The sequence below is a fragment of the Pseudomonas shirazica genome (genome assembly GCF_015168335.1).
Lineage (GTDB): Bacteria > Pseudomonadota > Gammaproteobacteria > Pseudomonadales > Pseudomonadaceae > Aquipseudomonas > Aquipseudomonas asiatica.
Genome location: NZ_CP063456.1, coordinates 1,818,779 through 1,930,876 on the forward strand (window position 1 = coordinate 1,818,779; position 112,098 = coordinate 1,930,876).

Below are 112,098 nucleotides of genomic sequence, written 5' to 3' on the forward strand. Positions count from 1 at the left end.
CGGGCTTGTTGGCGCGCACGGCGGGGTCGGCCAGCCAGACGATTTCCTGGCTGACCACCGCGAGCATGCCGGTGAAGCAGACGATCAGGACAAAGAACCAGATCGGCAAGGCGAGCCAGCTGTGGACCAGGAACCACAGCCTGGATTTGGATTTTTTCGGTGATTTGGCCATCTGACGGTCTTCTGCAATGGGGAGTCGAGCGTGTGCCCAGCCAAAGAGGGGCTGTATTGATAAGGACGAATGAGAATCGAAAACCTGCCGTTTTAAATGCAAGCAAATGTTTCGGGCAAAGAAACCTGAAAGCTGGCGCGACCCTGTAGGAGCAGCCTTGTGCTGCGAAGAGGCCGGTACTGACAACAGAGATGCACTGTCAGTACCGGCCTCTTCGCAGCACAAGGCTGCTCCTACAGATGCTGTTAAATGCCTAGAGGATCAGGCGCGGGTCAGAGCCACTGCCGGTTGCGGCTTGCCGTGCAGCTGCGCCAGGTCCTGGTACAGCGCGCGGCCAATTTCCGCAGCGCGCGCCGGCAGCACCGAGAGCAGGGTGTCACTCAGGCCGTGGCTGTTTTCGCAGAAGCCCTGCAGGTACACCGAGGCCTGCAGGTCGGGGCTGGTCAGCACGCGGTAGTTGCGGTCGACGTTGAAATCGTCCAGGTAGCCGGCCAGGGGCGCCAGCAGGTCACGGTGCGAGCGGCGCTCGTAACCGGTGGCGAGTATCACCGCATCGTAGCGGTGGGTCTGCTGCTGGCCGGTGGCGAGGTCGCGCAGTGTCAGCTCCAGGCCTTCGCGGGTGGCCACCACGGCTTCGACCTGGCGCCGGCACAGCACGTTGTGGCGGTACTGGTGGGCGACCTTCTGCCGGTAGAGGATGCCGTAGATGCGTTCGATCAGGTTGAGGTCGACCACCGAATAGTTGGTGTTGTGGTATTCGCCCAGCAGCTTGCTGCGCTGGTCGGCCGGTTCGTTGTAGACCAGGTCGGTGTAGTCCGGCGAGAAGATCTCGTTGACGAACGGGCTGTCATCGGCGGGTTTGAGCGCCGAACCGCGCAGGATCATGTCGACCTTGACCGACGGATAGCTGTCGTTGAGGTCGATGAACGCCTCGGCGGCGCTCTGGCCCGAGCCGATCACGGCAATGCGCATCGGCTTGCCGGCGGTGCATGGCAGCTTGTTCAGGCTGCTCAGGTACTGGGAGTGGTGGAATACCCGCGGGTCGTCCTTGAAGGCACCGAACTTTTCCGGGATTTTTGGCGTACCGCCGCTGCCGACCACTACCGAACGGGTGCGGCGGCTATATTCGCGGCCTTGGGCGTCGCGCGAGACCAGGCGCAGGTGCTCGACTCGGCCCGCCTGCACGTCCGGCTCGATGCGCAGCACTTCCTCGCCATATACCGCCTGGGTGGCGAAGTGCTCGGCGGCCCAGCGCAGGTAGTCGTTGTACTCGAGGCGGCAGGGGTAGAAGGTGCCGAGGTTGATGAAGTCGGCCAGGCGCTGCTTCTGGTGCAGGTAGTTGACGAAGCTGTAGGGGCTGGTGGGGTTGCGCAGCGACACCAGGTCCTTGAGGAACGAGATCTGCAGCTCGCTCTGGGTGGCCAGGGTTTCGCCATGCCAGCGATAGTCCTGCTGCTTGTCGATGAACAGCGCGTCGAGGGCATGGCCGTGGGACTCGGCGAGTTCTTCCAGGGCGATGGCCAGGGCCAGGTTGGAAGGGCCGAAGCCCACGCCGATCAGGTCCTTGATGGTTTCCGGTTTTGCAGACTGGCTCATGGCTGCGGTTCCATAATGGTCGAATGTTGACGCTCGCCGGGAGAGACCGGCGCCTGCGTTTGTACATTGGGTGGAACGAGCCAAACGATGGGGAATTTACTGGCGGCCGATCGGCCACTTGCAGCAGGGGGCTAAAGGCCTGCGCCTGTCGGCCGATAGGCAGAACAACCCAAGGACCCATTTGCAACGCAGGGAGAAAGACATGACAGGTATTGCAGCAGTCAGCATCAGCACCACGAGCCAGGCGCTGAGCACAACCCAGGCCGCCGACAGCCAGGATGCGCAAAAGACTGAAGAGAATGGGGCCGGCACTCAGGCCGACACGTCGAAGGTGAACGGTGGTGGCCAGACTCAAGGTGCCCAGAGCAGCAGTGAAAGTTCGGAGCCTGCGCACATCAGGCAATTGCGCGAGATGATCAAGAAGCTGCAGAAGCAGTTGGCCGAGGAGCAGAAGCAACTGGCCCAGTTGATGGCGCAGAAGATGGACGAAACCACCAAGCTGGCAGCTGTGTCCGCCAAGCAAGCGAGCATCGCCACCATCAATGGTGAAATCCTGCAGGCCACCGCGCAGTTGCTCGAAGCATTACAGAAAACGGGTGGCAGCAGCGCGGGCGGGATGGTCAGCACCACGGCCTGACGAACTTGGGGCTGCTGTGCAGCCCATCGCCGGCAAGCCGGCTCCCACATGGACCGCGCATGGCAGTTGCTCTCGCAGGCCTGGTGCTGTCACTGTGGGCGCTGGCTTGCCGGCGATAGGGCCGGTGCAGGCCCCATCATTCCGGCTTCGGTCATTCGGCCGCCAGGCGCCCCTTGTTCTGCCGCTCTGCCTTGTACTGCATGGCCACCGCCGGCGCCGGCTTGGCAGCACCGGTTTCCAGCCACTGACGCATGCGGCTGGCATCGGCGAAGTGGGTGTACTTGCCAAAGGCGTCGAGGATCACCATGGCCACCGGGCGGTTGTCCATGCGGGTCAGCAGCACCAGGCAGTGCCCGGCTTCATTGGTGAAGCCGGTCTTGGTCAGCTTGATGTCCCAGTTGCTCTTGTTCACCAGGTGGTCGGTGTTGCGGAAGCCCAGGGTGTAGTTGGGCTTGCGGAAGGCCACGGTCTTCTCGCGGGTGGTCGACAGCTCGCTCAGCATCGGGTACTTGCGCGACGCCATCAGCAGCTTGGCCAGGTCACGGGCCGTGGACACGTTCTGCGTCGACAGGCCCGTTGGCTCGACGTAGCGGGTGTGCGCCATGCCCAGGCTGCGGGCCTTGGCGTTCATCGCCTTGATGAACGCCGGGTAGCCGCCAGGGTAATGGTTGGCCAGGGTGTTGGCCGCACGGTTTTCCGATGACATCAGGGTAATCAGCAAGGTTTCGCGGCGGTCGAGCTGGCTGCCTAGGCGCACACGCGAATACACGCCTTTCATTTCCGGGTTGTTGGCAATGGTCATGGTGAGCATTTCATCCATGGGCTGCTTGGCATCCAGCACTACCATCGCCGTCATCAGTTTGGTCACCGAGGCAATCGGCACCACGCGGTCGGCGTGGCTCGAATACAGCTCCTGGTTGGTGTTCAGGTCTATCAGCAGGGCGCTGCCCGAGGCGAGGTGCAGCTTGGATGGGTCACGTTGAACCTGGGCCGGGGGTTGTGCAGCAGCGGTCGACGTAAGGGTCGCAGTACCTGTGAGCAACAGCAGCAGGCTGAGGATGGACAGGGATGTTTTCACGTTGAGGCTCACTAAAAGTTGGTATGTCGTTGGCTGTGCAAGGGTTTTCCCCCAAAAAACCGCTGCATTCTGGAGTATGGCTGATTTGCTGTCGAATGCCTTATGACTAAAGGGCGCAACGTGAACGAAATTTAATCCTGTACCAATTACGTTTGTCTCCAGTTTCGCCAGTTCGCCATGTCGCAGCAGTGAATTGAGGGGGGAATTCTGGGAGCAAACAGCCAATTGTCGGGTTGGCTTTCAAACCTGTTGGACAGCCTTGATCACCGCTTCGTCTTGGCTATTTTTTGGATTAATGACCATCCACCAAACGGTTGCAGGAGGGCTGTATGCGCGTGCGCGGCGATGTGTACTGGGCCTGGGCTGACCCTACGCTCCACCACCGATCTCACGAGGAAACCCTTGTTGACGGCACTTTTATCGATGTGCGGGTGAGGCTTTCGCGCACCGGCAGCACGCAGGTGTTCATCGGTATCTATGCGCGGTCCGGCATGGCACTCCACGAAGAGGCCTTCGACTCCCGGCCAAATGAGTCTATGGCCCGAGCGCTTGCTTGGGGAGTTGGCCGCGCGCGTCGAGTCGCCGATGAGGTCGCTCCCGCTGCAGACCCTGTCACCGCCTCGAGATAGGGGGCAAAACCTATAAGGAAATGCCCGGCTATATGCTGGGCACTACCAGGAAATGCTGAGAGCTAACCTGGGTTCACAAGAAAATCAAATCAACCCGTCAAGTGTAATAGTGAGGGTAGAGTTGCTTGTCTTGTTCCAGTTTTTCAGCATCAGTCACCCGTTTGCGAACCTCTGCATAAAATTGCTGGCTGTGATTCTGAAACCTTTTATAGTCTTGCGCACTAGCTTTCAGGGCAGCCTTGAGTTCGGATCCGCTTAGGCCTTCAGTATTTTTTTGGGAAATTACATACTTTTGCCAGCTGCTTTCTACTTGCGAGAGACCTTGCGCAAGAGCTTGAGTCTCGATTGTCGCCATGGGTGCATCCTCTTCAAGGCCAAATCTGGCCAGGTGGTATGGATCGCGAGAGCGACGATGTAGATGCATGGTGCCGGGGCCATCGAAAAAGCGCCCGAAGGTGGAGCTTAGCTTGTATGTAGCGCTTGGGGGCGGCTCAACGCCAATCGGCATCCCGATGCAACCTGCGCTGGGATGCAGGGCATCGGGATGTCTTGCCAGTTGCCTGGGCTCAGGCATGGATCAACGATAGGTCGCTGATGATGCAGATCGAGCCGTCATCGGCGGGCGTGGTATCGGTGTAGTCCACCTGGTTGTAGACCCCGCCGTGGAACTCGAATAGCTGTGTAGCCCAGGTGCTGTCGAACTGCAGATCGCCGGACGATCCGGTCATCCCGTTGCACTTGGCTGTAACGGTAACCACGCCTGCCGACGTGGCATGGATGCTCACCTCGAACTTTGCCCCCAGCGGTACCCCCTTGAGCACCGTCGAGTTGATCGGGTCAGTCTGGTTGTAGGTCCGCCGAAAACCCAGGGTGATGTCGCCCTTTTTCCAGAACACCTTCACGGGCGGGCTGTCGTCCCCGTAGACGTGCATCTGCGCGATGACCACCTTCTGCGCCCAGTTGACCTTGGTCAGTGTCATTTCCTGGCGATTCCAGTGATCCAAGGCGCCGCCCAGGGTCCAGTATTCCGGCTCCGACCACTCGCAGCGGGTCCTGCGGGTGCTTTTGCTCGAAGCGCCTTTGGTGGGGGCAGACAACTGGACCGAACCATCGCTGAGCACTTTCACGTAGTTCGGGTACAGGGCAATCGCTTCGCTGCCGGTGAGTTCGACCGCTACGGTGCTGATCGACGATTCGGCCACCGGAACGGCGATGGTGAGGTTGCTGATATCTACGCTCATGGGGGGAACTCCTGAATGGAAATGTCGGTTGGTGCCGCAGCAGCACGGTGGCGGCTGCTGGAGTGGAATTTAGCCTTACGCTAAATCATCGTCAATAGCTTATGGCTAAAATTATTTCGCCGGGCGACAAATTACCTGTTGGCGAAAATTTTCCGCAGCGGGGCTTTACGCTTGATTTGGCGGTGAGATAAGCTTCCCTTGAATACTGTACGAATATACAGCTGTCAGGATAAGAATATGTCTAAGCACATGAAGTCGACGCCCCATCAGCGCCAGGAAATGACCGGAATGGAGCGGCTGAGCTTGCGCGTGTCTGCGATGATCAACCACCCGCTCGCGCAGACGCAGCGCTGGGTGACGGTGCATCGCCTGGATACCGACGGTGATGCCGAGTGGGAGGAGGTGATGGGCCTGCTGGCCGAGACGCCCGAGTTGGAACTGACCTTCAACGACGACGAGAGCGTGACGGTACGTTGGGAGCGCGGCAGCGTGGAGGAGCGCGACGACTTTATCGTCGAGCAGGACAGCGAGCAGCAGGCCGAGGAGGCGGCACCTTTCTGAACATCGGAAAATGCCCACTTTGCAGGAGCAGCCTTGTGCTGCGAAGAGGCCGGAACAGGCAACAGATATGCATTGTCAGTACTGGCCTCTTCGCAGCACCAGGCTGCTCCTACAGTGCCCTGCCAGATCAATGAGGCTTACACAAGGTGCGCATTCCACACCAGTAGTACCCTGGCCTGGATGTAGGTCTCTTCCCGGCGAATCATGCGGTCCTTGTGTCGCGAGTTGTCGGAAATCATCTCGAAATGCTCTTCGTCGGCAATTTGCAGCCGCTTGATGTAGATGTGGTCGCCCCAGGAGAAGAAGTAGATTCCATCGCCGACGAACTCGCGGATGCTGACGTCCACGATCAGCGGGTCGCGGTGCTTGATGGTCGGCTCCATCGACTGGCCCCAACCGGTCACCATCTTCAGGTGGTGGTGCTCGCTGAACTCCACGCCCAGCTCGCGCAGGTGGCTTGGGCTGACGCGAACATCCTTGAACATCTCGGGGTAGTCGTGGGGGATCTGCCCGCCACCCATGGCTGCGCGGACGTCGTAGTGGGCAATCCACACTTCGTCGCCCACCAGGCCTGGCCGAGCAGGTTCAGCGGCCACCAGTGTCGAATCTGCCGGCTCCTCGGCGGCGGCCAGCAGCCTTTGCCGGGTTTCTTCGGGGATGCCTCTGCCGCTTCTGGCAAGCATCTGCTTGACCAGGTCAGCTGCGGAAAGCTTGCTGTCACCCGCCTCGGCCGGCGCCTGCGTCTGGTCGCCCACTGCCATCGCGTCGAACCACCCCCGCGGCAAGCCTTCGATGCCCTCGATTCGGCGGGCCACGTCATCGCCCAGGTTCTTCGCTGTCTTGTCCGAAAGGATCTGGCTCAGGTGTGCAGGCGCCATCCCCCAGCGCTCCGCGCAGTATCCCTTTCTCTGGTTGCCGATCAGCTTGACCAGGTTGTGCTTGCGAATTTCGTAGATGTCCATGGGGCGAAGCATGCCAGTGTTTAGCTTGCTGCTAAATATGCTCAAGGCTAAATTTCCCTTGTCATGATATTAGCCGTAGGCTAAATTAAATATGCAAGCAAGGAAAGCCACCGAGAAGCTGTTCTCCAGGCTTACGACATCACCATTGGTAATGAGGTTTTCATGGATCCGACTGACCTCGGCCCAGGCACCATCACCTGGCTGGGCGGAACAGGCACCGTGTTGCTGGGTGCATTCCTCTGGCTGCGCAAGTGGCTGTCCAGGGATGCGGCTGACCGTGCCATGGACAACGCTGATATTGGCGTGGTCCGGCGCCTGAACGAGTTGCTCGATATCGAGCGTGATGCCCGAAGGGAAGCGCAGGCCAGGGCCGATCAGTTTGCAAAGGAACGCAATGAACTGGTGATCACTGTAGGGCGCCTGGAAGGCAAGATCGAAGCGCTGACCATTCGGGGCGGCCATCCTCCCCGGCAGGTCACCGTCCAGGGCGAGGGCGTCGCCCGCCTGCGCGGGAAGCAGGGTGAGTGAGGCGGCCCGCAAGACAAATTCTGTTCACGCCCATGCGTATGGGCTTCTTCTGTATGGAGACAACATGGCTCGATTGGATTCTGCCGCTGTCGGCGGTGCGAACGTGCTCGCGTTCCTGGACATGCTGGCCTGGTCCGAAGGTACCTCGACCATCGCTGCCAGCGACGATGGCTACAACGTCCTGGTAGGCGGCCAACTGTTCAATGACTACAGCGGGCACCCGAAGCAGAAGGTGTGGTTGCCCAGCTACGGCATCCACAGTTCTGCGGCTGGGCGGTACCAGATTCTGGCCGGTACCTGGGATGCCATCGTGAGCACCTATGGCTTCAATGGCCGCTTTACCCCTGAGGCCCAGGACCTGGCGGCAATCAAGTTGCTGAGCGAGTGCGGCGCACTGGCACTGATCAAGGCTGGCCGCATTGCCCAGGCGATCGCCAAGGCCGCGCCTATCTGGGCCAGCTTGCCTGGCGCGGGCTACGGTCAGCGTGAGCACCAGTTGGCCGCGTTGTTGGCAATGTTCATAGCCTGCAGTGGGGAGGTGCAGGCGTAACGCCCAGGCAAAAAAAGACCCGCCAGGTAGGCGGGCCAGAAGGGCGTAGGGAGCAACGCACAACAAATACGGGTCAGGCGACCAAAGTGCCTGGTTGCAACTGTTCGACCAGGGCCTGGGCCGAGGCGCGGGTCGGCATCGGGCCGCTTACGGCTTCGCCGTTGCGCACCAGGTACCAGCATGCGAGCAGGCCCTGCTCACGCAGCGAAGCGGGGACGGCACTGCCAACAACGGACATGATCTGGATAGTGGCCATGTGGACCTCCTGTAAACATGGCCCTACCTTACGCAGCAGCCGGTGCGGTTTGAAATTAACTTCCTCGATAGTGGTCATTGGTTCCATCAACATTTACCAGCGCGGCGGGCCGTAATACACCGGTGGCGGGCCGTAGTAGGTGCGGTAGCCCGGGGGCGGTGGTGCTGGCACGTAGTACGGCTGGTAGTACACCGGCGGTGGCGGTGGTTGCATGTACACCGGCGGAGGCCCGTAGTAGACCGGCTGGCGCTCGACGTACACGGTACGGTCACGCCCGCCATAAACCGTCGCCCCGACCACGGCGCCAACCACAGCCGCACCCAGCAGCGGGCCGGGGCCATACCAACCGCCATGGCCATGGCCGCCGTGGGCGACAGCGGGCGCGCTGATGGCCAGGGCACCGACCAGCAGGGCGATTCCGGGAATGTGACGGTTCATGAAGAAACCCTCGCAAGGACACCCCAAGTGTGGGGTCCTATTACTATGACTCCACTCTTCGTCAGCTGAGCACGGGGGAACGGTAAAGGTTGTGTAAGGGACGACCAGCGGTTACCTCTGTTACGCTGAACAAACGTTTCAGTTATGACAAAGGAGCAGGTTATGTCGGCAACTCCAAGCAGAGACACCGTGCTGTGCATCTCCCTGGCCGGCCGCCCCGGCACCTTCGGTGTACGGTTCCACAACCACCTTTACCAGCAGCTGGGCCTGGACTTCTACTACAAGGCCATGCGCACCGATGACCTGCCGGCGGCGGTGGCGGGCATTCGCGCTTTGGGCATCCGCGGTTGCGGGGTATCGATGCCGTACAAGGAGGCCTGCATGGCCCTGGTCGACGAGATCGACCCATCGGCTGCGGCCATCGAGTCGGTCAATACCCTGGTCAATACCAATGGCCACCTGAAGGCCTACAACACCGATTACCTGGCCGTTCGCCAATTGCTGGCGCAGCACAAGGTCGACCCGTCCACGGCGTTTGCCCTGCGCGGCAGTGGCGGCATGGCCAAGGCGGTAGCCAGTGCCTTGCGCGATGCCGGGTTCGCCGAAGGCATCATCGTTGCGCGCAACGAGCAGGCGGGGCGGCAGCTGGCGGATGTGTGTGGTTATCGCTGGGTGGCGGAGCTGGGCGATCTGTGCCCACCCATGCTGGTGAACGTGACGCCGATCGGCATGGCGGGCGGGCCCGAGGCCGAGGAGCTGGCGTTTTCCGAGAACGCCATCGCCGCGGCGGCGCGGGTGTTCGATGTTGTGGCGATGCCGGAGAGCACTCCGTTGATCCGACGGGCGCGGGCGTTGGATAAGCCGGTGATCACCGGGCTGGAGGTGATTGCGCTGCAGGCGCTGGAGCAGTTCGTGCTTTACACCGGGGTGCGACCCACCCTGGCGCAGGTGGAGGCGGCGGTGGCGTACGCCCGGGATATCTGATTACTCCTGTGCCGGCCCTTTCGCGGGCTTGCCCGCTCCCACTGGGACCTCACAGGATCTGAAATCTGTGCAGTACCTGTGGGAGCGGGCAAGCCCGCGAAGAGGCCGGAACAGGCATAAACAAGGTCAAAATACCTTGTGCCCCTCATCCAGCTGCTGGTCGACCAGTGCCCGGCCATGGGCCAGCGATACATGCTGTGCATTCTCGAGGTCGGAGAAGAACTTCATCGGCATCGACATGCGCCTGCTGGTGTGCCCGTCGGGGTCGGTAATCAGGCACCCGGCGGCATAGGGCAGGGGGGAATCGGGGTGGGGCATCACGCTGGCGGTGATGGTGTGCTTGCGATATTCACAGTGAAGAGATTGCATCGTCCTTACCTCGCTGTGGCATGTGAAGCAGTTACCTTCATATACCACAGCAAAGGGCCGGGAGTTCCCGGCCCGACGAGCGAACAGCGATGAATGCTCAGCCTTTGAGTTCGGTCGGCTGGATGACTTCGACCCAGTAACCGTCCGGGTCCTTGACGAAGGCCAGGTGGTTCATGCGCCCGTCCTGCAGGCGTTTCTGGAACGGTACACCCAGTGCCTCGAAGCGTGCGCAGGCGGCGCGTACGTCCGGTACCGAGACGCAGATGTGGCCAAAGCCGCGCGGGTCGGTGTTGCCGTTGTGGTAGGCGAAATTGGCATCGTTTTCGGTGCCGTGGTTGTGGGTCAGTTCCAGCACGCCCGGAATAGACTTCATCCACTGGTGGCGTTCGTTGTCATCGGCCGGGATCTGCGCCGGGTCGACCAGGGCCAGGAAGTACAGGCTGAAGGCAGCTTCGGGGAAGTCGCGCTTGTCCACCAGGCGGAAGCCCAGCACGCGGGTGTAGAAGTCCAGGGACTTCTCGATGTCCTTGACCCGCAGCATGGTGTGGTTGAAGACGAACTGGGCGGTGGCGGCATCCGGTTGGGCGGTGACGCCAGGCAGGGTTTGCAGATCGTGCAGGCTCATGGGAACTCCTGAGACGGGGCCGGGCGCAGGGCACCGGCAAAACAGACAGGCTGGCCATGATACGGCAGTGTGCCGATTGCGCAAATGAAAGCGCCCTGCACAAGGCAGGGCGCTGGAATTAGAGGCCCGCATGTGCGGGCGCGTGATGGGGTCGCTAGTCCTTTAGCTGTCTCGATACTGAGCCAGCCCTTGTGAAAAAAGTGTGAAGTGCGTGTGGACGTTTCATCAGCGTACCCAGCTTTCTACCGTGGCGGCGCCGTATTGTTCTTTCCAGGCCTTGAGCCCACGGTGGTTGCCGCCTTTGGTCTCGATTCGCTCGCCGGTATGCGGATTGGTGTAAACCTTCACCACGCGCGCGCGGCGCTGTTGCTTGGGTGCTGCACTGGAAACCCGGGCCACTGCCTTCGGGTCGAGGATGGCGATGATATCGCGCAGGCTCTTGTCGTAGCTTTTCATCAGGCCGACTAGTTTCTGCTCGAATTCGATTTCGCGTTTGAGGCCGGCATCCTTTTTCAACGCTTCCAGTTGCGCCATCTGTTCCTGGAGCGCTTTTTCGGCAGCACGAAACTCTGCAAGTCTGGACACTGTAATCACTCCTGTACGTCGGTCGTGGCAGGGCGTGACGAACATTGAAGAAGAATAAAAACGCCGGCCACGCGGGTGGGTTCCGCTGTTCGCTGATATCGAGTGTAGTCATTCATGGGCACTGGGTAAACTGCAAACTTTTTGTAAGTAAGCAAGGAACTTTCCTAGTTTTGCGTGCGGTATTGTCCGGATTTTCCGCGGTTGTCTTGTGGCGCGCTTAGACCATGGTCCAATGGCCCGTGCCAGAGCCTTCGCGCGATAATTTCAGATGATGGCCGGCTATTGTTCGGCCCCCTCGCAGTACCGTGGCCAGCACGTGCCACAGGTTGTTTACTCGCCTTGATTCTGGATGTTTTCTCCCATGTTTGCCCCTTTCCCCCTCGCCCCCGGGCGTCGTGTTGCCGGCTTGTTCCTGTTGTGTGCCGGCGTCAATGCCCAGGCCGCCGGTTTTCTTGAAGACAGCAGTGCAAAGGTCGAAGCACGCAATGTCTATTTCAACCGGGATTTTCGTGACGGCCACAGCAGTTCCAGCCAGGGTGCGTCCAAACGCGAAGAATGGGCACAAGGTTTCATCCTCAATGTGCAGTCGGGTTATACCCAGGGCCCGGTAGGTTTTGGCGTGGATGCGCTGGGCATGTTCGGCTTCAAACTTGACTCCAGCCCGGCGGACAGTAACAGCGGCCTGTTGCCGTCTTCCGGTCACGACCCGCGCCACTCGGCCGACCAGTACGCGAAGATGGGCCTGGCGGCCAAGGTCAAGGTTTCCAGTACCGTGCTTAAATACGGTTCGATGATGCCGGATGTACCGCTGCTCAAGTACAACGATGGCCGCCTGCTGCCGACCATGTTCCATGGCGCCATGCTCACTTCCGAAGAAGTGCGCGACCTGAAGTTCACCCTGGCCCGCCTGGACAAGTACACCGCACGGGATTCCACCGACCGCCAGGACATTCGCGTGCATTGCAAGAACAAGCGCTATGCCTGCGATATCGAGGCTGATCACTTTGACCTGGCTGGTGTCGATTACCGTTTCAACGAACGCTTCAGCGCCCAGTACCAGGTGGCCAAGCTGGAGAACATCTACCGCCAGCACTTCCTCGGCCTGGTGGCCAGCCAGCCATTGGCGGTGGGCAGCCTGTCGGCAGACCTGCGCTTGATCAAGAGTGATGACATCGGCAATGCCCGCGCCGGCGAAATCGACCATCGCGCGTTCAGCGGCATGCTCGGCTACAGCCTGGGTGGCCACAAGCTCAGTGCCGGTTGGCAGCGCATGTATGGCGACAGTGCCATGCCATACCTGGATGGCACCAACCCGTACCTGGTCAACTATGCCCAGGTCAACGACTTCGCCGCCGCCCAGGAGCGTTCCTGGCAGGTGCGTTATGACTATGACTTCAAGGCCCTGGGCGTGCCTGGCCTGACCTTCTTCACCCGTTACATCAACGGTGACAATATCAAGGTGCCGGGCAGTACGGCCGAAGGCAAAGAATGGGAACGCGACACCGAGTTCAAGTACCAGGTGCAAAGTGGCACGTTCAAGGACGTAAGCGTGCGCCTGCGTAATTCCACTTACCGCAGCAATTATGAAAAATGGGCGCGTGACATGGACGAGACACGAGTCATCGTCAGCTACAACTTCTCCATCTTCTGACGGGGCGCTTTGCCAAATACCGGCAGCCACCTGACAATGGCTGCTGGTTCCCGCAAAGGGCAGGGCAATGAAAGACCTGTTGTTGATCGGCATCGGCCCGGGTGACCCGCGCCAGGTCACCTACGAGGCGGTCGATGCACTGCGCCAGACCAGTGTGTTCTTCGTGCTCGACAAAGGCGGCGACAAGGACGAACTGCTGCGCCTGCGCAAGGCCATCCTGCAACGCTACCGGCCCGAGGGCGGCTATCGCCTGGTGCAGGTGGCTGACCCTGAACGCGACGGCCACGCGGAAGACTACCTGGGCGCGGTGCAGGACTGGCACCGGCAGCGTGCGGCGCTGTATGCCCAACTGATCGAACAGGAGATAGGCGACGGTGAAACCGGCGCCTTTCTGCTGTGGGGCGAGCCGACGCTGTACGACAGCACCCTGCGCATCCTTGGCCTGGTCCGCGAGCGTGGTGTGGCGCTGCGCCTGCAGGTCATTCCGGGCATCAGCAGCGTGCAGGCGTTGGCAGCGCGCCATCAGGTGCCGCTCAACCGCATCGGTGAGCCGTTGACCGTATTGCCAGGGCGGCGCCTGGCCGGGCAGGGGCAGATCGACAATGTGCTGGTGATGCTCGACGGGCAGTGCGCGTTTGCCCGGCTCGATGATCCGGCGTTGATGATCTACTGGGGCGCGTACCTGGGGACTGCGGATGAGGTGCTGATTGCCGGGCCGTTGCAAACGGTGAAGGCACAGATACTGGAGGTGCGTGAGCGGGAGCGGGCGCGCAAGGGGTGGATCATGGATAGCTACCTGTTGCGCAGGGAGCTGTAGTCAGCTACAGCCTGTGCCGGCCTCTTCGCGGGCTCGCCCGCTCCCACAGGTATTCCACTGCACTCAAACTTGTGCTGACCCTGTGGGAGCGGGCAAGCCCGCGAACCAGGCGACACCGATTTCAAGGGTTACCCAGAATGGCCTGTACCTTGTCGCGCAACTGGTCGATGCTGAACGGCTTGCCGATCAGGTGCATGCCCTCCGGTACATTGACGTTCTCGGCATAACCACTGGCGAACAGCACCGGCAACAGCGGCCGCAGCTCGCGCGCCTTGCCGGCCAGCTCTTCGCCACCCATGTCTGGCAACCCCACGTCGGTCAGCATCAGCGCCAACTCCTGGCCCGGGTCCTCGATAATGCGCAGCGCCGCGCCGGCACTGTCCGCCTCGATGACCGTGTAGCCCAGTTCGTCGAGCACTTCGACCATCAGCATGCGTACGATGTCGTCGTCTTCGACTACCAGAAGGTGCATGGTTCGGATCCTGTGCTAATGAATGTCTTTAATCTGTGCTCCAGATGGCAGCAGAAGTTCCCGAGGATACCGGGCACTGCAATCAGATGGAACGTTTGGCGCACGCTGCCTTCAAATACTGGCTAAATGCCCTGCCAGACCCGGCAAAGCTGGTTAGACTCGCTTAACAGGACGGCGCAGTGGCAGATAATGACAACGACAGATCCGCCACACCTTTCAATGGACTTTTAGCTCGGGCGTTTTCACATGATTCAAGCAGCCTCGATGGACCAGCGAAGCTTCCGCAAGCTGTTGAGCCGCAACGTCGGCCTACCCCTGGGGGTTGGCCTGCTGGGGGCCGTGGCCTTCGTTGCGGTGATCAACTACCTGCTTTCGGCCTTGCAGTGGGTCGAGCACACCGACCGCGTAATCGGCAATGCCAACGAAGCGGTCAAACTGTCGATCGACATGGAAACCGGCATGCGTGGCTTCCTGATCACCGGCGATGAGCGTTTCCTCGACCCCTACGAGGTGGCCAAGCCGCGCATTTTCGGCAGCCTGCAGAGCCTGCGCGGCATGGTCGAGGACAACCCGCAACAGGTCGAACGCATCGACCGGCTGATCGCCCTGCAGCAAGCGTGGAACACCTTCGGCAGCGAGATGATCAACTTGCGCCGCAGCCAGGGTGATTACCGCGCCTTGATCGGCAACGGCCGCGGCAAGCGCCTGACCGACGAGATCCGCAAGGAGTTCGACAACCTCATCGGCAGCGAACAACAATTGCGCATGGCGCGCAACGAGCGGGTCAACAGTGTGACCGTCACGGTCATGTCGTCCTTCGTGCTGTTCATCGTCGGCCTCAGCGCCTTGCTGGCCTACCTCGGGCGGCGCGACCTGCTGACGCTGTCCGCTACCTATGACGAAAACTTCCAGGCCCAGCAGCGCGCCGCCGAACGCCTGGAGCATCAGGCCTGGCTGCGCAACGGGCAGACGCAACTGTCCGAACAGGTGCTTGGCCAGCTGACCCTGCCCATGCTCGGTGACAACATCCTGCGTTTCTTCGCCAGCTACCTGGGCAGCGTGGTAGGTGCGTTGTACGTGCGTGACGAACATGGCCGCCTGGTGCGTGTTGCCAGCTATGGCCTGGATGCCGAGGAGCAGGCGCGCGAGCAGGTACTGGGTGACCACGAGGGGCTGCTGGCCCAGGCCGTGCGCGAAGCGAGGCTGCTGCGTCTGGACGACTTGCCTGAAGACTATTTCCACCTCAGTTCCGGCCTTGGCAGGGGCCTGCCGCGCAGTGCCATGCTGATGCCCTCCAGCGACGACGGGCAGATCAACGGCGTGCTGGAGCTGGGCTTCCTGCGGCCGTTGCAGGAGCGTGACGAAGAGATGCTGCAGCGGGTCCGTGGCAACGTCGGTATTTCCATCGAAAGCGCCCGTTACCGGCAGCGCCTGCAGGAGGTGCTGGCCGAAACCCAGCAACTGAACGAAGAGCTGCAAGTGCAGCAGGAAGAACTTAAAACCGCCAACGAAGAGCTCGAAGAGCAATCCCGCGTGCTCAAGGAGTCCCAGGCCCACCTGGAAACCCAGCAGGCGGAGCTTGAGCAGACCAACGAGCAGCTGTCGGAGCGCACCGAGGCGCTGGACCGCAAGAACGACGAACTGCTCCAGGCCCAGGACGAGCTGCAGGCGCGCGCCGAGGAACTGCAGCGTTCGAGCAAGTACAAGTCCGAATTCCTCGCCAACATGTCCCACGAGTTGCGCACGCCGCTGAACAGCTCGCTGATCCTGGCCAAGCTGCTGGCGGAAAACGGCGAGGGCAACCTCAGCGACGAGCAGGTCAAGTTCGCCGAATCCATCTATTCGGCCGGCAACGACCTGCTCAACCTGATCAACGACATTCTCGACATCGCCAAGGTGGAAGCAGGCAAGCTCGAAGTGCGCCCCGAAAGCACCCAGTTGGAACGCCTGGTCGAAGGCCTGCGTGGCATGTTCGAGCCGTTGGCCGGGCACAAGGGCCTGGCCTTCGAGGTGACCACCGAGGCGCAGGTGCCGGCCACGCTGTTCACCGACCGCCAGCGCCTGGAGCAGATTCTCAAGAACCTGCTGTCCAACGCCATCAAGTTCACCGAGCGCGGCCAGGTCAGCCTGAACATCGGTTACCAGCCTGGCACCGGCATCGTCTTTGCCGTGCGCGATACCGGCATCGGCATCGCCGCCGACCAGCAGCAGGCGATCTTCGGCGCATTCCACCAGGTGGATGGCACCAGCAACCGCCGTTATGGCGGCACAGGCCTGGGCCTGTCGATTTCCCGCGACCTGGCGCACCTGCTGGGTGGGCAGATCAGCGTCGACAGCAGCCCCGGCCAGGGCAGTGTATTCAGCCTGATCCTGCCGGAGCGCTATGAGCGCGTGGCGCAGGATATCGAGCCGCTCAGCCTGCGCCCTGCGGTCGATAGCCTGCCACCCGCGCAGCAGGCACCAGTGGTGGCAGCACCGAAACGCCCGACACCAGTGTTTGCCGATGACCGTGAGCGCGCGCCGTTCGGCAACCGCTGCATCCTGGTGATCGAAGACGAACCGAACTTCGCCCGCATCCTCTTCGACCTGGCCCACGAGCTGGGTTACAGCTGCCTGGTGGCGCAGGGCGCCGACGAGGGCTTCGAACTGGCCGTGCAGTACATCCCCGATGCCATCCTGCTGGACATGCGCCTGCCCGACCATTCCGGCCTGACCGTGCTGCAACGCCTGAAGGAGCAAGCGAGCACCCGGCACATCCCGGTGCATATCATTTCCGTTGAGGACCGCGTCGAGGCCGCCATGCACATGGGTGCCGTCGGCTACGCGGTCAAGCCCACCAGCCGTGAACAACTCAAGGAAGTTTTCGCCCGGCTGGAGGCCAAGCTGACCCAGAAGCTCAAGCACATCCTGCTGGTGGAAGACGACGACCTGCAGCGCGAGAGCATTGCCCGCCTGATCGGCGACGACGATGTCGAGATCACCGCTGTGGCCTTGGCCCAGGATGCCCTGGCGTTGCTGCGCGAGAATATCTACGACTGCATGATCATCGACCTCAAGCTGCCGGACATGCTCGGCAACGAGTTGCTCAAGCGCATGACCGCCGAAGACATCCGTGCCTTCCCGCCGGTGATCGTGTATACCGGGCGCAACCTTACCCGCGAAGAAGAAGCCGACCTGCTCAAGTATTCGCGCTCGATCATCATCAAGGGCGCCCGCTCGCCGGAGCGCCTGCTCGACGAAGTGACGCTGTTCCTGCACAAGGTCGAGTCGCAGCTGTCCAACGAACGCCAGCGCATGCTCAAGACCGCGCGCAGCCGCGACAAGGTTTTCGAAGGCCGCAAGGTGCTGCTGGTGGACGACGACGTGCGCAACATCTTTGCCCTGACCAGCGCGCTGGAGCACAAGGGCGCGATCGTCGAAATCGGCCGCAACGGCCGCGAGGCCATCGAGCGCCTGGAGCAGCATGACGACATCGACCTGGTGTTGATGGATGTGATGATGCCGGAAATGGACGGCTTCGAGGCTACCCGGCTGATCCGCCAGCAACCACGCTGGCGCAAGCTGCCGATCATTGCCGTGACCGCCAAGGCGATGAAGGATGACCAGCAGCGTTGCCTGCAGGCTGGCGCCAACGATTACCTGGCCAAACCGATCGACCTGGACCGCTTGTTCTCGCTGATCCGTGTGTGGCTGCCACAACTGGAGCGAATTTGACTAGCGAACGTAACACCGATATCGAAATCCGCTTGCTGATCGAGGCCATCTACCTCAAGTACAGCTACGATTTCCGCAACTATTCCGGCGCGTCGATCAAACGCCGGATCCTGCATGCGCTGCGCCAGTTCGACTGCCTGACGGTGTCGGCGCTGCAGGAGCGCGTGCTGCACGACCCTGGCATGTTCATGCAGTTGCTGCAGTACCTGACGATCCCGGTCAGCGAGATGTTCCGCGACCCGGGGCACTACCTGGCGCTGCGCAACGAAGTGGTGCCGCTGCTGCGCACCTGGCCGTCGATCAAGGTGTGGATTGCCGGCTGCAGCACGGGCGAGGAGGTGTATTCAATGGCCATCCTGCTACGCGAGGAGGGCCTGCTGGAGCGCACCATCATCTATGCCACCGACATCAACCCGCATTCGCTGGACAAGGCCAAGCAGGGTATCTACTCGATGCAGAGCATGCGCGAGTACGCCGAAAACTATCGCATCGCCGGTGGCCGACGGGACTTTGCCGAGTACTACACGGCAGCCTACGGTAACGCCATCATGGACAGCACCCTGCGGGACAACGTGACTTTCGCCGACCACAGCCTGGCCACCGACAGCGTGTTTTCCGAAACCCAGCTGGTGTCGTGCCGCAACGTGCTCATCTACTTCAACAAGGAACTGCAGGACCGCGCCCTGGGCCTGTTCCACGAGTCCCTGTGCCACCGCGGCTTCCTGGTGCTGGGCAGCAAGGAATCGGTGGATTTTTCCGCCTACAGCGAGCGCTTCGAACCGCTGGTCAAGCCCGAACGGATCTACCGCAAGTCATGAAAGGCGTACGCGCGATGGTGATCGGCGCCTCGGCCGGCGGCGTTACAGCGCTGTTCAGTGTGCTGGGCGCGTTGCCGGCCGGCTTCGCCATTCCGGTAATTTGCGTGCTGCACCTGCCGGATGACCGCCACAGCCAGCTGGCCGAGGTGCTGCAACGTCGCCTGCGGCGGCCAGTGTGCGAGGCCTGTGACAAACAGCCGCTGCGCCCCGGGCAGATCTACGTGGCCGGGCCAGGTTATCACCTGTCGGTGGAGCGTGACCTGACCCTGTCGCTGAGCCAGGAGCCGCCGGTGCATTTTTCCCGGCCGGCGATCGACTACCTGTTCATGTCGGCGGCCGATGCCTATGGTGCCGGCCTGCTGGGCATGTTGCTCACCGGGGCCAACGAGGATGGCGCAGAAGGCCTTGCCTATATCAAGCGCAACGGGGGCCGGACCGTGGTCCAGGACCCTTGCGACGCACAAGTGGCGTTGATGCCGGAGGCCGCACTGGCCCTGCACCAGCCCGACCATATTCTTTCTCTGAGTGGCATCGAGCGATTGCTCGCCGCCCTGGAACCCAGCGCATGCTAAGCCACACCATCGCCAAACTGCTGATCGTCGACGACCTGCCAGAAAACCTGCTGGCCCTCGACGCCCTGCTCCAGGGCCAAGACCGCGAGGTGCACCAGGCCCAGTCGGCCGAGGCAGCGTTGTCACTGTTGCTCGAGCACGAGTTCGCCCTGGCCATTCTCGACGTGCAGATGCCGGGCATGAACGGTTTCGAGCTGGCCGAGCTGATGCGCGGCACGGAAAAGACCCGCAACATCCCCATCGTGTTCGTCACTGCCGCCGGGCGCGAGATGAACTACGCGTTCAAAGGCTATGAAAGCGGCGCGGTGGACTTTCTGCACAAGCCGCTCGACACCTTGGCGGTGAAGAGCAAGGTGTCGGTGTTCGTCGACCTGTACCGCCAGCGCAAGGTGCTCGACCGCCAATTGCAGGCCCTGGAACGCAGCCGCCAGGAGCAGGAGCTGCTGCTGGCCCAGCTGCAGACGGCGCGGGGTGAACTGGAGCATGCCGTGCGCATGCGCGATGACTTCATGTCGATCGTGTCCCACGAGGTGCGCACCCCGCTCAATGGCCTGATCCTGGAAACCCAGCTGCGCAAGCTGCACCTGGCACGCGGCAACCTTGCCGCCTTCAGCGTCGACAAGCTGCAGGCCATGGTCGAGCGCGACGAGCGGCAGATCAACAGCCTGATCCGCCTGGTCGAAGACATGCTCGATGTATCGCGCATCCGCACCGGCAAACTGTCGCTGCGGCCCAAGGCGTTCGACCTGGGCCTGCTGGTGCGCGGCCTGGTGGAGAACTTTGCTGCCCAGGCCAGCGCACTGGACACCCATATCGAATTGCAACGCTGCGAGCCGCTGCTGGGCGAGTGGGACGAGTTTCGCATCGAGCAGGTGCTGGCCAACCTGTTGTCCAATGCCTTGCGTTATGGTGAGCGCAAACCGGTACAGGTGCGGGTGTTCGAGCAGGACGGCCAGGCCTGCGTGCAGGTGCAGGACCATGGCATAGGCATCTGCGTGGCCAACCAGCAGCGCATATTCCAGCAGTTCGAGCGGGTCGCCACCCAGCAGGCCAGTGGTGGGTTGGGCCTGGGGCTGTACATATCGGAGCAGATCGTCCAGGCCCATGGCGGGCGCATATTGGTGGAGAGTGAAGAGGGCAAAGGCGCCACCTTCACCTTGCAATTGCCACTGGCAACCTGCGAACAACAAAACGACCAGGCAAGGGCAACCTCTGCGTGAGCCTGGGGTCTGATGGCCAGTTGTAAGTATTTCAAGGCGTTGACATGAGTGAAGATGCACAAGATGTAGTACTGGTGGTCGAGGACGAACCGGCGATTCGCATGATCCTGCGTGATTACCTGGCAGGCGAGGGCTACCACGTGCTGGTGGCCGAGGATGGCGAGCAGGCGTTCGCGATCCTGGCGAGCAAGCCGCACCTCGACCTGATGGTGACGGACTTCCGCTTGCCGGGCGGGATTTCCGGGGTGGACATTGCCGAGCCGGCGGTGAAGTTGCGGCCGGACCTGAAGGTGATCTTCATCAGCGGCTACCCGGCGGAGATTCTCGAGTCCGGCAGCCCGATCACCCGCAAGGCACCGATCCTGGCCAAGCCGTTCGACCTGGATACCTTGCACGAGCAGATCCAGTTCCTGTTGCGTTAAAGCTGATGGCCCTATCGCCGGCAAGCCAGCTCCCACAGGTACACCACAGGTCTTCAGGCTTGTGGTGTACCTGTGGGAGATTACCCAGCCCTTTTGGGCTGCGCTGTCGCGCAGAGAACAAATATCGCTCGTCTGACGCGGCCTTTGTAGGAGCAGCCTTGTGCTGCGAAGAGGCCAGTACAAGCAACAGACAGGCTTTGTCAGTACCGGCCTCTTCGCAGCACAAGGCTGCTCCTACAGAACCTCGCCGAACCAATGAGTCATGTGTTGTTCTATGAGAGCTGGCTTGCCGGCGATAGGGCCGGAGCAGGCTAGCGCAGGGTCCGCTCCAGCCCACCCACCAGCATGCTTTCCATCAACCCCAGCCCCTGTTCTTCGGGCAAGGCCTTCAACAGCCCCGGCAACTGGTTCAGGAGTGTCGCCACCACATGCGCCGTGGCCATCAAGGCCTCCCCCTGCACCTTCGCCTGCGGTGCGATCAACCTCAGCAACCCCGCCTCATAGCGCTTGCGCAACAAGGCCAGGCGCGCCTGCTGGTCGTCGCTCAGGCAACAGAAATCACGCTCCGCCAGGCGAAACTGCATGGGCCGCTCGGCATGCAGCTGCCAGTGCGCGGCAATCAGGCAGCTCAGCGCCGACGCCCCGCGAGCCATTGCCCGGCGCCCCTGGTCCAGGGTGGCCTGCAATTCCTCGTACAACTCCTCGATCAGGTCGTACAGCAGGTCCTGCTTGCTGGGGAAGTGGTGATATAGCGAGCCTGCGGTAAGCCCCACATGGGCCGCCAGCTCGCGCATGCTGACCTGGCCGAAGCCCTTTTCGGCAAACAGCGCCATGGCCCGGTCACGTCGCTCTTCAAAGTTGGCACAGCGCATCGCGGCATTGACCGGGGGCATGGCGTTCGCTCCTCAGTAGGTGAAGAAACCGCGGCCGCTCTTGCGCCCCAGCCAACCGGCCGCGACCATTTCCTTGAGCAACGGGGCAGGGCGGTACTTGCTGTCATTGAAGCCTTCATGGAAGGCCTCCATGATTGCCAGCAGGGTGTCCAGGCCGATCAGGTCGGCAAGGGCCAGCGGGCCGATCGGTTGGTTGCAGCCCAGGCGCATGCCGGTGTCGATGTCCTCGGCACTGGCCAGGCCTTCCTGGCGCACGAAGATCGCTTCGTTGATCATCGGCACCAGGATGCGGTTGACCACGAACCCTGGGCGGTTGCCGGCGGTGATCGGGGTCTTGCCGACCTTTTCGGTCACCACCAGCGCCTGGGCGTAGGTGCTGTCGCTGGTCTGCAGGCCGCGAATGATCTCGACCAGCGCCATCATCGGCACCGGGTTGAAGAAATGCACGCCGATGAAGCGTTCGGGGTGCTCGATGCTGGCCGCCAGCTGGGTGACCGACAGCGACGAGGTGTTGGTGGCGATCAGGCAGTCGGCGGCGACGTTGGCGGCCACCTGCTGCAGGATGCGCTGCTTGAGCTGCAGGTTCTCGGTGGCGGCTTCGATCACCATTTGCGCGCTGCTGAGCTGGGTGTAGTCGGTGCTGGTGCGAATGCGGGTGCGGGCAGCGGCCGCCTTGTCGGCGTCGAGGGTACCCTTGGCGACCTGGCGCTCGAGGTTCTTGCTCAAGGTGGCCACGCCGCGCTCCAGCGCAGCGTCGGAAACGTCCACCAGCAGCACCTGGTAGCCGGCCACCGCACACACCTGGGCAATGCCGTTGCCCATGGTGCCTGCGCCGATCACGGCAATCTGTTCAATGCTCATGTGTCAGGCTCCGTCAGACGCGCTCGAAGACCAAGGCGATGCCTTGGCCACCACCGATGCACATGGTGGCCAGGGCATAGCGGCCCTGGATGCGCTGCAGCTCATGGATGGCCTTGGTGGCGATGATCGCGCCGGTGGCGCCCACCGGGTGACCCAGGGAAATGCCCGAACCGTTGGGGTTGACCTTTTCCGGGTCGAAGCCCAGTTCGCGAGCCACGGCACAGGCCTGGGCAGCGAAGGCTTCGTTGGACTCGATCACGTCCAGGTCCTGCACACTCAGGCCGGTCTTCTCCAGCACCTTGCGGGTGGCCGGGATCGGGCCAAGGCCCATCAGTTCAGGCTCGACGCCGGCATGGGCATAGCCCACCAGGCGGGCCAGGGGCTTCAGGCCCAGGCGGCGCACCGCATCACCAGTGGCCAGTACCAGGCCGCCAGCGCCGTCGTTGATGCCACTGGCGTTGCCGGCGGTAACGGTACCGTCTTTCTTGAACACCGCCTTCATCCCTGCCAGTTGCTCGGCGGTCACCTCGCCACGCACATGCTCGTCAGTGCTGAACTGAACGCTGCCCTTGCGGGTTTTCAGTTCCAGCGGAACGATCTGGCTGGCGAAGCGGCCTTCGGCAATGGCGCGAGCGGCGCGGCGCTGGCTGGTCAGGGCCAGTTCATCCTGCATTTCGCGGGTAATGCCGTGCTTGGCCGCAACGTTCTCGGCGGTGATGCCCATATGGAAGTGTTCGAACGGGTCCTGCAGCACGCCGACGGTGTAGTCGATGCCTTGCAGGTCACCCATGCGAGCACCCCAGCGTGCCTGCGGCAGCAGGTACGGGCCACGGCTCATGGATTCGGCGCCCGCCGCCACGGCCACGTCGGTGTCGCCGAGCAGCAGGCATTGGGCTGCCGAGACGATGGCCTGCAGGCCCGAGCCGCACAGGCGGTTGACGTTGAATGCCGGGGTTTCCTTGGGGATGCCGGCGTTCATTGCTGCTACGCGGGCCAGGTAGGCGTCACGCGGTTCGGTGGGGATCACCGTGCCCATCACCAGGTGGCCGACTTGCTCGGCGGCCACGCCCGAGCGCTCGATGGCGGCGCGGGTGATGGCGCTGGCCAGGTCGGCCAGCGGCAGGTCCTTGAGGGAACCGCCAAAGCCACCAATGGCTGAACGGACGGCACTGACGACGTAGATTTCTGCGCTGCTCATAGGGGCTCCGATTGCGAAGGCATGGCGGGACCGGGCCAGGCTCTGCGAGAATGGCCGACGATCCCGGAGTGGGACCGAGTCTAGGCAAAGGCTCTGTTGCAGCCTATGCCGGAACTGTTCAGACAACCTGGCACTTTTTGCCACTCAGCATAGACAGCGAAAACCGCCATGCGCGATAGCGATTCGGTCGCCGTGTACTTCCTCAATGCCATGCTTCATGCCCTGCGCGACTGCCCCGCCGAACGCGATGCGCAGCTGCGTGCGGTGGGCATCGACCCACAACTGCTCGAGCAGCCCCAGGCGCGCGTACCGGCCAAGGCCTTCGCCCAGCTGTGGCTGGCGCTGATCCAGCGCCTGGACGATGAGTTCTTCCGCCTCGACAGCCACGGCATGCCGCCGGGCAGTTTCGCCCTGATCTGCCGGGGCCTGATCCTGGAGCCGCACCTGGAGAAGGCCTTGCGCCAGTGCATGGGCGGTTTTGGCCTGTTCCTGCGCGATCTGCGCGGCAGCCTGACGGTGCGTGGCGGGCGGGCGCTGATCAGCGTGCAGTCGAGCATCGCCGACCCGCTGACCCGGGTATATGCCGAGGAAACCTACCTGGTGCTGATGATCGGCATGCTGTGCTGGCTGGCCGGGCGGCGGATCGCCATCGACCGCACCGAGCTGGCGGTGTCGCGCCCGGCCCAGGAAGACGACCTGCTGCTGTGGGGGCCGGACCTGCGCCTGGGCAGCGGGCGCACCGAGGTGGAGTTCGACAGCGCCTACCTGCGCCTGCCGGTGGTGCAGGACCTGGCGGCCCTGAAAACCTTCCTGCGCAGTGCGCCGCAGGGGCTGGTGATTCGCTTTCGCAACCAGAACGGGCTGGTGGCCGAAGTGTACCGGCACCTGCGGGCGCGGCGTTATGGGCAGTGGCCGACGCTGGCGGCGCTGGCGCAGCAGCAGGGGGTCAGTGCCAGTACTTTCCGTCGGCAGCTGGAGCGGGAAGGGCGTTCGTACCAGCAGATCAAGGATGAGGTGCGTCGGGCAATGGCCTTCGAGCGGTTGCGCGAAGGGGAGTTGAGCATTGCCGAGATTGCCGAGCAGACCGGGTTCCAGGAGCCCAGTGCGTTTCACCGGGCGTTCAAGAAGTGGACCGGGCAGAGCCCCGGGAGCTACCGGGCGCGGTTGGCCGGGCGGTAGTGTTCACCTGCACCGGCCCTTTCGCGGGCTTGCCCGCTCCCACAGGTGCAGCACAGCTTTCAGGCCCTGTGCGATCCCTGTGGGAGCGGGCAAGCCCGCGAAGAGGCCGGTACAGGCTACCGCTCAATGATCAGGCCGGCACCATGGCAAACCCGACCCCGAAGCGGTTCCAGGCATTGATGGCGGCAATTGCCAGGGTCAGGTTGGCCACCTCGGCCGGCTCGAAGTGTTCCTGCAAGGCTTCATATTCCGCCTGCGGCGCGCCATGCTCGGGCAGCCTGGTCAGGCTCTCCACCCAGGCCAGCGCAGCACGTTCGCGCGGGGTGAAGTAGGCGGTTTCCTGCCAGACGCACAAGGTCTGCAGGCGTGCCTCGGTCTCACCGGCCTTGCGCGCATCGTTGGCGTGCAGGTTGACGCAGTAGGCGCAGCCGTTGATCTGCGAAGCCCGCAGGCGCACCAGTTCCAGCAGGGAATTCTCCAGGCCGCTCTTGGCCAGGGCCTGCTCCAGGCCGACCATGGCTTTGTAGGCCTCGGGGGCGTGCTTGGCCCATTCGATACGGTTGTGCATGGCTGTCTCCAAAGGGTGTGGGGGGGGATGACGCTACTGTAGCGCCGCACGTTGGCCTCCCCGATAGCCAATCACGCGCATAAGCGGGAGGCCAATCGGCCATTTGGGAGGCCACTGACAGGCATCCAATCTCTTCATTTCTGCCAGGCCGCCGAAGCCCGGATAATGATCAGGTCTTGCAACAGGGGAACCGATTCATGTCCGAAGAACGCTACATGCGCGAAGCGCTCGACCTGGCCCGCGCCAACATTCAGGCCGGTGGCCGGCCCTTCGGCGCCGTGCTGGTGTACCAGGGGCAGGTGCTGGCGCGTGCGGTCAACGAGATCCACAGCACCCAGGACCCGACCGCCCACGCCGAGATGCAGGCCATCCGCAAGGCCAGCCATGCCCTGGGTCAGGCACGCCTGGACGGCGCCGAAGTCTACGCCAGCGGCCACCCATGCCCGATGTGCCTGGCGGCCATGCACCTGTGCGGCATCGAGCGGGCCTGGTTTGCCTACGACAACGCCGAGGGCGAACCCTACGGCTTGTCCACCGCGGCGGTATACGCGCAGATGGCTCGCCCGCCCCAGCAACAGAGCCTGCCGCTGCGCGCCCTGAAGCCCAGCGGCGAAGCCGGTCTTTACCTTGAGTGGAAACAGGCCAACGCACAATGAGAGCGGCATTGAACCTGCTGCTGGTCATCCTGCTGGCACTGAACCTGCGGCCGATCCTGACCAGCATCGGCCCGTTGCTCGAACCCATGCGCGCAAGTACTGGCCTGGGTTACCAGCAGGCGGCCTTGCTGACGGCGTTGCCGGTGCTGTGCATGGGCCTGGTGCCCTTGCTGCAACCCTGGTTGCGGCGCTGGATCAGCGAACATGGCGGCATGCTCGCTGGCCTGTCTGCCATCGCCCTGGCCTGCCTGTGGCGCCTGCAACTGGGCAGCGCCTGGGCGCTGATTGCCAGTGCGGTGGTCGCCGGCCTGGGGGTGGCGGTAGTGCAGGGCATGATGCCGGGGCTGGTCAACCGCTGGTTTCCCGGCCGCCTGGCGGGGGCGATGGGCCTGTATTCGGCAGCGCTGATGAGCGGCGGCGGCCTGGCCGCCGTGCTTGGGCCGCACATCAGTGGCTACTTCGGCCATTGGCAGGTCGGCCTGGGCGTGTGGGCGATCCCGGCTGTGCTGGCGGTGCTGGCCTGGGCCGTGCTGCGGCCGCGCCAGGAGGCGCCGAAACTGGCCGGTGCCGCCGGCGGTCATTGGTTCGGTACGCGTCGGGCCTGGTTGCTGGCGCTGTACTTTGGCTTGATCAACGGTGGCTACACCAGCATGGTGGCCTGGTTGCCGGCCTATCACATCGAGCATGGTGGCAGCGCCCAGGGCGGTGCCGACCTGGTTGGCCTGATGACCATCTTTCAGGTGGCCGGTGCATTGGGCTTGCCGCTGTTGCTGCGGCGCTGGGCAGACCGACGCCCGGGCCTGTGGCTGGCCTTGGCGATCCAGCTGGTGGGTTTTATCGGCCTGCTGCTGGCACCCACGCTGGCCTCGGGGCTGTGGGTGGCGATGATCGGTTTCGGCCTGGGCGCCTGCTTCAGCCAGAGCCTGACGCTGACCCTGGAGCACCTGAAGACGCCTGCCGAGGCTGGCAGCCTGGCGGCGTTCGTGCAGGGCATCGGCTTCATCATCACCGGCATCGTGCCTTACGTCACCGGCTGGTTGCGCGACATGAGCGGTGATTTCCAGGCCTCGTGGACGCTGCTGACCGTGACCGTGGTGGCGATGCTGCTGGTTACCACGTGGTTCAACCCTCGCGGTTATGCCGCGGCGATTGCCCGCCCGGTAGTGGCGGGCAAGGCCGCGCCGGTCAACTGAGGCGCTGCAGGGTGTCGCGCACCCGGTCCAGCGCCGGGTCGATGTCCAGCAGCTCGATGGCGCCGAAGCCCAGCAACAGCCCCGGGCGCACTGGCGCTTCGCTGAAGAACGGCGCGAGCGAATACAGGCCGACCTCCACCTTGCGTGCGAGGTTGGCCAGCAGCTCGACATCGACCCCAGGTTTAGCCAGGGCGCTGAGGTGGAACCCGGCGCTGGCGGGGATGGCGCTGAACCACGGTGCCAAGTCGCCGCCCAGCCGCGCGAGGATGCGTTCGCGACGGGCGCTGTAGACCTCGTGGCAACGGCGGATGTGCTTGTTCAGGTGGCCTTCGCCGAGAAAGCGCGCCAGTGCCCACTGCAACAGGGTCGGGCTGTGCCAGTCGCTGAGGTGCTTGGCCACGCAGGCCGCCTTCAGCACGTCGGGCGGCAGTACGGCGTAGCCCAGGCGCAACTCGGGCAGCAAGGTCTTGGAAAAGGTCCCCACATAGGCCACCAGGCCATGGCGGTCGAGGCGCTGTAGAGCGTCTGCGGCTGGGCCGTGGTAGCGGAACTCGCAGTCGTAGTCGTCTTCGATGATCAACGCACCCAGCTCGGCGGCCCGTGCCAGCAGGGCGTGCCGGCGTGGCTCGCTCATCGGCATGCCCAGCGGGAACTGGTGCGAGGGCGTCACATAGATCAGCCGGGTGCCGTCGGCGATCTGCTCCACGCACAGCCCTTCATCGTCCACCGGTACCGATTGCAGGCGCGCACCCAGGGCCAGGAACAGTTGCCGCGCTGGCGGGTAGCCCGGGTCTTCCATGGCTACCTGGCAACCCGGCTCGACCAGTACCCGTGCGATCAGGTCCAGTGCCTGCTGGGCGCCGTTGCACACCAGCAGGTCAGCGGCGCTGCAGTGCACGCCGCGGGCATAGGCGACATGATGGGCAATGGCCTCGCGCAGCTCCGGCAGGCCCTGGGCAGGGAACTGCCGCTCGGGATGGCGCTGGCTGCGGCGCAGGGCATAGTTCAGGCAACTGCGCCACTGGTCGAACGGAAACTGCGCCTTGCTCGAGGCCCCGCCGATGAAGTCGTAACGCGACGGAGCCTCCAGCTGGCGTCGGCTCAGCACGGTGGCGCGCTGCTGCCAGCGCTCGAGCGACGCGGCACCAGCCAGGGGAGTGGCGGGCGATTCGCTGCTGCGCAGCGGCTGGCGCGGGGTGACGAAGGTGCCCCGGCCGACCACGCCGCTCAGCAGGTTGTCATAGGTCAGCCGGGAATAGGCCTCGGCCACGGTCTTGCGCGACACGCCCAGCTGCTCTGCCAGCAGGCGGCTTGGCGGCAGTTGGGTGCCGGCGGCCAGGTGGCCGCTGTCGATGCCGGCACGCAATTGCTGGTAAAGCTGGTCGGCCAGGCCTTTGCGGCCTTCCAGGCGAATGTGCAGTTCCATGGAGCGGTCCGGAGCGGGGAAGTGCTCAGGATAGCGGATTGGTCGGGGAAGGGCATGGGGCCGCTTTGCGGCCCATCGCCGGCAAGCCAGCTCTCATAGAACAACACATGACTCATTGGTTCGGCGAGGTTCTGTAGGAGCAGCCTTGTGCTGCGAAGAGGCCGGGGCTGACAAAGCCTGTCTATTGGCTGTACCGGCCTCTTCGCAGCACAAGGCTGCTCCTACACAGGCCGCGTCAAACGAGCGATATTTGTTCTCTGCGCGAAAGCGCAGCCCAAAGGGCTGGGCAATCTCCCACAGGAACTGCACAATGCTTGAGGTCGGTGCAGTCGAGGTGGGAGCTGGCTTGCCGGCGATGGGCCGCAATGCGGCCCCCAGGCAAGCGGTAGGTAATCAGAAGCGTGCCGTACTCACCGTGATGTAGCCCTTGTCTGCCAGCGCGATACGTATCACCGTCTCGTCCGCCGGCGCCTTGCGGTTGCGCTTGATGCGAACGCCTTCCACCGCCGCCGCTTTCATATGCTCGGAGATGGCCCGCCCGTTCGGGTCGAAGAACAACTCGCTGGCCAGCAACTCGATACGCTCGATCAGTTGGCGGGAGCGTTCATCGGTAGCGCAGAAGAACATCACCCCCGACAGGTGCGGGTCGTCATCGGGGTTGTTCATGTCATGGGCCAGCAGTTCGCGCAGGGTGCTGCGCAATTCGGCAATGGGGCGGGCGTACAGGTGCATGCGGAACCTCCTCTGGATCGCTACCTTGCGTCATCCAGTGCCGATCATGTTTTCAGAGGGCAGAGGCAACAAGTAGGACGCTTCCGAGCGCCGAATAGGAAACTTCTGAAAGTGCCGAAATACCACTTGTTTTCATGCAGTGGGGCCGCATAGCGGCCCCTGTCAGCATCAGCGCCCAACCTCCTGCTTGAAACGCAAGCGCCAGCCATGCAGTAACGGTTCGGTATAGCCACTGGGCTGCTGCCGCCCCTTGAACACCAGCTCCCTCGCAGCGCGGAAGGCATGCGATGCCTCGAAACCGGCGGCCATCGGCCGGTACGCCGGGTCCCCGGCATTCTGCTGGTCGACCACGCCGGCCATGCGTTGCAAGGTCGCCTCGACCTGCTCGGCATCGACCACCCCGTGGTGCAGCCAGTTGGCAATGTGCTGCGCGGAAATCCGCAGGGTCGCGCGGTCTTCCATCAAGCCCACATCATGGATATCCGGCACCTTGGAACAGCCCACCCCTTGCTCGACCCAGCGCACCACGTAACCGAGGATACCCTGGCAGTTGTTGTCCAGCTCGGCCTGGATTTCGGCTGCGCTCCAGAGCCGCTCGGGGCTGACCGGGACACTGAGCAAGTCATGCAGCAACTCGGCGCGCTGGGCATTCAGGTCAACCTGTTCCAGCGTTTGCTGCACGGCCGCCACATCCACCTGGTGGTAGTGCAGCGCATGCAGTGTCGCGGCTGTGGGCGAGGGCACCCAGGCCGTGTTGGCGCCGGCCCTGGGCTGGGCGACTTTCTGTTCCAGCATGGCCGCCATCAGGTCGGGCATGGCCCACATGCCCTTGCCGATTTGCGCCTTGCCGCGCAGGCCACAGGCCAGCCCCACCAGTACGTTGCTGCGCTCGTAGGCCTGGATCCAGGCACTGCCTTTCATGTCGCCCTTGCGCAGCATGGCGCCGGCTTCCATGGCCGTGTGCATCTCGTCACCGGTGCGGTCGAGGAAGCCGGTATTGATGAACACCACCCGTGACGCGGCGCTGGCGATGCAGGCCTTGAGGTTGACGCTGGTACGCCGCTCCTCGTCCATGATGCCCATCTTCAGCGTGTGTGCGGGCAGGCCCAACAGGGCTTCGACGCGGCCGAACAGCTGGTCGGCAAAGGCCACCTCGGCCGGCCCGTGCATCTTCGGCTTGACGATGTACAGGCTGCCCTCGCGGGAATTGCCACGGCGCTTGAGGTCATGCAGGCCGATCAGGCTGGTGACCACAGCATCGAGGATGCCTTCCGGGATTTCCCGGCCATCGCGGTCGTGGATGGCCGGATTGGTCATCAGGTGGCCGACGTTGCGGATGAACAGCAGCGAGCGGCCTGGCAGAGTCAGGGGCTGGCCGTCTGCGCCGTGGTAGTGGCGGTCTTTGGCCAGGGTGCGTTCGAAGGTCTTGCCGCCCTTGCTGACCTGTTCGCTGAGGTCGCCCTTCATCAGGCCGAGCCAGTTGCGGTAGACGTTGACCTTGTCGTCGGCATCCACGGCGGCTACCGAGTCTTCGCAGTCGATGATGGTGGTGAGCGCGGCCTCCAGCAGGATGTCCTTGACCCCGGCCGGGTCCTGCCGGCCGATGGCGTTGGCCGGGTCGACCTGGATTTCGAAATGCAGCTGGTGATGCTGCAACAGGATCGCTGTTGGCGTGTTCGGCTCACCTTGGTAACCACGCAGTTGCGCGGGGTGCCTGAGGCCGACCTGGCGGCCATCGGCCAGGGTTACCTGCAGCGTGCCCTGGCTGATCGCGTAGGCCTTGGCGTCGTTGTGCGACGCACCGTCGAGGGGGGCCGCGGTGTCGAGGAACTGCCGGCCATAGGCGATCACCTTGGCGCCGCGTTGCGGGTTGTAGCCCTGGCCACGTTCGGTGCCCTCGGTTTCGGCGATGGCATCGGTGCCGTACAGGGCATCGTACAGCGAGCCCCAGCGGGCGTTGGCGGCGTTGAGGGCGTAGCGGGCGTTGCTCAGTGGCACCACCAGTTGCGGGCCGGCCTGCACGGCGATCTCGCGGTCGACGTTGCGGGTGCTGACCTGCACGCTTGCCGGGGGCTCTACAAGGTAGCCGATGCCTTGCAGGAAATGCTGGTAGGCGGCCATGTCACGGATCGGGCCGGGGTGCTGGCGGTGCCAGTTGTCGAGTTCTGTCTGCAGGTGCTCGCGTTCGGCGAGCAGGGCGCGGTTTTGTGGTGCGAGGTCGTGGATCAGGGTGCTGAAGCCTTGCCAGAAGGTGCGGGCTTCGATGCCGGTGCCGGGGAGGACCTCATCTTCGATGAAGCGCTGCAGGGTGGGGGCGATCTGGAGTGGATGGTTTGGCATTGTCTGTTCGCTCGAAGTTCAGGCTTCTGGATAAATGTTGCTTTTGCCGGCCTCTTCGCGGGTAAACCCGCTCCTACAGGTGCTGCACCCGTCTCAGGCCTTGTGAAAGCCCTGTGGGAGCGGGCAAGCCCGCGAAGAGGCCGGCACAGGATTCAGAGGGCAGCCGCCCCGACCTTGGCCACCTGGGCATCCTGCTCGGCCTTGACCCCGGACACGCCAATCGCCCCCACCACCTGGCCATCCACCCGCAGCGGTACGCCACCTTCCAGGCTGGTCAGCAGCGGCGCGGTAACGAAAGCAGTACGGCCACCATTGACCATTTCCTCGTAATCTCGCGTCTCCTTGCGCCCCAGTGCGGCAGTGCGGGCCTTTTCCATCGCGATGTAGGCGCTGGCCGGCGCGCAGCCGTCCAGGCGCTCCAGGGCCAGCGGGTGGCCGCCGTCGTCGACCACGGCAATGGTCACGTTCCATTGTTGTGCCTGGGCTTCCTGGCGGGCGGCGGTCAGCACTTTGGCGACTTCGGCCTGGCCGATAACGGACTTGCTATGCATGGTGGTTCTCCGGGTTCAAGGCTGCTTCGACGATTTCGATCCAGTGCCGCACCGGTGTGCGCCCGGCCCCGTCGAGGTGGGCCTGGCAGCCGATGTTGGCGGTGGCGATGACTTGCGGTTTGCCGCTTTCCAGGGCGTTGAGGCGGTTGTCGCGCAGTTGTAGCGACAGCTCGGGTTGGGTCAGCGAATAGGTGCCGGCCGAGCCGCAGCACAGGTGGCCGTCCGGTACCGGGGTCAAGGTGAAGCCAAGGCGTGTCAGCAATGCCTCCACCGCACCCCCCAGCTTCAGCGCGTGCTGCAGGGTGCATGGGCAATGGAAGGCCAGGCGCTGTTCGACGCACACGCCCAGTTGCTCGACCGGCTCGTCGCGCAGCACCTCCACCAGGTCGCGGGACAGAGCGCTGACCCGTGCGGCCTTGGCGGCGTAGCGCGGGTCCTTTTCCAGCAGGTGGCCGTAATCGCGCACGAACGCGCCGCAGCCGCTGGCGGTTTGCACGATGGCCTCGGCGCCGGCTTCGATGGCAGGCCACCAGGCATCGATATTGCGCCGCGCCCGTTGCAGGCCTTGTTCCTGGGCATTGAGGTGGTAGTCCACCGCGCCACAGCAGCCCGCCTGCTGGATTGGCACCACGCTGATGCCCAGGCGGTCCAGCAGGCGTGCGGCGGCTGCGTTGGTGTTGGGCGACAGGGCCGGTTGCACACAGCCTTCCAGCATCAGCACCCGCCGCGCATGGCGCGGTGCGGGGCGTTGGCCGGGGGCGGTGACCCGCGCCGGCAGCTTGCGCTTGAGCGTGGCCGGCAGCAGCGGGCGCAGGGCCTGGCCACTGCGGGTCAGGGCCTTGAACAGCGCCGGGCGTGGCACCACTGCACGCAGGCCCTGGCGCAGCAGGCGCTGGCCCAGCGGGCGTGGCACCTGCTGTTCGACCACGGCGCGGCCAATGTCCAGCAGGTCGTGGTACTTCACCCCGGAAGGGCAGGTGGTTTCACAGTTGCGGCAGGTCAGGCAGCGATCCAGGTGCAACTGGGTGCTGGCGGTGATCGGCGCGCCTTCGAGCATCTGCTTGATCAGGTAGATGCGCCCGCGTGGGCCGTCCAGTTCATCGCCCAGCAGCTGGTAGGTGGGACACGTGGCGTTACAGAAGCCACAGTGCACGCAGGAGCGCAGGATGCTTTCGGCCTCGTCAGCGCGGGCCAGGCGTCGGGCGGTTTCGCTCAGGTTGGTTTGCATGGTCTGGCCTCACAGGTCCGGGTACAGGCGGCCAGGGTTGAACACACCCTGGGGGTCGAGTTGCTGCTTGAGCGCTCGGTGGTAGCGCATCAGCGCGGCGGGCAGCGGTGGGCTGCTGGCAGCGCCAGGGGCATGGCAGGTGGCGTGGCCACCAACCTTGGCGACCTGCTCGCGGATGTGCTGCGCCGGTGCCGTGGACTTGAGCCAGCGCTGCGCGCCACCCCAGTCGATCAGCTGCTGGCCGGGCAGGTCCAGCTCGCCGGTGGTGTTGGGCACGGACAAGCGCCACAGCGGCGCGGGGCCGGCAAAGAACGCCAGGCGCTGCTCGCGCAGGTCGCTCCAGAAGCTGCTGTCCAGTGCCTCGCCGCCCAGGCGCTGGCGTGCCGACTGCACCGAGCCTTCGCCGCCTTCCAGGCGCAGGTACAGCGCGTCGCCGTCATGGCAGGCTGCGCTGATCGGCAGCGGCTGCTGGCCCCATTCAGCCAGCTCCGCCAGCGCCTGGTGGCGGCCCATCGGCAGGCGCAGGCTGAGGCACTGGCGCGGGCGTGGCAGCACTTTCAGCGACACCTCGGTCAGCAGCCCGAGGCAGCCGAAGCTGCCCGCCATCAGCCGCGACACGTCGTAGCCGGCAACGTTCTTCATCACTTCGCCACCAAAGCGCAACAGCTTGCCGTAGCCGGTGATTACCCGTGTGCCCAGCACATAGTCGCGCACCGACCCGGCCCACGGCCGCCTGGGACCGGACAGCCCGGCCGCGACCATGCCACCCAGGGTGGCGTCGGGGCCCAGGTGCGGTGGTTCGCAGGGCAGCATCTGGCCAGCCTCGTGCAGCGCTGCCTCGATCTCGCGCAGCGGCGTGCCGGCGCGGGCAGTCAGCACCAGCTCGGTCGGGTCGTAGCTGACGATGCCGCGGTGGCTGCGGGTGTCGAGTACCTCGCCGGCCACCGGGCAGCCGAGCATGGCCTTGCTGTTGCCACCCTGGATACGCAGCGGCGTGGCCTGGTTCAGCGCCTGGTTGACCTGCTCCAGCAGGGCCTGGCTGATGTCGCGGTCCATGCTCATCAGAAACGCTCCAGTTCGGGAAAGGGCAGTTGCCCATGGTGCACGTGCATGGCGCCAAATTCGGCGCAGCGGTGCAGGGTGGGGATGTTCTTGCCGGGGTTGAGCAGGCCTTGCGGGTCGAAGGCGGCCTTGATCGCATGGAACAGGGTGATTTCGTCGCTGTTGAACTGTGCGCACATCTGGTTGATCTTCTCGCGCCCCACGCCGTGTTCGCCGGTGATGCTGCCGCCTACGGCCACGCACAGCTCGAGGATCTTGCCGCCGATGGCTTCGGCACGTTCCAGCTCGCCTGGCAGGTTGGCATCGAACAAGATCAGCGGGTGCATGTTGCCGTCGCCGGCATGGAACACGTTGGCCACGCGCAGGCCGTATTCGGCGGACAGGTCGCTGATGCCCTTGAGCACCCGTGGCAGTTCGCGGCGCGGGATGGTGCCGTCCATGCAGTAGTAGTCCGGGGAGATGCGCCCCACCGCCGGGAAGGCGTTCTTGCGCCCGGCCCAGAAGCGCACGCGCTCGGCCTCGTCGCAGGCCAGCCGCACATCACGCGCACCGGCCTGGGCCAGCACGGCGGCGACCCGTTCGCAGTCATCGTGCACATCGGCTTCGACGCCATCCAGTTCGCACAGCAGGATGGCCGCAGCGTCAACCGGGTAGCCGGCGTGGATGAAGTCCTCCGCAGCGCGGATCGCCAGGTTGTCCATCATCTCCAGGCCGCCGGGGATGATCCCGGCAGCGATGATCTCGGCCACTGCCCGGCCGGCGTCCTCGACGCTGTCGAAGCTGGCCAGCAGCACCCGCGCCACCTGGGGCTTGGGCAGCAGCTTGACGGTGACTTCGGTGACGATGCCGAGCATGCCTTCGGAGCCGGTGAACAGTGCCAGCAGGTCGAAACCGGGGCTGTCCAGGGCATCGCTGCCAAGGGTCAGGCGTTCGCCCTCGACCGTGAGGATTTCCACCTTGAGCAGGTTGTGCACGGTCAGGCCGTACTTCAGGCAGTGCACGCCACCGGCATTCTCCGCGACATTGCCGCCGATGGAGCAGGCTATCTGCGAGGACGGGTCCGGCGCATAGTACAGGCCGTAGGGCGCGGCCGCCTGGGAGATGGCCAGGTTGCGCACGCCGGGCTGCACACGGGCGAAGCGGCCCTGCGGGTTGACTTCGAGAATGCGGTTGAACCGCGCCATCACCAGCAGGATGCCTTTGGCCAGTGGCAGGGCGCCGCCCGACAGGCCGGTACCGGCGCCGCGTGCCACCACCGGCACGCCACGCTGGTGGCAAAGCCTGAGCAGCGCCTGCACCTGCTCCAGGCGCTCGGGCAGCACCACCAGCAGCGGCACCGTGCGGTAGGCTGAGAGGCCGTCGCATTCATAGGGCTTGAGGTCTTCCTCGCGGTGCAGGATCTCGAGGTCCGGCAGGGCAGCGCGCAGCGCTTGCAGCAGCGCCCCCTGGTCCACGTCGGGCAGCGCGCCATCGACGCGTTCGTCATACAGGATATTCATCGGCTCACTCGGCAACGGTTTTTGTTGTTGTTGGCAAAGCGCTCACCCTTGCAGCCTGCGCGTGGCAGCCGCCGCGGTCGAGCACGGGGTGAACTGGTCCTACCAGTTTTTGCGACGGGTACTGGTTATTGACGGCTTTGCCCGGCTAGATTGAAGCAGGTGGTCGAAGTGGTCCTACCAGCAGGAGGGTACGCAGTGGGTACTGAAGGCAAGGCCAAGGTCGCCGACCAGGTGGCCGAACGGGTCGAGCGGCTGATCGTCGAAGGCGTGCTCAAGGTGGGCCAGGCCCTGCCGTCGGAGCGGCGCCTGGTGGACAAGCTGGGCTGCTCGCGCTCGGCGCTGCGTGAGGGCCTGCGCATCCTGCGCGGGCGCGGCATCATCGACACCGAGCAGGGGCGCGGCTCGTTCGTCGCCGACCTGACGGGCCATGCGGGTGCCACGCCGTTGATGCACCTGTTCGGCTCGCAGCCGCGCACGCTGTTCGACCTGCTGGAAGTGCGGGCGTTGCTGGAAGCCGAGTCGGCGCGCCTGGCGGCACTGCGGGCCACCGAGGTCGACCGTTTGTTGATCCGCCGGCGTTATGAAGAAATGCTGGCTGCGCACGAAGCCCCAGAAGCGATGGATGCCCGTGAACATGCCCGCCGCGACCATGCCTTTCACAGGGCGATCAGCGAGGCTTCGCACAACCCGGTGCTGGTGCATACCTTGCAATCGCTCAGTGACCTGACCTTGAGCACGGTGTTCGCCTCGGTCAACAACTTGTATTGCCGGCCGGCGCAGAAGCGCCAGATCGACCGCCAGCATGCGCGGTTGTATCACGCGGTGATGGAGCAGTTGCCCGAGCAGGCGCAGCGCGCGGCGCGCGAGCATATCAACGGGATCCGCGACAGTTTGCGGGAGATCGAGCAGGAAGAGCAGCGGCTGGTAAGGGCTACCATGCGCATGGATGGCTGGGGTTGAGGTGTTACCTGTGCCGGCCCTTTCGCGGGTAAACCCGCTCCTACAGGAGGCTGCGCTGGGTTTGAAGTCGGTGCGGTGCCTGTGGGAGCGGGTTTACCCGCGAAGAGGCCTGTGCAGGATTAGCTCAATCAATCAATGATCGGCTATGCGGTCATCCTGCGAGAGGAGGGCCCGGGCCAGCTCTTCATCATTGGCCTGCAGGCCTGGGTTGTCCTTGCGGGCCTGTTCCAGCGCCGACTCCACATAGGCGCCACGGATTGCACCACCGCTGGCGACGTAGGCCGAAAGCTCGTCACGCGCCGGGATGATCCGTTTGTCGTCCTTGAAGGTCGAGTAAAGCGAAGCGGAAACACCGGCCGAGGTTGCGACGTCGCCTGCGTCGACGTCAGCCAGGGCAGCACCGGCAGGCAGCAGGAGCAGCAGCGCAGGGGCGAGGAGTAGGTGGCGCATGGTGTGTTCTCCAGTAGCGTGAAGCCCAAGTAATTGAACCACTCAGTGATTAAGAAAGCGCAGGTGGGGTGGTAGTTCCCTTCGTATCGGAAACAGGCATTGACCCTGTCCAGCCAGGCGTGATCTGCTCGGGCTGCTGGCCCAATCATTTCAATGGATGAAGGTTCTCCCCATGCCCGACTACAAGCTGCATTGCTTCGCCGAATCCGGTAACGCCTACAAGGCCGCCCTGATGCTTGAACTCACAGGCCAGGACTGGCAGCCGGTGTTCGTCGATTTCTTCAATGGCCAGACTCGCGAACAAGCCTGGCGCGACGACGTGAACGAACAGGGCGAGGTGCCGGTGCTGGAACACGCCGGCAAATCCTTTACCCAGTCTGCGCTGATCCTCGACTACCTCGCGGAGAAAACCGGGCAGTTCGGCCCCCGCGACGAAGACGAAAAGCGCGAGATCTGGCGCTGGATGCTGTTCGATAACCATAAGTTCACCAGCTACTACGCGGCGCTGCGTTTTCTTTTCTGCCTGAAGAAAACCGGTGAAACGGATGTGACCCGGTTCCTGCGTGAACGTGCCATGGCGGCTTACCGTATCGTCGACGCGCACCTGGCGAAGACACCGTTCATGGTCGGTGGCCGGCTGACGATCGCTGACCTGTCGCTGGCCGGGTATGTGTTCATGCCGGAGGACACTGGCATTGCGTTGGCGCAGTTCACCCACATCGAGGCATGGAAAGCGCGAATCCAGGCGTTGCCAGGGTGGAAGCACCCGTATGAACTGATGCCCCGCGCGGCCTCCTGAGCAACCCGGCTCGCCAGGCCATGGTGCAGCGGCCTTTGGCGAGCCAGCCATTCTGATGACCGGTCGGTGACAAGCACAGCGGCGTGGCTACGCTCAAAAAATCAAGAAACATTCTGAAATATATGGCCGGCAGGTCCAGATGGATCTCGTTCAACCGCTGCAGATGGAAGGCCGCGCTGGTTAGCAGGTTGCCCCAAGGGGGGCCGGAAATCACAGGGTGCGTCGTGCAACCCGGTGCTACTCCAAGCGGAGGCTCATCATGCTCAGGAAATGCTTGTTGGCTTTGGCTATCGGTGCAGTGTTGTCGGCTTCGGCCGTGTTGGTGCCTGACTCCATTGGCGGTACCTCCAGCGCATTTGCGAAGGATGGTGGTGGTGGTGGTGGCGGAGGCGGTGGTGGTCACGGTGGTGGTGGCGGAGGCAGCGGCGGTGGTGGTGGCCATGGCGGCGGAGGTGGTGGTAGTGGTGGCGGCGGTGGCCATGGTGGTGGCGGTGGTGGTAGTGGCGGCGGCGGTGGTCATGGCGGTGGAGGTGGTGGTAGCGGCGGCGGTGGCTCGGGTGGTGGCCACGGCGGCAGTGGCGATGGTGGTGGGCATGGCGGCCCAGGCCATGATGGCCGCGGGCGCAATGGTGCTGATGATGGCGCTGACCACGAGGCCAACCACGAAGCAAATCATGAAGCCAACCATGAGGCGAATCACGAAGCGAATCACGACGTGGGCGAGCCCCACGGTGTAGGGCATGGCGCTGATGATGGGGCTAACCATGATGTTGGGGATGATCGCGGAGGCGACCAGAACTAGCAGTTTGGGTGCCTGTGCCGGCCCTTTCGCGGGTAAACCCGCTCCCACAGGTACTGTGCCGATCTCAAGCTTGGCGCGGCCCCTGTGGGAGCGGGTTTACCCGCGAAGGGGCCGGCACAGGTTTACAAGCATTCAGATCGACAACCGCACCACCCGGTTATCCAGCACCTGCTGCTCCTGCCCCCGCCGCTTGTTCACCACCAACTCGCCGATCGCAATCAGCCGGGTACGGGTGATGTTGCGCGACAACCCCAGCAACTGCGCGGTATGCACCTGGTTGTAATGGCAGAACCGATATGCCGACCGCAGCAGGGCATTTTCCACCTTCTCGTACAGGTCACCCGACTGCTCTTCGAACAAGCGGCTGAACGCCCGCTGCAGCAGATCCTCAACACCATTGCCCGCAGGCTCTTCCTCCTGCCGTTCGATACGCAGGTTGGACAAGCGCAGGTCTTGCGCCTGCACCGTACCGTCGCCGCAGGTCAGCAAGCTGTGGTGAATCACGTTCTCCAGCTCGCGGATGTTGCCCGGCCAACTGTATTCCACCAGCTTGGCCTGGGCCTTGGCGCTCAGCTCCACCGGCCCGTAGCCCAGCCGGTCGCTGTAGCTGCGGATGAAGTGCCGGGCCAGCGGCAGGATGTCACCTGGGCGGTCGCGCAACGGGTGCAACTGCAAGGTCACCACGTTCAGCCGGTAGTACAGGTCTTCGCGAAAATGCCCGGCGTTGATGGCCTTTTCCAGCTGCACGTTGGTCGCCGCCAGTACCCGCACATTGATCGGGATGCTCTTGCGCGAGCCCAGCCGCACCACTTCGCGCTCCTGCAGCACGCGCAGCAGCTTGACCTGGATCGGCAACGGCAGGTCGCCGATTTCGTCGAGGAACAGCGTGCCGCCGTTGGCTTCCTCGAACCAGCCGGCCTTGGCCGCCAGGGCACCGGTGAAGGCGCCTTTTTCATGGCCGAACAGCTCCGCCTCGACCAGCGATTCGGAAAAGGCACCGCAGTTGACAGCGACGAACGGGCCGTTGCGCCGGCCGCTGAGGTTGTGGATGTGGCGTGCGACCAGCTCCTTGCCCGTGCCGGTTTCGCCGATGATCAGCACGCTGGCCTCGCTGGGGGCGACCTGTTGCAGGTGGGCGAGCAGCGCCTGCGACCTGGGGTCTTCGAAAACCTGTGCGGTGGCCCGAATAGATGTGGCCAGTGTCGGGGACGGGGGGAGGGTCAGCAGTTGCATGGGCAATCCTCAGGAATAGAAGGATGGGGCAGGGCGCTTGTCGTTGAGGGCCCACTCGCCGAGTTCGTGGATGCGGTAGTCCACCGGGTCGTGCAGGGTTTGCGTGCGCAGGTTGCGCCAGTGCCGGTCGAAGCGCAGCGAAGCATGGGTGGCGCGGGCGCCGGTGACCTCGAACAGGCGGTTGCAGATGTCCAGGCCATGGCGGCTGGCGGCAACCTTGGCGGTGCCGATGGCCAGGGCCAGGTCGCCGCGCTCTTGCGCCGTGAGGGCGTGCTCCCTGGCCCAGGCGGCATCGAGCTGGCGTGCGGCCCGTTCGATCAGCAGGCGCACGCTCTCCAGGCCGACCCAGAACTCGCCGTAATGGCGCAGCACGTATGGGTCTTCGGCGCTGCTGGCGGCGCTGGAGCGGAACCACGGCCGGCTTTCTTTGAGCGTGTACTGGCGGGCCTCCTCGAACGCCCCCTCGGCGATGCCGAGGAACAGGTTGGCGAAGTGCAACTGGGCAATCAGCGGGCGCAGGGCGGCGAACGGCGTGCTCAGGGGGCCTGGGTCGAGCAGCAGTTCGTTGTGCTCCACCCGTACCCGCTCGAAGGTGGCGCTGCCGCTGTCGGTCTGGCGCTGGCCGATGTTGTTCCAGTCACTGTGCAGGCTGATGCCGGTGCGGCCACTGGGGATGGCGGCGATCAGCAGCTTGCCGCCGGCACGTTCGTCCACCGCCGAGGCGATGAGCATTTCCGAATCGCTGGCGCCGGAGCAGAAGCTTTTCTTGCCGGAAAACTCGCACCAGCCATCGAAGTGCTTGACCACGGTGCGGGTGTCCAGCGGGTTCAGGGCATTGCCCCAGAACCACTGCTTGCGGGCGGTCTGCTCGAACCACGGTTGCCATTGGTCCGGGCGCGAGAACAGGCGCACGGTGGCCAGCATCAGGTGATGGAAGCCGAACACGTGGGCGATGGAGCTATCGACCCGGGCGAACTCGCGCACCACCGCGAAGGTGTCGTGCCAGTTGGCGCCCTGGCCGCCGAAGGCCTGCGGGATCACCAGCGACAGCAGGCCGCTGTCACGCAGGGCGTCGCGCTCAGCTTTTGGCGTGCCGCCGCGCTCGTCGCGCTCGACGGCGGTCTGGGCAAACTGCCCGGCCAGTTCGCGGGCGATGGCCAGGGCAGGGCGCCGGGGGGTGTTCACAGGTGCATTCATGGCCGCTCCTCAGGCGCTCTTGCGCAGCGCATGATGGGCGCCGAACAGCGGCACGGCGCGCTCGGCGGCCAGGCGGATACGGGCGGCAAGGGCTGCGCTGGACACCCGGTAGTCGGCCATTTCCGCCTGGCTGGCGAACACGCCGATGGGCAGGGTCAGGGCTTGCAGGAAGCTGAACAGTGGGCGCAGCTGGTGGTCGAGCACCAGCGCGTGGCGCTCGCTGCCGCCGGTGGCTGCGAGCAGCACCGGGGTGTCGACCAGGGCGTCCTGGCCGATCAGGTCGAACAGGTGCTTGAAGTGGCCGGTGAAGCTGCCGCGGTACACCGGCGTGGTCACCACCAGCAGGTCGGCTTTTTCTACCAGGCGCAGTTGCTGTTCCACGGCCTCGGGCAGTTCGCTGCGCCACAGGGCGCTGCCCAGCGGGCGGGCGATCTCGCCCAGTTCGATCAGGTGCGGCTTGATGTGCAGGTGCTGGGCCAGTTCGGCGAGGATCGCCTCGGTCAGGGCCAGGGTGCGCGAAGGGCGGGCAGTGCCGCCGGACAGGGCTACGACGTTCAGTGGGGTGCTCATGGGCAGGTCTCCGGTTCTGGTTGAGCGGGGGACTTTGCTTGAGCAATCGTCGTGCCGAGTTTGAATATTGTTTTATTTCAACTGGTTAGCGCTTTTCTGATGGTTGCGGCGCTGTTGCCGTGTGGGCGTTGCCTGTTGATCGTGTGTTGCGCTGCAGACAGTTGGCCAGGTGTTGGCGGCTGTGCAGTTGGGGGATTTATAGAGGATTACGGAATGATGAAAAAGGAATAAGATTTTATATTCTTATTCCTTTTTGTTTTTTTATGTGCTGGGGCCGCTTCGAGCCCCATCGCGACACAAGGCCCACGGGTGCTGCACATAGCTGCCCAGTGCATGGCTGGGTGGGTGAGGTGGTGCATAGAGCATGCCTTGATTCTTTCTGCGCCAGTGAGATCGAGCGCCGCCCGCGCGGCGCTTCGCGGGACAAGTCGGATCGCCGCACCGCCGCTCCCACATTTGTTGCAACGTACCGAACCTGTCAGGCCATGGTTGCCTGCCTTGGTGCATGTCTTGGGACTGGTGAGGCGGCGGCATCGCCAGCCGAGAAATCGAGTCAAACCAACAAGGCTGACAACCATGGCCTAACAGACATGGCCACGTTGCAACAAATGTGGGAGCGGGCTTGTCCCGCGAAGCGCCGCGCGGGCGGCGCTCGATCTCACTGGCAACAAAGATGTCACGACAAGAACAAGCTTGCCAAAAACCATGGAATCTCCCACAGGATTTGCGCTGCCTGTGACGCAACACTGAACTTGTGGGAGCGGCCTTGCGTCGCGAAAGGGCTGCGAAGCGGCCCCAGAAGCCTCAAGTGTGCGGCACGCTGCGAGGCACTACCCCACCCGCATACTCCGGCTTCAGATGCCCCTGCTCATCCAGCAGATAGGCATCCATCACCTCCCGCACCACCGGCCCTGCCACCCGCCCACCGGCTTCGCCGTTCTCGATCATCACCGCCACCACCACACTCGGGTGATCAGCCGGGGCAAAGCCGACGAACAGGGCATTGTCGCGGTGCCGCTCCAGAGTCTTGTCGCGGTTGTAGCGTTCGCCCTGCTTGATCGCCACCACCTGCGCGGTGCCGCTCTTGCCGGCAATCCGGTATTGCGCACCGGCCGCGGCAGCGCGGGCGATGCCGCGCGGGTCGTGCATGACCATCTGCATGCCCTGGCTGACCTGGTCCCAGGCGTGCCTGTCGTGCAGCACGATATTGGGCATCGGGTTGGGGTCTACCGGCGCATCGCCACCCACGGTCATGGCCAGGTGCGGGCGGTGCCACACGCCCTTGCTCGCCAGCAGGCTGGTGGCCTGGGCCAGCTGCAGCGGGGTGACCTGCATGTAGCCCTGGCCGATGCCCAGGATCAGCGTCTCGCCCGGGAACCAGGCCTGGCGCCGGGTGGCGCGCTTCCACTCGGCCGACGGCATCAGCCCGGACGCTTCCTCGAACATGTCCAGCGACACCTTCTGGCCCAGGCCGAACTCGGCCATGTAGTCGTGCAGGCGGTCGATGCCCAGCTTGTGCGCCAGGTCGTAGAAGTAGGTGTCGTTGGACCGCATGATGGCGGTGTACATATCCACCCAGCCATCGCCGCTGCGGTTCCAGTTGCGGTACTTGTGGTCGTAGTTTGGCAGCTCGTAGTAGCCGGGGTCGAACACCCGGCTGCCCGGGGTGATCACGCCGCTGTCGAGGCCGGCGATGGCCACTTCCGGCTTCACCGTCGAACCGGGGGCATACAAGCCGCGCAGCACGCGGTTGAACAGCGGGCGGTCGATGGAATCGCGCAGGGCGGCGTACTGTTTGAAGCTGATGCCCTTGACGAACAGGTTGGGGTCGAAGCTGGGGTTGCTGACCATCGCCAGCACGTCGCCATTGGCCGGGTCGAGCACAACCACCGAGCCGCGGCGGTCGCCCAGGGCCTTTTCCGCGGCCAGTTGCAGGTGGGCGTCCAGGGTCAGGACGATGTCCTGGCCCGGGGTCGGGGCCTTGTGGTTGAGCACACGCATCACCCGGCCCTGGGCGTTGGTCTCGACCTCCTCGTAGCCCACGTGGCCATGCAGCTGGCTTTCGTAGAAGTGCTCGATGCCGGTCTTGCCGATCGACTGGGTGCCCCGGTATTCGGTGCTGTCGAGGGTCTTGGCCTCTTTCTCGTTGATGCGCCCCACATAGCCCACCGAGTGGGCGAAATGCTCGGCCAGCGGGTACTCGCGGATGAACTGTGGTTCCACCTCCAGGCCTGGCAGGCGGAACTGGTTCACCGCCACCAGGGCGATCTGCTCCTCGCTCAGGCCGACCATCAGGGTCACTGGCTCGAACGGCTTGCGGCCACGGCGCAGGTCCTTGTCGAACTGCTTGCGGTCGTCCTCGGTCAGGCTCAGCACCTGGGCCAGGGTATCGAGCACCTTGGCCGTGTCGCCGCCGGCCCGCTCGCGGGTCATGGTCAGGTCGAAGCTGGGCTTGTTGTCGGCCAGCACCACGCCGTTGCGGTCGTAGATCAGCCCGCGCTCGGGGGCGATGGGCAGCACGTGCACGCGGTTGTTTTCCGATACGGCGGTCTGCTGGTCGTGTTGTAGCACCTGCAGCACATAGAGCCGGCCCACCAGGACGGCGACCAGGCTGAAGACCAGGGCGGCGCAGGCCAGAAGCCGGCGGTTGACCAGGTGCTTTTCCTTTTCGTGGTCCTTGAGGGGTATGGGTTGCGGCATCGGGGTTCTGTCTGCTGATGGTGTGGCTGGGTGAGGTGTGAGCGCTGTGGGCACGCGCCTGTGGGAGCGGGTGTGCCCGCGAATGGGCCGCGCAGCGGCCCCGGGGGGCGGTGATGCTACGCAAGGTAGTGAGCCCCCTCAAGGTGAAGGCCTGCGGCTGCAGAAGCGAAGAGGGCTGCCACGCCCGCAATCAGGGCGCTCGCCAGCAAAATGAAGATTTGTTCATGGCGGCAGTGCGTTGGTGGGGGTGGCTGAAAGCCAGGCGTGATTGAACGGAGGTATTGGTCAAGCGCTAGAAAGCTTGTGCGTGCCTCTGCGGGAGAAACTGTCGGGCGCAATGAGGGTGATTGCCCAGCCCTTTTGGGCTGCGCTGTCGCGCAGAGAACAAATATCGCTCTTTGTAGGAGCAGCCTTGTGCTGCGAAGAGGCCGGTACTGACAAAGCCTGTCTATTGTCTGTACCGGCCTCTTCGCAGCACAAGGCTGCTCCTACAGAACCTCGCTGAACCAATGAGTCATGTGTTGTTCTACGAGAGCGGGCGATCCCGCGAACACGGGCACAGCCCGTGCCATATACCGCGATGTGGTTTCATGAGGCCGACTCCTTTAACCTTGCGCCCTGTGCTTGGATACGTTCTCTGTTTTTGCTAACCCGAATGGCTCTAGCCACAGTATGGGCTGTAAACGTAGGTAGATAAGCTTTGAACGTCCGCGTATCCAACCGGATCCCTCCTGATAAACCAACCTACCAGCGGATCATAGTGCCGATTTCGGGCGTAATTCAGCTCGTCTAATCACTCTTTGTTTCAGGTGCGCTGCAGAAAATCAGATCACCATGATCGTTTTCAGCTATCATCCAGCTTAATTGCTTATCAACTATGTAGTATTCGAAGTGTCTACAATCATCAAGTATTGAAATTATATTTTTAAATGGCAGGCTAAAGAGGAGCTTTTCTTCGTTGTCTTCGTCCGCTATCAGCCATACATCTTCCAGTGGTTTTGGGGCTAACTCGCATAAGTGAAGATATCCGGTGTTGTCATCGAAATTTTGTATATTGGGCTTTGATCGCAATGATGTCCACCAAGCGCGTGGGTTGCCTTTTATAAAGGTGGATTGAATTTTTGATAAGATTTCTTTTTTATGCGTGGGCTCTACGCGTGAAAGCTGTTGCTTGTCGAACGCTTGAGAAATTTCTTCAGCGAATGTTAAAAAATTCAAGTGCATTGTAACCTCACTTTTCATCGGGGCGATTCAGGCGCTGCAGATCTGAGTAGATGGCAGACAAATGTCCCGGACTCGAAAAATAGTGGGTGGTGTGGCTTTGCCTTCCAGAGTCCGGCACTCGTCGTAGTGTTGTATGTCCCATGCCGGGCCGTCTTGCCGGGTGAGTCAGTTCTCGATTAATTTACGTTAGAATAGACTGGGTGTTTAATCCGGGGATTACTATCTCGACTAGGTTTGTTGTCGAGGCTTCATGGCAAAAAACTATCGGACAAGCTTGCTATTATTTGAGTTGCTTCATCTCTGCTGCATAGCCTCGCAACCAAGCAGAAAAATGGGAAGGCTGCATAGCCTTCTAATGAACGAAGACCAGTGTGTTGCCCCGACTGTTTGGATTAGTTTATCGGTTTCTTGTGGATTAAGTTGTGTGGCGCAATTTTTTGCGTTTGAAATCAAGTTCTCTTTTTTTTGACTCAAATTTGTTCAGGCGCTTATTTCCCTGTGCTTTTCGGTAAAGTAATTCCTTTTTATAATGGTTGGCTTTCATTGGCAGCGCTCCTTTTCATAAAATGTTTTGCCTTTTCCAGATGGCGTACTCGTCATAGCGGCAATACGTGCTGCAGCTAATTTAAAATCGCATAAACTCTGATAATGTCCTCATTGCAGGTCGGATCAAAAAAGCGGCTTTCATAAAATGTGAATAATGGGCTAAGTCCACACGACTCGAACTGTTCTCGAACCAATTTTGTTTCCAATGATGCGTCTGATTTCTGCTTTGACTTCAATTTGTTTGAAAAGTCATCCATTGTGGAGTTTGAGTTTACAAAAAAATTAGGTATTGGAGGTTCGGTTTTGCTTGAAAAATTAAAATTCGTGTAGGAAATTGCCAGAAAACGCCCCTTGAGGTCGTGACCTTTGCTCTGCATGTGTAGTAATGCAGAGTTGAGTACAAAAAACGCAGTACTCAGAAGGATGTTTGAGATTTCGACTTCTTTTAAGTTGGGCGCTAGCTTTGCTAGTTTTCTGTATCTTGAGATCAAGGGGAACTCTTCGAATGTTTCGTACGTGTCCAGAAATACATCGAGATCAATGTAGGGCTCATTCTTTACTAGGGTGTCAAATGTTTTTCGTATGTTCATTTTTTAATGCTCCATCCGTGATCGTTCAACCAGTCTATGGTCTTTTTTGAAAAAGTTACACTGCCTTTGCCTTTGTCGTGAATGGAACCGTCCAAGTTGTATCCTGAGCCGCATGGACAGTGTGCATGCCATTGGCTCTTAGGTACATCATCTTCCGGTGCGTCAATTCTGGTTATTTCTTTTGGAGCTTGTCCACGCTCTACTTTTCTCTGCGCCTGTTTAGGTACTCCGGTCGGCTTATTTTTAGCGAGTCCTAGTGGGTCGATCCATTGCGTTGGATTTTGAACATAGAGGTAGACGTTCAATCCACCATCAAATCCTATAGGGTCTTCCGCGATAAACCGCCCGATATGCGGGTCATAGTACCGGTAACGGTTATAATGCAGCCCCGTCTCAACATCCCAATACTGCCCCTGAAAGCGTAGCGGATTACGAATCTCCGCCCACTTCGCCCCGTCACTCCGCTGCTCCTCCGCCAAACCCCAGGCCTTGTACCTCCCGCTCCAGGCAATCCCCCCATCCTCGCCGGTCAACTCCATCGGCGTCCCTAGCTGGTCGCACTGGTACCAAGCCATCGCATCAAACGCTTTCGGCATCGGCTTATGCAGCCACACCGGATCCTTGTCGATGTCATAGTCGTAGCGCTCGTACTCGTTGCACCCAGCAGGCCAGTACGGATCCGGACCTGGCTTTTGGCATCGACTGGTGGGTAGGTGACGACGCGGTGCTGATCGATCCGCCGGGCGAGTTCATCAGCCAGCCTGAGCGCCCGGCGCGTGTGGTCAAGCCCATCAAGGAGGAGGGGGGCGATAACAACACGCTGCCAGCAGTGCAGGAGGCTGCACTGACGGCGAGAGCACCGGCCGAGCCCACAGGCTTGCCGGCGGGCGTCGAGCGACGCCTGTGGCGGCACATGATTGGCTGGCTTGCCCAGAACCGCAGCCGACGGCCACTCAATGGCGTGGTCTTGCTGGTGGATATGGTCAACCTGTTCGGGCGATCGGCGAAGGCGCGACGTGACCTGGCCTTGATGCTGCGCGCGCGCCTGACGGAGCTGGGCGGTGAGTTGGGTACGCGCTTGCCGCTGTACGTGGTGATGAGCAAGTTCGACTTGCTGGACGGTTTCGAGGAACTGTTCGCCGCGCTCCCGGCCCGTGAGCGGGAAGAGGTGCAGGGCTTTACCTTCACGTTGGGTTCGGTAAAGGACTTCGATGCCTGGCTGCACGAGCTGGAGGGAGCCTATCAGGGCTTTCTGGGGCGCCTCGGCAGGCAACTGATGAGCGCTACCGTGGGCGCGCCTGGCACCACGGGCAAGAGCGCCTGCTCGCTGCTTCGGGAGCTGAGCGGGGCGCAGGAGATGTTGCTGAATTTCCTTGGTGATGTACTGGTCAGTGACCGCTACAGCACCCCACCCCTGGTGCGTGGCCTGTACTTTTCCTCGGTCTACCAGCGAGGCGAAGTGCGCAACCTGCTGGCGGATGCTTCTGCCCGCGCCTTTGCCTTCGCTGCCCCGGCTTTGTCGACCAAGCCGCAAGGCACCTCCGTGGTGTATTTCGCGCAGCGGCTGTTGCAACGCGTGGTCTACCCAGAGGCCGGCCTGGCGGGCGACAACCGCAAGGTCGCCCGGCGCAAGGGCCGCCTGTTGAAGGGCGGCGCCGTGGCGGCGAGTGTGTGCGGGTTGGCCATGGCCGGTGGTTGGGCGTACTTCTACAGCGTCAACCGTGACAAGGCGGAGCAGGTGCTGGAGAAAAGCCTTGCGTTCAGCGACACCAGCACGGACGCCAAGGATGATTTGACCGGGCGCAGCCTGCTGCTGCCCTTGAATGAGATCCGTGATGCCGTGAGCCTGTACGGCGATTATCGCTCTGGTTGGAGCGTGTTCACGGATATGGGGCTGTACCAGGGCAAAGCCATTGGCCCGCAAGTGGACCAGGCGTACCTGAATGCCCTGGCCCAGCGCTTTCTACCGGTGATTGCGGGCGGCGTGGCAGCGTCTGTCAAGCAAGCCGCCCCCGGTAGCGACGAGCAGTTGGCGGCATTGCGCGTGTATCGCATGATCGAGGATCGCGGTAATCGTCGGGCAGAGATGGTCGAGCAATGGATGGCTCGCGAGTGGCAAAGGGCGTATCCGGGCCAGGGCCAGCTGCAGGCCGCGCTGATGCGCCACCTCAGGTACGCTTTGGCCTACGCAGATGTCGAGCTGCCGGAGTATCGGAAAGTCGTTGCCCAAGCGCAGCAGCAGCTGCGCAAGCTGCCGCTGGCCGAGCGTGTCTACATCGGCTTGAGGCAGCAGGCTCGGGAGCAATTGCACGGTGAGCTGGATTTGCGCAACGAGATCGGCCCAGCGTTCGATATCGTCTACAGGCCACTGGCCGAGCGCGATCACCAGGCGGCCGTCGACGGCAATTTGTCCCTGCCACCTTTACTGACGGCGACGGGCTTTCGCGACTATTTCGACCAGCATAGCCAGAACGTGGCCGACCTCGCCCTGGTCGATCAGTGGGTGCTAGGGGAGCGGCGTAGCCTCGACTACTCCGACATGGACCGCCAGGCCCTGGCGGAGCGTCTGCGAGCCCTGTACAGCGCCGACTACATCGACAGTTGGCGGCGTGTGCTGAACCGGTTTTCGGTTGCCGAATTCAGCGATCTTGCGCATGCCTTGGGTGTTCTGGAACAAGTCAGCGGCCCGGCAGCGCCGATACGCCGGCTGCTGGAAACCGTGCGCAGCAATACGCTGATCTATCCGCAGGCCGCGGACAGCGAGAAGGATTCGAAAGCCGATCCGCAGGTTCGCATGCAGGCCATGGGCATCTATCGGTCTTTCGCGGGGCTTTCGGGGATGCTCGACGTGCGGGGTGACAAACCGTCCTACCATGACGAAACACTCCAGGCGATCAGCGCTGTACACGACTACCTGAAGGCGGTGCAGGACAGCCCTGACCGGGGCAAGGCCGCCCTGGCGCTAGTGTTGAGCCGTTTTTCGGAAACGGCGCCCGACCCCATTCGCAACCTTCAGCGCATTGCCACGGGCCTGCCGGAACCCCTCAATCGGCATGTTCGCCAGCTGGCGGAGCAGACTTCGCAGGTGCTGATGGTCATGGCGTTGCGGGAGCTGGAGCAGCGTTGGGATGCCGAGGTTTACAGCGTCTACCAGGAACGACTGGCCTCACGCTATCCCATCGACCCGGCCGGGCCGGATGTGTCGCTCAAGGATTTTGAAGCCTTCTTTGGCCCGCAAGGCCAGCTCAAGCGCTTCCAGGACCAGTACCTTGCGGTGTTTCTCGAAGACAACCTCGATGCGCTGTACTCCCGTGCGGATGAAGGTTACCTGGTCCGCCCCGAAGTCATGGTGCAGCTCAAGCAGGCTGAAGCCATACGCAACGCGTTTTTCGACAATCGCGGGGAGCTGAACGTGAGCTTTGGCCTGGAGCCTCTGGCGATCAGCGGTGGCTTGCGCGGCAGCGTCTTCGACCTGGATGGGCAGCTGCATGCGTTTGCGGACCGGGGCAAGGAGCCGATCGGCATGACCTGGCCGGGCCCTGCCGGGGAGAGTGGGCATAGCCGTGTCACCCTGGTGCAGGTTGCGGGTACCACTGTCAGCCTGGGCTATCACGGCCCCTGGTCGCTCTACCGCCTGCTCAGCCGCGGTGGGCTGAATGCCCGTACATCCACCAGTATCGATCTCGGTTTCATGATTGCCGGCGATACGGCGCGCTACAAGGTTCACACCACGGGCGCAAACAACCCCTTCACCCGCCCGCTCTTTGCAGGGTTCGCCCTGCCGCAGCGGTTGTTGCGTGACAGCCCGGCCAGCGAGGTGGCCGGGCGATAGGGCACGGCGCAGGCCACCCAAGAATCCCGATACCAGTGGCCTGGGTCGGGATTCGTTGTCTGTTTGTTCCGGTGCCTGGTCCGGCCTTCACAGGATGCTTTTTTTTTATTGGACGGATCATTTGTCACGGCGGTATTCACTGTCTTGCCTGAGTTCAACGGCGTTGTTCTCGAAGTGAACGTGTACGGTATGGTTGTAACCGCGTGCCTGGATGCGTACTGCATCTTTCCAGCGGCCCTTGGGGTTATCGCCCAGGCGAGCAACGACGGCGATGTAGCGGGTGCGCTCGTTGATTTCTTCGTGTTCGATGAACTTGAACTGGCCAGGGGTCAGACGGTAGTCATCGACGCTGATCAGCGTGGTGCCCAGTGCTTTATCCAGGTCTTCTTCGACTTGCTCATAAGTGGCATCCAGCAACAACGAATCGTCCCGGAGTTGAAGTACCTTGAAAACGATGGATGACGGGGCCTGGTGTTGTGGTTGCAGGTCGAGTTCCTCAGGCAAAGCAGTTTGGGGCGTTGCGTAACTGGCCAATGCCGCAGGCGCCGGCCCGACGATGGCTTGCTCGCCCTCGACAGAAGTGGGGTAGTTGCGGTGCAGCTGCTCCGCCAGTGAGCTCAGCTTGTCAGTCAGCTCGACAGGACTTGTGGCGCTGAGGTTGGCCGCCAGCTGTTCCGGGTGGTCATGCAGCGGTAGGTGTGTGCCTGAATCTGTCGGTTCGAGGCTGACAGGCGCAGGCGGGTCTGCGGCGTAGAGGCTCAGCGCCAGGTGGCTGATGTCATTGTTGGGGCCACCGACTGGCAAAGCCGGATCCATCGCCACCTGGTAGATCTTGCTGATCGAAGTACAACCACTGATCGCCAGGCAGGCCAGTAGCAAACCTACAGGCTTGTTCATTGCACCTCCTTGCCGAAGATTTCGACTATGGCCGGGTCAACCCGGGCTTGTGCGGCCCTGTCCAGATACGCCAACGGATCAAGCTCATCCACGGGACCAGGCATTGAGGCCTGGAAAAATCCGGCGATATCCGTAATCGGTACGCCAAGTACCTGCAGCGGGCACATCTGCTGATCAACCCCCAGCTCGGAGAGCGGGTCCCTGCGGGTATGCGGCTGCGGCTCTTCCTCGTCCTCGCCCAGGTGTATGGCAATCTGATAGTCACCCATCTGCAGTCTGTCGTTGTGCCTGAGGCGGACAGGCGTACCCGAAAGCAACTGGGTGTCACTGCCATTCATGAAACTCTTGCCGCTGTGGTCAATGATGCAGAAATGGCCTTCATGCCAGCCGATTTCGCAGTGCACCGGCAGGATGCGAACGCCCCGATCATGCAGGCGCCAAGCACCTTGACTGCCGATGGAGCCGCCAGCCCGATCGAAGCGATGCCGCGGTTCGCTGCCGTGCAAGAGTTTTTCCGGGTTGAGGACGGTGAGCGTGACGCTGGGGGAGAGAACATTTGTACTCATGTGCGTACCGTGATGCGAACAGGGGGAGGCGTGGGGTCATTGCGGTTGGCGATGAAGCTTGTCCAACCGAGGTGGGTGCCATGCTCGGCCCGTAGGCTGAAGGGTGGGGCTTGCTTGGCACACATGCGTAACTCCAGGTCATAGGCCCCGACATCACGGAGCAGGAATTCCACCAGCCGCGCCAGCCTCTGGTAGTTGTCACCGCTGGGCAGGAATTCGCGGAACTGCTGCTGATTCAGGCCTGCGATCACAATGGTGAACTTGCTGCTGCGTGACTCGATGCTGTCGCCAACCAGGAAGTTGTTGCCGAGTTGGTAGTTTCTGGCCCCCAGGCAGTTGCGTTGGGAAGTGGGAATCGAGACGGTGCGCTTTTCGAATTCGCGGATGGCAACCTGCTGGAGGTCGAAGCAATGCGCGATCATGCCGGCTACCATGCCGGGGGAGCGGCTGCGGCTGGCGATCATTCCCACGAAACTGAGCAAGCGGCTCCAGGGTAGCGGCGTAGCGCCGCGTAGTGCTGAGTCGTCCAGGCCGATCAGGGCGAAGACATAGCGGGAGAAACCGTCCTTCGCGCCCGCTTGGAAGCGTACGTAGTAGCGGTACTTGCGCCATCCTTGATGGAGCAGGGTATGAAGGCGATGGTTGAAGAAATTGAGGAAAGCCGGGCGTAAACCGATGCCGTGTGCGTTTTCGTAGGCGATCTCGTCAAGGTAGTAAGTGGGCAGTGGCGAGTCTGTGCCATGCAGGCCCAGAAAACTTGCCTGGATGCGGTAGCGGTCGTCCTTCAAGCGATCGGCGCGCAACACGTCGGCAACAGGGAAAGACAGGCTGGGGGACACTTCCAGCCGTAATCGGCGTCTCGTCTCTCGAGCAAGTGGGCGTTGTTCCAGATCGTCGTCGTGTACGTGATACAGCAATTCCAGTAGCTGGAAATAGGCGTACTGGTGGGCGCTTTCCAAAGCGATATCGACCTGGCCAGCGGCGTGCAGAACTACTGGTTTTTCCATGGTTGAGTCTCTTGCCGTAACTAACGGGTGCGAAGTGAATGCTGATCGTAGTCGATGGTTTCTGATTCAGGTCATTGTTTTCTCTTCAGAAAGTGAATATCGGCCAATAAAAAGAACTTTCTGTAGGAAGTGTCTTTTTTTATTGGTGCAAGGCTGTTTATGTTGACTTTTCGGTAAGGCATTCAGGGGCGTGGAATTAATAAGTTCATCGAGGGTTGAAGTTGGAAACCGCTTTTCGAATTGAGCCGGAAATTGCTTTATCGGGGAAAACGACGAGTGTTCGTTCACGCCGCGATGAACCTGCTATTCCTAAGAAGACCCCTGAACTCACCAAGGCCCGTCGATGCTGGTCATCGAGCAACTGCACAAATCATTCCCCACCCCCCTGGGCCCGCTCCCCGTGCTGCTGGGCGTCGACCTGCGCCTGGCGCGCGGCAGCAGCCTGGCGCTGATGGGCGAGTCGGGCAGCGGCAAGAGCACCTTGCTGCACCTGGTGGCCGGCCTGGACCGTGCCGACAGTGGCCGCATCCTGATCGACGATACCCCGCTCGACAGCCGTTCCGAGGCGTCGCTGGCGTTGTGGCGGCGGGAGGGCATAGGCCTGGTGTTCCAGCAGTACAACCTGATCAGCAGCCTGGACGTGGGGGCCAATCTCGCGTTCCAGGCGCGGCTGGCCGGTCGGCATGATCCCGATTGGCTGGCCTATCTGGCGCAGCGCCTGGGTTTGGCGGATTTGCTGGCGCGTTACCCGGAGCAATTGTCTGGTGGCCAGCAACAGCGGGTTGCCATCGGCCGCGCCCTGGCCGGGCGCCCGGCCTGGTTGCTGGCCGACGAACCCACCGGCAGCCTCGATGAAACCAGCAGCGATGAGGTGTTGAGCCTGCTGTTGCAGCTGGTCGCCGAGGCTGGCAGTGGGGTGCTGATGGTGACCCACAGCCCGCGGTTGGCGGCGCGCTTGCAACAGCGTTGTTACCTGCAGGCCGGCCGTGTGCGGCCCGAGCAGGGCGGATGAGGCTTCTATCGCTGGCCCTGCTGGCGCTGCTCAGCCACTGGCGGCGCCATCGCGTGCAGTTTTTCAGCATCTTCACCGGCCTGTGGCTGGCAACGGCGCTGTGGACCGGCGTGCAGGCGCTGAACAGCCAGGCACGCAGCGACTATGCCCGCGCCAGCGCGGTGCTGGCCGGGCCGTTGCAGGCGCAACTGGTGCCGCGCCGTGGCGAGCGCTTCGACCAGGCACTGTACGTGCAGTTGCGCAGACTGGGCTGGGCGGTGACGCCGGTACTGGAAGGGCGCTTGCGTTTTGCTGGTGAGCCGGCGCGCAGCGTGCGGTTGATCGGCATCGAGCCGTTGAGCCTGCCGCCGGCCAGCAGCATCGCCGGTGTGCAGCCCGGGGCGTTCGATCTGCAAGCCTTTATCGGCATGCCCGGGCAAGCCTGGGTCGGGCCGGACACCTTGCGCCAGCTGCATGCCGGCCCCGGGGCCTCAGCACGCGACAGCGAAGGGCAGCTGCTGCCGCCGTTGGTTCTACAGCCAGCGCTGGCCCCAGGGGTGATCGTGGTCGATATCGGCCACGCCCAGGCGTTGCTGCATGCACCCGGGCAGTTGTCGCGCTTGCTGGTGGCTGCCATGCCGGGGCCGCTGCCGGCGGATATCGCGCCTTACCTTGAGCTGCAACCCCGGCAGGACGATGGCGGCTTGCAGCGGCTGACCGACAGTTTCCACCTCAACCTGACCGCCCTTGGCCTGCTGGCGTTCGTCGTCGGCCTGTTCATTGCCCATGCCGCAATCGGTTTGGCACTGGAACAGCGGCGCGGCCTGATTCGCAACCTGCGCGCCTGTGGCATCGGCCTGCAAACCTTGCTGTGCGCCTTGGTGCTGGAGCTGGGGCTGTTCGCGGTGCTGGGCGGTCTTGCCGGCGTGGCCAGTGGTTACGGGCTGGCCGCGTGGTTGCTGCCCGATGTGGCCGCCAGCTTGCGCGGCCTGTATGGCGCCCAGGTCGCCGGGGCGCTGAGCCTGCCCGCAGGGTGGTGGCTGATGGGCGTGCTGGTGAGTGTGCTGGGGGCGCTGCTGGCGGGTTTGGGCAGTGTACTGCGTGCGGCGCGGTTGCCGTTGCTGGCGCTGGCGCAACCTCAGGCATGGCGGTTGGCCCAGGGGCCTTGGTTGCGGCGCCAGGCCCGGGTGGCCGGCCTGTTGCTTTTGCTGGCCCTGGGCTGTGGCGTGCTGGGCGACAGCCTGCCCAGCGCGTTCGGCCTGCTGGCAGGCTTGCTGCTGGCGGCGGCGCTGCTGCTGCCGGCCTTGCTCGACCGGGTGCTGGCCTGGCTGGCGCGGCATTGCCGGCGGCCTTTGGCGCAATGGTTCGTCGCCGACAGCCGCCAGCAATTGCCTGCCCTGAGCCTGGCGTTGATGGCACTGTTGCTGGCGCTGGCGGCCAGTGTCGGGGTGGGCAGCATGACCGAGGGCTTTCGCAAGACCTTTGTCAGCTGGCTTGACCTGCGCCTGTCCGCCGACCTGTATGTCACGCCAAGGGACACCGCCCAGGGCTTGCAGATAGCCGAGTGGCTCGGGCAGCAACCTTCGGTGGAGGTGGTATTGCCCGGCTGGCGTGTGGAAACACAGCTGCAGGGCTGGCCGGTGCAGGTCCAGGGCATCGTCGATCATCCCGTCTATCGCAGACGCTGGCCATTGCTGGCGCAGCAAAAGCAGGCCTGGCAGCAACTGGCCGCCGGGCAGGCCGTGATGCTCAGTGAACAGCTGGCCAGGCGACTGAAGCTGCAGCTGGGCGATCGCCTGAGGCTGCCCGCAGACACTTCGCCAGCCCTGAGCGTTGTGGGCATCTATGCCGATTACGGCAACCCCAAGGGGCACATGCTGGTCAATGCCGGCTGGCTGCGCGGGCATTGGCCACAGGCAACCCTGACCGGGTTGAGTGTCGATCTGGTGGGCGACCAGGTGTCGGCGCTCGAGGCTGCATTGCAGCAGCGCTTCGCCCTGGACGACAGCCGCTTGGTCGAGCAGGCGCGTCTCAAACGTTGGTCGACCGACGTGTTCAACCGCACCTTCGCCGCCACCGCCGCGCTCAACAGCCTCACTCTTGGCGTGGCAGGCGTGGCGCTGTTCATCAACCTGCTGACCCTGGGCCAGACCCGCCTGGGCCAGCTGGCGCCGCTGTGGGCACTGGGTGTGCGGCGCACGCACCTGGTGTGGCTGAGCCTCGGGCAGACACTGTTGCTGAGCAGCCTTACCGTGCTGCTGGCGATTCCGCTGGGCATCCTGCTGGCCTGGTGCCTGGTCGCGGTGGTGAACGTGCAGGCATTCGGCTGGCGTTTGCCGCTCTACGTGTTCCCTGCGCGACTTCTGCACCTGGCCGTGCTGGGCATGCTTACCAGCCTGTTGGCCAGCGCCTGGCCACTGTGGCAGCTGGCGCGTCGCCAGCCGCGCGAACTGTTGAGGCCGTTTGCCGATGAAGCGTAGCGCCTGGCTGTTGCTGTGTGGGTTGCTGGGCGGCTGTGACCAGCCCGCCGAGCAAAGCTATGCCGGGCTCGGGCAGCAGGCGGGCGAGTTCAGCCAGGTAAGCCGCGGCCATCGCCTGGAATTTCCGCGTGACCACGGGGCCCACGATGGTTTTCGCATCGAATGGTGGTATGTCACCGCCAACCTTCAGGACCTCCAGGGGCGGGACTGGGGCGCGCAGTGGACGCTGTTTCGCTCGGCCCTGCGCCCAGGCCCCGAAGCTGCTGGCTGGAACAGCCCGAACCTGTGGATGGGGCACGCGGCGTTGACCGGCCCCGGGAGGCATCGGTCTGGCGAAACCTTGGCGCGCGGGGGTATCGGCCAGGCTGGCGTGCAGGCCCAGCCGTTCCGGGCGTGGATCAATGACTGGTCGTTGCAGGGCAGCAATGGCATCGAAAATCTGCAAATGGTCGCCGGTGGTGACGGCTTTCGCTATGACCTGCAACTGCACAGCGATCGGCCCTTGGTGCTGCACGGGGACCAGGGCTACAGCGAGAAGTCCGGCAAGGGGCAGGCTTCGTACTATTACAGTCAGCCGTTCTATCGGGTGAGTGGGGAAGTGCAGCGTGACGGCCAGTGCATTGCCGTCACCGGCCAGGCCTGGCTGGACCGGGAATGGAGCAGCCAGCCGCTGGCTGCCGGGCAGACGGGTTGGGACTGGTTTTCCCTGCACCTGGACAGTGGCGCCAGGCTGATGCTGTTTCAGGTGCGCGAGGTGCAGGGGGAGGCGTATCGCGCCGGGACCTGGGTCGGCCCGCAGGGTGAAGTGGTGGTGCTGCAGGGGGCGCAGATCCAGCTGCAGGCGCTGGCCTGGGCCCGGCAGAAGAACGGCAAGCAGGTGCCGACGCGATGGCGGGTGCAGGTGCCGGAGCATGGCGTGGATGTGCGGGTCGAGGCTGTGGAATCGCAGGCCTGGATGGAGACACGGTTCCCGTACTGGGAGGGGCCGGTGCGCTTGACCGGGAGTGCGGGTGGGCGTGGGTATCTGGAGATGACCGGCTATTAGCAATCCTGGGGTTTCTGAGTTTTTCTGGGGCTGCTTTGCAGCCCTTTCGCGACACAAGGCCGCTCCTACAGGGAATCGCGCCAACTTTTAGAATTTGAGCGAGACAGTTGCTCGCACAGGTACTGCATAAGGCTTGAGGTCGATGCAGTCGAGGTGGGAGCTGGCTTGCCGGCGATGGGCCGCAACGCGGCCCCTGGGTTTCAATCTTTGATCAACCCTCGCAACACCGCTCGCGCTTCTTCAGTGCGCAAGCATTCGATGAACAACCGGGCCTCCCGCGCCACTGTCGCCTCGAGCTCGGCCCGCTGGCCGTCCTTGAGCAGCCGCTTGCTGATGCGCAGCGCCGCCTGCGGGTAACCTTGCAGCTGTCGCGCCAGGCGCCGGGCAGCTGCAAGGCACTGTTCACCGTCTTCATGCAGTTCATTGGCCAGCCCCCAGGCCACCATCCGTTCACCGTCGAGCAACTCGTTTGCCAGCAGCAGGCGAGCCGCCCGGGCATGGCCAAGCAAACGCGGCAGCAGCAGGCTGGAACCAAACTCCGGGCACACGCCCAACGGCGCGAAAGGGATGCGCAACTTGGTCGTACGGCTGACCAGCACCTGGTCGCAATGCAACAGCAAGGTGGCACCGATGCCGATCGCCGCGCCACTGACCGCGGCAATCAGCGGTTTGTCCAGGCCCATCACCACCCGCATCAGGCGGAACACCGGGCTGTCCAGGTCGGCAGGCGGGTTGTCGAGGAAGTCGCGCAAGTCATTGCCGGCGGTAAAGCACTGCGGCCCACCGGTGATGATGATGGCTTCGACATCAGGGTCTTCACCTGCCGCCAGCAGCAGGTCGCCCAGCTGTTGGTACATGGCGGTGTTCAAGGCATTGAGCTTGTCGGGGCGGTTGAAGGCCAGGGTCAGCAGGCCCTGGTCCAGGTCACGTGTGATCAGGTCGTTCATGGCAGCCGCTTTTGTTGTTGTGGGCATGGGTGCCAAGGGTTTATCACGCAGTCCGGCTTGTTGTACAGTCGTTCAGTCCAGCCCCTAGCCCGAGAGCCGCCGATGAACCAGGAAGCCCGCTACCACCGCATGCTGCCGGAATTGCGCAAAGCCAACCTGGTCGAGGCGACCTTGGTATGCCTCAAGCGCCATGGCTTTCAGGGTGCGTCGATCCGCAAGATTTCAGCAGAAGCCGGGGTTTCGGTCGGATTGATCAGCCATCACTATGCCGGCAAGGATGAGCTGGTGGCCGAAGCCTACATGGCAGTCACCGGTCGGGTGATGGGCCTGCTGCGCGAGGCCATGGCCCAGGCCGCGCCCAATGCTCGCGAGCGGCTGTCGGCGTTCTTCCGTGCCTCGTTTTGCTCCGAGCTGCTCGACCCGCAGTTGCTCGACGCCTGGCTGGCGTTCTGGGGCGCGGTGAAGACCGCCGATGCGATCAATCAGGTGCATGACCATTCCTATGGCGAATACCGCAATGAGCTGAGCGGGCTGCTGGCCACGCTGGCCGGGGAGGAGGGCTGGCAGGGCTTCGATGCCGACCTGGCGGCAATCAGCCTGAGCGCCTTGCTCGATGGCCTGTGGCTGGAGTCGGGGCTCAACCCCGGTACCTTCACCCCCGAGCAGGGCGTGCTGATCTGCGAGGCCTGGGTCGATGGCCTGCAGGCCGGTGGCCGGCGCCGCTTCAGCCTGCCGGAGGGCTGTTGATCGCCTGTTCAGTAACGAGTAGGCTGCTGTCGCGAGTGTGTAGAACAAACCAATAAAAAAAAGAGACGACACGCAATGACGCCTCGGGTATTGATCGTCGATGACGATCCGCTTATTCGTGACTTGCTGCAGGCCTATCTGTCCCAGGAAGGCTATGACGTGCACTGCGCCGACACCGCGGAAAAGGCCGAAGCACTGCTCGGCAGCCAGGATGTCGACCTGGTGCTGCTGGACATCCGCCTGCCCGGCAAGGACGGCCTCACCCTGACCCGTGAGCTGCGGGTACGTTCGGAGGTCGGCATCATCCTCATCACCGGCCGCAACGACGACATCGACCGCATTGTCGGCCTGGAATGCGGCGCCGACGACTACGTGATCAAGCCGCTCAATCCCCGCGAACTGGTATCCCGCGCCAAGAACCTGATCCGCCGCGTGCGCCATGCCCGCGAGGTGCACCCGACGCCGGCCTGCGCGCAATCGCTGAAGCAGTTCGCCGACTGGGCGCTGGACACCGACCGCCGGCGCCTGATCGACGCCCGTGGCGGGCAAACCCTGCTGACCCATGGCGAGTTCCAGTTGCTCAGCGTGTTCCTGCGCAACAGCGGCCACACGCTCAGCCGCGACCAGTTGATGGACCAGATCCGCAACCGCGAGTGGGTGCCCAACGACCGCTCCATCGACGTGCTGGTCGGCCGCCTGCGGCGCAAGCTGCACGACGACCCGGCCGAGCCCCAGCTGATCATCACCATCCACGGCACCGGCTACCTGTTCACCGCCAGCGTGGCGGCATGACACGCAGCGCCTGGGTGCTGGCCTTGGCATTGTTCGCCGTGCAAGCCAGTGCAAAGCAGCCGGTGCGCTATTGCGATTACCCGGTGTACCCGCCGATTTCCTGGAGTGACGGCCACCAGGTGCGTGGCCTGGCCCCCACCGTGGTACGAGAGCTGTTCGCGCGCATGGGCTACGAAGTGCAGACCGTGGTGCTGGGCAACTGGAAGCGCTGCCTGATGGACGCCGCCGCTGGGCGGGTGGATGTGGTGCTGGCCTACAACAGCGACCAGCGTGACCAACGCATGCGCTTTTCCACGGTGCCGGTGGTGCGCGAGGAAGTGGCGGTGTTCTACAACCGCCTGCGGCCGGTGCAGTTCCAGCGCCTGGAAGACCTGGCCAGTTACCGCGGCGGCCTGCTGTACGGCGAAAGCTACGGCGCTGACTTCGACCGCTTCGTCGCCCGCCACCAGAACATCGAACGGGTTTCGTCCAGCCAGCAGAACTTCGGCAAGCTGATCCGTGGGCGCATCGACTACGTGATCCAGGAGCGGCGCACCGGCCAGCTGTTCATCGAACACCTGCCCGGGGCGCAGGACATCCGCGTATTGCCCACGGCCCTGAGCGTGGACTACCTGCGCGTCGCGATATCACGGCAATCGCCCTTGAGCCAGCATATGGACGAAATAGACGCGCAGTTGCTGCGCATGAACCAGGCGGGCGAGATCGAGCGCTGGCTGGAGCAGAGCGAAGTTATCTACCGCGACATGGTCAACCTGCCGGCGGACTCCCGATGATCCGCCTGCGCACCGATGGCTTGCTGCGCCGCCTGCTGCTGTTCATCCTGCTGTTCAGCCTGTGCTTTACCGTGCTGGCCAGCTCGGTGCAGCTGTATTTCGAGTACCGCCGCGAGATGCGCGATATCGAGGCGCGCATGGCGCTGATCCGCGCCGGTTACCTGGCCAGCCTGGAGCGCAGCCTGTGGGACCTGGACGAGGCACAGCTGGATACACAACTGCGCGGCCTGGTGGACTTTTCCGATGTCGCCCGAGTGCGTCTGGTCAGTGACGATTTCCAGATGCTGCGCGGCGTCGCCGAGCCCAAGGGGCCGCTGCGCATCGAACGCTTCGCCCTTGATTACCAGCCGCCCTCGGGGCCGGCCAGGCACCTGGGCGAGCTGGAAGTGAGCATCGACTTGGGCGCGGTGCACCGGCGGCTGTATGCCACGGGCCTTGCCAGCCTGCTGTGGATGGGCGTGTTCCTGTGTGGCCTGGCGGTGGCGTTGTCGGGGCTGTTCTACCGCCTGGTCACCCGCCACCTGCAAGTGATGGCCGAGTTCGCCCGGCGTATTGGCGCCGGCCAGTGGCAGGAACCGTTGCGCCTGGGGCGCCGCCCGTCAACGCGCCCGGACGAGATCGACACCGTCGCCAATGCCCTGGATGACATGCGCCGCGCCATCCTCAGTGACATCGAACGCCGCGAGCGCGACCGCCTGGCGCTGCAGGACAAGCGCGACGAACTGCAGGCCATGGTCGAGCGGCGTACCGCCAGCCTGGCCCGGGCCAAGGACGAGGCCGAAGCCGCCAACCTGGCCAAGTCACGCTTCCTGGCGACCATGAGCCATGAGCTGCGTACACCACTCAACGGCATTCTCGGCATGGCCGAGCTGCTGCGCGGCGGCCGGCTGGAGGCGGCCGACCGCCAGCGCGTCGAGGCCTTGTACAAGGCTGGCGAGGGGCTGCTGGCGATTCTCAACGAAGTGCTGTATTTCGCCCGGCTCGAGGAGGGCGAAAGCCGCGCCGAGCTGGTCGGTTTTTCGCTACGCCAGTTGTGCCAGGAAGTGCTGGCGCTGCTCGAACCCATGGCCCGGGACAATGGCGACACCCTGCAGCTGGATATCGACGAGCAATTGGCCGATTACCAGCACGGTGCCGAACAGTACCTGCGCCAGGTGCTTAGCAACCTGCTGGCCAATGCCATCAAGTTCACCGAACAGGGGCAAGTGCGGCTTGCGGTGCAGGTACTGGCCAGTGACCAGGGCTCGCAGCGCCTGCGGGTGTCGGTCAGCGACAATGGCATCGGCATCGAGCCGGCTGTGCAGGCCAGGGTCTTCGACCGCTTCGTCCAGGCCAGCGAGGCGGTGGCCCGGCGCTACGGCGGCACCGGCCTGGGCCTGGCGATCTGCAAGCACCTGGTGGAAAAACTGGGGGGCTGCATTGGCCTGGACAGCGTGCAAGGGCAGGGCAGTCGCTTCTGGTTCGAACTCGACATGGCTCGCGGGCAGCCGGTGCAGGCCAGTTCACCAGCCCCGTCTCCCATGGCCAGCCTGGATATCCTGGTAGTCGAGGACGTGGCATTGAACCGCGAGGTGGCCGGTGGGTTGCTGCTGCGCGATGGCCACCGGGTGAGTTTTGCCGAGGACGCCGGGCAGGCCCTGCAGGCCTGCGCACAGCGGCGCTTCGACCTGATCCTGCTAGACGTGCATCTGCCCGGCATGAGCGGGGTGGAGCTGTGCCGACAACTGCGTGCCACGCCCGGGCCGAACCGCCATAGCCGGGTCCTGGCACTGACGGCTGGCGTGCAGCCGGGGCAAGTCCCAGGCTACCTGGCTGCCGGCATGCAGGGAGTGCTGGCCAAACCCCTGCGGCTGGACAACCTGCGCCAGGCGCTGGCCGAAGCGGCGCCCGCTGAACTGGCTGGCGTCGACGCGACAATGGACTGGTCGTTGCTGAACACCCATCGCTCTCTGCTGGGTGAACAGAAGCTGCAAGGCCTGTTGAAGGTGCTGCGCCAGTCGCTGGAGCAGCACGCCACCGCGTTGGCCGAGGCGCTGCCGGCCCAGGACTTTACCGAAGTGCTGCACCTGGCCCACCGCCTGGCCGGCAGTTGCGATTCCCTGGGTTTTTCTGGGCTGGCTGCGCTGTTGCGTCGCCTTGAGGACGCTGCCCGGCAGCATGACGAACAGGCATTGAAAGCGCTCGGCGAGCCGCTGGCCACCGAGCTTGCCCAGGCCCGCGCCACCCTGGAACAGCTGATCCAGAGCTGACGTACAAAAAACTTACGACTTTTTACATCTTCGATCCGTTCGTACAACGGCACCTTACATCCGTTTCCAATAATCCAAGGCAACCGTGTTGCACGCGGTCCATGAGGCTTATTGGAGACAAGAATAATGACATGCCGTAGCGCTCAGCCCCTCCTTCCCAACACACCGCGCGGCACCCCCGGGCGGCCTGGCACCGGCCGCAAAGGCGAGGTGCGCCATGACTGACAACCGCGAAAAGATCCAGCTCACCCGCGCGCTGAAAAGCCGGCACATCTTCATGCTGTCGCTGGGCGGGGTGATCGGCACCGGGCTGTTCATGGGCTCGGGCGTAACCATCAACCAGGGTGGCCCGATAGGCGCGATCCTGGCCTACCTGGTCGCGGGTTTGCTGATGTACCTGGTGATGGTCTGCCTGGGCGAGCTGTCGGTGCAGATGCCGGTGTCCGGTTCGTTCCAGGCCCACGCCACCAAGTTCATCGGCCCGGCCACCGGCTTCATGATCGGCTGGGTGTACTGGATGAGCTGGGCCACCACCGTGGGCCTGGAGTTCACCGCCGCCGGCATGCTGATGACCCGCTGGTTCCCGGAGGTGCCGATCTGGTATTGGTCGGCGCTGTTCGTGGTCGTGCTGTTCGGCCTCAACGCCCTGGCCACCCGTGCCTTCGGCGAGGCGGAGTACTGGTTCTCGGGGATCAAGGTGGCGACCATCCTCGGCTTCATCATCATCGGCCTGCTGGTGATCTTCGGCGCCATCCCGCTGAGCAGCGGGGCGCCGGCACCGATGCTGGACAACCTGGTGGGCGAGTCGCTGTTCCCCCATGGCCTGTCGGCGGTGTTCGCGGTGATGATGACCGTGGTCTATGCCTTCCAGGGCTGTGAAATCATGGGGGTGGCAGCCGGCGAGACCGAGCACCCGGAAAAGAGCATCCCGCGGGCCGTGCGCAACGTGGTGTTCCGCGTGCTGATCTTCTACGTGCTGGCGATTGCCGTGCTCTCGGCCATCGTGCCGTTCGAGCAGGCCGGGCTGATGGAAAGCCCGTTCGTGCAGGTGTTCGACATGGTGGGTATTCCCTTTGCCGCCGACCTGATGAACTTCGTCATCCTCACCGCCATCCTCTCGGTGGGCAACTCCGGGCTTTATGCTTCCACGCGCATCCTCTGGGCCATGTCGAAGAGCGGCATGGCGCCGAAAAGCCTGTCGCCGCTGAGCAAGCGTGGCGTGCCGTTGCGGGCGCTGAGCATCACCCTGTGCTTTGCGCTGATCTCGCTGATGACCAGTTTCATTGCCGCCGACACCCTGTTCATGGTGTTGATGGCGGTGAGTGGCATGTCCGGCACCGTGACCTGGATCGTCATCGCCCTGGCGCAATACCGCTTCCGCAAGGCCTACCTGCGAGATGGTGGGCAACTGCAGGACCTGAAGTACAAGGCGCCGCTGTACCCGCTGGTGCCGCTGCTGTGCATCACCCTGTGCAGCTCGCTGTTCGTGTTCCTGGCGCTGGATGAAACCCAGCGGCCGTCGTTGTACTGGGGCTTTGGCTTCATTGCCCTGTGCTACGCGGCGTACTTCTTCGTCAACCGCCGTCGGCAGGGGGCCTTCGAGCCGAGCGTGCCAGGGGTTTGATGCCGTGGGTCGTTGGTTGTAAGTGTTCGTCGAAGCATTTTTATTGCCTGTGAGATCGAGCGCCGCCCGCGCGGCGCTTCGCGGGACAAGCCCGCTCACACATTTGTTGCAACGTGCCGAACCTGACAGGCCATGGTTGTCAGCCTTGTTGCCTTGACGCGGTTTTCCGGCTGGCGCTACCGCCACCTCACCGGCCTCAAACAATACACCAAGGCGGACAACGCCTCTCCCACAGGCATGGCCACGTTGCAACAAATGTGGGAGCGGGCTTGTCCCGCGAAGCGCCGCGCGGGCGGCGCTCGATCTCACAGGCGCAGAAAGTGTCAAGGCGTATACCCGCGAAGCGCCGCGCGGGCGGCGCTCGATCTCCCAGGCAACGAAAATGCAATGCCAAAAGAAAACCGCGTAACAGCAAAAACCGAGTTGTGCGAAGTTGTAACAGCCCATCCCGCCTTGTTGAACACTCGTTTAGTATCTCCCTCATCAAGCCCTCTCAAACCATCACAACAACACCGAGGCCCCCCATGACCACCCCGTCGTCGTCACTGTTGAGCAAGGTCGAAGCCGGCGTTGCCTGGATCACCCTCAACCGCCCCGAGCAGCGCAACGCGCTGGACATCCCCACCCTCAAGCAACTGCACGCCCTGCTGGAAACCTGCAACAGCGACCCGGCCGTGCGCGTGGTGGTGCTGACCGGCAGCGGCCGCAGCTTCTGCGCCGGTGCCGACCTGGCCGAATGGGCCGCGGCCGAAGCCCAGGGCACCCTGGAAAGCTACGGCTGGACCGAAACCGCCCACGCCCTGATGTTGCGCCTGCACAGCCTCGACAAGCCCACCATCGCTGCCATCAACGGCACCGCCGTGGGCGGTGGCATGGACCTCAGCCTGTGCTGCGACTTGCGCATCGCCGCGGCATCGGCGCGCTTCAAGGCCGGCTACACCAGCATGGGCTACAGCCCCGACGCAGGTGCCAGCTGGCACCTGCCACGGCTGATCGGCAGCGAGCAGGCCAAGCGCCTGTTGTTCCTCGATGAGCTGTGGGGTGCCGAACGTGCCCTGGCGGCCGGGCTGGTCAGCGAAGTCTGTGCCGACGAGCAACTGCCCGCCGTGGCCGCCGAGCTGGCCGGGCGCCTGGCCAACGGCCCTACCTTCGCCTACGCGCAGACCAAGCGGCTGATCCGCGATGGCGCGCGGCGCACCCTGGCCGAGCAGCTGGAGGCCGAGCGCCAGGCCGGCCTGTTGTGCGGCCGTAGCCAGGACGGTGCCGAGGCACTGCAAGCCTCGGTGGAGCGCCGCGCACCCCGTTTTACCGGCCAGTAACCCGATAACCGACCCTCACCAGGACCTTCGCAGATGAATTTCCAACTGACCCAAGAACAAGAAATGTTGGTGGAAGCGGTACGCAGTTTTGTCGCCAAGGAGCTGCTGCCCCATGAGGAGGCAGTGGACCGTGCCGATGCCGTATCGCCCGAGCTGGCTGCGCAGATCCGCGGCAAGGCCATCGCCGCCGGGTTCTATGCCTTCAACATGCCCGAGGAGGTCGGCGGCGGTGGCCTGGACTATCTGTCCCAGGCGCTTATCGAGCGCGAACTGTCCAAGGTGTCCTGGGCCCTGCACGTGTTCGTCGCGCGGCCATCGAAAATCCTCATGGCCTGCAAGGACGAGCAGATCAACGACTACCTGTTGCCCTGCGTGCAGGGCGAGAAGATCGACTGCTTTGCCCTCACCGAGCCGGGCGCCGGCTCCGATGCCAACGCCATCAAGACCCGTGCCGTGCGCCAGGGTGACGACTTCGTCATCAACGGCAGCAAGCACTTCATCAGCCATGCCGGCCACGCCGATTTCGCCATCGTCTTCGCCGTCACCGACACCTACGAGCACAATGGGCGCAAGCGCAACGCGGTAACGGCCTTCCTGGTCGACCGGGGCACGCCGGGCATGACCATCCGCCGTGGCCCCAAGTGCGTGAGCAACCGTGGCTACCACACCTACGAGCTGTTCTTCGACGACTGCCGGGTGCCGGCCAGCAAGGTGCTGGGCGAGGTCGGCAAGGGCTGGGAGGTGGCCAACGCCTGGCTCACCGCCGGCCGGGTGATGGTCGCCGCCAACTGCGTGGGCCAGGCCCAACGAGCCCTCGACCTGTCGCTGCAATGGGCCGCCGACCGCAAGCAGTTCGGCCAGGCCATCGGCAGCTACCAGGGCGTGTCGTTCAAGCTCGCCGACATGGCCACGCAGATTCGCGCTGCGGAAATGCTCACCCTGCACACCGCCTGGAAGATGGACCAGGGCAGCATGACCGACGGCGAGGCCGGCATGGCCAAGCTGTTCGCCAGCGAGGTGCTGGGCAAGGTTGCCGACGAAGCCGTGCAGATCTTCGGTGGCATGGGCCTGATGGATGAAGGGCCGGTCGAGCGCATCTGGCGCAACGCACGCATCGAGCGCATCTGGGAAGGTACCTCGGAAATCCAGCGGCACATCATCGCCCGCGAACTGCTGCGCCCGCTGCTGCGCTGAGCGCGAGGAGAACACCCATGTCGCATTCGATTCGTGACAACCTCAAGCGCCTGCTGGCCCCCCGGCACCTGGCCTTCGTCGGCGGGCGCAGCATGGCGCGGGCGCTCAAGCGCTGCGCCGAAGGTGGCTTTGGCGGCGAGCTGTGGCTGGTCAACCCGCAGCATGACAGCCTCGAAGGTATCCCCTGTGTGGCGCGTGTGGCCGACTTGCCCCATGCCCCGGACGCGGTGTTCATCGCCACCAACCGCGAACTGACCCTGCAGTGCGTTGCCGAGCTGGCCGCACGCGGTGCCGGTGGCGCCATCTGCTATGCCTCGGGCTTTGCCGAAAGCGGCGAAGAGGGCCGCCAGCTGCAGCAGCGCCTGCTCGCCGCCGCCGGCAACATGGCCTTGCTCGGCCCCAACTGCTACGGCCTGCTCGACTACCTGCACGGCGCTGCCCTGTGGCCGGTGGCCTATGGTGGCCAGCAGGTGGAGAAGGGCGTGGCGATCCTCACCCAGAGCGGCAACTTCGCCTACAACCTGTCGATGAGCGACCGCTCGCTGCCGGTGGCCTACATGGCCTCGGTCGGCAACCAGGCGCAACTGGGCGTGGCCGAGCTGATGGACGTACTGCTCGACGACCCACGGGTAACCGCCATCGGCCTGCACCTGGAAGGCCTGAAGAACGTGCCGGGCTTCGCCCGTGCTGCCTGCAAGGCATTGCAACAGGGCACGCCGATCATTGCGCTGAAGACCGGCGTGTCGCAGATTGGCGCCGAACTGGCGCTCAGCCACACCAGCTCGCTGTCCGGCTCCGATGCCTTGTACGACAGCCTGTTCCAGCGCCTGGGCGTGATCCGCGTCAGTGGCCCGGTGAGCTTCGTTGAAACCCTCAAGGCCGCCGCCTGTGGGCGCCTGCCGGTGAATGGCGAGCTGATCGCCCTGGCCTGCTCGGGTGGCGATGCCGGCTTGATCGCCGACTATGCCGAGCGCAACCAGCTGGTCCTGCCGAAGCTCGCACAAGGGCAGGTGACGCAGTTGGCCGAGGTGCTGCCGGCCTATGCCAACCTGGTCAACCCGCTGGACTTCACCACGGCCATCTGGGGTGATGCAGCGGCCCTGCAACGCATGCTCGACAGCACCCTGAGCGGCGCAGCCGACGCGGCCATGCTGGTGCTGGACTACCCGGCGGCGTTCACCGGCGAACGCAAGGAATGCGACCTGCTGCTTGCACTGTACTGCGATGCACTGGAACGCCACGGCAAGATCGGCTTCGTCACCTCGGCATTCCCGGAGCTGTTGCCCGCCTGCGCGCGCGAGCGTTTGCACGCGCGTGGCATCGCCGCCCTGCAGGGCGTGGAGGATGGCCTGGCAGCCTGGGGGCGCATCGTCGCCTACCAGCGCAACCGCCAGCGGCTGCTGGAACAGGGTGAGGCCACGCGGGTGCCGCTGTGCCCGCAGGCCATCGCGGGCGAGGGCCTGCTGCTGGACGAATGGCAATCCAAGCAAGCCCTGCGTGCCTTCGGCCTGCCGGTACCGGCAGGGGTGCTGAGCACACCCGAGCGCGCCGTGGCAGATGCCGCCCGCGTCGGCTACCCGTTGGTATTGAAGGCGGTCAGCGCGCAACTGCCGCACAAGACCGAGGCCGGTGCAGTGGCGCTGAACCTGCGCGATGCCGCCGCCCTCGAGGTTGCGCTGGTGCAGATGCGCCAGCGCATCGCCGCCTACGCCCCGCAGGTAGCATTCGACCAGGTGCTGCTCGAACCGATGGCCGAGCCGCCGCTGGCCGAACTGATCGTTGGCATCAAGCGCGAGCATGACTTCGCCCTGGCTCTGGTGATCGGTGCCGGTGGCGTGCTGGTCGAGCTGCTCAAGGACAGTGTCAGCCTGTTGCTGCCGACCACCGACGATGCCATCCGCAGCGCGCTGCTCGGCCTGCGCAGTGCCAGCCTGCTGCAAGGCTTCCGTGGCCGCCCGGCCGCCGCCCTCGACGCACTGGTTGCGGCTATCCGCGCGGTGGCCGACTACGCCTGCGAGAACGCCGGGCAACTGCTGGAGCTGGATGTGAACCCATTGATGGTCGGTGCCCACGGCACCACCGCGGTCGACGCGCTGATCCGCCTCGGCCAGGCGCAAGGAGAACGACATGAATAAGCACACCCCGACCGCCGGCCAGGCGTTGGTGCGCCTGCTGGCCAACTACGGCGTGGAGACGGTTTTCGGCATCCCCGGCGTGCACACCCTGGAGCTGTACCGCGGTCTGCCGGGCAGCGGCATCCGCCATGTGCTGACCCGCCACGAGCAGGGCGCCGGCTTCATGGCCGACGGCTATGCACGGGTAAGCGGCAAACCGGGGGTGTGCTTCGTCATCACCGGCCCGGGCGTGACCAATGCCGCCACCGCTATCGGCCAGGCCTATGCCGACTCCATCCCGATGCTGGTGATTTCCAGCGTCAACCATACTGCCAGCCTGGGCAAGGGCTGGGGCTGCCTGCACGAAACCCAGGACCAGCGCGCCATGACCGCGCCGATTACCGCGTTCTCCGCCGTGGCCCTGCGCGGCGACGACCTGCCCGAGCTGATTGCCCGCGCATGGGCTGTGTTCGACAGCGAACGGCCGCGCCCGGTGCACATCTCGGTGCCGCTGGACGTACTGGCCGCGCCGGTCAGCCGTGACTGGAGCAATGAGGTGGTGCGCCGCCCCGGGCGCGGCCAGCCTTGCCGCGACATCCTTGACCAGGCCGCCGTGAAGCTGGTCGCCGCCAAGCGGCCGATGATCATTGCCGGCGGTGGGGCACTGCACGCGGCCGAGCAGTTGCAGCAGCTGAGCACCCGACTGGCAGCGCCATTGTTCACCAGCGTGGCCGGCAAGGGCCTGCTGCCAGCGGACGCACCACTGAATGCCGGCGCCAGCCTGTGCGTCGAGCCCGGCTGGCAGCTGATCAGCCAGGCCGACGTGGTGCTGGCAGTGGGTACCGAAATGGCCGACACCGACTTCTGGCGCGAGCGTCTGCCGATCAGTGGCGAGCTGCTGCGCGTGGACATCGACCCGCGCAAGTTCAACGACTTCTACCCCTGTGCCATCGCCCTGCACGGTGATGCCCGGCAAACCCTGGCCGGCCTGCTCGAGCACCTGCCAGCGCTGGACCGTGACCCGGCCCAGTCCAGCGAAGCCGTGGCCAACCTGCGCCAGGCCATTCGCAGCGGGCATGCTCCGCTGCAGGCCGTGCACCAGGCAATCCTCGACCGCATTGCCGCCGTGCTGCCCGACGATGCCTTCGTCAGCAGCGACATGACCCAACTGGCCTATACCGGCAACTACGCCTTCGCCAGCCGGGCGCCGCGCAGCTGGCTGCACCCCACCGGCTACGGCACCCTCGGCTATGGCCTGCCGGCCGGCATCGGCGGCATGTTCGCCAGCGACCACCGGCCAGGCCTGGTGCTGGTGGGCGACGGCGGCTTCCTCTACACCGCCCAGGAACTGGCCACGGCAGTCGAAGAACTGGACCGGCCACTGGTCGTGTTGTTATGGAACAATGACGCCCTTGGCCAGATCCGCGACGACATGCTCGGCCTGGACATCGAGCCGGTCGGCGTACTGCCACGCAACCCGGACTTCGTCGGCCTGGCCCGCGCCTTCGGTTGCGCGGTGCGCCAGCCGCGTGACCTGGACGCGTTGCAGGCCGATCTGGCCAGCGGTTTCGCCAACCCCGGCGTCACCTTTATCGAACTCAAACACACCTGCGTCTGCTAAGCGGCAGACACCACGAACAACAAGAGAAATCACCATGCAATTCAGCCGTACCCTCCTGGCTGCATCCCTCGCTCTGCTGATCACCGGCCAGGCCCCGCTGTACGCCGCACCGCCCCTGTCGATGGACAACGGCACCGCCGCCCTGACCGCGCAGAACAGCAACGCCTGGGTCGAAATCAGTGCCGGCGCACTGCAACACAACATCCGTACCTTGCAGGCCGAGCTGGGCGGCAAGTCCAAGCTGTGCGCCGTGCTCAAGGCCGACGCCTATGGCCACGGTATCGGCCTGGTCATGCCGTCGATCATCGCCCAGGGCGTGCCTTGCGTGGCGGTAGCCAGCAACGAGGAGGCCCGCGTGGTCCGCGCCAGCGGCTTCACCGGGCAACTGGTGCGGGTACGCCTGGCCAGCCTCGGCGAAGTGGAAGATGCCTTGCAGTACGACATGGAAGAGCTGGTTGGCAGCGCCGAGTTCGCCCGCCAGCTCGATGCCATCGCCGAACGCCACGGCAAGACCCTGCGCATTCACATGGCGCTCAATTCCAGTGGCATGAGCCGCAACGGCGTGGAAATGACCACCTGGTCCGGCCGGGGTGAAGCGCTGCAGATCACTGACCAGAAGCACCTCCAGCTGGTCGCGCTGATGACTCACTTCGCCGTGGAAGACAAGGACGATGTGCGCAAAGGCCTGGCAGCGTTCAACGAACAGACCGACTGGCTGATCAAGCACGCGAAGCTTGATCGCAGCAAGCTCACCCTGCATGCCGCCAACTCCTTCGCTACGCTGGAAGTGCCGGAAGCGCACCTGGACATGGTGCGTACCGGTGGCGCGCTGTTCGGCGACACCGTGCCGACGCGCACCGAATACCAACGTGTCATGCAGTTCAAGTCGCACGTGGCGGCGGTGCACAGCTACCCGGCAGGCAACACCGTCGGCTACGACCGCACCTTCACCCTGGCGCGTGATTCGCGCCTGGCCAACATCACCGTGGGTTACTCCGATGGCTACCGCCGGGTGTTCACCAACAAGGGCCATGTGCTGATCAACGGCCACCGAGTGCCAGTGGTGGGCAAGGTGTCGATGAACACCTTGATGGTCGATGTCACCGACTTCCCCGATGTGAAGGGGGGCAACGAAGTGGTGCTGTTCGGCAAACAGGCCGGGGGGGAGATCACCCAGGCCGAGATAGAAGAAATCAACGGCGCGTTGCTCGCCGACCTGTACACCGTATGGGGCAGTTCCAACCCGAAGATTCTCGTCGACTGAACTGCCAATGAAGGGAGATTGCCATGCGCTACGCCAAGCTCACTCAACACATCGCCGGCGACGGGGCTGCGGCCTGGGACATCCACTATCGCGCCCTGGCGCTGCAGGCCGAGGGTAGGGATATCCTGCTGCTCTCGGTGGGTGACCCGGACTTCGACACCCCCGCGCCGATCGTCGAGGCGGCCATCGACAGCCTGCGTTCGGGCCACACCCATTACGCCGATGTGCGCGGCAAGCTGGCGCTGCGCCAGGCCATCGCCAACCGCCACCGCCAGCGCAGCGGCCAGGCCGTCGATGCCGACCAGGTGACGGTGCTGGCGGGGGCCCAGTGCGCGCTGTACTGCGTGGCCCAGTGCGTGCTCGACCCGGGTGACGAGGTAATTGTCGCCGAGCCCATGTACGTGACCTACGAGGCGGTGTTCGGGGCTTGTGGCGCCAAGGTGGTACCGGTGCCGGTCAAGCCGGAGAACGGCTTTCGCGTGTGCCCGCGTGACGTGGCCGCGCGCATCACCCCGCGCACCCGCGCCCTGGCCCTGAACAGCCCGCACAACCCCTCGGGGGCGAGCCTGCCGCGCGCCACCTGGGAGGCGCTGGCCGAGCTGTGCATCGCCCACGATCTGTGGTTGATCTCTGACGAGGTGTATAGCGAGCTGTTGTACGACGGCGAGCATGTCAGCCCAGGCAGCCTGCCGGGCATGGCCGAGCGCACCGCCACCCTCAACAGCCTGTCGAAGTCGCATGCCATGACCGGTTGGCGGGTGGGCTGGGTGGTCGGTTCGACCGAACTTGCCACCCATCTGGAAAACCTCGCCCTGTGCATGCTGTACGGTTCGCCGGACTTCATCCAGGACGCCGCCGTGGTGGCACTGGAGCAGCAGCTGCCGGAACTGGATGTCATGCGCGAAGCCTATCGCCAGCGTCGCGACCTGGTGTGCGAGCAGTTGGCCGACTGCCCGGGCATCAAGGTGCTCAAGCCCGATGGCGGTATGTTCGTGATGGTCGATATCCGCGAGACCGGCGTATCTGCCCAGACCTTTGCCGACTACCTGTTGGACAGCCAGGGCGTGTCGGTGCTTGCCGGCGAAGCGTTCGGCCCCAGCGCTGCCGGGCATATCCGCCTGGGCCTGGTGCTGGGCAATGCGGCGCTGATCGATGCCTGCCGACGCATCGCCTACTGTGCCGACGAACTGAAACGGGACTACGGCCATGCGTGAGTATGCGCGGCTGTACATCGACGGCGCCTGGCAGGTACCGAGCGGGCAGGGCATGGCCGAGGTGATCGACCCGGCCACCGAACAGGCCATCGGCCGGGTGCCGCTGGGCGCCGAGGCCGATGTCGAACGGGCGGTCATGGCCGCGCGGCGGGCCTTCGATGGCTGGTCGCGCACGCCGTCCAGCGTACGTGCCGGCTATATAACGGCGCTGGCTGCACAGCTGAAAAGCCGCGCGGCGGAAATGGCCTCGGTCATCACCGACGAGTTGGGCATGCCGGTGCAGTGGTGCCAGGCGGTACAGGTGGAGGGCCCGATTGCCGGGCTGGAGCAGTACGCCGAACTGGCCGGGCTGATGGATGAGGTGCGCGAAGTCGGCAACTCGCTGGTGTACCGCGAAGCCGTTGGCGTGTGCGCGTTCATCAACCCGTGGAACTACCCGCTGCACCAGATGATCGGCAAGCTGGCGCCGGCCCTGGCCGCCGGCTGCACGGTGGTGGTCAAGCCCAGCCAGGAAACACCGCTGCATGCGTTCCTGCTGGCCGAGATGATCGAGGTCATCGGCCTGCCGGCCGGGGTGTTCAACCTGGTCAGCGGGCCGGGGGCCAAGGTTGGCGAGGCCCTGGCCCGGCACCCGCAGGTGGACATGGTGTCGTTCACCGGCTCCACCGGCGCCGGGGTGCGCGTGGCCCAGGCGGCCGCGCCGACGGTGAAGCGGGTGTGCCTGGAGCTGGGCGGCAAGTCGCCGCTGCTGATCACCGCCGACGCCGACCTGCACGCGGCGGTGCGCCATGGCGTGCAGGACGTGATGATCAACTCGGGGCAGACCTGCACGGCCCTGACCCGCATGCTGCTGCCGGCCAGCCGCTACGCCGAGGCGCTGGAGATTGCCGAGGCCGAGACCCGTGCGCTGGTCATGGGCGATCCGCGTGACCCGGCCAGCTTCCTCGGGCCGATGTGTTCGGCAGGCCAGCGGCGCACCGTGCTCGACTACATTCGCCTGGGCCAGGAAGAGGGCGCGCGCCTGCTGTGCGGCGGTGATACGCCAGCCGGCTTCGAGCGCGGCTTCTACGTGGCGCCGACCTTGTTCGCCGATGTCGACAACCGCATGCGCATCGCCCAGGAGGAAATCTTCGGCCCGGTGCTGTGCCTGATCCCCTATGCCGACGAGGCCCAGGCGCTGGCCCTGGCCAACGATTCGCCGTTCGGCCTGTCCAGCGCGGTATGGGCCGGCAGCCGCGAGCACGGCCTGGCCCTGGCGCGGCAGATACGCGCCGGGCAGTGCTTCATCAACGGTGGCGGGTTCAACTACCAGGCACCGTTCGGTGGCTACAAGCAGTCGGGCAACGGGCGTGAGTGGGGTGAGGAGGGCCTGGCGGAGTTCGTCGAGGTGAAAGCGGTGCAGTGCTGAGCCACAGCTGGAAGACAACCTGTTTTGTGTGAGGAGAATGTTTGTGAATGTACTGATCGTCCACGCTCACCCCGAGCCGCAATCGTTCACTGCTGCCCTGCGTGACCAGGCCGTGGAAACCTTCCGTGCCCAGGGCCACCAGGTGCAGGTCAGCGACCTGTACGCCATGGGCTGGAACCCGGTGGCCAGCGCCGATGACTTCAGCCAGCGCGAGAACCCCGAGTACCTGGTGTATGCCCTGGAGCAGCGCCAGGGGGTCAAGCGTGGTGCCATTGCCGCGGATATCCGGCAGGAGCTGGACAAGCTGCTGTGGGCCGACTTGCTGGTGCTGAACTTCCCGATCTTCTGGTTCTCGGCGCCGGCCATGCTCAAGGGCTGGATCGACCGGGTGCTGGTGTCGGGGGTGTGCTATGGCGGCAAGCGCTTCTACGACCAGGGCGGTTTGGCGGGCAAGAAAGCGCTGGTGACCGTGACCCTGGGCGGGCGTGAGCACATGTTTGGCGACGGGGCGATTCATGGGCCGCTGGAAGACATGCTGCGGCCGATCTTGCGCGGCACCCTGGCCTACGTGGGGTTCGAGGTGTTGCCGCCGTTCGTGGCCTGGCATGTGCCGTACATCAGTGACGAGGCGCGGCAGGCGTTCTTGCAGCAGTACCGGCAGCGTCTGGAGCAGCTCTCGGACGACCAGCCACTGGTGTTCCCGCGCCTGGAACAGTTTGATGAGGCGCTTTACCCGCTGGCGTGATTGACTGTTCTGGCCCAATCGCCGGCAAGCCAGCTCTCATAGAACAACACATGACTCATTGGTTCGGCGAGGTTCTGTAGGAGCAGCCTTGTGCTGCGAAGAGGCCGGGGCTGACAAAGCCTGTCTATTGGCTGTACCGGCCTCTTCGCAGCACAAGGCTGCTCCTACAAAGGACGCGTCAGACGAGCGATATTGGTTCTCTGCGCGAAAGCGCAGCCCAAAGGGCTGGGCAATCTCCCACAGGGAAATCACAGGGCTTCAGGACTGTGGAGGACCTGTGGGAGCTGGCTTGCCGGCGATTGGGCCTGTGGCCTTCATACAAAATTCACCGGCAAAAAAAGCGACCACCCACACATTCGGGGTATGTCCCCCTTCGGCAAATCCCTCGATAGTGCCCCCGTCGGCTCGATCCCGAGCACTCACACGATGGAGTTGCCATGCGCAAGGTACTGAAGGTGATTGGCGGTCTGCTGCTGGCGTCTGGCGCCAGCCTGGCCCAGGCGGCAGAGGTGGACAGCGGTAACACGTTGCGGTTGTACAACTGGACCGACTATATCGGCGAAACCACCCTGGCCGATTTCGAGAAGGCCACCGGCATCAAGGTCATCTACGACACCTTCGACGGCTACGAAACGGTGCAGACCAAACTGCTCACCGGCCGCTCCGGCTACGACCTGGTCATGCTCAACGCTTCCCTGGTCCCCCCGCTGATCAGCGCCGGGGTGTTCCAGGCGCTGGACAAGCGGCAACTGCCCAGTTGGCACAACCTCGACCAGCAGGTGGTGAACAACCTGCAAGGCTACGACCCCGGCCTGAAATACTCGGCGCCCTATACCTGGGGCAGCTCGGGGGTGACCTACAACGTCGACAAGATCACCGCGCGCATGCCCGATGCCCCCATCGGCTCGCTGGCCATGCTGTTCGACCCCAGGATCGTCTCGCGCTTTGCCGACTGTGGCGTCACCCTGATGGACGCGCCGACCGAAGTCATCCCGCTGGCCCTGCAGTACCTGGGCAAGGACCCACGCAGCGCATCACCGGCCGACCTCAAGGCGGCCGAACAACTGCTGCTGGGCATTCGCCCGTACATTCGCAAGTTCGACTCGGTCAATTACCTCACCAGCCTGCCCAACGGCGATGTCTGCCTGGCCCTGACCTGGTCCGGCGACTACGCCACCGCCCAGGCCCGCGCGGTGGAAGCGAAGAAGGACATCAAGCTGTCGTTCTTCATCCCCCAGGAAGGCTCGCTGATCTGGTTCGACAACCTGTACATCCCCAAGGATGCGCCGCACGCGGCCAACGCCCACCGCTTCATCGAGTTCCTGCTGCAGCCGCAGACCATGGCCAAGGTCACCGACTACATCCACTACGCCAACAGCAACGCCGCCGCCACGGCGCTGGTGCGCGACGAGATCCGCCAGGACCCGGCCATCTACCCCGACGCGCAAACCCGCGAGCGCCTGTTCGCGCAGAAAACCCAGAGCCCGAAGGACATGCGCGCCATCACCCGGGTCTGGAGCACGGTCAAGACCGGTTTCTGAACACTGCCCAACGATCACTGCCAAGGAGCTGCCCATGGCCACCCCAAGCAAAGCATTCGCCATTGCCCACGACCCGCTGGTGGAAGCCGACAAGGCCCACTACATGCACGGCTACCACGTGTTCGACGAGCACCGCGAGCAAGGCGCGCTGAACATCGTTGCCGGCGAGGGCGCCTACATCCGCGATACCCACGGCAACCGCTTCCTCGATGCAGTCGGCGGCATGTGGTGCACCAACATTGGCCTGGGCCGCGAGGAAATGGCCCTGGCCATCGCCGACCAGGTACGCCAGCTGGCCTATTCCAACCCGTTCTCCGACATGGCCAACGGCGTGGCCATCGAGCTGTGCCAGAAGCTTGCGCAGCTGGCGCCGGGTGACCTGAACCATGTGTTCCTCACCACTGGCGGCTCGACCGCGGTCGACACTGCCTACCGGCTGATCCAGTACTACCAGAACTGCCGTGGCAAGCCGCACAAGAAGCACATCATCGCCCGCTACAACGCCTACCACGGCTCCACCACGCTGACCATGTCGCTCGGCAACAAGGCCGCTGACCGGGTGCCGGAGTTCGATTATCACCACGACCTGATCCACCATGTGTCCAACCCCAACCCGTACCGCGCCCCGCACGACATGGACGAGGCCGAGTTCCTCGACTTCCTGGTGGCCGAGTTCGAGGACAAGATCCTTTCGCTGGGGGCCGACAACGTGGCGGCGTTCTTCGCCGAGCCGATCATGGGCTCGGGCGGGGTGATCATTCCGCCCACGGGCTACTTCCAGCGCATGTGGCAGCTGTGCCAGACCTACGACATCCTGTTCGTCGCCGACGAAGTGGTGACCTCGTTCGGGCGCCTGGGCACCTTCTTCGCCAGCGAGGAACTGTTCGGCGTAACCCCCGACATCATCACTACCGCCAAGGGTCTGACCTCGGCCTACCTGCCGCTGGGGGCGTGCATCTTCTCCGAGCGCATCTGGCAGGTGATCGCCGAGCCGGGCAAGGGCCGCTGCTTCACCCACGGCTTCACCTACAGCGGCCACCCGGTGTGCTGCACTGCGGCGCTGAAGAACATCGAGATCATCGAGCGCGAGCATTTGCTGGAGCACGTCAAGGACGTTGGCGGCTACCTGGAACAGCGCCTGCAAAGCCTGCGCGAGCTGCCGCTGGTGGGGGATGTGCGCTGCATGAAGCTGATGGCCTGTGTCGAGTTCGTTGCCGACAAGGCCAGCAAGGCCCTGTTCGCCGACGAGGTGAACATCGGCGAACGCATCCACAGCAAGGCCCAGGCCAAAGGGCTGCTGGTGCGGCCGATCATGCACCTGAACGTGATGTCGCCGCCGTTGATCATTACCCATGCGCAAGTGGACGAGATTGTCGAAACCCTGCGCCAGTGCATCATCGAAACCGCGCGCGAACTCACGGCGCTTGGCCTGTACCACGGCCGATGAACCTGGCGCAAAGGGCTGTGCGCGGGCGTGCCTGGCAGGCTAGACTGCCGGGCATGACCCAGGCCTCTCCCGACACCCCGCTTACCCTTTCACTGGGCGCGCTGCAGCAATGGCATGCGGCGCTGCAGCGCGCACTGGCCCACAGCGAAACGCCCGAGGCGCTGGCGCATGTGGCGGCCGCCATCGGCCAGTTGGTGCAGGTGGAATCGATGATGATCAGCCTCGAGTGCCAGGGGCGGGCACCGCAATTGCTGTACCAGCAAGGCATCCCCGACCTGCACCGCGCCGCCGTGCTGGAGCGCTACTTCACTGCCGGCTACCTGCTCGACCCGTTCTGCCTGGCCGTGCAGAGCGGCCTGGCCGAGGGCTTCTACCATCTGCAGGAAATCGCCCCGGACAATTTCTTCGACAGCGACTACTACAAGGCCTATTACCTGGGTACCGGTTGCAGTGAAGACAGCTACTACATCGCCGACCTCAGCGCTGGGCGCAAATTGTCACTGAGCCTGTTCCAGGGTTGCAGCGGTACGCGGCTGAGTACGGGGCAGATCGACCTGCTGCGTGCGCTGGAGCCGATGGTACGTGAACTGCTGGGGCGCTACGCCCGGCACCATCTGGAGCCCGGCCCCGCTTCGGCGGAGCGTGGTAGCCTGCAGGCGGCGTTCGACAGTTTCGGCTGCCAGGTGCTGACCGACCGTGAGCGGGAGGTGGCGCACATGATCTTGCGTGGGCATTCGGTGAAGTCCACCGCGCTGGAGCTGGGCATCTCGCCGGAAACCGTGCGCATGCACCGCAAGAACCTGTACCTGAAGCTGGAGATCAACTCGCAGTCGGAGTTGTTTGCGCGGTTTATCGACTGGCTGCGCGGTGATCGCCTTGCGATCTAGCAGCAAAGGAGCAACTGCCTTGCTCAATATCTGAAAGCTGGCGGGGTCCCTGTGGGAGCGGGTTCACCCGCGAAGGAAGCGACGCGGTGCAGGGCACCGGCTTCGCCGGTGTTCGCGGGTAAACCCGCTCCCACAGGTACAGCGCTGCCCCCCCCCAATAATCCTCAGCCCCTCCCTTTGGCCAGATAGGCCGCAAACTCCGCCTCCGGCACCATGCTGCCACCGGTCCCCCAGACCAAATGCGTGGCCCTTTGCATGCGCCCGGCCGACAGGCCCATGCGCGCCAGGTACTCAGGCGCTTCAAGCACCCTGACCATGCCCGGCATCCCCGCCAGCGCCGAAGGCTCCAGCCGCGCATTCTCCTGGTCATGGGCCAATACCAACAGCCGGTACAGCGCCTCGTCGCTGACTGTGTAATAGCCATCGAGCAAACGCTGCATCGCCTTGCCGACAAAGCCGGAAGGGCGGCCCACCGCCAGGCCGTCGGCGGCGGTCAGGTTGTCGATGCCGAAATCCTGCACGCTGGTGGCGTCATGCAAACCGCTATACACCCCCAGGAACATGCACGGTGAGTGGGTGGGCTCGGCGAAGATGCAGTGCACATGGTCGCCCCAGATCAGTTTCAGGCCGAACGCCACGCCACCGGGGCCACCGCCGACCCCACAGGGCAGGTAGACGAACAAGGGGTGCTCGGCATCTACCTTGATGCCCGCTGCTTCGAACTGGGCGGCCAGCCGCTCGGCCGCCACTGCATAGCCGAGGAACAGGTGTGGCGAGTTCTCGTCGTCGACGAAGTAGCAGCCCGGGTCCGCCGCCGCCTGCTGGCGCCCTTGCTCCACCGCCACGCTGTAGTCGCTTTCGTACTCGACCACGTTCACGCCATGGGCGCGCAGCTTGTCCTTCTTCCACTGGCGGGCATCGGCCGACATGTGCACGGTGGCCTGGAAGCCAAGCCTGGCGCTCATGATGCCGATCGACAGGCCGAGGTTGCCGGTCGAGCCGACCGCAACCTTGTACTGGCTGAAGAATTGCCGGGCCTGGTCGCTGGCCAGTTCCCGGTAATCGCTGTCGAGGCTGATCAGGCCGGCCTCCAGGGCCAGGTCTTCGGCATGCTTGAGCACTTCATGAATACCGCCGCGGGCCTTGATCGAACCAGAGATCGGCAGCTCGCTGTCGGCCTTGAGCCAGAGTGAGCCGCTGGCAGGCAGGCCAGCTGCCTGCAGCAAGGTGGCGTGCAGTTTGGGCAGCGGGCGCAGTGGCGACTCGATGATGCCGCCGGTGGCAGCGGTATCCGGGAACACGCTGGCCAGGTAGGGGGCAAAGCGTGCCAGGCGGGCACTGGCAGCACTGACATCGGCGGCGCTCAAACCGACGTCGGCCAGGGCCTGGGCGGCAGGGGCAATGTGCGGGTTGAACCAACGGGTTTCGCGCAGGGCCACCAGGTCGTCGATCAGGGGGTGGGAGCTGCACCATGCTTGCAGTGTCTTGCCGTGAATCATGCTGTTTTTTCCTGTTGTGCAATCAATGTCAGGCAGCGCTGCACGATCGGGCTCACATCGCCCTTGCGTCGGCTGAGGATGATCGGGCTGACGGCGCCGTTGTCGTGCAGGCTTACATATTCGATATCGGTGCGGTGCTGCTGTTGCACCGACGCCGGCACCAGGGTCACGCCTACGCCGACGGCCACCAGACCGATGGCGGTCTGCAGTTCGTTGGCCCATTGGCTGACGCGGATGCTCATGCCGTGGTGGGCGAACAGTGCCAGCACATGGTCGGCATAGCTGGGCCGCGGGTTGGCCGGGTAGAGGATGAACGCCTCGCCAGCCAGCTGGGCAAGTGTAAGCGGGCTGCTCGCCAGCGGGTGACCCTTGGGCAATACCGCCACCAGCGGGTCCTCGCACAGCACTTGCTGGTGAATGGCCGGGTCATCGATGCGAATGCGCCCGAAGGCGATGTCGATGCGCCCGCTTTTCAGCGCCTCCACCTGCTGCAGCGTGGTCATCTCGTTGAGGCCCAGTTCCAGCTCGCTGTCCTGGCGCAGCTCGCGGATCAGCTCCGGCAGCACCTTGTACAGGGTCGACGGGGCGAAGCCGATCCCCAGCCACTGGCGCTGGCCCTGGCCGATGCGACGGGTGTTGTCGCTGATGTTCTGCAGCTGCTGCAGCACGGTACAGCTCTGTTCGTAGAAGAAGCGACCCGCCTCCGTCAGCCGCAGCGGGCGCTCGCGCACTACCAGCAAGGTACCGAGCTGGTCCTCGAGTTGGCTGATCTGCCGGCTCAGCGGCGGCTGGGCAATGTGCAGCAGCTCGGCGGCGCGAGTGAAGTTCAGGGTTTCGGCCAGGACCTTGAAGTAACGCAAGTGGCGCAGCTCCATCAGACCTCCAGGGTATGGTGGGAGATTCATTCGATATTGGACGGCTATCAGGGTCTCGCGCAATCCTTGAACAAGCAAGTAAATGCACCACTCGGGCCTGCGGCTGGCAGCCCGAAACAACGGGACCTGGCAACAATGACAAGCGTGCTGATTGAACGTATCGAGGCAATTATCGTCGACCTGCCGACCATTCGCCCGCACAAGCTGGCGATGCACACCATGCAGCAGCAGACCCTTGTGGTATTGCGTGTTCGCTGCAGTGATGGCGTGGAAGGCATCGGCGAGGCCACCACCATCGGCGGCCTGGCCTATGGCTACGAAAGCCCGGAGGGCATCAAGGCCAACATCGATGCGCACCTGGCGCCGGCGCTGGTTGGCTTGCCGGCTGACAACATCAACGCCGCCATGCTCAAGCTGGACAAGCTGGCCAAGGGCAATACCTTCGCCAAGTCGGGTATCGAAAGCGCCTTGCTCGATGCCCAGGGCAAACGCCTGGGCCTGCCGGTCAGCGAACTGCTGGGTGGCCGCGTGCGCGACAGCCTGGAAGTGGCCTGGACCTTGGCCAGCGGCGATACCGCCCGCGACATCGCCGAAGCCCAGCACATGCTGGAGATTCGTCGGCATCGGGTGTTCAAGCTGAAGATCGGCGCCAACCCGTTGGCCCAGGACCTCAAGCACGTGGTGGCGATCAAGCGCGAGCTGGGCGACAGCGCCAGCGTGCGGGTCGACGTCAACCAGTACTGGGACGAATCCCAGGCCATCCGTGCCTGCCAGGTGCTTGGCGAAAACGGCATCGACCTGATCGAGCAACCGATTTCGCGTATCAACCGCAGCGGCCAGGTGCGCCTGAACCAGCGCAGCCCGGCACCGATCATGGCCGACGAGTCGATCGAAAGCGTCGAGGACGCCTTCAGCCTGGCTGCCGACGGCGCGGCCAGCATCTTCGCCCTGAAAATAGCCAAGAACGGCGGCCCGCGTGCCGTACTGCGTACCGCGCAAATCGCCGAGGCTGCCGGCATCGCCTTGTATGGCGGGACCATGCTCGAAGGCTCGATCGGCACCCTGGCTTCGGCTCATGCCTTCCTGACCCTGCGCCAGCTCACCTGGGGCACCGAGCTGTTCGGGCCGCTGCTGCTGACCGAAGAAATCGTCAACGAGCCGCCGCAATACCGCGACTTCCAGCTGCACATTCCACGCACCCCAGGCCTGGGCCTGACCCTGGACGAACAGCGCCTGGCGCGCTTCGCCCGTGTTCGCGGGTAAACCCGCTCCCACAGTGTTCGCGCCAAATCAGAGAAAGGAGAAACCAGCATGCTGTTCCACGTGAAGATGACCGTGAAACTGCCGGTCGACATGGACCCGGCCAAGGCCGCCCGGCTCAAGGCCGACGAAAAGGAACTGGCCCAGCGTCTGCAGCGCGAAGGCACCTGGCGCCACCTGTGGCGCATTGCCGGGCACTACGCCAACTACAGCGTGTTCGATGTACCCAGCGTCGAGGCGCTGCACGACACCCTGATGCAGCTGCCGCTGTTCCCGTACATGGACATCGAAGTCGACGGCCTGTGCCGGCACCCCTCGTCGATTCACAGCGACGACCGCTGAGTCGCACCTGTCTACCTGACAAGAACAAGATGAGGCAAGCACGATGACCGTGAAAATTTCCCATACTGCCGATGTTCAGGCGTTCTTCAAGGAAGTGGCCGGCCTGGGCCATGCCGAAGGCAACCCACGCTTCAAGCAGATCATCCTGCGTGTGCTGCAGGACACTGCACGCCTGGTTCCATCGTGCCGTCGGGGTACGGTTGCGATCCGCAGGGACCAACCCAGGAATGCCTGGACCTGCTCGGCCGTCACGGCCAGCGCCCGGCGCATGTGCACTTCTTCATCTCTGCGCCCGGGCACCGGCACCTGACCACGCAGATAAACCTGGCCGGCGACAAGTACTTGTGGGATGACTTTGCCTATGCCACCCGTGACGGGCTGGTCGGCGAGCTGCGCTTTGTCGAGGATGCTGCGGCAGCGCGTGCTCGCGGCGTAGAGGGTGAGCGCTTTGCCGAGCTGGCGTTCGACTTCCATCTACAGGCGGCCAAGGCGCCAGACGCCGAGGCACGCAGCCACCGCCCGCGCGCGTTGCAAAACAGTTGAGCCCTATCAATCGATGACTGGTTTTTGCCTGGGCCTTTCCGTGCGGGGAGGGCCTGGGCTTTTTGCTGCCAGGGGCGGTTGATCTAGAATCCGCCTTTTTACCCGAGCCCCTCACCATGCTGCCCATCGAACTGTTGGCAACCACTGCCGACCAGGCCCCGCTGATTCGCAACCTCTATCAGTTCTACGCCTACGAGTCCTCGGACTGGGAGCAGGAAGACGTCGAAGTGGACGGCCGCTTCTATATCCATGACGAGCACCTGCAACGTTACTGGGGGGCCGATGGCTGGGGCGCGTACCTGGTGCTGGCAGACGGTTTCATCGCCGGTTTCGTGCTGGTCGAACGCAGCGAGCTGCCGGGCATCGACGCGTTCGAACTGGCTGACCTGTTCATCCTGAAAAAGTACCGCCGACAGGGCATCGGCCGGGCGGTGGCATTGCAACTGCTGGGCGGCGAGGGCGACTGGCTGATGCGCTGTTACGCACAGGACATGCCTGCCGTGGCCTTCTGCAATGCCGTGCTGGCCGAGCTGTCGCGCCCGGCGCAGCCCATAGCCCTGGATGACGAACCGGGCTTGCTCAATTTTCTGGTCACGGGCGCCCGCCATTGAGGGGGTTGCCAGCCTTCGTTCGCTAATTGAAGGGATCGTGGCTTTTTGTGAGCTACTTCACAAAGTCGTCGTCGAAGGCATAATGCCACCAATCCTTTTCATGCCTTTCGAAGGCCCAGGTAAAGTTCATGTCGCTAGTCGCAAGCCCCGACATCATGTACCGGCTGTTGATCCAGAGCGTGGTGGACTATGCCTTCTACCTGCTCACCCCCGAAGGTATCGTCGCCAACTGGAACCCCGGCGCCCAGCGCGCCAAGGGCTACCTGGCCGAGGAAATCGTCGGCAAGCACTACTCGTTGTTCTACACCGATGCCGAGCGCGCCGCCGGGCTGCCGGCGCTGAACCTTGAGCAGGCCCGCAGCACCGGGCGCTTCGAAGAGATCGGTTCGCGCCTGCGCAAGGACGGCACGGTCTTCCATGCCCATGTGGTGATCGACGCGGTGTACGACGATGCCGGGCAACTGGTGGGTTTTGCCAAGGTAACCCGCGACATTTCCGAGCGTCACCGGCAAGAGCTGGAACTGCTGCAGGCCAAGGAGCTGGCCGAGCAGTACAGCCAGGAAATGGCCAAGCTGTCGCAGTTCCTTGATTCGGTGATTGCCAACATCCCCGCCAGCGTCATTGTCCAGGACCTGGAGAGCCAGCGCATCCTGCTGGCCAACCAGCAGGCCGAACGCCTGTTCGGCGGGCCGCAGCGCAGCATGATCGGGCAGTTGCCCGGCGAGTGCCTGGCACCGGGCGTTGCCGGTTACCTGGAACAGCAACTGGCCCGTGGCGCCCGCAGCACCAAGGGGCATGCTGCCGAAACCCGGGTCGACACGGCCTGTGGCCCGCGCACCCTGCGCAGCCGCACCTTGCTCAGCCAGAACCGTGAAGGCCAGGCCGACTATGTGTTGTTCGTTGCCGAAGATGCCACCGAAGAGCTGGCCGCCCACGCGCAGATCCACCACATGGCGCACCACGATGCGTTGACCGGGCTGCCCAACCGCACCCTGTTCAACGAACGCCTGCGCCAGGCCCTGGTGCGTGACAGCGAGCACGCCAAGCTGACCGCTGCACTGTGCCTGGACCTGGACAACTTCAAGAACATCAACGATTCGCTGGGCCACGCCTTTGGCGACAAGCTGCTGCGCGCGCTGGGCAAGCGCCTGCGCCGCGAACTGCGCGAGCACGACACCCTGGCCCGCCTGGGCGGCGACGAGTTTGCGGTGGTGCTGACCGGCCTGGAAGGCCGGGAGGCCGCATGCAACACTGCGCAGCGCCTGATCAACGCGATCTGCCCACCGTTCCAGATCGAGGGGCACCAGTTCACGGTGGGGGTGAGCATCGGCATTGCCATTGCGCCGGAAGACAGCGACCAGGCCGAGCAACTGCTGGGCTACGCCGACATGGCGCTGTACGAGGCCAAGCGCAACGGTCGCAACCGCTACGAGTGCTTCAGCGTCGAACTGGACGTCGCCGCCCGCCAGCGCCGCCTGGTGGAAACCGACCTGCGCACTGCGCTGCACCTGGGCCAGTTGCAGCTGCACTACCAGCCGGTGGTCGACCAGCAGACCAGCAGCGTTACCGGCTATGAGGCGTTGCTGCGCTGGGAGCACCCGACCCGTGGCATGGTCATGCCCATGGACTTCATCCCCATCGCCGAGGAAACCGGGCTGATCCACGAACTGGGCAACCGGGCGCTGAACCTGGCCTGCCAGGAGGCGGCCAGCTGGGACAGCGAGCAGACGGTGTCGGTCAACCTGTCGGCGGTGCAGTTCAAGAATGCCAACCTGGTGCACACCGTGGCCCTGGCGCTGGCCGACTCCGGCCTGCCGCCACAGCGGTTGGAACTGGAGGTCACCGAGTCGGTGCTGCTGGGCAACAGCGAGGAAAACGTGCGTACCCTGCGTGCACTGAAGGACCTGGGCGTGTCCATTTCGCTGGACGATTTCGGCACCGGGTACTCCTCGCTGGGTTACCTGCGTTCGTTCCCGTTCGACCGGATCAAGATCGACAAGTCGTTCGTGCATGACATGTGCGACAGCCGCGAGGCGATGTCGATCATTCGCGCCATTACCGACCTGTCCAACAGCCTGATGATCAAGACCACGGCCGAGGGGGTTGAGTCGGAGGAGCAGATGCGCCGGTTGGTGGCGGAGGGTTGCTCGCACTTCCAGGGTTACCTGTATGGGCGACCGGCACCGGCGAACGAGCGGTTGAAGCAGGTCGTGACGCTGGCATAGTGCCCGTTGGCCTGCCGCGGTCTCCTGTAGGAGCGGCCTTGTGTCGCGACAGGGCCGCAAAGCGGCCCCGGCGATATCAGCGGCGCAGCTGAAAATGTGGGGCCGCTGCGCGCCCCTTCGCGACACAAGGCCGCTCCTACAGGTTCCAGTCCGGCGCAAACGGCGGGCTCACCACCCGCTGGTCCTTCGGCAACCCGGCGATCGCCGCGCGGTCCTCGTCATCCAGTTGCACGTTCGACGCCGCCAGGTTGGCCAGCTGGTTCTCGCGGCTGCCGGCCTTGGGGATCACCGCCACGCCGTCCTGGTCCAGCAACCACTTCAGCGCCACCTGGCTGGGCAGTACGCCATGCTTGCGGGCGATCGCCTGGATCACCGGCTGAGCCGCCGCCTGCCCACGGGCCAGCGGGGTGTAGGCGGTGAGCAGCAGGTCGTGGCGGCGGGCGTAGTCCAGCAGCGGTTGCTGGCCGAGCAGCACGTGGTATTCCACCTGGATCGCCGACAATGGCGCGCCCAGGGTTTCCACCACCTGGCGCAGCAGCCCCAGCGGGAAGTTGGCCACGCCGATGCTGCGCGCCTTGCCCTCGTCACGCAGGGCCACCAGGGTTTCGATGCTGCGGGCCAGGTCCCAGTCCTGGCTGGGCCAGTGGATGTGGAACAGGTCGACCTGCTCGGTACCCAGGGCGCGCAGGCTGTCCTCCAGCGACTGGCGCATGGCCTTGGGCGCCAGGCGATCCCACCATACCTTGGTGGTCAGGTGAATCTGCTCGCGCGGTACATCGCTTTCGCGCAGTGCCTGGCCGACGGCGGCTTCGTTGTCATAGGCAGTGGCAGTGTCTATGTGCCGGTAACCCAATTCAAGCGCCTGGCGCACGGCCTGGGTGCACTCGCTGCCGGTCATTGGCCAGGTGCCCAGGCCGATCGCGGACAGGGCCAGGCCGTTACGGGTGGTGAGCCTTTGCATGTAAATTCCTTGTAGGGTGTGCAGGGTTCGCATTCGATGGTCGGCGATCAGCACGGTACGGGCCATGCGCGTGGGGCGGAAAGTGGTCGATCAGCGAACAGAAATTGCAGTCGGCCTTGGCTGGCGGCGATTGAACTTCCTTATTCTTCGGCATCTCTTCTAAAATCCGAGCTGTTGCATCCGCCAGGCAACGCCTGCGCGGCCTTCACTGGGCGCCGCATCAAGCCGCGCCGTCATCGAGAGTGCCATGAGTTCCAGCACACCGCTGTCCGGAGTCAACCAACCCCTGCGCGGCATCGCCCTGGTGGTGGTGGCGACGTTCCTGTTCGCCAGTCACGATGCCCTGTCCAAGTTCCTGGGCGGCCTGTACCCGATCATCATGGTGGTGTGGGCGCGGTATGTGGTGCACACGCTGCTGATGGCCGGGATCTTCCTCCCCAAGGCCGGCCTCAACGTGCTGCGCACTCGCCGCCCTCTGTTGCAGACGTTACGCGCCCTGAGCCTGCTGAGTACCAGCCTGCTGTTCACCACCGGCCTGCAGTACCTGCCACTGGCCGAGGCCACGGCGGTCAACTTCCTTGCCCCGGTGCTGGTCACTGCGCTGTCGGCGCCACTGCTGAAGGAGCGGGTGACGGTGGGGCAGTGGGTGGCGGTGGTGATGGGCTTCATCGGCGTGCTGGTGGTGGTGCACCCGGGCGGGGCGATGTTTACCCCGGCCATCCTGTATCCGTTTGGATCGGCGCTGGGCTTCTGCTTCTATCAGTTGCTGACGCGCATCCTGGCCGCGCACGACAGCCCGACCACCAGCAATTTCTATGCGGGGTTGTGCAACACCCTGGCGATGAGTGCGTTGGTGCCGTTCTTCTGGGAGATGCCGCGTTGGGACCATGCGCTGCTGATGCTGGCGCTGGGGGGCTTTGGCATGACGGCGCACCTGCTGCTGACTCAGGCCTTCCGCCATGCGGCACCTGCCTTGCTGGCGCCATTCAGCTATTGCCAGATCGTGTTCGCCGGGTTGCTTGGGTTGGTTGTCTACAGCCAGGTGCCGGACACCCTGAGCCTGGTGGGCATCTCGGTGATCTGCCTCAGCGGGCTGGGGGCGGCGTGGATGCAGCGGGGTAAGTAGAAGCTTTACCGCGGTTATTACAGCTACAGCACCGACCTGTAGGAGCAGCCTTGTGCTGCGAAAGGGCCGGTGTGGCAGAAGAAATTCTGTGGCGGTACTGGCCTCTTCGCAGCACAAGGCTGCTCCTACAGGCCGGTGCTGTGCCCGAGCATTTGCGCTATATCAGTGAAGGGGGCCTCAAACGCGACCCTTCAACAGCGCCTGCAACGAATCGTCAAAGTCCCGCAGCGCATCCGCCTGCACCGCCCGCTCATCCTCGACCACCCTCGCCACATCGCCCAGACTCTTGCTTGCCCGTCCCTCAGCGCGGCCGATATAGGTCAGCTGGTCATCGAAAAAGCGCGCTACTACCCTGCTTTCGATATCCGCACTGGCCAAACGGCTTTCGGTGTCCAGCAGCACGATCACGTCCGGGTGGTCGCCCAGCAGTGTGTCCAGGTCGTCATAGAAAGTCACTTCGGCAAACTGCTGCGCCAGTGACCGCGCCAGCCAGTCATACGCCTGGCTTTCGCTGCCCAGGGTCGCAACAGGGACACGTTGGCCATGGGCCGGTGCGCCTGCCTGGGTGCGATGGCTGCCGAGGTATTCGAGGGTCGCTTCGGCATCACGCCCCAGCAGTACCGCCACCCGTTGGCCAGGGGCCAGGGCGACACTGGAAATTGCCGTGGCCGAATAGAAGTGCCCGTAAGGCTGCGTGTCGGTAGCTGCCGGGCTGGCACAACCGCCAAGGGCGGCCAACAAGGCGAGCAGGGCAGCGATCATGCCGGTTTTCATGGGAGCCTCATCAATCGGTGTATGCCGCCATCTTCCGCCCGGGCTGACCGCAGGGGAACTTGATGGCATTCATGGTGGCTATCGATGAGGTCGATGCATCACTGCGTGGCCATGAACTGCAGGATGCGCTCGCGCAGCCAGCGCTCGGCCGGGTCATTGTCCTGGGCACCGCTCCAGACCATCGACAGTTCGGCCTCGGTGATGTCGAACGGCGCCGGGTCGGCGCGCAGGCTGCCGTCGTCGGCCAGGGCGCAGGCGGCATAGTCTGGCACCGTGGCGATCAGCTCGGTGTTGCGCAGCAGGGCGCGCAGGCTGCCGAATTGCGGCACCGCCAGCACCACCTTGCGGCAGCGGCCGATGCGTGCCAGGTCAAGGTCGATATTGCCGCTCATGTCACCGGAGAACGACACCATCACATGCGGGCGGGCGCAGTATTCGTCGAGGGTCAGCGGGCCCGGGCGGTCATCGGCGCGCAGCACCCGCACGCCGATGTTGCGCAGCTTGCGGCGCTTGGCGGTGGCCGGCAGGTCCGTGGTGTAGCTCACGCCCACCGAAATTTCGCCGCTGGCCAGCAGCCCCGGCATCAGCAGGAAGTTGGCCCGGCGCACCACCACACTGATATTCGGGGCCTCTTCGCGCAGCGCCTGCAGCAGGGCCGGGAACAGGCCGAATTCGGCATCGTCCGACAGGCCCAGGCGGAACACGTTGCAGCTGTTGACCGGGTCGAACTCGCGGGCGCGGCTGATGGCGGCGGAAATCACATCCATGGCCGGCCCCAGCTCGGCGAAGATCTGCATGGCCCGTGGCGTGGGCTCCATGGCCCGGCCGTTGCGGATCAGCAGCGGGTCGTCGAACAGCTCACGCAGGCGGGCGAGGGCGGCGCTGACGGTTGACTGGGTGATGAACAGCTTTTCGCCGACCCGGGTCAGGTTGCGTTCGATCATCAGGGCTTCGAACAGTACCAGCAGGTTCATGTCGACGCGGCGCAGGTCGTTGCGATTCATGAGGGTACGGGTTCCGGGTTGGAAGGGTTGGCGTTGTATTGGAGCATGCGGACAGCTTGGTTGCCTTGTATGGATGTGCCGGCCTGTTCGCGGGCACGAACCTGACAGAGCCAAGCTATCGCCCCTCAATAGGCACTCTATTAGAACTCTGCCCAAGCTCGGCTAGTCTTTCCCCTGGCCCCGCGAATTCTGCCAGCGGGCGGCATGTCAGCACCTTTGTGCAAGACCACGCCAACCCCGTCATGACAGCTTCGCAAGCCCCGTGTAGACCTGATGAGGGGTAGCACGAGCCCACGCGCTCGGCTGAAAGAACACCTGGCATAGACCGGAAATCTGGATAACCGACCCAAAGGTACCCGCAGATGTCGAACGAATCGAAATGCCCGTTCCATCAAACCGCAGGTGGCGGCACCACCAACCGTGACTGGTGGCCTGACCAGCTCAACCTGAGAATTCTTCATCAACATTCCTCCAAATCCGACCCGATGGACCCGGATTTCGATTATGCCAAGGCGTTCAAGAGCCTCGACTTCCAGGCGCTGAAGAAAGACCTGACCGCCTTGATGACCGACTCCCAGGACTGGTGGCCCGCCGACTTCGGCCATTATGGCCCGTTGTTCATTCGCATGGCCTGGCACAGCGCTGGTACCTACCGTATTGGCGATGGCCGGGGTGGTGCAGGCTCTGGCCAGCAGCGCTTCGCCCCGCTCAACAGTTGGCCGGACAACGTCAGCCTGGACAAGGCCCGGCGGCTACTGTGGCCGATCAAGCAGAAGTACGGCAACAAGATTTCCTGGGCCGACCTGATCGTGCTCACCGGCAACGTCGCCCTCGAGTCCATGGGCTTCAAGACCTTCGGCTTCTCTGGCGGGCGTGCCGATGTGTGGGAGCCGGACGAAGATGTGTACTGGGGCTCGGAAAAGGTCTGGCTGGGCGGTGACACCCGCTACGGCAAGGCCCAGCCGCCCGGCAAGGGCGACCTGGTGGCGGAGCCGGCCAAGCGCCCCGAGGAGCAGGGCCGTACCCTGGAGGGCGAGCGCAACCTGGAAAACCCGCTGGCCGCCGTGCAGATGGGCCTGATCTATGTGAACCCGGAAGGCCCGGAAGGCAACCCCGACCCGGTAGCCTCGGGCAAGGACATCCGTGACACCTTCGGCCGCATGGCCATGAACGATGAAGAAACCGTGGCGCTGATCGCCGGTGGCCACGCCTTTGGCAAGACCCACGGTGCCGGCCCTGCCGACAACGTCGGCCCCGAGCCGGAAGCAGCAGGCCTGGAGCTGCAGGGGTTGGGCTGGGCCAACAAGTTCGGCAGCGGCAAGGGTGGCGATACCATCACCAGCGGCCTGGAAGTGACCTGGACTTCGACCCCCACCCGATGGAGCAACGAATACCTCAACAATCTGTTCAACTTCGACTGGGAACTGACCAAGAGCCCGGCTGGTGCCCACCAGTGGCGGCCGAAGGAGGGCAAGGGGGCAGGCACCGTGCCGGATGCCCATGACCCGGCCAAGCGCCACGCGCCTTCCATGCTCACCTCCGACCTTGCGCTGCGTTTCGACCCGATCTACGAGCCGATCGCCCGCCGCTTCAAGGATAACCCTGACCAGCTGGCGGACGCCTTCGCCCGCGCCTGGTACAAGTTGATCCACCGCGACATGGGCCCATTGGCGCGCTATCTGGGCCCGGAAATGCCCAACGAAGAGCTGCTGTGGCAAGACCCACTGCCAAAAGTCGATCACCCGCTGGTAGGCGAGCAGGACATTGCCGCGCTCAAGGCCAAGGTGCTGGCGGCGGGCCTGAGCGTTGGCGAGCTGGTGGCCACTGCCTGGGCAGCCGCGTCGACCTTCCGCGGTTCGGACAAGCGTGGCGGGGCCAATGGTGGCCGCCTGCGCCTGGCGCCGCAGAAGGATTGGGCGGCGAACCAGGGCACAGGCAAGGTGCTGGCGGCGCTGGAGAAAATCCAGGCCGAGTTCAATGCCGGTGGCAAGAAAATCTCCCTGGCCGACCTGATCGTTCTGGCCGGTGGCGCCGCAGTGGAAAAGGCTGCCAAGGACGCCGGGCACAACGTCAGCGTGGCGTTCCGCCCTGGGCGTGTCGATGCCTCCCAGGCGCAGACCGACGTCGAGTCGTTCGCCGTGCTGGAACCGCTGGCCGATGGCTTCCGTAACTTCACCAAGGCCCGCTACAGCGTCAAGGCCGAGAAACTGCTGCTGGACAAGGCCCAATTGCTGACCCTGACCGCGCCGGAACTGACCGTGCTGATCGGTGGCCTGCGTGTGCTCGGCGCCAACCATGGCGGCAGCCAACAGGGCGTGTTCACCGACAAGGTCGGTACCCTGAGCAACGACTTCTTCCGCAACTTGCTGGACATGGGCGTTGAGTGGAAGCCGACCTCGGCGGATAACGAAACCTTCGAAGGGCGTGATCGCAAGACCGGCCAGGTGAAGTGGACCGGTAGCCGGGTTGACCTGGTGTTCGGCTCCCATGCCCAGTTGCGGGCATTGAGCGAGGTGTACGGCAGCAGTGATGGCCGGGACAAGTTCGTGCGGGACTTTGTCGCGGCCTGGGAAAAGGTCATGGAGCTGGATCGCTTTGACCTGAAATAGCTTTGTCAGAAATGGGGGCGCTTTGCGCCCCTATCGCGACACAAGGCCGCTCCCACAGGTTCGGCGCCGCATGTGGATTCGGCGCTGGCTTGTAGGAGCGGCCTTGTGTCGCGATAGGGCTGCAAAGCAGCCCCATGCTATCCGGGGGCTGGACCATTTCAAACTTCCTGTGCAAGCTGATGCACGACAGTGATTGCACACAGAAGGTGATCGTTCTTGAACCCCGAATCCATGCTGGCGGCATTGCCAGGCTACGCCATGTCGGCCGAGTCGATCCAGGTGCTGCCCGATGCCAAGGCCTACCGCGCCTGCCTGCTCGAGCGCATCCGCGCCGCAACCCGGCGTATCGTCATCGTTGCGCTGTACCTGCAGGAAGATGAGGCTGGCCAGGAAGTGCTGGATGCCTTGTACCAGGCCAAGGCCGCGCGGCCCGGGCTGGAAATCACCATCGTGGTCGACTGGTTCCGTGCCCGCCGCGGCCTGTTGGGTGCCGGGCGCCAGCCGGGTAACGCCGCCTGGTACCAGGCCCAGCGCCAGCACCATGGGCTGGATATCGTCATCCATGGCGTGCCTGTGCAGACCCGCGAGCTGTTTGGCGTGTTGCACCTGAAGGGCAGCATCATCGACGACTGCGTGATCTACACCGGCGCCAGCCTGAACAATGTGTACCTGCACCGTTTCGACCGTTACCGCCTGGACCGCTACCACCTGTTCCAGTCACCAGAGCTGGCCGACGCCATGGTCGGGTTGGTGCGTCGCCTGCTGCACCACACCGCCACACCGCGCCTCGACCTGCCGGCGCCACCCTCCACCCGCAGCCTGCGCGGCGACATCCGGCGCTTGCGCGCGCGGCTGCGGCGCATGGCCTATGAGGCACCGGCCAGCGGGGCGGGGCAGGGCCTGCGGGTTATCCCGCTGTTGGGTGTGGGCCGTGGCAACCCGCTGAACCGTGCAGTGTGCGCCTTGCTGGCTGCGGCACGCACGCAGGTCATCATCAGCACGCCGTATTTCAACCCTCCCCGGGTGCTGATGCGCGAACTCGACCATGCCCTGGCGCGTGGCGTGCGGGTGGAACTGATCGTTGGTGATCGCACGGCCAACGACTTCTATATCGCCCCCGGCGAGCCGTTCAGTGCCAGCGGTGCGTTGCCCTACCTGTATGAAGACAACCTGCGCGCCTTCACTCGACGTCGCCACGCTGCGATTGCCAGCGGCCAGCTGCAGGTGCGGATCTGGAACGACCCCGGGCATACCTTTCATGCCAAGGGCGTGTGGGTTGACCAACGCTATTCGTTGCTGACCGGTAACAACCTGAATCCGCGCGGCTTCAATCTGGACCTGGAGAACGGCCTGCTGATCGATGACCCGCAAGGGCAATGGCTGGGGCCAAGGGAAGCAGAGCTGGCCGAGCTGCGCCGGCATGCGCCGAAGATCGGCTCGGCAGAGGAATTGGGGGCCAAGGCCGAGCACCCCAAGGATGTGCGCAGGTTCCTGCGGCGGCTGCGCTGTAGCCGGCTGGAGCCGCTGATCAAGCGGGTGCTCTAAGGGCATTTGCGCGCTTTTGCGGAAGCGGCCTTGTGTCGTGTGGTGTAAACGGCACGCTGATGTCAATATGACATTTCGCCCGCACGGGTATTGGCCAGGGCTGGGCTATCATTTGCAGGCTGGTGGTGTAAGGCTCCTCTGAAAAGTCATCACGAGCGCATACAATCGGGCCTTTTCCTCGTTAACCAGATAGGCCAATCCGTTTATGGCGCTTGATCCACCCACGATGCTGACTATCTCGATCGCCCTGGCTGCCGCGGCTGCGTTGTACCTGGCGATCGAGTGGCGCAGCGTTCGCGAGCCGTCGCTGCTGTTCTGGAGCGCAGGCTTTGCCACCATCACGATTGGTTCCACCCTGGCCTTGCTGCGCGGTATCGGTTTGTTGCTGATCGGCATCTGGTTCGCCAACGGCTTGCTGGTGGTGGCGCACTGGTTCTTCCTGATGGGCGTGTTGCGCTTCACCCAGGTGCGGCTGTCGCGTATCTGGTTATCGGTGGTGCTGGTGTGGTTCGCCTTGCTGCTGTTGCCTGTGGGGCCGCAGTGGTCGAAGGTGATGCTGATGGTCAACTCGTTGCTGGTGGCGCTGTTGACGCTCAAGGCCAGTTGGCTTTTGCGGCCGCATGGCAAGTCGCTGAGTGTTGGTGCCGTGCAGTTGCGCTACGTTTTGCTGGTTCATGGGTTGTTCTATGTGGCCAAGGCGATCATTGCGATCACACCGGGTACGCTGATTGACCTGGCCACCTTCGGTGGGTTGATCATTCAGGTTTCGTTGGTCGAAGGTGCGATGGCGATCATGCTGATTGCCTTGTCGATGACCGGCACCGTGCGCTACCGCCGAGAGGAGCGGATTGCCCGTCTGGCGGCCCGGGATCCATTGACGGCGCTGTACAACCGGCGCGCACTGGAGGTGCGGGCGGGGCCTTTCTTCAAGGCAGTGGATTCAACGCAGCCCGGGGCCTTGCTACTGATCGACATCGACAACTTCAAGCTGGTCAACGACCTGCACGGGCATGTTGCAGGGGACCGCTTGCTGATTGCCCTGAGCGAGATGATTCGCACGGTGCTGCCCGAGCGCTCGCTGGCGGCGCGGCTGGGCGGTGATGAGTTCGTCATTCTGCTGTGTGGTACGAGCAGCGAGCGGGTCATGGAGCTGGGTGGACTGCTGCGCGAGCAGTTTCAGCAGTATGCAAGCAAGACGGTGCCTACGCCGCAGCCGGTCACCTTGAGCATCGGCGCCAACCTGTTCGACCAACCGCCGACGAGCCTGGCGGCCTTGATCGAACAGGGGGATGTCGCCTTGTACCAGTCCAAGCGCGGTGGGCGCGACAGCATCCGCTTCGTCGAACGACCGATGGCCGACCTCAGTTAGTAGCAGTTTTGCCTTTGCGTCTGCCTTTGCTTTTTGCTTTTGCTTCTAAGCGCGCGATAGTTCAGGCGCCGCCGATTGCGACTTAAGGGACCCGCCGTAAGGGCGGAAAGGTGACTTGGCGCCACCATCGCGAATGAATGCCTACTCGATGTGAATGCCCACATCCAAAAAGCCAAATAGCTGCAGGCCCCGTCCATGGGGCCTCAGCAAGAATGGCGAATCAGGTCACCACCTGATAGCACGGTACATACGCCGCGCCGCCCGGCAGCTTCATCCGGTGCTGGTCGACGAACGCCTGCAACAGCCGGCCCAGTGGGTCCAGCACGGCGCTGTCGCCACGGATCTGATACGGCCCGTGTTCCTCGATCAGGCGGATGCCCTTGTCCTTCACGTTGCCGGCGACAATTCCGGAAAACGCCCGGCGCAGGTTGGCGGCCAGTTCGTGGGCTGGCAGCTCGCGGCGCAGGTCGAGGTCGGCCATGGCCTGGTGGGTCGGGTCGAACGGGCGCTGGAAGCTCTCCTCGATCTTCAGCAGCCAGTTGAAATGGAAGGCATCGTTGCGCTCGCGGCGGAACTGCTTCACCGCCTTGAGCCCTTCGACCATGTATCGGGCAACTTCCGCCGGGTCATCGATGATGATCTCGTACAAGCGATGCGCCGCCTCACCCAGGGTGGCGCCGACGAATGCGTGCAGCTGTTGCAGGTACGGCTCGGCGCTGCGCGGCCCGGTGAGTACCACCGGGAACGGCAGCTCCTGGTTGTCCGGGTGCATGAGGATGCCCAGCAGGTAGAGGAACTCCTCGGCCGTGCCGGCACCGCCCGGGAAGATGATGATGCCGTGGCCGACACGGACGAAGGCTTCCAGTCGCTTCTCGATGTCCGGCAGGATCACCAGTTCGTTGACGATCGGGTTGGGTGCTTCGGCGGCGATGATGCCGGGCTCGGTCAGGCCCAGATAGCGGCTGCCGTGCATGCGTTGCTTGGCGTGGGCAATGGTGGCGCCCTTCATCGGGCCCTTCATCACACCCGGGCCGCAGCCAGTGCACACGTCCAGCTTGCGCAGGCCCAGCTCGTGGCCGACCTTCTTGGTGTACTGGTATTCCTCGCTGCTGATCGAATGGCCACCCCAGCACACCACCATCTTCGGCTCCACGCCCGGCCGCAGGGTGCGAGCGTTGCGCAGCAGGTGGAACACGTAATCAGTGATGCCCTGGGAGCTTTCCAGGTCGATGCGCTGGCTGGCCAGCTCGCTTTCGGTGTAGACGATGTCGCGCAGGGCGCTGAACAGCATTTCACGGGTGCTGGCTATCATTTCGCCATCGACGAAAGCGTCTGCCGGGGCATTCAGCAGCTCCAGGCGCACGCCGCGGTCCTGTTGATGAATACGCACCTCGAAGTCCTGATAGGCCTCGAGGATGGTCTTGGCATTGTCGACATGGGCGCCGGTGTTGAGGATGGCCAGGGCGCACTGGCGGAACAGGGTGTAAAGGCTACCGGTACCGACTTCACTCAGTTGCTGCACTTCACGTTGTGACAGCGTCTCCAGGCTGCCTTTGGGGCTGACGGATGCATTGATGACATGGCGTTGAGGCATCTAAGTCTTTCCTGTGCGGGTAAAACATCCTTCTTTGACAACACCATACCGAGAAATGTGGGCGGCAACGAGGGGGGGCAACAAAAACCTCATCAGACCGAGCCGCCTGCTTCGCGGGTAAACCCGCTCCCACAGGTACGGCGCAGGTTCTGAAAGCAGCGCAATACCTGTGGGAGCGGGTTTACCCGCGAAGCAGGCGGCTCGGTCTCAAGTCATCCCAACAGCTTCTGCACACCCAGGGTAATCGCCACGCCACCAAACACCAGCCAGAGGTTGAGAATCGCCCCGGTGGCCAGCGCCCGCGGCCCAGCCTGGCGAATCTGGCTGAGGCGCGTCTCCATCCCCAGCGCGGTCATGGCCATGGTCAGGGCGAAGGTATCCAGGCTGTTGACCGCCTGGGTCACGCTGCCCGGCAACACCTGCAGCGAGTTCACCAGCACCAGCGCGAGGAAGCCGAAGGCGAACCAGGGCATGGCGATGCGCCCGTTGCCCTGTGCCTGGCCCGGCTGGCGCGCGCGGCTGATCCAGAGGCCCACCACCAGCAGCACCGGTACCAGCAGCATCACACGGGTCATCTTGACGATGGTGGCGATATGCGTGGCCTCGGGGCTGACGTTGCTGGCGGCACCGACCACCTGGGCCACCTCGTGAATGGTGCCACCCAGGAACAGCCCGGCGCCCATGGTATCCAGGTGCAGCCAGCCGGCATTGATCGCCAATGGGTAGAGGAACATCGACAGGGTGCCGAACAGCACCACGCTACCAACCGCCATGGCGCTTTTATGCGGTGCGCTGCGCAGGGCCGACTCGAAGGCCAGAACCGCAGCGGCGCCGCAGATGGCGCTGCCTGCGGCGGTCAGCAAGGCGGTATCGCGGTCCAGCTTGAACAGCTTCATGCCGCACCACAGGCCGATCAGCAGGGTGCTGGACACCACCAGCAACGACACGATGAGCCCGGACCAGCCGACTTCGGCTATTTCCTGCAGGCTCACCCGCAGGCCGAAGAAGGCCACGGCAATGCGCAGCAGGCCGCGGGCGGAAAAGTTGATACCCGCCGCCCAGCTGGCGGGAACGCCGTCACGCAGTGCATTGCCGTAAAGCGCACCGGCGACGATACCGACGATCAGCGGGCTGATACCCAGGTTGGCGATGGCGGGCAGGGCGGCCAACTGGGTGACCGCAAGCGCGAACAGCGCGACGAACAGAATGCCATTGAGCCGCCCTCGGGTAGAAAGGGTAGGTGCAAAGGCGGGGTTGGACGGAGCCGTGGCCATGTGAGTCCTCCGGAAAGGTGTTTCGACATGGACTACGTTAATCTGGTTATAAGCTTATAAAAAATCGTAATTTAGGATGGCAAATATCCATTTAGCTGATATTTTTGATTCATGACCCCAGAACAACTGATAACGTTCGCCACCGTCGCCGAGCACGGCAACATCAGCCATGCGGCCCAGGCCCTGCACTTGTCGCAGCCGGCGGTGTCTGGCCAGCTCAAACTGCTGCAGGAGGCCTTTGGCGAGCCGCTGTATCAGCGCGCCGGCCGTGGTGTGCGGCTTACAGCAGCTGGCGAGCAATTGCTGGCCCATGCCGAGCGCCTGCGTGAAACCTTCCGTCAGGCCCAGGCACTACGCGAGGCCATGCGCGGGCTGGAGCGCGGTACCTTGCGCATCGGCGCCAGTACCACGCCGGCCAGCTACCTGCTGCCTTACCTGATTGCCGATTTCCATGCCCGCTACCCGGAGGTGTTGGTGAGCACTTCCAATGGCAATACGGCAGAAATCGTCGCTGCGCTGGACAGCGTCGATATCGCCCTGATCGAAGGGCCGCCTGGGCAGGAGCTGCCATTGGGCACGGCGGTGACGGCGTGGCGGGAGGACGAGATCGTGGCCATCGTGCCACGTGGTCATCCGCTGGCCGGCAGTGATCGGCAGACACTGGCGTCGCTGGGGGCTTACCCGTTGGTGCTGCGCGAGAGCGGCTCGGGTGTGCGACAGATCGTCGAGCGGGCATTTGCCCGCAGCGGCGTGGCGATGCGCGTGGCGCTGGAAATTGCTGGCGTGGAAGGGGTGAAGGAGGCAGTGCGAGCCGGGATGGGGATTGGCTTTGTGTCGGCGATGTCGATCCGACATGAGGACGGGGCGTTGCAGCGGTTGCAGGTTGTGCCGCAGGCGTTGGTGCGGCGGTTTTCCATTCTGGTGCCGCATGCAGCCACCCCGTCGCGGGCTGCGGCGCGGTTTCTGGAGTTGTGTGTTGGTCTGCAAGAGGTGGGGTGATTGTGCTGGCCTCAATCCACCCGAAAGACATGCTTCAGATAGGCCACGAAGTTCTCATCCCGGCACTGTGTCTTGCCTGGGCTGTCGGAAATCTTGGCCACTGGTGCCCCATTGCAGGCCGTCATCTTGATCACGATATTCATCGGCTCCACGCCCGGGATATCGCAGGTCAGCCTGGTACCAATGCCAAAGCTCACATTGATCCGCTCATGCAACGCCCGGTACAACCCCAGCGCCTTGGCAAGGTCCAGCCCGTCGGAAAAGATCAGGGTCTTGCTCTTCGGGTCGATCCCCAGCCGCTCATAGTGGGCAATGGCCTTTTCCGCCCAGGCCAGCGGATCGCCTGAATCGTGCCGCAGGCCATCGAACAGCTTGGCGAAGTACAGGTCGAAGTCGCGCAGGAACGCGTCCATGGTAATGCAGTCGGTCAGGGCGACGCCCAGCAGCCCCCGGTACTCCCGCACCCAGCATTCCAGCGCGGCAGCCTGGCTGTCGACCAGGCGCGGGCCGAGTTGCTGGTGAGCCATGAACCACTCGTGGGCCATGGTGCCGATCGGCTTGAGCTGGTATTCGCGGGCCAGGTGCACGTTGCTGGTACCGACAAAGCGGCCCGGGAAGTCACGCTTCAGAATGTGCACCACCTCTTCTTGCACCCGGTAGGAGAAGCGCCGCCGGGTGCCGAAGTCGGCCAGTTGGAAACCGGCCAGTTCTTCGGCGCTGGCCTCGGCCTTCAGCCAGTCGAGGTTCTGATACAGGCGCTCGCGGACCTGCTCGATCACCACCTCGCGATAACGGTAGCGGTTGCGCACCTCGCTGATGATCGCCAGCAGCGGGATCTCGTAGAGAATCACGTGCAACCACGGCCCGCGCACGCGAATCGCCAGTTGCCCGGCATCATCCAGACCCACCTGCACATAGCGCAGGTTGAAGCGGAACAGGCTGAGAAAACGGATGAAATCCGGTTTGATGAACGGGATCTTCTCCAGGTAGGCGAGCTGGTCATGCGTGACGCTGACATCGGCCAGTTGCTCTACCTGGTAACGGATTTCCGCCAGGTAAGGTGCGAGGTTCTCGCCGTTACGGCAGCGGAATTCCCATTCCACCTCGGCGTTGGGGTAGTTGTGCAGCACCGCCTGCATCATGGTGATCTTGTAGAAGTCGGTGTCCAGCAGGTTCTGGATGATGCGTGGGCCGAAAACGCTGTCGCTCATGGGCGGTCTTCCTTGATCAGAGAGAGCTGGTGGTCGAGCGCGGCTTCGTCGCCGCAGAGGATCACGCCCTCGGCGGCCAAGGCGCCACATGCTTCGATGGCGCCTGCCTGGGTGAGGGCGCGGCAGGCCGGCAGGTACAACAGCACCTGGAAACCGGCCTGGCGCAATTGGCGCGCAGTGGTCCTGACGCAATAGTCCAGGGCCAGGCCACCGACGATCACCGCGCCCACCTGCTGCACCTTGAGGTACTCGATCACCCCGGTGGAGCGGCGTTCGGCCAGGTCGTGGTAGCAGGCGCCGTAGGGGTGCAGGTCGGGCTCGACGCCTTTCCATACGAAATAGTCATAGTCGATGGGGGCCGGCAGGCCGGGCAGCAACTCGAAGCCGGGTGTGCCGGGCACGCAGTGGCTGACCCAGGTCAGGTCGGCGTTGGCCAGCTGCAGGGGCTGCAGCATGTGCGCGGGGTCGGCGACTACCCAGGCGGCGTTGGCCGGGTGGGCGTCCTTGCTGCCCAGGCGCAGGTCGGCGCGCAAGGCCATGGTATTAAGATCTACCGCGATTTCATGGCCTTCGGGAACCGGCAGCTCTTGCGGCACGTTGCTGGTGAAGCCGTTCTGGGCGTCGACATCGAAACTGGCGATCTTCATGGCGGTTCTCCTCGCTGGAATGGATACATAATTCACTTGGTGTATTAAGTGTGTCAAGCAACTTTTGAGACGGGCTTTCTGCTTGCCTTACTTAGATGCTCTGGTGGATTATGGTGAGCTGAACAAGGAGTCGCCCCGTGAGTACAGTCGAAGTCCTGGCCAGCGTCGATATCGTCGCCCTGCGCATGGCCCCCGAAGCTCAGCATCTGCAGGTGCTGTTGCACCGTCGTGAGCGTGAACCGCATGCCGGCCAGTGGGCCTTGCCCGGGGTGATCGTCAATGGCCGCACCCCCGACACCAGCCTGGAAGCTGCTGCCGAGCGTGCACTGCGCGAGAAAACCCAGGTTGTACCGTGCTACATGGAACAGGTAGGTACCGAGGGCAATGCCTTTCGCGACCCGCGTGGATGGTCACTCAGCACCTATTACCTGGCTTTGCTCGAACCCGGGCAGGCCGTTGAGGGCGAGCACCTGGCATTTTTCGACTTGGACAGCGTATTGGCGCGCAAGGTGCTGTTGCCCTTTGATCACAACCTGTTGGTGGAGCGCGCCCGTGAGCGGCTGGCGGCGAAGACGGTGTACAGCAGCCTGCCGCTGTATCTGCTGGCGGAGAAGTTCACTGTGCTGGATGCGCTAGGCGCGGTGCAGGCGTGCCTGGGGCAGGCGGTGAACAACACCTCGCTGCGCAAACGCCTGGAGCGCTTGCGCGAGCTGGGGTGGGTGAGGGACACCGGGGAGAAGAACCAGCCCAGGCTGGGCCGGCCGCAGCAGTTGTATCAGTACACGCCACAGGGGGAGCGGGCGTTCATGTTCGATCGCAGTCTGCTGCCTGAGGGCGCTTAGTCGCCTGCATCAGTGTGCGCAGCGGTTGGCATCCTGTTCTCCGCGGGTGCCTGGCGCGCCGCGTCACTCGTCGCTGTAGTTCATGATCGACAACAGGCGGATGGGCACTTGCACCAACTGCTCGGGGCCGTGCGGGGTCTCGCCGTCAAAGGTCAGGCTGTCACCGGCCTGCATGTGATAGAGCTGGTTGCCGTGCCGGTACACCAGTTCACCCTCCAGCAAGTGGAGGAACTCGGTGCCGGGGTGGGCGAAGGTCGGGAACTCTTCGCTGGCGTCGTCCATGGTCACCATGTACGCCTCGAAATTCTTCTTCGGCCCCCTGGCGTGATTGAGCAAATGGTAGGTGTGGCCTTTCTCGGTACCGCGGCGCACCACCTCCAGCCCTTCACCGGCTTTCACCAACAAGGCATTGCCGTCGGGCTGGTCATATTGGCTGAACAGCTTGGCCATCGGCATGCCCAGCACGTCGCACAGGCGGCTGAGAGTGTCGAGGCTGGTGGACACCTGGGCGTTCTCGATCTTGCTGAGCATGCCTTGGCTGATGCCGGCGATGCGCGCCACGTCGGCGAGCTTGAGGGACTGGGCCTGGCGCTGGCGCTTGATCTGCAGGCCCAGGTACTGCTCCAGGCGAAGGCGCGGTTCGGTTTCGGTTGGCATCGAATGTCCTGCACGGTTTCAGTTCAAGAATAAAGTTTTCGCACTGGGAAAGTGCGAAATGCAGCTACGGTGGCTGCATCTTTCCTCGGGTGAAAACAAGTTTCCCATAAATGGAGCATGGAAATCTGCTTGGGTTTTGTGCTGCCCGTACCGGCCTCTTCGCGGGCACGCCCGCTCCCACAGGGCTCTGCGGCGAACTCTGTGGGAGCGGGCGTGCCCGCGAAGAGGCCCGAACAGGCAACACAAGGTTGCACTCTGAACAAAGTTGGCAAGCCCATTGCATTCCTGTGAGGAAAGTAAGTTTCTCATGCGGAATCATTGCCCCTTGCCCAGGAGTGTTCAACCCATGTTGCCAGCAGAAACCCAGCGCACCCTTGATCAGCACGGCATCAAATACGTGCTGGCACAGTTCGTCGATATCCATGGCTCGGCGAAGACCAAATCGGTGCCGGTCTCGGGCCTGAAGATGGTGGCCGAGGAGGGCGCCGGCTTTGCCGGGTTCGCCATCTGCGGTATGGGCATGGAGCCGCACGGCCCCGACTTCATGGCCCGCGGCGACCTTTCCACCTTGATCCCGGTACCGTGGCAGCCCGGCTACGGCCGGGTGGTGTGCGTAGGCCACGTGAACGGCCAACCCTGGCCCTACGACAGCCGTTATGTGTTGCAGCAGCAGGTGCAGCGCCTGGCCGACAAGGGCTGGACCCTGAACACCGGCCTGGAACCCGAATTCAGCCTGTTCCGCCGCGACGAGGATGGCAAGCTGCAACTGGTGGATGCCTCCGACAACCTCGACAAGCCGTGCTACGACTACAAGGGCCTGTCGCGTTCGCGGCTGTTCCTCGAGCGCCTGACCGAGGCCTTGCAGCCGGTGGGCTTCGACATCTACCAGATCGACCACGAGGACGCCAACGGCCAGTTCGAGATCAACTACACCTACAGCGACGCCATGGAGTCGGCTGACCGCTTCACCTTCTTCCGCATGGCCGCCGGCGAGATCGCCAACGACCTGGGCATGATCTGCTCGTTCATGCCCAAGCCCGCCCCCAAGCGCGCTGGCAATGGCATGCACTTCCACCTGTCGCTGGCCAGCAGTACCAACAAGAACCTGTTCCATGACCCGTCCGACAGCAGCGGCATGGGCCTGTCGAAGCTGGCCTACCACTTTGCTGCAGGCCTGCTGGCCCATGGCCCGGCGCTGTGCGCCTTCGCCGCGCCCACGGTCAACTCGTACAAGCGCCTGGTGGTCGGCCGCTCGCTTTCCGGCGCCACCTGGGCCCCGGCGTTTGTCGCCTACGGCGCCAACAACCGCTCGGCGATGGTGCGCATCCCCTATGGTCGCCTGGAGTTCCGCCTGCCGGACGCTGGCTGCAACCCGTACCTGGTCACCGCCGCGATCATCGCCGCCGGCCTCGATGGCATCGACCGCCAACTGGAGCCGGGTGAGATGTGCAACGAGAACCTCTACAACCTGAGCCTGGAAGAGATTGCCGCACGTGGCATCAAGACCTTGCCGCAGTCGTTGAAGGAAGCCGCCGACGCCCTGGAGGCCGACCCGCTGTTCCGCGAGGTACTGGGCGCCGAAATCGTCGGCGAGTTCATCAAGCTCAAGCGCATGGAGTGGGTGGAGTACTGCCGCCACGTCTCCGACTGGGAAATCCAGCGTTACACCGAATTCTTCTGAGCGCCCCCAATCCCTTGGGCAGCCAGCACGAAAGCGGTCGCCCACTGCCTAGTAAGGAGCATCATCATGTGTGGAATCGTAGGTCTGTACCTGAAAAAACCCGAGCTGGAAGCCCAGCTCGGCAAGCTCTTCGAACCCATGCTCGAAGCCATGACCGACCGTGGCCCGGACAGCGCCGGCTTTGCCATCTACGGCGACGAAGTGGCCGATGGCTGGGTCAAGCTGACCCTGCAGGCCACTGACGTCAACTACCCCTGGGCGGCCCTGATGGGCCAGCTGGAAGGGCGCCTGGGCTGCTCGCTGGACTGGTTCCAGAACGCCAGCGCTGCCGTGCTCAAGGTACACACCTGCGAGGCGTCGGCCCGCCAGGCCCTGAGCGAACTGGCCCCTGACGTGCGCATCATGAGCGCCGGGCAGAGCATCGAGATCCTCAAGGGCATGGGCCTGCCGGCGGAAATCTCCAGCCGCTTCGGCCTGGCCGGCATGAAAGGCAGCCACATCATCGGCCATACCCGCATGGCCACCGAAAGCGCCGTGACCATGGAGGGCAGCCACCCGTTCTCTACCGGCGCCGACCTGTGCCTGGTGCACAACGGCTCGCTATCCAACCACTTCCGCCTGCGCCAGGAGCTCAAGCGCGAAGGCATCAGCTTCGAGACCGACAACGACACCGAAGTGGCCGCCGGCTACCTGACCTGGCGCCTGCAGCAGGGCGACAGCCTGGCCCAGGCCCTGGATGGCGCCCTGGAAGACCTGGACGGCTTCTTCACCTTCGCCATCGGCACCCGCAATGGCTTTGCCGTGATCCGCGACCCGATCGCCTGCAAGCCCGCCGTGCTGGCCGAGACCGACGACTACGTGGCCATGGCCTCGGAGTACCAGGCACTGGCCAGCCTGCCGGGCATCGAGAACGCCAAGGTCTGGGAACCGGCGCCGGCCACCCTGTACGTCTGGGAACGCGAAAGCGCCTGACCTGCCACCGAACCACTGGAGAACCACATGAATACGATCGACCTTTCCAGCACCTCGGTGCGTGTCCTCAACCAGTCCCTGCACGGTGAGGTGCAGGACCACGAATGGCGGGTGACCCACCCCGACGGCAAGCACAACCTGGCCGTGGGCATCAACGCCGCCGTGGCCGTGGATATCGAAGGCCACGCCGGCTACTACTGCGCCGGCATGAACCAGCAGGCCAGCGTCACCGTGCATGGCAACGTCGGTGTCGGCGTGGCCGAGAACATGATGTCCGGCACGGTGCGGGTCAAGGGCAGCGCCTCCCAGGCCGCCGGCGCCACAGCCCATGGCGGGCTGCTGGTGATCGAGGGTGATGCCGGCGCGCGCTGCGGTATTTCCATGAAGGGCGTGGATATCGTCGTCGGCGGCAGCATCGGCCACATGAGCTGCTTCATGGGCCAGGCCGGGCGTTTGGTGGTGTGTGGCGATGCCGGCGATGCGCTGGGCGATTCGCTGTACGAGGTGCGCATCTACGTAAAGGGTGCGGTGCAGTCACTGGGTTCGGACTGCATCGAGAAAGAGATGCGCGCCGAGCACCTGCAAGAGCTGCAGGAACTGCTGAACAAGGCGGGCCTGGACCACAAGGCTGCCGATTTCAAACGCTACGGCTCGGCTCGCCAGCTGTACAACTTCAAAGTCGACAACGCCAGCGCGTACTGATCCAGGAGCATTCCCATGAGCGAGCAATTCCCCCCGGTACTGCGTGAGTCGGCCACCTTCGACCGCCTGACCATCCAGGAAATCCAGCGTGCCGCCGAAACCGGCATCTACGACATCCGCGGCGGCGGCACCAAGCGCCGCGTGCCGCACTTCGACGACCTGCTGCTGCTCGGTGCCAGCGTGTCGCGCTACCCGCTGGAAGGCTACCGCGAGAAGTGCGGCACCGATGTGCTGCTGGGTACCCGCTTCGCCAAGAAGCCGATCCACCTGAAAATTCCGGTGACCATCGCCGGCATGAGCTTTGGCGCGCTGTCGGCCAACGCCAAAGAGGCCTTGGGCCGTGGTGCGACCATCGCCGGCACCAGCACCACCACTGGCGACGGCGGCATGACCCCGGAGGAACGCGGCCAGTCGCAGCACCTGGTGTACCAGTACCTGCCGTCGCGCTACGGCATGAACCCCGACGACCTGCGCAAGGCCGATGCCATCGAGATCGTCCTCGGCCAGGGTGCCAAGCCGGGCGGTGGCGGCATGCTGCTCGGCATGAAGGTGACCGAGCGGGTGGCGGGCATGCGCACTTTGCCGATCGGCGTCGACCAGCGTAGCGCCTGTCGCCACCCGGACTGGACCGGGCCGGATGACCTGGCGATCAAGATTGCCGAGATCCGCGAGATCACCGACTGGGAAAAACCCATCTACGTGAAGATCGGCGCCAGCCGCCCGTACTACGACGTGAAGCTGGCGGTGAAGGCCGGTGCCGATGTGATCGTGCTCGACGGCATGCAGGGCGGTACCGCCGCGACTCAGGAAGTGTTCATCGAACACGTTGGCATCCCTATCCTGCCGGCCATCCCCCAGGCAGTGCAGGCGCTGCAGGAAATGGGCATGCACCGCAAGGTGCAGCTGATCGTTTCCGGGGGTATTCGCAATGGCGCCGACGTGGCCAAGGCCATGGCCCTCGGGGCTGATGCGGTGGCCATTGGTACTGCGGCGTTGATCGCGCTGGGTGACAACCACCCGCGGCTGGATGCCGAACTGAAGAAGATCGGTTCTGCGGCCGGTTTCTATGACGACTGGCAGAACGGCCGCGACCCGGCCGGCATTACCACCCAGGACCCGGAGCTGGCCAGGCGCCTGAACCCGGAGGAGGCCGGGCGCCGGCTGGCCAACTACCTGCGGGTGCTTGTGCTGGAGGCGCAGACCATGGCGCGGGCGTGTGGCAAGTCGCACTTGCACAACCTCGACCCGGAGGACCTGGTGGCGTTGACCGTGGAGGCTGCGGCGATGGCACGGGTGCCGTTGGCGGGGACCGCCTGGGTGCCGGGGCAGGCGCAGTACTGAGTTATCGGTAATTGGGGCCGCTTTGCGGCCCATTCGCGGCACAAGGCCGCTCCTACAGGGGACCGCGTCTCTGGGCCTGCGCGGCCCCCTGTAGGAGCGGCCTCGTGTCGCGATGGGCTGCAAGGCAGCCCCAGGGCACCCCCACCATTCACACAGGAGTGACTCCATGAAGCACCTCACCCTCGCTGTAATGTTGTTAGCCCTGACCACCCGGGCCCACGCCGCCGACCCCACCCTGGACACCGGCAACACCGCCTGGATGATCTGCGCCGCGATGTTCGTGCTGATGATGTGCATCCCGGGCCTGGCACTGTTCTACGGTGGCATGGTGCGGGCCAAGAACTTCCTCTCGGTATTCACCCAGCTGTTCGCCGTTGCCGGGGTGATCGGCATTCTCTGGGTGCTGTTCGGCTACAGCCTGGTGGTAGACACCACCGGCATGGTCGAGGGCCAGCTGACCCTCAACAGCTTCATTGGCGGGCTGGGCAAGGCGCTGATGCTGGACATCGGCCATGACAGCCTGGTCGGCACCATCCCCGAAGGCGTGTTCGCAGTGTTCCAGCTGACCTTCGCCATCATTACCCCGGCGTTGATTGCCGGTGGTTTTGCCGAGCGCATGAAGTTCAGTGCTTCGTTGCTGTTCATGGCCGCCTGGTTCGTGCTGGTGTACGCGCCGATCGCGCATATGGTCTGGGGCGGGCCGGGGGCGTTGATGGTCAACTGGGGTGTGCTGGACTTTGCCGGCGGTACCGCCGTGCATGTCAACTCCGGCGTGGCAGCGCTGGCTGCGGCGTTGATGCTGGGCAAGCGCAAGGGCTACCCGCAGGTGGCCATGCCGCCGCACAACCTCGGTTTCACCCTGGTGGGCGCCGGGTTGCTGTGGGTGGGCTGGTTCGGCTTCAACGTCGGCTCGGGGCTCGCGGCCAACCAGGCGGCAGGGGTGGTGATGCTGGCGACCATGGTGGCGGCCTGTGCGGGGATTGTCGGCTGGTTGCTGACCGAGAAGGTGGCGCATGGTCGGCCGACGGCCTTGGGTGCGGCTTCAGGGGCTTTGGCAGGGTTGGTCGGGATTACCCCGGCCTGTGCATTTGTCGGGCCGCTGGGCGCGCTGGTGATCGGGTTGTTGACCGGGGCCATCTGCTTCTTTGCCGTGACCCGGTTGAAACAGGCGCTGGGCTATGACGACAGCCTGGATGTGTTCGGCCTGCATGGCGTGGGCGGAATGGTCGGCGCGATCCTTACCGGGGTCTTTGCCGCGCCTGCGTTGGGCGGCTATGTGGAGGGTGCATCACCGGTCGGGCAGGCATTGGTGCAGTTGAAGGGGGTGGCGTTCACCTTCGTGTATTGCTTTGTGGTGAGTTGGGCGATTCTGGGGGCGATCAAGCTGACCATCGGGCTGCGGGCCAGCCGGGAAGAGGAAGAACAGGGGCTGGACCTGGCGGAGCACAATGAGCGGGCCTACAACCTCTGATTGATGTGTTGCCTGTACCGGCCTCTTCGCGGGCTTGCCCGCTCCCACAGGAATGTCACCGGCCTCGAAGGCTGTGGTGTCCCTGTGGGAGCGGGCAAGCCCGCGAAGAGGCCGGCACTGGTTGAATCAGTGCCCCATGGCCACCTTGGCACTCATCTGCCGGCGACGGTAGGCGCTATCACGGCTGGCCAGCCACCAGTAAAGCGGCGAAGTAACCACCAGCCCCACCAGCCACGACAGGTCCGCTCCGTTGATATGCTCGGAAATAGGCCCGACATACAGCGGTGTGTTCATGAACGGGATCTGCACCACGATACCCACGGCATAGGCGATCAGCGCCTGCGGGTTGTAGCGCCCGTAGATACCGCCATCGACCTGGAAGATCGACTGGATATCGTAGTCACCCTTGTGGATGGCATAGAAGTCGATCAGGTTGATCGCTGTCCACGGCACCAGCACCACCAGCAGAACCAGCACCATGTCGACGAAGTGGCCGATGAAGTCCGCCGAGGCGAACACCGCCACCACGCAGCAGGCCGTCAGTACTACCAGCGACAGCACGGCGCGGCTCTTGGCGGTGGGGATCCAGCGGTGGGCGAAGGTTTGCACCAGGGTGATGATCGACAGCACTGCGCCATACAGGTTGAGTGCGTTGTGGCTGATCACGCTGAGCAGGAACAGCACCAGCATGATCGGGCCGAGGGTACCGGTGGCCAGCTTGACTGCATCCATGGTGTCCATGCCGGCCGGGATCGCCAGCACCGCCACGGCGCCGAAGATGAACGACAGGCTTGAACCCAGGGCCGAGCCCAGGTAGGTAGTCCAGAACGTCGAGCTGACCTTCACGTCCGCCGGCAGGTAGCGCGAGTAGTCCGACACGTAGGGCGCAAAGGCGATCTGCCACAGCGCAGCCAGCGACACGGTGGCCAGCCAGCCGGCCAGGTTGAAGCCGCCGCGGGTGAGGAAGTCGTCGCTCTGCACGTGGCTGAAGATGTAGCCGAAGCCGACCACGATGCCGATACCCAGCACCCAGGTGCCGATGCGGTTGAGCACGTGGATGAAGCGGTAGCCGATGATGCCGATGATGCCCGAGCCCAGCGCACCGATGACGATGCCCACCGGTACCGGCACGGCATCGACCACGCCGTGCAGCGACTTGCCGGCGAGGACAATGTTGGAGGCGAAGAAGCCGATGTACATGACCCCGGCGATCACCACCACCAGCAGCGCGCCGAGCGAGCCGAACTGGGCGCGGCTCTGGATCATCTGCGGGATGCCCATCTGCGGGCCCTGGGCCGAGTGCAGCGCCATCAGTACGCCACCGACCAGGTGGCCGACCAGGATGGCGACGATGCCCCATACCAGGTTCAGGTGGAACAGTTGCACGCCCAGCGCGCCTGTGACGATGGGCAGCGGCGCTATGTTGCCGCCGAACCACAGTGTGAACAGATCCCTTACCTTTCCATGGCGGTCTTGCGGGGGCACGTAGCCGATCGTGTGTTTTTCTATGAGGGGTGCCGAATTGGCTGCACTGGTCATGACTGACTCCAAGGCAAGGTAGGGCATCGGGAGCTGCCCGGGGGCGTGCCGGCGAAGGGCGACGCGTTCTTGTTGGAGCGATGATGCGGGGCGCGGGGATAACGAGAAATTAGTAAATATGTGCCCATAAACCTTAAAAAACCTAAGGCTGACAAAAGGTTAAGCGGGCGACGGTAGCAAGGAGGGTGCCAGGGTGCGGGAGGGCTTGGGCTAGAGGGGTTTGGGCAATATGGAGGTAAGAAGCGGTGTGCTTTTCTGGGGCGCCGTGCGCGTTTGCAGGGCAGATAAAAATGTCGCCTGTGCCGGCCTTTTCGCGGGTAAACCCGCTCCCACCTCGACCGCATTGATTTCAAGTCATGCGCAGTAC

At 63.9% G+C, this 112,098-nt stretch carries 101 protein-coding genes and 1 pseudogene (1 of these 102 running past the window's edge); 55 read left to right on the plus strand and 47 right to left on the minus strand.

The window, feature by feature from the left end; genetic code table 11:
* Nucleotides 1–172, minus strand: partial view of a PepSY-associated TM helix domain-containing protein gene (locus IMX18_RS08415; RefSeq protein WP_015270822.1) — the 5' end (the start) only. Its footprint begins 1,022 nt before the window's first position; 172 of the gene's 1,194 nt are visible here — the first part of the coding sequence; its start codon is at nucleotides 170–172; its stop codon lies off the left edge, out of view.
* A gap of 261 nt (nucleotides 173–433) precedes the next feature.
* Entirely contained in the window at nucleotides 434–1,768 is a 1,335-nt protein-coding gene (locus IMX18_RS08420) for a lysine N(6)-hydroxylase/L-ornithine N(5)-oxygenase family protein (RefSeq protein WP_015270821.1), read from the minus strand.
* A gap of 202 nt (nucleotides 1,769–1,970) precedes the next feature.
* Between IMX18_RS08420 and IMX18_RS08425 the strand changes: the two genes are divergently transcribed.
* Nucleotides 1,971–2,405 carry a kinetochore Spc7 family protein gene (locus IMX18_RS08425; protein ID WP_015270820.1) on the plus strand — a complete coding sequence of 145 codons (435 nt, stop codon included), beginning with the start codon at nucleotides 1,971–1,973 and terminating at the stop codon, nucleotides 2,403–2,405.
* Nucleotides 2,406–2,556: 151 nt separating this feature from the next.
* On the opposite strand, the gene pbpG is transcribed toward IMX18_RS08425, so the two are convergent.
* Nucleotides 2,557–3,483: a D-alanyl-D-alanine endopeptidase gene (gene pbpG, locus IMX18_RS08430; RefSeq protein ID WP_100412863.1), complete on the minus strand. Its 927-nt coding sequence runs from the start codon at nucleotides 3,481–3,483 to the stop codon at nucleotides 2,557–2,559.
* 329 nt (nucleotides 3,484–3,812) lie between these two features.
* On the opposite strand from pbpG, the gene IMX18_RS27980 reads away from it, so the two are divergent.
* Nucleotides 3,813–4,112 carry a hypothetical protein gene (locus IMX18_RS27980; RefSeq protein ID WP_015270819.1) on the plus strand — a complete coding sequence of 100 codons (300 nt, stop codon included), beginning with the start codon at nucleotides 3,813–3,815 and terminating at the stop codon, nucleotides 4,110–4,112.
* Nucleotides 4,113–4,209: 97 nt separating this feature from the next.
* Here the strand turns inward: IMX18_RS27980 and IMX18_RS08435 are convergent, their stop codons facing one another.
* Nucleotides 4,210–4,467 carry a hypothetical protein gene (locus IMX18_RS08435; RefSeq protein WP_015270818.1) on the minus strand — a complete coding sequence of 86 codons (258 nt, stop codon included), beginning with the start codon at nucleotides 4,465–4,467 and terminating at the stop codon, nucleotides 4,210–4,212.
* Between the two features lie 211 nt (nucleotides 4,468–4,678).
* Entirely contained in the window at nucleotides 4,679–5,353 is a 675-nt protein-coding gene (locus IMX18_RS08440) for a polysaccharide lyase family 7 protein (RefSeq protein WP_100412862.1), read from the minus strand.
* 237 nt (nucleotides 5,354–5,590) lie between these two features.
* Here IMX18_RS08440 and IMX18_RS08445 point away from each other — a divergent pair, with 237 nt between their 5' ends.
* Nucleotides 5,591–5,914 (plus strand): DUF1654 domain-containing protein, encoded by a 324-nt coding sequence (locus tag IMX18_RS08445; RefSeq protein WP_085720592.1) that lies wholly within the window; start codon nucleotides 5,591–5,593, stop codon nucleotides 5,912–5,914.
* Nucleotides 5,915–6,051: 137 nt separating this feature from the next.
* Here the strand turns inward: IMX18_RS08445 and IMX18_RS08450 are convergent, their stop codons facing one another.
* On the minus strand, nucleotides 6,052–6,876 hold the full coding sequence (locus IMX18_RS08450) for a S24 family peptidase (protein ID WP_217190158.1): 825 nt from the start codon (nucleotides 6,874–6,876) through the stop codon (nucleotides 6,052–6,054).
* A gap of 162 nt (nucleotides 6,877–7,038) precedes the next feature.
* Between IMX18_RS08450 and IMX18_RS08455 the strand changes: the two genes are divergently transcribed.
* A complete protein-coding gene (locus IMX18_RS08455) occupies nucleotides 7,039–7,404 on the plus strand; it encodes a hypothetical protein (RefSeq protein WP_015270815.1) in 366 nt (121 codons plus the stop codon).
* A 64-nt stretch (nucleotides 7,405–7,468) separates the two neighbouring features.
* The gene (locus IMX18_RS08460) at nucleotides 7,469–7,954 is read left to right on the plus strand and encodes a glycoside hydrolase family 24 protein (RefSeq protein ID WP_015270814.1); all 486 of its coding nucleotides are present in this window, start codon (nucleotides 7,469–7,471) and stop codon (nucleotides 7,952–7,954) included.
* Between the two features lie 73 nt (nucleotides 7,955–8,027).
* On the opposite strand, the gene IMX18_RS08465 is transcribed toward IMX18_RS08460, so the two are convergent.
* The gene (locus IMX18_RS08465) at nucleotides 8,028–8,210 is read right to left on the minus strand and encodes a hypothetical protein (protein WP_014590513.1); all 183 of its coding nucleotides are present in this window, start codon (nucleotides 8,208–8,210) and stop codon (nucleotides 8,028–8,030) included.
* A 93-nt stretch (nucleotides 8,211–8,303) separates the two neighbouring features.
* Nucleotides 8,304–8,648 carry a hypothetical protein gene (locus IMX18_RS08470; RefSeq protein ID WP_015270813.1) on the minus strand — a complete coding sequence of 115 codons (345 nt, stop codon included), beginning with the start codon at nucleotides 8,646–8,648 and terminating at the stop codon, nucleotides 8,304–8,306.
* A 162-nt stretch (nucleotides 8,649–8,810) separates the two neighbouring features.
* Between IMX18_RS08470 and IMX18_RS08475 the strand changes: the two genes are divergently transcribed.
* Nucleotides 8,811–9,632, plus strand: coding sequence for a shikimate 5-dehydrogenase (locus IMX18_RS08475; RefSeq protein WP_015270812.1), 822 nt, complete (start codon nucleotides 8,811–8,813; stop codon nucleotides 9,630–9,632).
* A 126-nt stretch (nucleotides 9,633–9,758) separates the two neighbouring features.
* Here the strand turns inward: IMX18_RS08475 and IMX18_RS08480 are convergent, their stop codons facing one another.
* From IMX18_RS08480 to IMX18_RS08490, 3 genes are all read right to left on the minus strand, one after another.
* On the minus strand, nucleotides 9,759–10,001 hold the full coding sequence (locus tag IMX18_RS08480) for a hypothetical protein (protein ID WP_013973119.1): 243 nt from the start codon (nucleotides 9,999–10,001) through the stop codon (nucleotides 9,759–9,761).
* 97 nt (nucleotides 10,002–10,098) lie between these two features.
* Nucleotides 10,099–10,626 (minus strand): lactoylglutathione lyase, encoded by a 528-nt coding sequence (gene gloA, locus IMX18_RS08485; RefSeq protein ID WP_015270811.1) that lies wholly within the window; start codon nucleotides 10,624–10,626, stop codon nucleotides 10,099–10,101.
* A gap of 225 nt (nucleotides 10,627–10,851) precedes the next feature.
* The gene (locus tag IMX18_RS08490) at nucleotides 10,852–11,211 is read right to left on the minus strand and encodes a histone-like nucleoid-structuring protein, MvaT/MvaU family (protein ID WP_015270810.1); all 360 of its coding nucleotides are present in this window, start codon (nucleotides 11,209–11,211) and stop codon (nucleotides 10,852–10,854) included.
* Between the two features lie 361 nt (nucleotides 11,212–11,572).
* Here IMX18_RS08490 and IMX18_RS08495 point away from each other — a divergent pair, with 361 nt between their 5' ends.
* Both IMX18_RS08495 and cobF read left to right on the plus strand, forming a co-directional pair.
* Nucleotides 11,573–12,862: an OprD family porin gene (locus IMX18_RS08495; RefSeq protein WP_015270809.1), complete on the plus strand. Its 1,290-nt coding sequence runs from the start codon at nucleotides 11,573–11,575 to the stop codon at nucleotides 12,860–12,862.
* Nucleotides 12,863–12,929: 67 nt separating this feature from the next.
* Complete coding sequence (gene cobF, locus IMX18_RS08500; protein ID WP_191472507.1) at nucleotides 12,930–13,679, plus strand: precorrin-6A synthase (deacetylating); 750 nt, start codon at nucleotides 12,930–12,932, stop codon at nucleotides 13,677–13,679.
* Between the two features lie 121 nt (nucleotides 13,680–13,800).
* Here cobF and IMX18_RS08505 read toward each other — a convergent pair whose 3' ends face one another.
* The gene (locus IMX18_RS08505; protein ID WP_015270807.1) at nucleotides 13,801–14,151 is read right to left on the minus strand and encodes a response regulator; all 351 of its coding nucleotides are present in this window, start codon (nucleotides 14,149–14,151) and stop codon (nucleotides 13,801–13,803) included.
* Between the two features lie 246 nt (nucleotides 14,152–14,397).
* Between IMX18_RS08505 and IMX18_RS08510 the strand changes: the two genes are divergently transcribed.
* The 5 genes from IMX18_RS08510 to IMX18_RS08530 are packed head-to-tail and all read left to right on the plus strand — an operon-like array spanning nucleotide 14,398 to nucleotide 20,897.
* Nucleotides 14,398–17,865 (plus strand): response regulator, encoded by a 3,468-nt coding sequence (locus IMX18_RS08510; protein WP_217190157.1) that lies wholly within the window; start codon nucleotides 14,398–14,400, stop codon nucleotides 17,863–17,865.
* Nucleotides 17,862–18,683: a CheR family methyltransferase gene (locus IMX18_RS08515; protein ID WP_003259474.1), complete on the plus strand. Its 822-nt coding sequence runs from the start codon at nucleotides 17,862–17,864 to the stop codon at nucleotides 18,681–18,683. Before IMX18_RS08510 ends, IMX18_RS08515 begins: the two co-directional genes overlap by 4 nt.
* Nucleotides 18,680–19,255: a chemotaxis protein CheB gene (locus tag IMX18_RS08520; RefSeq protein WP_013973112.1), complete on the plus strand. Its 576-nt coding sequence runs from the start codon at nucleotides 18,680–18,682 to the stop codon at nucleotides 19,253–19,255. The genes IMX18_RS08515 and IMX18_RS08520 overlap by 4 nt, the downstream gene beginning before the upstream one ends.
* Nucleotides 19,249–20,475, plus strand: coding sequence for a hybrid sensor histidine kinase/response regulator (locus tag IMX18_RS08525; RefSeq protein ID WP_015270804.1), 1,227 nt, complete (start codon nucleotides 19,249–19,251; stop codon nucleotides 20,473–20,475). The genes IMX18_RS08520 and IMX18_RS08525 overlap by 7 nt, the downstream gene beginning before the upstream one ends.
* A gap of 44 nt (nucleotides 20,476–20,519) precedes the next feature.
* Entirely contained in the window at nucleotides 20,520–20,897 is a 378-nt protein-coding gene (locus IMX18_RS08530; RefSeq protein WP_085591025.1) for a response regulator, read from the plus strand.
* Nucleotides 20,898–21,208: 311 nt separating this feature from the next.
* Here the strand turns inward: IMX18_RS08530 and IMX18_RS08535 are convergent, their stop codons facing one another.
* From IMX18_RS08535 to IMX18_RS08545, 3 genes are read right to left on the minus strand one after another with little or no spacing between them, the layout of a single operon-like run.
* Complete coding sequence (locus IMX18_RS08535) at nucleotides 21,209–21,790, minus strand: TetR/AcrR family transcriptional regulator (protein ID WP_100414183.1); 582 nt, start codon at nucleotides 21,788–21,790, stop codon at nucleotides 21,209–21,211.
* A gap of 12 nt (nucleotides 21,791–21,802) precedes the next feature.
* The gene (locus IMX18_RS08540) at nucleotides 21,803–22,651 is read right to left on the minus strand and encodes a 3-hydroxybutyryl-CoA dehydrogenase (protein ID WP_013973109.1); all 849 of its coding nucleotides are present in this window, start codon (nucleotides 22,649–22,651) and stop codon (nucleotides 21,803–21,805) included.
* A gap of 13 nt (nucleotides 22,652–22,664) precedes the next feature.
* On the minus strand, nucleotides 22,665–23,849 hold the full coding sequence (locus IMX18_RS08545) for an acetyl-CoA C-acyltransferase family protein (RefSeq protein ID WP_013973108.1): 1,185 nt from the start codon (nucleotides 23,847–23,849) through the stop codon (nucleotides 22,665–22,667).
* A gap of 168 nt (nucleotides 23,850–24,017) precedes the next feature.
* Between IMX18_RS08545 and IMX18_RS08550 the strand changes: the two genes are divergently transcribed.
* Nucleotides 24,018–25,028 (plus strand): AraC family transcriptional regulator, encoded by a 1,011-nt coding sequence (locus IMX18_RS08550; protein WP_100414184.1) that lies wholly within the window; start codon nucleotides 24,018–24,020, stop codon nucleotides 25,026–25,028.
* A gap of 130 nt (nucleotides 25,029–25,158) precedes the next feature.
* Here IMX18_RS08550 and IMX18_RS08555 read toward each other — a convergent pair whose 3' ends face one another.
* Nucleotides 25,159–25,596: a carboxymuconolactone decarboxylase family protein gene (locus tag IMX18_RS08555; RefSeq protein ID WP_015270800.1), complete on the minus strand. Its 438-nt coding sequence runs from the start codon at nucleotides 25,594–25,596 to the stop codon at nucleotides 25,159–25,161.
* Between the two features lie 197 nt (nucleotides 25,597–25,793).
* On the opposite strand from IMX18_RS08555, the gene IMX18_RS08560 reads away from it, so the two are divergent.
* Both IMX18_RS08560 and IMX18_RS08565 read left to right on the plus strand, forming a co-directional pair.
* On the plus strand, nucleotides 25,794–26,252 hold the full coding sequence (locus IMX18_RS08560; RefSeq protein WP_085720598.1) for a nucleoside deaminase: 459 nt from the start codon (nucleotides 25,794–25,796) through the stop codon (nucleotides 26,250–26,252).
* Nucleotides 26,249–27,445: a CynX/NimT family MFS transporter gene (locus IMX18_RS08565; RefSeq protein ID WP_217190156.1), complete on the plus strand. Its 1,197-nt coding sequence runs from the start codon at nucleotides 26,249–26,251 to the stop codon at nucleotides 27,443–27,445. Before IMX18_RS08560 ends, IMX18_RS08565 begins: the two co-directional genes overlap by 4 nt.
* Here IMX18_RS08565 and pdxR read toward each other — a convergent pair.
* The 7 genes from pdxR to glcD all read right to left on the minus strand — a co-directional run bounded on the left by pdxR (nucleotide 27,438) and on the right by glcD (nucleotide 36,283).
* On the minus strand, nucleotides 27,438–28,871 hold the full coding sequence (gene pdxR / locus IMX18_RS08570) for a MocR-like pyridoxine biosynthesis transcription factor PdxR (protein ID WP_217190155.1): 1,434 nt from the start codon (nucleotides 28,869–28,871) through the stop codon (nucleotides 27,438–27,440). The genes IMX18_RS08565 and pdxR overlap by 8 nt on opposite strands.
* 393 nt (nucleotides 28,872–29,264) lie before the next feature.
* The gene (locus tag IMX18_RS08575) at nucleotides 29,265–29,603 is read right to left on the minus strand and encodes a hypothetical protein (protein ID WP_217190154.1); all 339 of its coding nucleotides are present in this window, start codon (nucleotides 29,601–29,603) and stop codon (nucleotides 29,265–29,267) included.
* A gap of 168 nt (nucleotides 29,604–29,771) precedes the next feature.
* A complete protein-coding gene (locus IMX18_RS08580) occupies nucleotides 29,772–31,943 on the minus strand; it encodes a malate synthase G (RefSeq protein WP_100414048.1) in 2,172 nt (723 codons plus the stop codon).
* 152 nt (nucleotides 31,944–32,095) lie between these two features.
* The gene (locus IMX18_RS08585; protein ID WP_054572625.1) at nucleotides 32,096–32,494 is read right to left on the minus strand and encodes a heme-binding protein; all 399 of its coding nucleotides are present in this window, start codon (nucleotides 32,492–32,494) and stop codon (nucleotides 32,096–32,098) included.
* Nucleotides 32,487–33,722 carry a glycolate oxidase subunit GlcF gene (gene glcF / locus IMX18_RS08590; protein ID WP_100414049.1) on the minus strand — a complete coding sequence of 412 codons (1,236 nt, stop codon included), beginning with the start codon at nucleotides 33,720–33,722 and terminating at the stop codon, nucleotides 32,487–32,489. The genes IMX18_RS08585 and glcF overlap by 8 nt, the downstream gene beginning before the upstream one ends.
* A gap of 9 nt (nucleotides 33,723–33,731) precedes the next feature.
* Nucleotides 33,732–34,784: a glycolate oxidase subunit GlcE gene (glcE, locus tag IMX18_RS08595; RefSeq protein WP_100414050.1), complete on the minus strand. Its 1,053-nt coding sequence runs from the start codon at nucleotides 34,782–34,784 to the stop codon at nucleotides 33,732–33,734.
* Nucleotides 34,784–36,283: a glycolate oxidase subunit GlcD gene (glcD, locus tag IMX18_RS08600; protein ID WP_217190153.1), complete on the minus strand. Its 1,500-nt coding sequence runs from the start codon at nucleotides 36,281–36,283 to the stop codon at nucleotides 34,784–34,786. The genes glcE and glcD overlap by 1 nt, the downstream gene beginning before the upstream one ends.
* Before the next feature lie 195 nt (nucleotides 36,284–36,478).
* Between glcD and glcC the strand changes: the two genes are divergently transcribed.
* The gene (gene glcC / locus IMX18_RS08605) at nucleotides 36,479–37,243 is read left to right on the plus strand and encodes a transcriptional regulator GlcC (RefSeq protein ID WP_015270791.1); all 765 of its coding nucleotides are present in this window, start codon (nucleotides 36,479–36,481) and stop codon (nucleotides 37,241–37,243) included.
* A gap of 132 nt (nucleotides 37,244–37,375) precedes the next feature.
* On the opposite strand, the gene IMX18_RS08610 is transcribed toward glcC, so the two are convergent.
* Nucleotides 37,376–37,693 (minus strand): DUF2388 domain-containing protein, encoded by a 318-nt coding sequence (locus IMX18_RS08610; RefSeq protein WP_003260922.1) that lies wholly within the window; start codon nucleotides 37,691–37,693, stop codon nucleotides 37,376–37,378.
* A 172-nt stretch (nucleotides 37,694–37,865) separates the two neighbouring features.
* On the opposite strand from IMX18_RS08610, the gene IMX18_RS08615 reads away from it, so the two are divergent.
* A complete protein-coding gene (locus IMX18_RS08615) occupies nucleotides 37,866–38,492 on the plus strand; it encodes a glutathione S-transferase family protein (protein WP_015270789.1) in 627 nt (208 codons plus the stop codon).
* A 256-nt stretch (nucleotides 38,493–38,748) separates the two neighbouring features.
* Nucleotides 38,749–39,294: a hypothetical protein gene (locus tag IMX18_RS28460; protein WP_425355286.1), complete on the plus strand. Its 546-nt coding sequence runs from the start codon at nucleotides 38,749–38,751 to the stop codon at nucleotides 39,292–39,294.
* Between the two features lie 132 nt (nucleotides 39,295–39,426).
* Here IMX18_RS28460 and sfnR read toward each other — a convergent pair whose 3' ends face one another.
* The 8 genes from sfnR to IMX18_RS28265 all read right to left on the minus strand — a co-directional run bounded on the left by sfnR (nucleotide 39,427) and on the right by IMX18_RS28265 (nucleotide 47,968).
* Nucleotides 39,427–40,527 carry a sigma54-dependent transcriptional activator SfnR gene (sfnR, locus tag IMX18_RS08625; RefSeq protein WP_025338722.1) on the minus strand — a complete coding sequence of 367 codons (1,101 nt, stop codon included), beginning with the start codon at nucleotides 40,525–40,527 and terminating at the stop codon, nucleotides 39,427–39,429.
* Between the two features lie 9 nt (nucleotides 40,528–40,536).
* Nucleotides 40,537–41,724 (minus strand): acyl-CoA dehydrogenase family protein, encoded by a 1,188-nt coding sequence (locus IMX18_RS08630; RefSeq protein ID WP_085615236.1) that lies wholly within the window; start codon nucleotides 41,722–41,724, stop codon nucleotides 40,537–40,539.
* 9 nt (nucleotides 41,725–41,733) lie between these two features.
* Nucleotides 41,734–42,294: an FMN reductase gene (gene msuE, locus IMX18_RS08635; protein WP_025338724.1), complete on the minus strand. Its 561-nt coding sequence runs from the start codon at nucleotides 42,292–42,294 to the stop codon at nucleotides 41,734–41,736.
* 804 nt (nucleotides 42,295–43,098) lie between these two features.
* Entirely contained in the window at nucleotides 43,099–44,994 is a 1,896-nt protein-coding gene (gene mrdA / locus IMX18_RS08640) for a penicillin-binding protein 2 (RefSeq protein ID WP_085706279.1), read from the minus strand.
* 789 nt (nucleotides 44,995–45,783) lie between these two features.
* Nucleotides 45,784–46,236 carry a DUF6756 family protein gene (locus tag IMX18_RS08645; RefSeq protein ID WP_217190152.1) on the minus strand — a complete coding sequence of 151 codons (453 nt, stop codon included), beginning with the start codon at nucleotides 46,234–46,236 and terminating at the stop codon, nucleotides 45,784–45,786.
* 397 nt (nucleotides 46,237–46,633) lie between these two features.
* Nucleotides 46,634–46,762, minus strand: a complete 129-nt coding sequence (locus IMX18_RS28220) for a hypothetical protein (protein ID WP_267918394.1) — start codon at nucleotides 46,760–46,762, stop codon at nucleotides 46,634–46,636.
* Nucleotides 46,763–46,838: 76 nt separating this feature from the next.
* Entirely contained in the window at nucleotides 46,839–47,354 is a 516-nt protein-coding gene (locus tag IMX18_RS08650; RefSeq protein WP_217190151.1) for an Imm15 family immunity protein, read from the minus strand.
* A complete protein-coding gene (locus tag IMX18_RS28265; RefSeq protein WP_225903929.1) occupies nucleotides 47,351–47,968 on the minus strand; it encodes an RHS repeat domain-containing protein in 618 nt (205 codons plus the stop codon). Before IMX18_RS28265 ends, IMX18_RS08650 begins: the two co-directional genes overlap by 4 nt.
* Before the next feature lie 110 nt (nucleotides 47,969–48,078).
* Here IMX18_RS28265 and tssM point away from each other — a divergent pair, with 110 nt between their 5' ends.
* A complete protein-coding gene (gene tssM, locus IMX18_RS08660) occupies nucleotides 48,079–51,186 on the plus strand; it encodes a type VI secretion system membrane subunit TssM (protein ID WP_241865836.1) in 3,108 nt (1,035 codons plus the stop codon).
* A gap of 117 nt (nucleotides 51,187–51,303) precedes the next feature.
* On the opposite strand, the gene tssJ is transcribed toward tssM, so the two are convergent.
* The 3 genes from tssJ to tssG are packed head-to-tail and all read right to left on the minus strand — an operon-like array spanning nucleotide 51,304 to nucleotide 53,656.
* Nucleotides 51,304–52,083 carry a type VI secretion system lipoprotein TssJ gene (gene tssJ, locus IMX18_RS08665; protein ID WP_054572616.1) on the minus strand — a complete coding sequence of 260 codons (780 nt, stop codon included), beginning with the start codon at nucleotides 52,081–52,083 and terminating at the stop codon, nucleotides 51,304–51,306.
* Nucleotides 52,080–52,649 carry an FHA domain-containing protein gene (locus IMX18_RS08670; protein ID WP_061304006.1) on the minus strand — a complete coding sequence of 190 codons (570 nt, stop codon included), beginning with the start codon at nucleotides 52,647–52,649 and terminating at the stop codon, nucleotides 52,080–52,082. Before IMX18_RS08670 ends, tssJ begins: the two co-directional genes overlap by 4 nt.
* Nucleotides 52,646–53,656: a type VI secretion system baseplate subunit TssG gene (tssG, locus tag IMX18_RS08675; protein WP_054572618.1), complete on the minus strand. Its 1,011-nt coding sequence runs from the start codon at nucleotides 53,654–53,656 to the stop codon at nucleotides 52,646–52,648. The genes IMX18_RS08670 and tssG overlap by 4 nt, the downstream gene beginning before the upstream one ends.
* Nucleotides 53,657–53,999: 343 nt before the next feature.
* On the opposite strand from tssG, the gene IMX18_RS08680 reads away from it, so the two are divergent.
* From IMX18_RS08680 to IMX18_RS08690, 3 genes are read left to right on the plus strand one after another with little or no spacing between them, the layout of a single operon-like run.
* Nucleotides 54,000–54,668, plus strand: a complete 669-nt coding sequence (locus IMX18_RS08680) for an ABC transporter ATP-binding protein (protein ID WP_015270778.1) — start codon at nucleotides 54,000–54,002, stop codon at nucleotides 54,666–54,668.
* Nucleotides 54,665–57,127 carry an ABC transporter permease gene (locus IMX18_RS08685; protein WP_015270777.1) on the plus strand — a complete coding sequence of 821 codons (2,463 nt, stop codon included), beginning with the start codon at nucleotides 54,665–54,667 and terminating at the stop codon, nucleotides 57,125–57,127. Before IMX18_RS08680 ends, IMX18_RS08685 begins: the two co-directional genes overlap by 4 nt.
* Nucleotides 57,117–58,172: a lipocalin-like domain-containing protein gene (locus IMX18_RS08690; RefSeq protein ID WP_139657791.1), complete on the plus strand. Its 1,056-nt coding sequence runs from the start codon at nucleotides 57,117–57,119 to the stop codon at nucleotides 58,170–58,172. Before IMX18_RS08685 ends, IMX18_RS08690 begins: the two co-directional genes overlap by 11 nt.
* A 200-nt stretch (nucleotides 58,173–58,372) precedes the next feature.
* On the opposite strand, the gene IMX18_RS08695 is transcribed toward IMX18_RS08690, so the two are convergent.
* Nucleotides 58,373–59,119: an enoyl-CoA hydratase gene (locus IMX18_RS08695; RefSeq protein ID WP_015270775.1), complete on the minus strand. Its 747-nt coding sequence runs from the start codon at nucleotides 59,117–59,119 to the stop codon at nucleotides 58,373–58,375.
* A 102-nt stretch (nucleotides 59,120–59,221) separates the two neighbouring features.
* Here IMX18_RS08695 and IMX18_RS08700 point away from each other — a divergent pair, with 102 nt between their 5' ends.
* From IMX18_RS08700 to IMX18_RS08775, 16 genes are all read left to right on the plus strand, one after another.
* The gene (locus tag IMX18_RS08700) at nucleotides 59,222–59,866 is read left to right on the plus strand and encodes a TetR family transcriptional regulator C-terminal domain-containing protein (protein WP_191472532.1); all 645 of its coding nucleotides are present in this window, start codon (nucleotides 59,222–59,224) and stop codon (nucleotides 59,864–59,866) included.
* Nucleotides 59,867–59,941: 75 nt separating this feature from the next.
* Nucleotides 59,942–60,658 carry a response regulator gene (locus IMX18_RS08705; protein ID WP_015270773.1) on the plus strand — a complete coding sequence of 239 codons (717 nt, stop codon included), beginning with the start codon at nucleotides 59,942–59,944 and terminating at the stop codon, nucleotides 60,656–60,658.
* Nucleotides 60,655–61,431 carry a substrate-binding periplasmic protein gene (locus IMX18_RS08710; protein WP_015270772.1) on the plus strand — a complete coding sequence of 259 codons (777 nt, stop codon included), beginning with the start codon at nucleotides 60,655–60,657 and terminating at the stop codon, nucleotides 61,429–61,431. The genes IMX18_RS08705 and IMX18_RS08710 overlap by 4 nt, the downstream gene beginning before the upstream one ends.
* Nucleotides 61,428–63,680 carry an ATP-binding protein gene (locus IMX18_RS08715; protein WP_102085065.1) on the plus strand — a complete coding sequence of 751 codons (2,253 nt, stop codon included), beginning with the start codon at nucleotides 61,428–61,430 and terminating at the stop codon, nucleotides 63,678–63,680. The genes IMX18_RS08710 and IMX18_RS08715 overlap by 4 nt, the downstream gene beginning before the upstream one ends.
* Before the next feature lie 217 nt (nucleotides 63,681–63,897).
* On the plus strand, nucleotides 63,898–65,304 hold the full coding sequence (locus tag IMX18_RS08720) for an amino acid permease (RefSeq protein ID WP_013973081.1): 1,407 nt from the start codon (nucleotides 63,898–63,900) through the stop codon (nucleotides 65,302–65,304).
* 524 nt (nucleotides 65,305–65,828) lie between these two features.
* A complete protein-coding gene (locus IMX18_RS08725) occupies nucleotides 65,829–66,623 on the plus strand; it encodes an enoyl-CoA hydratase/isomerase family protein (protein ID WP_015270770.1) in 795 nt (264 codons plus the stop codon).
* Between the two features lie 33 nt (nucleotides 66,624–66,656).
* Nucleotides 66,657–67,817 carry an acyl-CoA dehydrogenase family protein gene (locus IMX18_RS08730; RefSeq protein WP_015270769.1) on the plus strand — a complete coding sequence of 387 codons (1,161 nt, stop codon included), beginning with the start codon at nucleotides 66,657–66,659 and terminating at the stop codon, nucleotides 67,815–67,817.
* Nucleotides 67,818–67,834: 17 nt separating this feature from the next.
* A complete protein-coding gene (locus tag IMX18_RS08735; RefSeq protein WP_217190150.1) occupies nucleotides 67,835–69,952 on the plus strand; it encodes an acetate--CoA ligase family protein in 2,118 nt (705 codons plus the stop codon).
* On the plus strand, nucleotides 69,945–71,552 hold the full coding sequence (locus tag IMX18_RS08740; RefSeq protein ID WP_217190149.1) for a 5-guanidino-2-oxopentanoate decarboxylase: 1,608 nt from the start codon (nucleotides 69,945–69,947) through the stop codon (nucleotides 71,550–71,552). Before IMX18_RS08735 ends, IMX18_RS08740 begins: the two co-directional genes overlap by 8 nt.
* A gap of 34 nt (nucleotides 71,553–71,586) precedes the next feature.
* A complete protein-coding gene (gene alr / locus IMX18_RS08745) occupies nucleotides 71,587–72,816 on the plus strand; it encodes an alanine racemase (RefSeq protein WP_039613894.1) in 1,230 nt (409 codons plus the stop codon).
* 23 nt (nucleotides 72,817–72,839) lie between these two features.
* Nucleotides 72,840–74,030, plus strand: a complete 1,191-nt coding sequence (locus tag IMX18_RS08750) for a pyridoxal phosphate-dependent aminotransferase (RefSeq protein WP_013973075.1) — start codon at nucleotides 72,840–72,842, stop codon at nucleotides 74,028–74,030.
* On the plus strand, nucleotides 74,023–75,438 hold the full coding sequence (locus IMX18_RS08755; protein ID WP_217190148.1) for an aldehyde dehydrogenase family protein: 1,416 nt from the start codon (nucleotides 74,023–74,025) through the stop codon (nucleotides 75,436–75,438). The genes IMX18_RS08750 and IMX18_RS08755 overlap by 8 nt, the downstream gene beginning before the upstream one ends.
* 43 nt (nucleotides 75,439–75,481) lie before the next feature.
* The gene (locus IMX18_RS08760) at nucleotides 75,482–76,183 is read left to right on the plus strand and encodes an NAD(P)H-dependent oxidoreductase (protein ID WP_015270763.1); all 702 of its coding nucleotides are present in this window, start codon (nucleotides 75,482–75,484) and stop codon (nucleotides 76,181–76,183) included.
* A 437-nt stretch (nucleotides 76,184–76,620) separates the two neighbouring features.
* Nucleotides 76,621–77,724, plus strand: coding sequence for a polyamine ABC transporter substrate-binding protein (locus IMX18_RS08765; RefSeq protein ID WP_015270762.1), 1,104 nt, complete (start codon nucleotides 76,621–76,623; stop codon nucleotides 77,722–77,724).
* Nucleotides 77,725–77,758: 34 nt separating this feature from the next.
* Complete coding sequence (locus IMX18_RS08770; RefSeq protein WP_217190147.1) at nucleotides 77,759–79,171, plus strand: aminotransferase; 1,413 nt, start codon at nucleotides 77,759–77,761, stop codon at nucleotides 79,169–79,171.
* A gap of 53 nt (nucleotides 79,172–79,224) precedes the next feature.
* Entirely contained in the window at nucleotides 79,225–80,058 is an 834-nt protein-coding gene (locus tag IMX18_RS08775) for a helix-turn-helix transcriptional regulator (RefSeq protein ID WP_015270760.1), read from the plus strand.
* A 164-nt stretch (nucleotides 80,059–80,222) separates the two neighbouring features.
* Here IMX18_RS08775 and IMX18_RS08780 read toward each other — a convergent pair whose 3' ends face one another.
* A complete protein-coding gene (locus IMX18_RS08780) occupies nucleotides 80,223–81,557 on the minus strand; it encodes a D-serine ammonia-lyase (RefSeq protein WP_100413450.1) in 1,335 nt (444 codons plus the stop codon).
* Nucleotides 81,554–82,432, minus strand: coding sequence for an HTH-type transcriptional regulator CatR (catR, locus tag IMX18_RS08785; RefSeq protein WP_015270758.1), 879 nt, complete (start codon nucleotides 82,430–82,432; stop codon nucleotides 81,554–81,556). Before catR ends, IMX18_RS08780 begins: the two co-directional genes overlap by 4 nt.
* A 135-nt stretch (nucleotides 82,433–82,567) precedes the next feature.
* On the opposite strand from catR, the gene IMX18_RS08790 reads away from it, so the two are divergent.
* From IMX18_RS08790 to IMX18_RS08810, 5 genes and pseudogenes are all read left to right on the plus strand, one after another.
* Entirely contained in the window at nucleotides 82,568–83,695 is a 1,128-nt protein-coding gene (locus tag IMX18_RS08790) for a muconate cycloisomerase family protein (protein ID WP_015270757.1), read from the plus strand.
* 48 nt (nucleotides 83,696–83,743) lie between these two features.
* Complete coding sequence (catC, locus tag IMX18_RS08795; protein ID WP_013973066.1) at nucleotides 83,744–84,034, plus strand: muconolactone Delta-isomerase; 291 nt, start codon at nucleotides 83,744–83,746, stop codon at nucleotides 84,032–84,034.
* Nucleotides 84,035–84,208: 174 nt separating this feature from the next.
* Nucleotides 84,209–84,577: pseudogene (locus tag IMX18_RS08800) on the plus strand (dioxygenase family protein); the annotation flags it as partial.
* Between the two features lie 116 nt (nucleotides 84,578–84,693).
* On the plus strand, nucleotides 84,694–85,188 hold the full coding sequence (locus tag IMX18_RS08805) for a GNAT family N-acetyltransferase (RefSeq protein ID WP_015270756.1): 495 nt from the start codon (nucleotides 84,694–84,696) through the stop codon (nucleotides 85,186–85,188).
* A gap of 128 nt (nucleotides 85,189–85,316) precedes the next feature.
* Nucleotides 85,317–87,413 (plus strand): putative bifunctional diguanylate cyclase/phosphodiesterase, encoded by a 2,097-nt coding sequence (locus IMX18_RS08810; RefSeq protein ID WP_043935690.1) that lies wholly within the window; start codon nucleotides 85,317–85,319, stop codon nucleotides 87,411–87,413.
* Between the two features lie 136 nt (nucleotides 87,414–87,549).
* Here the strand turns inward: IMX18_RS08810 and IMX18_RS08815 are convergent, their stop codons facing one another.
* Nucleotides 87,550–88,374, minus strand: a complete 825-nt coding sequence (locus IMX18_RS08815; RefSeq protein ID WP_015270754.1) for an aldo/keto reductase — start codon at nucleotides 88,372–88,374, stop codon at nucleotides 87,550–87,552.
* A gap of 247 nt (nucleotides 88,375–88,621) precedes the next feature.
* Here IMX18_RS08815 and IMX18_RS08820 point away from each other — a divergent pair, with 247 nt between their 5' ends.
* On the plus strand, nucleotides 88,622–89,500 hold the full coding sequence (locus IMX18_RS08820) for a DMT family transporter (RefSeq protein ID WP_015270753.1): 879 nt from the start codon (nucleotides 88,622–88,624) through the stop codon (nucleotides 89,498–89,500).
* A 177-nt stretch (nucleotides 89,501–89,677) separates the two neighbouring features.
* Here IMX18_RS08820 and IMX18_RS08825 read toward each other — a convergent pair whose 3' ends face one another.
* Both IMX18_RS08825 and IMX18_RS08830 read right to left on the minus strand, forming a co-directional pair.
* Nucleotides 89,678–90,274, minus strand: coding sequence for a hypothetical protein (locus tag IMX18_RS08825; protein WP_015270752.1), 597 nt, complete (start codon nucleotides 90,272–90,274; stop codon nucleotides 89,678–89,680).
* Nucleotides 90,275–90,372: 98 nt separating this feature from the next.
* The gene (locus tag IMX18_RS08830; RefSeq protein ID WP_013973059.1) at nucleotides 90,373–91,278 is read right to left on the minus strand and encodes a LysR family transcriptional regulator; all 906 of its coding nucleotides are present in this window, start codon (nucleotides 91,276–91,278) and stop codon (nucleotides 90,373–90,375) included.
* A 362-nt stretch (nucleotides 91,279–91,640) separates the two neighbouring features.
* Between IMX18_RS08830 and katG the strand changes: the two genes are divergently transcribed.
* The 3 genes from katG to IMX18_RS08845 all read left to right on the plus strand — a co-directional run bounded on the left by katG (nucleotide 91,641) and on the right by IMX18_RS08845 (nucleotide 96,801).
* Nucleotides 91,641–93,887 (plus strand): catalase/peroxidase HPI, encoded by a 2,247-nt coding sequence (gene katG, locus IMX18_RS08835; protein ID WP_015270751.1) that lies wholly within the window; start codon nucleotides 91,641–91,643, stop codon nucleotides 93,885–93,887.
* Between the two features lie 216 nt (nucleotides 93,888–94,103).
* The gene (pssA, locus tag IMX18_RS08840; protein ID WP_217190146.1) at nucleotides 94,104–95,432 is read left to right on the plus strand and encodes a CDP-diacylglycerol--serine O-phosphatidyltransferase; all 1,329 of its coding nucleotides are present in this window, start codon (nucleotides 94,104–94,106) and stop codon (nucleotides 95,430–95,432) included.
* Between the two features lie 226 nt (nucleotides 95,433–95,658).
* The gene (locus tag IMX18_RS08845; protein WP_054572596.1) at nucleotides 95,659–96,801 is read left to right on the plus strand and encodes a GGDEF domain-containing protein; all 1,143 of its coding nucleotides are present in this window, start codon (nucleotides 95,659–95,661) and stop codon (nucleotides 96,799–96,801) included.
* Nucleotides 96,802–97,021: 220 nt separating this feature from the next.
* On the opposite strand, the gene ppnN is transcribed toward IMX18_RS08845, so the two are convergent.
* Together ppnN and IMX18_RS08855 are read right to left on the minus strand one after the other, a co-directional pair.
* A complete protein-coding gene (gene ppnN / locus IMX18_RS08850; RefSeq protein WP_015270745.1) occupies nucleotides 97,022–98,395 on the minus strand; it encodes a nucleotide 5'-monophosphate nucleosidase PpnN in 1,374 nt (457 codons plus the stop codon).
* Nucleotides 98,396–98,607: 212 nt separating this feature from the next.
* Nucleotides 98,608–99,669 (minus strand): YeiH family protein, encoded by a 1,062-nt coding sequence (locus IMX18_RS08855; RefSeq protein ID WP_015270744.1) that lies wholly within the window; start codon nucleotides 99,667–99,669, stop codon nucleotides 98,608–98,610.
* A gap of 111 nt (nucleotides 99,670–99,780) precedes the next feature.
* Here IMX18_RS08855 and IMX18_RS08860 point away from each other — a divergent pair, with 111 nt between their 5' ends.
* Complete coding sequence (locus IMX18_RS08860; protein ID WP_015270743.1) at nucleotides 99,781–100,668, plus strand: LysR family transcriptional regulator; 888 nt, start codon at nucleotides 99,781–99,783, stop codon at nucleotides 100,666–100,668.
* Nucleotides 100,669–100,679: 11 nt separating this feature from the next.
* Here IMX18_RS08860 and pncB read toward each other — a convergent pair whose 3' ends face one another.
* Together pncB and IMX18_RS08870 are read right to left on the minus strand one after the other, a co-directional pair.
* Nucleotides 100,680–101,879, minus strand: coding sequence for a nicotinate phosphoribosyltransferase (gene pncB / locus IMX18_RS08865; protein WP_015270742.1), 1,200 nt, complete (start codon nucleotides 101,877–101,879; stop codon nucleotides 100,680–100,682).
* The gene (locus IMX18_RS08870; RefSeq protein WP_015270741.1) at nucleotides 101,876–102,526 is read right to left on the minus strand and encodes an isochorismatase family protein; all 651 of its coding nucleotides are present in this window, start codon (nucleotides 102,524–102,526) and stop codon (nucleotides 101,876–101,878) included. Before IMX18_RS08870 ends, pncB begins: the two co-directional genes overlap by 4 nt.
* A gap of 137 nt (nucleotides 102,527–102,663) precedes the next feature.
* On the opposite strand from IMX18_RS08870, the gene IMX18_RS08875 reads away from it, so the two are divergent.
* Nucleotides 102,664–103,368: an NUDIX hydrolase gene (locus IMX18_RS08875; RefSeq protein WP_015270740.1), complete on the plus strand. Its 705-nt coding sequence runs from the start codon at nucleotides 102,664–102,666 to the stop codon at nucleotides 103,366–103,368.
* Nucleotides 103,369–103,431: 63 nt separating this feature from the next.
* On the opposite strand, the gene IMX18_RS08880 is transcribed toward IMX18_RS08875, so the two are convergent.
* A complete protein-coding gene (locus IMX18_RS08880) occupies nucleotides 103,432–104,025 on the minus strand; it encodes a helix-turn-helix domain-containing protein (protein ID WP_015270739.1) in 594 nt (197 codons plus the stop codon).
* A 346-nt stretch (nucleotides 104,026–104,371) separates the two neighbouring features.
* Here IMX18_RS08880 and glnT point away from each other — a divergent pair, with 346 nt between their 5' ends.
* The 5 genes from glnT (at nucleotide 104,372) to IMX18_RS08905 (ending at nucleotide 110,192) form a co-directional block, all read left to right on the plus strand.
* A complete protein-coding gene (gene glnT / locus IMX18_RS08885; protein WP_217190145.1) occupies nucleotides 104,372–105,706 on the plus strand; it encodes a type III glutamate--ammonia ligase in 1,335 nt (444 codons plus the stop codon).
* Between the two features lie 66 nt (nucleotides 105,707–105,772).
* Nucleotides 105,773–106,678 carry a class II glutamine amidotransferase gene (locus tag IMX18_RS08890; protein ID WP_217190144.1) on the plus strand — a complete coding sequence of 302 codons (906 nt, stop codon included), beginning with the start codon at nucleotides 105,773–105,775 and terminating at the stop codon, nucleotides 106,676–106,678.
* A gap of 27 nt (nucleotides 106,679–106,705) precedes the next feature.
* The gene (locus IMX18_RS08895; RefSeq protein WP_061303971.1) at nucleotides 106,706–107,380 is read left to right on the plus strand and encodes a GltB/FmdC/FwdC-like GXGXG domain-containing protein; all 675 of its coding nucleotides are present in this window, start codon (nucleotides 106,706–106,708) and stop codon (nucleotides 107,378–107,380) included.
* A gap of 15 nt (nucleotides 107,381–107,395) precedes the next feature.
* Nucleotides 107,396–108,721, plus strand: a complete 1,326-nt coding sequence (locus IMX18_RS08900; protein WP_013973039.1) for an FMN-binding glutamate synthase family protein — start codon at nucleotides 107,396–107,398, stop codon at nucleotides 108,719–108,721.
* A gap of 166 nt (nucleotides 108,722–108,887) precedes the next feature.
* Entirely contained in the window at nucleotides 108,888–110,192 is a 1,305-nt protein-coding gene (locus tag IMX18_RS08905) for an ammonium transporter (protein ID WP_100413459.1), read from the plus strand.
* Between the two features lie 126 nt (nucleotides 110,193–110,318).
* On the opposite strand, the gene IMX18_RS08910 is transcribed toward IMX18_RS08905, so the two are convergent.
* On the minus strand, nucleotides 110,319–111,731 hold the full coding sequence (locus tag IMX18_RS08910) for a purine-cytosine permease family protein (RefSeq protein WP_015270736.1): 1,413 nt from the start codon (nucleotides 111,729–111,731) through the stop codon (nucleotides 110,319–110,321).
* Between the last annotated feature and the right edge of the window lie 367 nt (nucleotides 111,732–112,098).

Excerpts from the sequence above, each read along its gene's own strand:
- IMX18_RS08420 (WP_015270821.1), bottom strand. The coding sequence starts at position 1,768 with ATGAGCCAGTCTGCAAAACCGGAAACCATCAAGGACCTGATCGGCGTG.
- IMX18_RS08425 (WP_015270820.1), top strand. The coding sequence starts at position 1,971 with ATGACAGGTATTGCAGCAGTCAGCATCAGCACCACGAGCCAGGCGCTG.
- IMX18_RS27980 (WP_015270819.1), top strand. The coding sequence starts at position 3,813 with ATGCGCGTGCGCGGCGATGTGTACTGGGCCTGGGCTGACCCTACGCTC.
- IMX18_RS08435 (WP_015270818.1), bottom strand. The coding sequence starts at position 4,467 with ATGGCGACAATCGAGACTCAAGCTCTTGCGCAAGGTCTCTCGCAAGTA.
- IMX18_RS08440 (WP_100412862.1), bottom strand. The coding sequence starts at position 5,353 with ATGAGCGTAGATATCAGCAACCTCACCATCGCCGTTCCGGTGGCCGAA.
- IMX18_RS08445 (WP_085720592.1), top strand. The coding sequence starts at position 5,591 with ATGTCTAAGCACATGAAGTCGACGCCCCATCAGCGCCAGGAAATGACC.
- IMX18_RS08450 (WP_217190158.1), bottom strand. The coding sequence starts at position 6,876 with ATGGACATCTACGAAATTCGCAAGCACAACCTGGTCAAGCTGATCGGC.
- IMX18_RS08455 (WP_015270815.1), top strand. The coding sequence starts at position 7,039 with ATGGATCCGACTGACCTCGGCCCAGGCACCATCACCTGGCTGGGCGGA.
- IMX18_RS08460 (WP_015270814.1), top strand. The coding sequence starts at position 7,469 with ATGGCTCGATTGGATTCTGCCGCTGTCGGCGGTGCGAACGTGCTCGCG.
- IMX18_RS08465 (WP_014590513.1), bottom strand. The coding sequence starts at position 8,210 with ATGGCCACTATCCAGATCATGTCCGTTGTTGGCAGTGCCGTCCCCGCT.
- IMX18_RS08470 (WP_015270813.1), bottom strand. The coding sequence starts at position 8,648 with ATGAACCGTCACATTCCCGGAATCGCCCTGCTGGTCGGTGCCCTGGCC.
- IMX18_RS08475 (WP_015270812.1), top strand. The coding sequence starts at position 8,811 with ATGTCGGCAACTCCAAGCAGAGACACCGTGCTGTGCATCTCCCTGGCC.
- IMX18_RS08480 (WP_013973119.1), bottom strand. The coding sequence starts at position 10,001 with ATGCAATCTCTTCACTGTGAATATCGCAAGCACACCATCACCGCCAGC.
- gloA (WP_015270811.1), bottom strand. The coding sequence starts at position 10,626 with ATGAGCCTGCACGATCTGCAAACCCTGCCTGGCGTCACCGCCCAACCG.
- IMX18_RS08495 (WP_015270809.1), top strand. The coding sequence starts at position 11,573 with ATGTTTGCCCCTTTCCCCCTCGCCCCCGGGCGTCGTGTTGCCGGCTTG.
- cobF (WP_191472507.1), top strand. The coding sequence starts at position 12,930 with ATGAAAGACCTGTTGTTGATCGGCATCGGCCCGGGTGACCCGCGCCAG.
- IMX18_RS08505 (WP_015270807.1), bottom strand. The coding sequence starts at position 14,151 with ATGCACCTTCTGGTAGTCGAAGACGACGACATCGTACGCATGCTGATG.
- IMX18_RS08510 (WP_217190157.1), top strand. The coding sequence starts at position 14,398 with ATGATTCAAGCAGCCTCGATGGACCAGCGAAGCTTCCGCAAGCTGTTG.
- IMX18_RS08520 (WP_013973112.1), top strand. The coding sequence starts at position 18,680 with ATGAAAGGCGTACGCGCGATGGTGATCGGCGCCTCGGCCGGCGGCGTT.
- IMX18_RS08525 (WP_015270804.1), top strand. The coding sequence starts at position 19,249 with ATGCTAAGCCACACCATCGCCAAACTGCTGATCGTCGACGACCTGCCA.
- IMX18_RS08530 (WP_085591025.1), top strand. The coding sequence starts at position 20,520 with ATGAGTGAAGATGCACAAGATGTAGTACTGGTGGTCGAGGACGAACCG.
- IMX18_RS08535 (WP_100414183.1), bottom strand. The coding sequence starts at position 21,790 with ATGCCCCCGGTCAATGCCGCGATGCGCTGTGCCAACTTTGAAGAGCGA.
- IMX18_RS08540 (WP_013973109.1), bottom strand. The coding sequence starts at position 22,651 with ATGAGCATTGAACAGATTGCCGTGATCGGCGCAGGCACCATGGGCAAC.
- IMX18_RS08545 (WP_013973108.1), bottom strand. The coding sequence starts at position 23,849 with ATGAGCAGCGCAGAAATCTACGTCGTCAGTGCCGTCCGTTCAGCCATT.
- IMX18_RS08550 (WP_100414184.1), top strand. The coding sequence starts at position 24,018 with ATGCGCGATAGCGATTCGGTCGCCGTGTACTTCCTCAATGCCATGCTT.
- IMX18_RS08555 (WP_015270800.1), bottom strand. The coding sequence starts at position 25,596 with ATGCACAACCGTATCGAATGGGCCAAGCACGCCCCCGAGGCCTACAAA.
- IMX18_RS08560 (WP_085720598.1), top strand. The coding sequence starts at position 25,794 with ATGTCCGAAGAACGCTACATGCGCGAAGCGCTCGACCTGGCCCGCGCC.
- IMX18_RS08565 (WP_217190156.1), top strand. The coding sequence starts at position 26,249 with ATGAGAGCGGCATTGAACCTGCTGCTGGTCATCCTGCTGGCACTGAAC.
- pdxR (WP_217190155.1), bottom strand. The coding sequence starts at position 28,871 with ATGGAACTGCACATTCGCCTGGAAGGCCGCAAAGGCCTGGCCGACCAG.
- IMX18_RS08575 (WP_217190154.1), bottom strand. The coding sequence starts at position 29,603 with ATGCACCTGTACGCCCGCCCCATTGCCGAATTGCGCAGCACCCTGCGC.
- IMX18_RS08580 (WP_100414048.1), bottom strand. The coding sequence starts at position 31,943 with ATGCCAAACCATCCACTCCAGATCGCCCCCACCCTGCAGCGCTTCATC.
- IMX18_RS08585 (WP_054572625.1), bottom strand. The coding sequence starts at position 32,494 with ATGCATAGCAAGTCCGTTATCGGCCAGGCCGAAGTCGCCAAAGTGCTG.
- glcF (WP_100414049.1), bottom strand. The coding sequence starts at position 33,722 with ATGCAAACCAACCTGAGCGAAACCGCCCGACGCCTGGCCCGCGCTGAC.
- glcE (WP_100414050.1), bottom strand. The coding sequence starts at position 34,784 with ATGAGCATGGACCGCGACATCAGCCAGGCCCTGCTGGAGCAGGTCAAC.
- glcD (WP_217190153.1), bottom strand. The coding sequence starts at position 36,283 with ATGAATATCCTGTATGACGAACGCGTCGATGGCGCGCTGCCCGACGTG.
- IMX18_RS08610 (WP_003260922.1), bottom strand. The coding sequence starts at position 37,693 with ATGCGCCACCTACTCCTCGCCCCTGCGCTGCTGCTCCTGCTGCCTGCC.
- IMX18_RS08615 (WP_015270789.1), top strand. The coding sequence starts at position 37,866 with ATGCCCGACTACAAGCTGCATTGCTTCGCCGAATCCGGTAACGCCTAC.
- sfnR (WP_025338722.1), bottom strand. The coding sequence starts at position 40,527 with ATGCAACTGCTGACCCTCCCCCCGTCCCCGACACTGGCCACATCTATT.
- IMX18_RS08630 (WP_085615236.1), bottom strand. The coding sequence starts at position 41,724 with ATGAATGCACCTGTGAACACCCCCCGGCGCCCTGCCCTGGCCATCGCC.
- msuE (WP_025338724.1), bottom strand. The coding sequence starts at position 42,294 with ATGAGCACCCCACTGAACGTCGTAGCCCTGTCCGGCGGCACTGCCCGC.
- mrdA (WP_085706279.1), bottom strand. The coding sequence starts at position 44,994 with ATGCCGCAACCCATACCCCTCAAGGACCACGAAAAGGAAAAGCACCTG.
- IMX18_RS08645 (WP_217190152.1), bottom strand. The coding sequence starts at position 46,236 with ATGAAAAGTGAGGTTACAATGCACTTGAATTTTTTAACATTCGCTGAA.
- IMX18_RS28220 (WP_267918394.1), bottom strand. The coding sequence starts at position 46,762 with ATGAAAGCCAACCATTATAAAAAGGAATTACTTTACCGAAAAGCACAG.
- IMX18_RS08650 (WP_217190151.1), bottom strand. The coding sequence starts at position 47,354 with ATGAACATACGAAAAACATTTGACACCCTAGTAAAGAATGAGCCCTAC.
- tssJ (WP_054572616.1), bottom strand. The coding sequence starts at position 52,083 with ATGAACAAGCCTGTAGGTTTGCTACTGGCCTGCCTGGCGATCAGTGGT.
- IMX18_RS08670 (WP_061304006.1), bottom strand. The coding sequence starts at position 52,649 with ATGAGTACAAATGTTCTCTCCCCCAGCGTCACGCTCACCGTCCTCAAC.
- tssG (WP_054572618.1), bottom strand. The coding sequence starts at position 53,656 with ATGGAAAAACCAGTAGTTCTGCACGCCGCTGGCCAGGTCGATATCGCT.
- IMX18_RS08680 (WP_015270778.1), top strand. The coding sequence starts at position 54,000 with ATGCTGGTCATCGAGCAACTGCACAAATCATTCCCCACCCCCCTGGGC.
- IMX18_RS08685 (WP_015270777.1), top strand. The coding sequence starts at position 54,665 with ATGAGGCTTCTATCGCTGGCCCTGCTGGCGCTGCTCAGCCACTGGCGG.
- IMX18_RS08690 (WP_139657791.1), top strand. The coding sequence starts at position 57,117 with ATGAAGCGTAGCGCCTGGCTGTTGCTGTGTGGGTTGCTGGGCGGCTGT.
- IMX18_RS08695 (WP_015270775.1), bottom strand. The coding sequence starts at position 59,119 with ATGAACGACCTGATCACACGTGACCTGGACCAGGGCCTGCTGACCCTG.
- IMX18_RS08700 (WP_191472532.1), top strand. The coding sequence starts at position 59,222 with ATGAACCAGGAAGCCCGCTACCACCGCATGCTGCCGGAATTGCGCAAA.
- IMX18_RS08705 (WP_015270773.1), top strand. The coding sequence starts at position 59,942 with ATGACGCCTCGGGTATTGATCGTCGATGACGATCCGCTTATTCGTGAC.
- IMX18_RS08710 (WP_015270772.1), top strand. The coding sequence starts at position 60,655 with ATGACACGCAGCGCCTGGGTGCTGGCCTTGGCATTGTTCGCCGTGCAA.
- IMX18_RS08715 (WP_102085065.1), top strand. The coding sequence starts at position 61,428 with ATGATCCGCCTGCGCACCGATGGCTTGCTGCGCCGCCTGCTGCTGTTC.
- IMX18_RS08720 (WP_013973081.1), top strand. The coding sequence starts at position 63,898 with ATGACTGACAACCGCGAAAAGATCCAGCTCACCCGCGCGCTGAAAAGC.
- IMX18_RS08725 (WP_015270770.1), top strand. The coding sequence starts at position 65,829 with ATGACCACCCCGTCGTCGTCACTGTTGAGCAAGGTCGAAGCCGGCGTT.
- IMX18_RS08730 (WP_015270769.1), top strand. The coding sequence starts at position 66,657 with ATGAATTTCCAACTGACCCAAGAACAAGAAATGTTGGTGGAAGCGGTA.
- IMX18_RS08735 (WP_217190150.1), top strand. The coding sequence starts at position 67,835 with ATGTCGCATTCGATTCGTGACAACCTCAAGCGCCTGCTGGCCCCCCGG.
- IMX18_RS08740 (WP_217190149.1), top strand. The coding sequence starts at position 69,945 with ATGAATAAGCACACCCCGACCGCCGGCCAGGCGTTGGTGCGCCTGCTG.
- alr (WP_039613894.1), top strand. The coding sequence starts at position 71,587 with ATGCAATTCAGCCGTACCCTCCTGGCTGCATCCCTCGCTCTGCTGATC.
- IMX18_RS08750 (WP_013973075.1), top strand. The coding sequence starts at position 72,840 with ATGCGCTACGCCAAGCTCACTCAACACATCGCCGGCGACGGGGCTGCG.
- IMX18_RS08755 (WP_217190148.1), top strand. The coding sequence starts at position 74,023 with ATGCGTGAGTATGCGCGGCTGTACATCGACGGCGCCTGGCAGGTACCG.
- IMX18_RS08765 (WP_015270762.1), top strand. The coding sequence starts at position 76,621 with ATGCGCAAGGTACTGAAGGTGATTGGCGGTCTGCTGCTGGCGTCTGGC.
- IMX18_RS08770 (WP_217190147.1), top strand. The coding sequence starts at position 77,759 with ATGGCCACCCCAAGCAAAGCATTCGCCATTGCCCACGACCCGCTGGTG.
- IMX18_RS08775 (WP_015270760.1), top strand. The coding sequence starts at position 79,225 with ATGACCCAGGCCTCTCCCGACACCCCGCTTACCCTTTCACTGGGCGCG.
- IMX18_RS08780 (WP_100413450.1), bottom strand. The coding sequence starts at position 81,557 with ATGATTCACGGCAAGACACTGCAAGCATGGTGCAGCTCCCACCCCCTG.
- catR (WP_015270758.1), bottom strand. The coding sequence starts at position 82,432 with ATGGAGCTGCGCCACTTGCGTTACTTCAAGGTCCTGGCCGAAACCCTG.
- IMX18_RS08790 (WP_015270757.1), top strand. The coding sequence starts at position 82,568 with ATGACAAGCGTGCTGATTGAACGTATCGAGGCAATTATCGTCGACCTG.
- catC (WP_013973066.1), top strand. The coding sequence starts at position 83,744 with ATGCTGTTCCACGTGAAGATGACCGTGAAACTGCCGGTCGACATGGAC.
- IMX18_RS08805 (WP_015270756.1), top strand. The coding sequence starts at position 84,694 with ATGCTGCCCATCGAACTGTTGGCAACCACTGCCGACCAGGCCCCGCTG.
- IMX18_RS08810 (WP_043935690.1), top strand. The coding sequence starts at position 85,317 with ATGTCGCTAGTCGCAAGCCCCGACATCATGTACCGGCTGTTGATCCAG.
- IMX18_RS08815 (WP_015270754.1), bottom strand. The coding sequence starts at position 88,374 with ATGCAAAGGCTCACCACCCGTAACGGCCTGGCCCTGTCCGCGATCGGC.
- IMX18_RS08820 (WP_015270753.1), top strand. The coding sequence starts at position 88,622 with ATGAGTTCCAGCACACCGCTGTCCGGAGTCAACCAACCCCTGCGCGGC.
- IMX18_RS08825 (WP_015270752.1), bottom strand. The coding sequence starts at position 90,274 with ATGAAAACCGGCATGATCGCTGCCCTGCTCGCCTTGTTGGCCGCCCTT.
- IMX18_RS08830 (WP_013973059.1), bottom strand. The coding sequence starts at position 91,278 with ATGAATCGCAACGACCTGCGCCGCGTCGACATGAACCTGCTGGTACTG.
- katG (WP_015270751.1), top strand. The coding sequence starts at position 91,641 with ATGTCGAACGAATCGAAATGCCCGTTCCATCAAACCGCAGGTGGCGGC.
- IMX18_RS08845 (WP_054572596.1), top strand. The coding sequence starts at position 95,659 with ATGCTGACTATCTCGATCGCCCTGGCTGCCGCGGCTGCGTTGTACCTG.
- ppnN (WP_015270745.1), bottom strand. The coding sequence starts at position 98,395 with ATGCCTCAACGCCATGTCATCAATGCATCCGTCAGCCCCAAAGGCAGC.
- IMX18_RS08855 (WP_015270744.1), bottom strand. The coding sequence starts at position 99,669 with ATGGCCACGGCTCCGTCCAACCCCGCCTTTGCACCTACCCTTTCTACC.
- IMX18_RS08860 (WP_015270743.1), top strand. The coding sequence starts at position 99,781 with ATGACCCCAGAACAACTGATAACGTTCGCCACCGTCGCCGAGCACGGC.
- pncB (WP_015270742.1), bottom strand. The coding sequence starts at position 101,879 with ATGAGCGACAGCGTTTTCGGCCCACGCATCATCCAGAACCTGCTGGAC.
- IMX18_RS08870 (WP_015270741.1), bottom strand. The coding sequence starts at position 102,526 with ATGAAGATCGCCAGTTTCGATGTCGACGCCCAGAACGGCTTCACCAGC.
- IMX18_RS08880 (WP_015270739.1), bottom strand. The coding sequence starts at position 104,025 with ATGCCAACCGAAACCGAACCGCGCCTTCGCCTGGAGCAGTACCTGGGC.
- glnT (WP_217190145.1), top strand. The coding sequence starts at position 104,372 with ATGTTGCCAGCAGAAACCCAGCGCACCCTTGATCAGCACGGCATCAAA.
- IMX18_RS08890 (WP_217190144.1), top strand. The coding sequence starts at position 105,773 with ATGTGTGGAATCGTAGGTCTGTACCTGAAAAAACCCGAGCTGGAAGCC.
- IMX18_RS08895 (WP_061303971.1), top strand. The coding sequence starts at position 106,706 with ATGAATACGATCGACCTTTCCAGCACCTCGGTGCGTGTCCTCAACCAG.
- IMX18_RS08900 (WP_013973039.1), top strand. The coding sequence starts at position 107,396 with ATGAGCGAGCAATTCCCCCCGGTACTGCGTGAGTCGGCCACCTTCGAC.
- IMX18_RS08905 (WP_100413459.1), top strand. The coding sequence starts at position 108,888 with ATGAAGCACCTCACCCTCGCTGTAATGTTGTTAGCCCTGACCACCCGG.
- IMX18_RS08910 (WP_015270736.1), bottom strand. The coding sequence starts at position 111,731 with ATGACCAGTGCAGCCAATTCGGCACCCCTCATAGAAAAACACACGATC.